We start from the raw sequence: 108,262 nt of genomic DNA on the forward strand, positions 1-108,262 counted from the left end.
CGAGGAGGCGCTGCTGGGTTTCAGCCAGGCCTTCGGCATCGGGGCCGCGCCATCCGCCGACATCCCCAACATCCCTCCGAAGGAGACACGCTCATGACCCACCGCCTCGTTCCGGCGATCGCCCTCGCCGCCTTCATCATCACCGCCGCCCTGGGACTGTCCTATGCGGAGGGGGCCGGATGGGTCGGCGAGGAGGGAGGCCGGCGCATCATGCAGGTGCTTATTGGCCTGATGCTCGCCGCCTACGCCAATATGATGCCCAAGCAGCTCGCGCGGCCCAACAGTTCGCCCCGCGCGGAGGTGGCGACACAGTCGGTGCTTCGCGTCGGTGGATGGTCGCTGGCGCTGGCCGGGCTGGTTTACGCCGGGCTCTGGACGCTGGCGCCGCTGGACATCGCGGACATCGGCTCGATGGTTGTGCTGGGCGGCGCGACGGCGTTCATGCTGGGATATGCCGTCTGGACCTTCGCCGCCTGCCGGCGGGCCGCGGGAGGCTCGACCAGCGCCTAGACGGTGGAGCGACGACGGGACGCGCTGGCGCAGCCGATCTTCTTTGGCTAGATCGGCTGTTCAGCGATAGACTGGTTCCGACCGGTCTGCCGCGGCGGACACAGGCGCGCGCATTTACGGGGAATCGCGCGATGCTCTCCACCATCCCGTGCCAGTGAGGACGACCCGATGAGCGCCAACACCCGTTTCGCCGCAATGAGCCGCCGCGCGGCCATCACCGCCGCCGCCCTGACCGCGGCCATGGGCCTGGCCGCTTGTGGAGGCGGCGGCACAGGTGCTGCCGCTGAAGGCGACATGGCGATCGGGGCTCCGGACGGAGCCAAGGTCACAGTGGTCGAATACGCCTCGGTCACCTGCCCGCACTGCGCCGCGTGGCAGGAGAATACCTGGGCCGCCTTCAAGGCCGCCTATGTCGACACCAACAAGGTCCGCTACGTCTTCCGTGAACTGCCGACCCCGCCGGCTCCGGTCGCGGTGGCCGGCTTTGCGGTGGCGCGTTGCGCCGGCGAGGACAAGTATTTCCAGGTCATCCACGAACTGATGGCCGACCAGCGCGCCTTCGTCGGCGATCCGCGCGGGACGCTGGTGCGGGTCGGCAACGGCGTCGGCCTGAGCGAGCAGCAGGTTCAGGCCTGCATCACCGACGAGGACGCGCTGAAGGCGGCCGATGACCGCGCCTCGGCCGCGACCAAGGCCGGCGTGACCACCACGCCCGCCTTCTTCGTCAATGGCACGCAGGTGATCACGCCGGGCGGCGAAGGCCCGAGCATGGAAGACCTGTCGAAGGCGATCGACGCCGAACTGGCCAAGTGATCCTGCGATGAAGCGGCTTTCCCGGTTCCTGCTGATCCTGCTCGCCGCGCTCGCCGCGCCGACCTTCGCGCTCGCCCAGAGCGTGGAGCCGGTGCGGGCGGGCGACCGGACACTCGGGTCGGCCAACGCTCCGGTCACCCTGACGGTCTATCTGTCGACGACGTGCAGCCACTGCGCGGCCTGGCACACCGAGGACTTCCCGGCCTTCAAGGAACGGTATGTCGACACGGGCAAGGTGCGGGTCGCGTTCCGGGACCTGCCCACCCCGCCGCAGCAGGTCGCCATCGCCGGGGCGGTGATGGCCCGGTGCGCGGCGGAGGACAAATACGACGTCGTGCTGGACACGCTCTTCCGGAGCCAGGGGCAGTTGCACGCCCAGCCCGGTCCGCCGTCGCAGGAGACGGTCGTCGGCTGGCTCGCCGCCGCCGGGCAGGCCGGCGGGCTGACGCGGGACCAGATGAACGCCTGCTTCTCCAGCGAAGCGACTTTCGCGGAACTGGAAGCCCGGGCGGCGCAGTCTTCCGCCGACGGGGTCAATTCGACGCCGAGCTTTTTCATCAACGGCCAGCCGGTGCCGGAGACGATGACGGCGCGCGACGTGGCGGCCTTCGAACCCCTTATCCAGCCGCTGCTCGACGGCCGGTGATCCGCTAGCGGGATGCAGTTCCAGCGCCTCCGGCTCGTCGGCTTCAAGTCCTTCGTCGATCCCGCCGAGGTGCATATCGAGCCGGGCCTGACCGGCGTCGTCGGGCCGAACGGCTGCGGCAAGTCCAATGTGCTGGAAAGCCTGCGCTGGGTGATGGGCGCGAACTCGGCCAAGGCCATGCGTGGCCAGGGCATGGACGACGTCATCTTCGCAGGCGCCGCCAACCGCCCGCCGCGCAGCCACGCCGAAGTCCAGCTGACGATCGACAACACCCAGCGCAAGGCGCCCCAACCCTTCACCGACAGCGCGGTGATCGAGGTTTCGCGCCGGATCGACCGGGGACAGGGCTCGACCTACCGGATCAACGGCAAGGAGGTCCGGGCCCGCGACGTGCAACTGCTGTTCGCCGACGCCTCGACCGGCGCGAACAGTCCGGCGCTGGTGCGTCAGGGCCAGATCAGCGAACTCATCGCCGCCAAGCCTCAGAACCGCCGCCGCATCCTCGAGGAAGCCGGCGGGGTGGCGGGCCTGCACACGCGCCGGCACGAGGCGGAGCTTAGGCTCAAAGCGGCCGAGGCCAATCTGGAGCGGCTGGACGACATCGGCCGCGAGCTGGAAACGACGCTGACGCGGCTGAAGCGCGAGGCGCGGCAGGCGGAGAAGTACAAGAAGATCTCCGCGGAGATCAGGGCGCTGCAGGCGGCGCTGGTCTATGTGCGTTGGAACGACGCCCGCGTGGCTGCGGAGACGGCGGCGAAGGAGCTGGGCGAGGCGGACCGCGCGGTGCTGGAGGCCACGACCGCCTCGGGCCGGGCGCAGACGGCCTCGCTGAATGCGCAGGAGGCGCTGAAGCCGGCGCGCGAGGAGGATGCGGTCGCCGGGGCCCTGCTGCACCGTGCGTCGCTGGAACGCGACCGGCTGGACATGGCCGAGCAGGCGGCGCGGGCCGAGGTCGAACGGCTGACCGCGGAGTCCGCGCGCATCGCCGCCGACATCGAGCGCGAAACCGCCATGACGGGCGACGCCGAGGCCGAACTGACGCGGCTGACGGCGGCGCTGGAAACCCTGAAGGGCGAGATCGCCGCGGCGCCGGGGCGTGGACCCGAGCTGGAGGCCGCCCTGGCTTCGGCGGAAGAGGCCCGGAAGGCCGCGGACACCGAGGTCGAGCGGGTTGCGGGAGCCGTGGCCGCCGTCGAGGCGCGGGTCTCAGCGGAGAACGCCCGCAAGCGCGACGCCGAGGCGCGGGTGGCGCGGGCGGAGGCGCAGCTGGCGTCCGCCAAGGCCGAGCGTGAGGCGCTGGGCGCTCTGGAAACGCCCGAGATCGAGGCCGCTCGAGGCACGCTGGAAGCGGCGCAGGCTGCGCTGGCTGCGGCGCGAGCGGCGGTCGAGGCGGCGGAGGCTGATCGCGGCGACCGGGCGCGGGCCGAGCAGGAGGCCCGTCAGACGGCGCGTGCGGCGGAGGACCGTCTGGGGCGGCTGCAGACCGAGGCGCGGGGTCTGGCGCAGCTGCTGGTGCAGGGCAAGCGGGAGCATGCCCCGGCCCTGGACCGGGTGCAGGCCGACAAGGGCTATGAGGCGGCTCTCGCGGCCGCGCTGGGCGACGATCTGGACGCGGCGCTGGATGCACGGGCGGCGACTTATTGGGCTGGAGCGGAGGTTCCGTCGCCTGCATGGCCGGCGGGTGTCGAACCGCTGGCGGAGCATGTCTCGGCGCCGGATCAGCTCAAAGCGCGGCTGGCCCTATGCGGCGTGGCGGAGCGGGGGTCGATCGGGGCCTTGGCCGCGGGCCTGCCGGTGGGCGCGCGGCTGGTGACCCGCGAGGGCGACCTGTGGCGCTGGGACGGTTTCGTGCAGCGCGCCGAGGCGCCGCGTCCGGCGGCGGTGCGGCTGGCGCAGCGCACCCGGCTGACAGAGCTGGAAGCCGAGATCGACGACGGCAAGCCGGCGCTGGATGCGGCCCAGGCCGCCATGAAGGCTGCAACCGAGGCATTCCGCGCGGCGGAAGAGGCGGTGAAGACCGCCCGCGCCGCCCCCTTCCCGCTCGACAAGGGGGTGACGGCGGCGCGCGACCGGGTCGAAGCTCTGGGTCGCGAGCAGGCCCGCAAGGAGGCGCGGGCGCAGGCGCTGGACGAGACGCTGGCGCGACTGGCGGCTGAGGTCGAGGCGGCGCAGGCGGCCTTGGCGGAGGCGCAGGGCGTCGAGGCTCCTTCGGAGACGCTGAATGGCCTGCGCGCCGAACTGACAGCGGCGCGAACCGCGGCGGACGCGGCGCGAGGCGCGGCGGCCAACGCCCGGGTCGAACGCGACGCGGAGGCGCGCGAGGTCGCCGGAAGGCAGGCGCGGCTGGACGGCCTGACCCGCGAACGCGACAGCTGGGCGGCGCGAGCGAAGGACTCCAAGGCGCGGATCACGGTGCTGGAGAAGGACGCGGAGAAGACGGCTGCCAGGTTGAAGGCGGCGGCCGATGCGCCGGAGCAGTTGGCGGCGCAGCGGTCATCCCTGCTGGACGCCCTGACCACGGCCGAGACGCGGCGCAGGGCGGCTGCGGATGCGCTGGCGCTGGCGGAGGGTCAGGCCGCTGAGGCAGACCGCGCGGCGCGGGCGGCTGAGAGCGCGGCGTCCTCGGCGCGCGAAGCCCGGGCGGGGTTGGCGGCGCGGTCCGAAGCTGCGGCCGAGAAGCTGGCCGAGATGGACGCCAACCTTCGCGAGACGGCGCAGATGTCTCCCGAGGAACTAGGCCAGAAACTGACCGACGACGCCATCGCGCGGCCGCCCGACGCCGCCGGCGCGGAGAGCCTGCTCTACGGTCTGGAACGCGAGCGCGAGGCGCTAGGACCCGTCAATCTGCGCGCCGAGGACGAAGCCGGCGAATACGGCGACCGGCTGCAGACGATGAAGGTCGAGCGGTCGGACCTGACCAGCGCCATCGCCAAGCTGCGCGACGGTATCGACGAGCTGAACGCCGAGGGCCGGGAACGGCTGGTGGCGGCGTTCGACATCATCAATGACAATTTCCGCACCCTGTTCGAGGCGCTGTTCGGCGGCGGCCAGGCCGAGCTGAAACTGGTCGAGAGCGACGATCCGCTGGAGGCGGGGCTGGAAATCTACGCCTGCCCGCCGGGCAAGCGGCTGTCGGTGATGAGCCTGATGTCGGGCGGAGAACAGGCCCTGACGGCGACCGCGCTGATCTTCGCCGTCTTCCTGGCCAACCCAGCCCCGGTCTGCGTGCTGGACGAGGTCGACGCGCCGCTGGATGACGCCAACGTCGATCGCTACTGCCGGATGCTGGACGAGATGCGCAAGCGGACGGATACGCGCTTCATCGTCATCACCCACAATCCGGTGACGATGAGCCGGATGGACCGGCTATACGGCGTCACCATGCCTGAACGCGGCGTGAGCCAGCTGGTCAGCGTGGACCTGACGCAGGCGGAGACGCTGGTGGCCTGAGCCGCCTACCAGCCGCTGTCGTTGATTTCCGCGATCCGCGCGATCTCGGTCACCGCACGCACCCTGAACAGCATCAGGTTCGAGAGCACGTGGCCGCGCGTCGTCCCGAAGGCGTGATGCTCCATGCGGTAGAGCGCCGGGCCGTTGTCGACGCGCCCAAGCGATACCCAGCCTTCGCTGTTAAGCCACCATGTCTCGACGTCGTCGGGCTGCTCGACGGCGATCGAGAGCAGGAGGGTGCCGCAGTTCCGTTCTTCCATCGGACGTTCGGGCGTCGGGCAGTCGATCTCACGGACGAGGACACCCGCAAGGTCGGGCCAGTCTATGCGTCCGATGCGGACATTCTCCTCGTCGGGCAGATCCGTCCAGACGCCGCCGGCCTCAACGGCGAGTTCGCGGATTTCCGCGCCCGTTACGCCATTCCACCAGGTACGATTGCTCTCGCTGTTCCAGTCTACCGTCTGTGCGGCGGCTGGAGCGGCCAATGCGATGACGCATGCCGTCAGCAGAGCGTGCAGCTTGAATCCCATGACAAACCTCCCCCGAGTTCGCCGAACATAGGGAGGTAAAACCTCGGCTGTCCAGCCGGACGGTTCAGGGGACTGTGGTGGGACGCACGAAATGGAAGGCGGTGATGGCGTAGCCCTCGCGGAAATAGAAGCGGTGGGCGCGGGTGCGGTGCGTGCCGGAGATCAGGGTCGTGGTCGGGCAGCCGACGGCGGCGGCCTGGCTGTCGAGCCAGCGGAGCATGGCCGCGCCGTAGCCCTTCGACCGGTGGGCCTCGTCCGACACCAGATCCTCGATCTCAAGACGCCAGCCGCAATAGGTGGTTTCGAACACCCGCCAGAGGGCGATGGCGCGGACCTCGCCCTCGTCCACCACCTGCGCCAGACGAGCGCCGTCGGGGAACAGCCGCTCGATATGCGCCGGATAGTCGGCTTCGAGCGCGGGTCGCAGCTGGCGGTGCAGGGCCTCGCCTTCCAACAGCAGCGGACGGCGTGCCGCGGGATCGTTGAGGGTCAGGGCCTCGGCGGTGCGAAAATCGATGCGGGCGAAGGCGGACATGCGGTGAAGCTTGCGGCGCTCCGGGGCCGGGTTCAACCCTGCCCAAGCACCTCGTGCCGGATGAACAGGCCGAAGATGGCCGGCCCCTCGATCACATAGCGGCGGAACATGCGGCGCGGCTGGGTCATCAGGCGGTGCAGCCACTCGAGCGACAGGGCCTGATACAGGCGAGGCGCGCGCTGCTGGCGGCCGGTCAGGAAATCGACCGAGGCGCCGACGCAGAGGGTGACGCCGTGATCACGACCGGCGGCGCGCAGGGCGTGGGCGAACCGCTCCTGCTTGGGGAAGGAGACGCAGGCCAGCAGCACATCCCAGTCGGCGCGGGCGGCCTCGTCGATGGCGGAGACCCAGACGCCGGTTCCGGGCGTCAGGCCCATCGGGGCGTCGATGAAGGTGAAGGGGCGCGCCGGATAGCGGGCGGCGAGGTCGTCGAAGGCGGCGCGGTCCGGGCCGAAGACGCCAATGGTCAGGTCGTGGTCCGAAGCCAGCAGATCGGCGGTCATGTCGGAGCCGGGATAAACCGCCAGGGACTTGCCCCTGAGCCGCGCCAGATGGGCGAGGATGCGGCTGTCGCAGATCATCAGGTCGGCGTCGCCATAGACATCGGCCTCGACCCGGCCGTCCATCAGCTTGATGACGTGATCGACGTTGGGCGTGACGACCCAGGCGTAGGGACCCCGCGCCATGGCGGCGACGCGGCCCAGCAGGCTCGCGCGGTCGCCGTCTGCGAAGTCCAGCGTCATGAAGCGCGTCATGCGGCGAGCCTACTCGCCAGCGGGTCAACGGGCGGTTACGACTGGGGGATGAAAACGGCGGCGCGCGCGGTCCTGCTTGGTTTGATGCTCGGTGCCCCGGCCTGCGCCGAGCCCGTCGCACCCACCCAGGGACCGCAACTGGTGCTGACCGGGGTTGGGCGGTTCGCTGTCTTCGCCGATGTGTCGACCATCCAGCGCGACGGCGACCGGGTCAGGATGCGCTCGCTGCAGGTGACAGAAGAGGATTTCACCGCGGGCGGACAGACCTACTGGGGCGGCTGGTCGTGGTGGAGTTTCGACTGCCGCGCCCGGACGGCTGACCGTCTGGACTTCGCCTCGGTGCGCGAGGGCGGCGCGGAGGGCCCGGCGACGGCGGATACGGAGGCGGCCTATCCGGCCGCCGCCGGCGGGGACGCGGCCGAACTGCTGGCGGTCGCGTGCGACCCGGCCTCGGCCGGCGAGGCGGACGCGGACAGTCTGGCGGACGCGGTCAGGGTTGGACGCGGGGCGCTGCGTCTGGCGGGCTGACGCGGTCGAGGTCGACGCGATCCCGCGGCAGCGCCTCGGGGCACCGGTCGCGCATGAAGGCCAGCATCTTCTCGCGGATTTCACAGCGCAGGTCGAAGGCCGCCGCTCCGTTGCGGGCGCTGGCGAGGCAGCGGACCTGGGCCACCCGGTCGGTGATGTCGGTGACCTGAAGGCTGATCACATCGCCGTCCCAGAGCGGGCTCTCGCGGCAGATGCGGTCCAGTTCGGTCCGCAGCCGGTCCATAGGCGCCTCATAGTCGACATAGAGGAAGGCCGTGCCGATCAGGCGCGAGGTCTCGCGGGTCCAGTTCTGGAACGGCTTCTGGATGAAGTAGGTCAGCGGCAGGATCATCCGCCGCCAGTCCCACAGCTTGACCACGACATAGGTCGAGGTGATTTCCTCGACCGTGCCCCACTCCCCTTCGACGATGACGGCGTCGTCGAGGCGGATGGGCTGGCCGGTCGCGATCTGCACGCCGGCGATCATGTTGGTCAGCAGAGGCTGGAGGGCGAAGCCGGCGATGATGCCGACGACGCCGGCGGAGGCCAGCAGGCTCATGCCCCACTGCCGGACCTCGGCGATGGTGAGAAGCGCCAGGCCCAGCGTCACTATGGCGATAAGCAGGGCGGCGATCCGCTGCAGGATGCGGGCCTGGGTGATGTGCTTGCGGGCGACCAGATTGTCTTCCGTCGCCATGTTGAAGCGGCGCAGATAGACCACGGCCCACATGTCGGACGCGCCGATCAGCATCCAGCCGATGTCGAGGATGAACAGGAAGAGCAGGGTCTGGCGGATCGCGTGTGACGCCGCCGGATCGAGCGGCGACACGGTGACAGCGAGGCTCATGGCCGCGATCATCACGGCGATCCGCACCTTCAGCCGGGCCCGGCCGACGACGCCGCGCCAGAAGACGTCGCGGTTCCTGACGGCCAGCTTCAGCAGCGCGAAGACGATCTGGTTGGCGGCCCAGCCAACGAAGACGAAAACGACGACAATGCCCGCGACCACCGCCCACTCCGGCAGCCACGACAGGCGTCGCCAGAGACGAAAGACCTCGTGGGTCAGGTCGGTGATGAAAGGCGGCATGGTTTCCTGCGAAGACGCCGTGGCGGCGACTTCATAACGTCCGGAACACCGGAGGTTTGCATAACCGCAAATCGCGGGAATAGTGCGGGCGGGGAATTGAAGGGGTTTGTTCCATGAATGCAATACTCAAGATTGCTTTGACGTGCGCGCTCGCCTTTAGCGGGACGCCGGCGGTGGCGCAGGACATGACGACGGCGCCGGACGGGCCGATGCGGCAGGTGTTCGCTGCGCCCGTGGTCGCGGGCTATATGACGCCGCCGACGGACGACGGGACGCTCCGGCACGCCTGGACCTGGCTGTTCCTGAAGGACGCGATCCCGAGCGGCGCCGACACCCTGGCGCTGGAGTGGGAGATTGACTGCACCGCCCGTACGTCCCGGACGGTGCGAACCGTGCTCTACACCGGGGCCACGCACCTGAAGACGGATGCAGGGCCGGCGGAGCGTTCGGCGCCCGCGGCCGGGACGCCGGGCGCGATCACTCTTGAGGCGGCATGCGGAGCGCCGGACCGGGCCCGGACCACGCCGGTGGCCAACGCCGCCGCCGCGCGCGCCGCCGCCAACCAGCTGTTCGCCGCGCCCGCGCCGTCAGGCCGGAGGTAGGTCAGGCGGGACGGGCCGCCGCCTCGACCATGTCAGCCAGGGACTTGGTGGCATCCGGCAAGGCCGTGGCGCGGGCGCCGCGGCTCATCGCCTCAAGGCGGACCGGGTCACCGAGGATGGCGGCCAGCGCGGCGGTCAGGCGGTCGACAGTGACCTCGTCCTCAAGCATCACCTCGGCCCCGCCGGCGTCGGCGAGGCTGGCGGCGTTGAAGCGCTGGTGGTCGTCCATGGCGATCTTCAGGGGGATCAGGATCGACGGCAGGCCGGCGACGGCGAGCTCCGAGCAGGTCGAAGCCCCGGCGCGGCCGATGACCAGATGCGCCGCCGAGAGCCGCTGGGCCATGTCGCGGAAGAAGGGGGCGACCTCGGCGTTGATGGCGGCGTCGAGATAGATCTGGCGCGCCCCCTCCAGGGTTTCGGGCCGGGACTGCTGCTGCACCTTGAGGCGGGAGCGGATCGCCTCGGGCAGGGCGGCCAGCGCCCGGGGCGCGGTCTCGGACAGGATGCGCGCGCCCTGACTGCCGCCGGTGACGAGAACATGGATGGGCTCAGCGGCCGTCGGCGCGGTGAACTGACGGTCGTAAAGGGCGCGGATGTCGGGACGCACAGGATTGCCGATCAGGGTGACGCGGGCGCCGACGGCCTGCGGCACCTTCTGCAGGTTGGGGAAGGAGGCGGCGACGGCGCCGACGTAGGGCGCCAACCAGCGATTGGTGCGGCCGAGCACCGCGTTCTGCTCGTGCAGCAGGGTGGGACGGCCCTGGCTAAGCGCCGCCAGCAGGGCGGGCGCGGAGGGGTAGCCGCCGAAGCCCACGACGACGGCCGCGTCGAGCCGCTTCAGCGCGGCGCGGGCCTGAAAGACGCCGCGCACGATGGTCAGGCCGGCCTTGGCCATCCCGACGGGGCCGCGCCCGGTGGCGGCGTCGAGGGCGATCCGCTCCTCGGCCGGAAAGGCGTGGGCGTACTGTTCGCCGCGGTGGTCGGTAGCCAGCACGATGCGCCAGCCCCGCGAGGCCAGTTCGCGCGACAGCGCCTCGGCGGGGAACATATGTCCGCCGGTGCCTCCGGCGGCGACGACGCAGACTCTGGACATGGCGCTCCCTAGGGCAGGATCCGCCGACGCTGCGGCAGGGACGCGCCCGGTTCGTAGGCGCCGGGGCGGCGGCGGGTCAGGGCCAGCGCCAGACCCATGGTCAGGCCCATGGCCAGCATGGACGAACCGCCATAGCTGACGAACGGCAGGGTCATGCCCTTGGTCGGAATGAGGTTCAGGTTCACGGCGATGTTGATGCAGGCCTGCAGGCCTATGAGCATGAACAGGCCGGCGGCGGCGATCTGCTCATAGGCATCATTCAGCTTCATCGCCTTCTTCATGCCGCGCACGACGATGAAGGCGTAGAGGCCGATCATGGCCAGCGACAGGACCAAGCCGAACTCCTCGGCGCCGACCGAATAGATGAAGTCAGTGTGCAGGTCGGGCACGTGGCGCTTCATCACTCCCTCGCCCACCCCGCGGCCGACGAGACCGCCGGCGCGAATGGCCTCGGACGCGCGGTCGATCTGGTGGGTGTCGGTGCTTTCGGGGGAGAGGAAGCGGCTCAGGCGGTCGCGCATGTGGCCGAAGGCGAAATACAGGGACACCAGCCCGGCCATGCCCGCGGCGGCGATCACCGCCACCCATTTCAACGGCACCCCGGCCATGAAGAAGACGGCCATGAAGGTGGTGGTGATCAGCAGGGTCTGGCCGATGTCCGGCTGGATCAGCAGCAGGCCGACGGTCAGGGCCCAGAAGCCGAAGGCGATGCTGACGCCGGGGACGCCCTGCCCTTTCTGCGCCTCGGCGAACATCCATGCGGCGAAGACGATCAGGGCCGGCTTGGCGAACTCGGATGGCTGCAGGCTGAAGGGGCCGAGGTTGATCCAGCGCGCCGCGCCCTTCACCTCATCCCCGATGAACGGCAGGGCCATCATGGTGACGATGGCGCCGAGTAGGGCCAGCACAGCGATGCGGCGCACGCCTCGCGGCGACAGCAGAGAGGTGGTCAGCATGATCGCCAGACCCATGGAGGCCCAGACCATCATCCGCCACGAATAGTGGAAGGGGTCGCTGATCGACTGGTCGGCGAGGATGGCGGCGGGCGACGAGGCGAAACTGAGGGCCACGCCCAAGGCCATCAGCGCCAGCGCCGCCGCCAGCAGGCCGCGGTCGACGGTCCAGAACCATTTGGCGATGGGGCTCTGGTCGTTGCGGGAAAATGCGGGGCTGTAGGCTTCGGTCATGACCCACCTGCCGGGGTTGCGCCGAGGGCGAGGACGGCGGCCCGGAAGGCCTCTCCGCGCGCCTCGAAATCGGGATACTGGTCGAAGGAGGCGGCGGCGGGGGACAGAAGCACCACCTCGTCCCGCCCGCTGGCGGCGGCGGCTTCAGCCGCCTGTGTGACCGCGGTGGCCATGTCGCCGCTGATCCGGTGCGGCGTCTCGCCCAGCCGCGCGGCGAAGGGGCCGGCCGCCTCGCCGATCAGGAAGGCCTCGGCCACGCGCGGAAAGAGGTCCTCAAGATCGTCGATGCCCCCCGCCTTGGCGCGGCCGCCGGCGATCCAGAAGCTGCGGCCGTAGGAGGACAGCGCCTGCCGCGCCGCATCGGCGTTGGTGGCCTTGGAGTCGTTGATGAAGCGAACACGGTCGAGGGTGCCGACGTGCTCCATTCGGTGGGCGAGGCCGGGGAAGGACAGGAGGCCTTTGACAGTGGTTTCGTGGGGCACGTCGAGCGCCCGCGCGGCGGCGTAGGCGAAGGCGGCATTCTGGGCGTTATGGCGGCCCGGGAGCGAGCGGGCGGCAGACAAGTCGGTGTCGACGTCATGGATGCGCAACAGCCCTTCCGACGCCACGAGCGTTGCCCGCGGCGCCTCGGTTTCCGCACCGCCGGTCAGAACGGTGGCCGGATGCCGCGCGTTCGCCTCAAGCGCCGCCACGACGCCGCGCCCCCATTCCTCGTTGACGCCGATCAGCGCCACGGCTCCGGATTCCTGCGCCTGAAATAGCCGCGCCTTGGCGGCGACATAGCCTTCCATTCCGCCATGCCGGTCGAGATGGTCGGGAGTGACGTTGGTGAGGATGGCGACATCCGGAGCGAAGCTCGTGGTCAGATCGAGCTGGTAACTCGACACCTCGATTACATAGACCGCGCTTGGCGTCGGGGCTGGCAGGGCCAGCACGCCGATGCCGATGTTGCCGCCGACGTGGACGGTCAACCCAGCCTCTTTCAGCACCCAGCCGATCAGGGCGGTGGTCGTGGACTTGCCATTGGTGCCGGTGATGGCGACGACCCTCGGACGTTGATCCGCCGGCAGGGTCGCGATGGCGCGGGCGAAGAGTTCGATGTCGCCGACGACCTCGATGCCGGCCGCCTTGGCCTTGTCGACGGTCCAGTGCGGTTTCGGGTGGGTCAGGGGCGCGCCCGGCGACAAGACCAGCGCCGCGAAGCCGGACCAGTCAGCGGAGGTCAGGTCCTCGACGGCGAAACCCTCGGCCTCCGCCTGCATCCGGCTGGAGACGCTGTCGTCCCAGAGCACCGGCAGGGCCCCGCCGGCCTTGAGGGCGCGCGCGGCCGTCAGTCCCGACCTGCCGAGGCCGAAGACCGCGATCCTCCGCCCTTCGAAGCCGGGAACCGGGATCATGGCTCTATCGCAACTTCAGGGTGGCGAGGCCGGCGAGGGCCAGCATGGCGGAAACGATCCAGAACCGGATGACCACGGTCGATTCCGGCCAGCCCATCTTCTCGAAATGATGGTGGATCGGGGCCATCAGGAAGATGCGCTTCTTCGTGGCCTTGAAGTAGGCGACCTGGATCATGACGGATGCGGCTTCGATGACGAACAGGCCGCCGACGATGCCAAGCACCAGCTCGTGCTTGGTGGCCACGGCGATGGCGCCCAGAGCGCCGCCGAGGGCCAACGAACCCGTGTCGCCCATGAAGATCTTGGCCGGCGGGGCGTTGTACCAGAGGAAGCCGACTCCCCCGCCGATGATGGCGGCGCAGAAGATCGCCAGTTCGCCCGAGCCCGGCACGTGGTGGACGCCAAGATAGTCGGAGAAGATGAAGTTGCCGACGAGGTAGCTGATGATGCCGAAGGCCGCCGCCGCCATCATCACCGGCACGATGGCGAGGCCGTCCAGCCCGTCCGTCAGGTTCACGGCGTTGGAGAAGCCGACGAGGGTGAAGGCGGCGAACAGGACGTAGAACCAGCCGACGTTCAGCAGCACGGCCTTGAAGAAGGGGAAGGCGATCGAGGTCTCGAGGTTCGGCGTGGTGGGCGAGGCCGTCATCCACAGCACGGTCAGGACGCCGGCGATCAGTGACACGCCGATCTGGGCCACCAGCTTCTGCTTGGAGGTCAGGCCCGCCGAAGTCTGTTTCGACACCTTGGCGTAGTCATCGATGAAGCCGAGCACGCCGAAGGCGGCGGTCACGAAGCTGACGATCCAGATGTAGGGGTTGGTCAGGTCGCCCCAGAGCAGAACGGCCACGGCGATGCCGGCCAAGATCATCAGCCCGCCCATGGTGGGGGTGCCGACCTTAGACAGGTGCGAGACCGGGCCGTCCGAGCGGATCGGCTGGCCCTTGCCCTGTTTGACCCGCATCCAGGCGATGAAACGGCTGCCCATGGCCACCGCCACGATCATGGCCGTAGCCATGGCGAGGGCGACGCGGACCGTCTGGTACTGGACCAGATTGAGCAGCGGATAGTCCTGCGCGATATCGGCGTAGTGGAGATAGAGCAGGTAGAACATCTTGCGTTTCCCTATCGCTCCGCGCGCGGCGCGTCGCTGCCTGAGGAGGCTCCGAGCGCGGCAAGGGCCCTGGCGACCAGCGACGCCTTCGAGCCGTTCGATCCCTTGACCATGACGATGTCGCCCGGCGCAACCAGTTCGGCGGTCTCGGCGGCGAGTTCGGCGGCGGTTTCGCGCCAGAGGCCTCGGCGCTCAGGTGGCAGGATGTCGTGGAGGCGCTTCATCTCGGGTCCGGCGGTGTGGACCAGATCGAGGCCGGCGGCAGCGATGGGCGCGGCCAGTCCCTCGTGCAGGTCGCGGGACCGTCCGCCGAGCTCGAGCATGTCGGTGAGGACGACGACGCGGCGCGCGCCCGCGCCGACCGGCTTGGCGCCGAGGCTGCGGAAGCCGGCGGCCATCGACAGCGGATTGGCGTTGTAGCTCTCGTCGATCAGGGTGAAGGCGCCGCCTGGGGCCGCGATCACCGCCGTTTGGCCCCGGCCGGCCAGAGGCTCGAAGTCCGCGAGCGCGGCCATACTGGTTTCGAGTGGCACGTCGAGCGCCTCGAGCATCAACAGCACGCACAAACTGTTCAGGCCCCAGTGGAAGCCGGATTGGCGGAGCGGAAAATCGACCGCCCGACCATCGATCTCGGCCCTTACCCGCGCCCCGCCCTCGAACGGCGCGAAATCCAGCAATCGCCCATAATGTTGGGGATCGGTGCCGAACAGGAACACAGGCCCCTTTTCGCAGGCGATCTCGGCCATGAGATCTGACCACGGGCTGTCCCCGTTGATGACTGACGTCCCACCATCGACGAGTCCTTCAAAGATAGACGTCTTTTCCCGCGCGATGCCCGCCTCGCCATCGGCGAAGGCTTCGATGTGCACAGGTCCGACGGTGGTGACGCAAGCGGCGTGCGGGCGGACCATCTTCGACAGGGGCGCGATCTCGCCCGGAGCGTTCATGCCGATCTCGAACACCGCGCGGGCCGCCGAGCGCGGCATGCGCGCGAGGGTGAGCGGCACGCCTATGTGGTTGTTGTAGCTCTTGATCGAAGCGTGGGCGGGCCCCGCGAGGTCGAGCCCGGCCTTGATGGCCTGGGTGACGCTGGTCTTGCCGACCGAACCGGTGACGGCGCCGCGGCGGACGTGCGGGCTGCGGTCGCGCGAAGCGACGCCGAGGCCTTCCAGCGCGCGGAGGGTGTCGGCGACGATGACCGACGGCCCGCCCTCGACGGCGTGTTCAGTGATCGCGCCCGCCGCACCCGCGGCGAAGGCCGAGGCCGCGAAGTCGTGACCGTCGCGCGCGCCCTTCAGCGCCAGGAACAGGTCGCCCGGCACGATCTCGCGGCTGTTGTAGGTGATGCCCGCGGCTTCGAACGGTTCGCCGGACAGCCGTCCGCCAGTGGCGGCCTCGATCTCGGCGGAGGTCCAGAGGGGGGCGGTATCAGGCATGGATGCGCAGGGCTTCGGCGGCTTCAGTGGCGTCGTCGAAGGGGTGAGTCACACCGCCGACGATCTGCCCCTGCTCATGCCCTTTTCCGGCGATGACCACCACATCTCCGTCGCGCATCTGTTCGATGGCGTGGCGGATGGCGGCGCGCCGGTCGCCGATTTCCTGCGCCCCGGGGCAGCCCTCGCGCACCGCCTTGCGGATGGCGGCGGGGTCTTCCGAGCGCGGGTTGTCGTCGGTGACGATGGCGACGTCCGCCAGCCGGCCCGCGATCTCGCCCATCAGCGGGCGCTTGGCCCGGTCCCGGTCCCCACCGGCGCCGAAGACAACGATCAGCCGGCCTGTCGCATGAGGCCGCAGGGCCTTGAGCACCGTCTCCAGGCCATCCGGCGTATGTGCGTAGTCGACATAGACCTCGCCCCGTCCGGCGCCGGAGATGCGCTGCAGCCGGCCCTGGGCGCCGGTGAGCTTCTCCAGACCGGACAGGACGCGTTCGGGGGTCTCGCCGGCGGCGATGCAGAGGCCGGCGGCGACGAGCGCGTTCGAGGCCTGGAAGGCGCCGGCGAGCGGCAGCAGCACCTCGTGCAGGGTCCCGCGCACGTCGATCGTCAACCGCTGGCCCTCCGGCACGGCCTGCCGCGCGACGAGGGTCAGGTCCCTGCCCCGCTCGCCCACGGCCATGACGCCGAGGCCCGACATGATCGAGGCGGCGGCGAAGCTGGAATAGGCGTCGGAGTCGGCGTTCAGCACCGCCGTCCGGCCGCGGGGCAGCAGGGTCTCGAACAGGCGCAGCTTGGCCGCGCGGTAGGCCTCCATGTCGCCGTGGTAGTCGAGGTGGTCCTGCGTCAGATTGGTGAAGGCGGCGGCCTTCAGGGTAACGCCGTCCAGCCGGCGCTGGTCGATGCCGTGCGACGAGGCCTCGAGCGCCAGATGGGTCACACCCCCGACCGCCAGTTCGGCCAGCATGCGCGCGGCGTCGGCGGCGTCGGGGCTGGTCAGGCCGGGGCCGGTCAACGCCTGATTAACGTTACCCGTCTGTTTCAAAACCCCAAGCGTGCCCATGCTCGCGGCGGACAGTCCGAGCGAGGCCCAGATCTGGCGGCAGAAGGCGGCGACGGACGTCTTGCCGTTGGTGCCGGTGATGGCGACGCAGGTGGCGGGCTGGCGGCCGTAGAAGCTGCGGGCGGCGATGGCGTAGGCGCGGCGGACATCGCCCGAGGTGACCAGCACGGGAGCCAGCGCCGCCTCGGTGTCGACGGGGGCCAGTACGGCGGCGGCGCCCTGCGAAAGGGCCTGCGGGATGAAGGCGCGGCCGTCGGCGGCGGCGCCGGGCAGGGCCACGAACAGGCTGCCGGGCGCGACCTTGCGGCTGTCTGCGGTGACGCCGGTGATGACCGGATCGGCCGGCACGTCGCGGCGCAGCAGGTCCGACAGCTTCATGGCGGCGGGCTGGACGGCGCTCATCGCCCATCCCCCTCGACATCCTCGAAGGCAGGGATCTTTTCGCCCAGCGCGGTGCGGTAGGGGTCGGCGCGGCGCTGGACGCCGAGGAAGGGCGCGATGCGGTCGGCGATGCGGCCCACCGCCGGGGCGGCCACGAACCCGCCGGTGCGCGGGAAGGTCCCCGGCTCGTCGATGAGGACGAGGATTGAATAACGGCGGGCGTTGACCGGGCCATCCGCGGGGAAGACGGCGGCGAAGGTGCCGACGGCGTGGGTCGCATCATAGCGGCCGTTGACCAGCTTGTTGGCCGAGCCGGTCTTGCCTCCGACGCGGAGGCCGGCAGCCTCGGCCCGTCCGCCCGAGCCGCGCACGACGTTGCGGCGCAGCAGGTCCAGCAGGGTCAGCGAGGTCTGGGGGCTGACAACCTGCCGGAAGGCGGCGCCGGGGCGCCCGCCCTTGCGCAGGGTCAGGGGGATGAAGCGCCCGCCGTTGGTCAGGGCGCCCATGGCCGCCGACATCTGCAGCGGGGTGATCATGATGCCGTAGCCGAACGACAACGAGGCGAGGGTTGAGTCATCCCATTTGTTGGGGCGGCGCGGCCGGGCCGACTCGTGCAGCTCGATCGGGGCGGCGTCCAGCAGGCCGAAGCGGGTGAAATAGTCCCGCATGGTCGTGGGGCCCATCTCGACCGCGAGGCGCGAGGTGCCGATGTTGGACGAGTGGAGGAAGACCTCCTCCAGCGTCAGGACCTGGTTGGTGGCGTGGAAGTCGGTGATCCGGCGGTTGCCGATCATGAAGGCCTGCGACGCGTCGAACAGGGTGTTCATGTCCGCCCGTCCGGTGTCGAGACCGGCGGCGACGGTGAAGGTCTTGAACACCGAGCCCATCTCGTAGTGGGCCGAGGTGGCGCGGTTCAGTCGGTCGGTGGTGGGCCAACTGGCCATGCCGAGCACTTCGCCCGTCTGAACATCGGTGATGATGCCGACGGCGCCCTTGGCCTGGGTCTCGGCGGCGGCGAGGGCGAGTTCGTTCTCCAGCACGCCCTGCACGCGGAGATCGATCGACAGGGGGAAGTTCTCGCCCCGCAGCCCGGCCTCTCGGATTTCGCGGTCGAAGGCCAGTTCAGCGCCCGCGATGCCCTGGCCGCCGGTGTCGGCGGCGCCGACCACGTGGGTGGCTGATGCGCCGAGCGGATAGACCCGGCGATCTTCGGGTTCGAAGGTGACGCCGCCGATGGCGAGGGCGTGCACCGCGGCGCGCTCTCCCGGGGTCAGGCCGGGCAGAACGATCAGCCGCCGGTCGCCGGACAGCACCCGGTTCAGCTTGGTCATCGAGGCGCGCGGCAGCACCCGCTTGATCTGGGCGGCGGCGGCGCGGCGATCCCAGACCTCGGCGGGATCGATGTAGAGGCCGTAGTGGACGATGTTCGTGGCCAGCAGAGCGCCGTTCCGGTCGACCACGTCGGCCCGGGCCACGGCGTTGGGGTGGGCTGTCGAGCCGACGCCGCCGCGCGGCGCCAGCAGGGCGGCGTTGGCGGCGCCGAGCGCAAGGCAGACGAAGACGACCGAGAACAGGGACAGGATGACGAAGATGCGGACGCGCGTGTCCTCTTCCGGCCGCGCATCGGCACGGGCACGGCCGAACGAATGTTCGATCCGCCACATGGCCTCGGACAGCCAGCGCCACGACGGCAGCGACATGCGGCCGGAGCGGCCGGGAGCCGGGCGCCGCCACGCGTGCGGATCGTCGTGCACGCTCATTGCGCGACCTCCGGAGCGGCGGGGGGCGGAGCCGAGGGCACGGTCGGCGCGACGATGACGGCGGGGGCGGGCTCGGGGACCGGAGCCAGCTCAGGCAGGCTGGATTCGGTCGCCTGCCGATGCACGTCGACGGGTCCGAGCCCCGCCATGCGCGACAGCGCCTCCAGCCGGCCCGGCTGCTCCAGACGGGCGACCTCGGCGCGCAGCAGTCGCACTCGCTGGCCGTTCTCGGTGATCTGCCGTTCGAGACTGGTGATGCGGGCGCTCTCGCTCGCGGCGGCTGCCTTGGCCAGATAGACCGAGAAGATCATGGCGGCGACCAGCATCAGACCGATGATCTCGACCCAGCGGACACCGCGGACCTTCCAGTCGAAGATGCGCTTCAGGGTCATGACCGCGCTCATGCCGCGATCCTCCCCCAAGCGGGCGCGTCGGTGCGGACGGCGGCGCGGAGCTTGGCCGAGCGGGCGCGGGGATTGGCGGCGCGCTCTTCTTCGCCGGCCTCGCGCGCGCCCTTGAAGGACAGGGTGAAGCTGGGTTTGCGGGTATCGACGGCGACGGGCGCATGACGTGAACCGCCGGGAGCGTTGCCGGTGCGCTCGGTCAGGAAGGCCTTCACGATGCGGTCTTCCAGCGAATGGAAGGTGACCACGGCCAGACGGCCGCCGGGCGCCAGCGTCGCCTCGGCCGCCTCCAGCCCCGCGCGAAGCTCGCCCAGCTCGTCGTTCACGGCGATGCGCAGGGCCTGGAACACGCGCGTGGCGGGATGGATCGGCGCGCCGCGGCGTCCGCCCAGCGCCTTCTCCACCACCTCGGCGAGGTCGAGGGTGCGGGTGAACGGCGTCTCGACGCGGCGGCGCAGGATGGCGGTGGCGACGCGGCCGGACTGACGCTCGTCTCCGTATAGCTTGAAGATGTGGGCCAGCGGCCCGTGATCCCAACTGTTGACAATGTCCGCGGCCGTTTCACCCTCGTCCGACATCCGCATGTCCAGCGGTCCGTCGCGCATGAAGGAGAAGCCGCGCTCGGCCTGATCCAGCTGCATGGAGGAAACGCCGATGTCGAACACGACGCCATCGAGCCGGGCCGCGCCGGTGTCGGAGAAGGCGTCCGCGAGACCCGAGAAGGGCGTGCGGATCAGCTGGAACTTGCCGGGGAAGTCATTGGCCACAGCGTCGGCGTGAGGCTGAACCGTCGGGTCACGGTCCAGGGCGATCACCGTCGCGCCGGTCGCGAGGATGGCGCGGGTGTAGCCGCCGGCCCCGAAGGTGGCGTCGATGATCACGTCGCCGGCCGCGGGCGCGAGCGCTTGGAGAACCTCGGTCAACAGGACGGGCGCGTGCGGACTCATGCGCCCTCCCCGCCCGGACGCCGGCCGGCCAGCAGCGCCTTCCGTCCGGCCTCGCCGCGATCACGCACGGCCTGACGCGCCAGCGCACGGCGCTCGTCGCGGCGCGCGTTCCAGCGAGCGCGGTCCCAGATCTGGAAGCGCGACCCGAGACCGACGATGACCACGTCCTCGCCCAGACCGGCGTCCTGGCACAGGTGCTCTGGCAGGGTGATGCGACCGCCGCCGTCGTAGGCCAGCGGGCGCTGACCGGCGTAGAAGGTCTCTTCCAGCGCGGTGCGGACGTCGTCGCCGAAGGGCAGCTCCTCGATCATCGAGACGTATTCGGCCATCAGCTTGTCGCCGCCGGCCTCAAGGCAGTCGGACTCGATCGAGAAGAAGCAGAAGACGCCGTGCTCCGCGCCGTTGTCGGCCGTGCGGAACTCCTGAGGGATCAGCAGACGGCGCTTGCCGTCCAGTTGTTTCTCGTAAGTCGAGAGAAACACGCCCTGCCCCAACTCGGACCCTTCGATCCGCCCCTCTGCGCCTTGGGCGCATCCCCGCGCCCGCCGAACCCCAACTCAAGCGTCTGGGATAGCATGGGATGAAATGCGCCTCAATGGGATTAGTTGACGAGAGTTAACCTCGACAGCAGCCGCGAAGGCTGTAGAAACAGGAACATACACAGAACATCAGAAGTATAGACAGGCTGTGGATGAATGATGCCGAGCAAAGGTTAACGGTGCAGGGCGAATGACCGAAGGCGGACGTCAAGGCGCGCTCAGGCAGCGAGCGACCTCTTCGCGAGCGGTAGTGCGCAAAAAGAAGCGTCAGACGGCCTGTAAGCCGGGTTCTGTTCCGCCCGAAGGCGGCGACGATCATTCCTCTGGACCGGCCATTGCTGACCGGTTCTCGCGACCTACCCGGACGCCTCGGGCGGTGACCCCTGCGAGCGAACCCGCGCGACATCCCTATTCGGTCTTGCTCCAGGCGGGGCTTGCCATGCCGTCCCTGTTGCCAGGCACGCGGTGGGCTCTTACCCCACCCTTTCACCCTTCCCTGCCCCGAGGGGCAGGCGGTTTGCTTTCTGTGGCGCTATCCCTCGGGTCACCCCGGGCGGGAGTTACCCGCCGCCTCTTCACCGTGGAGCCCGGACTTTCCTCGACAGGGCAAGCCCTGCCGCGACCGCCCGGCCGTCTGACGGGCGGACAGATGGGCCGGACACGCGCCGCGGTCAAATTCTAGTTCAGCACGCCCGTCGTGCTTTCGGTGGTCGCCAGCTGCAGCACGCCCATCAGGGTAGCCCGCGTCTCGCCGTCGGCGACGCCGTCGACCTGGGCCGGTCGCCAATGGCGCTGGAAGGCTTCGACGGTAAGTTTCGTCGCCTCATCGTAGTCGCCGCCGGGCTGGAGACCGTAGCCGAGCCGGTGCAGGCCGGCGCGCAGAACGATGACGCCGAGGCCCTCATCGCCGACCGCAAAGGGCGCTCCGAGGGCCGAAATCCGCTCCGGCGCGGGTTCGAACCACAGGCCATGGCCGACCGAGGCCAGTCGCTTCCAGGGGAAACGCTCGCCCGGATCCTGCTTGCGGTCGGGCGCGAGATCGGAGTGGCCGATGATGCGCGCATCGGGGATGGTCCAGCGGGTGCGGATATCGCTGACAAGGCTGATCACCGCATCGATCTGCACCTCGGGGAAGTCGAGATAGCCGAACTCGTGCCCCGGATTGACGATCTCGATGCCGATCGAGGCGGCGTTGCAGTCGGTCTCGCCCTGCCAGACCCCCCGGCCGGCGTGCCACGCCCGGTGCTCCTCGGCCACGAGGCGGAGGATCGACCCGTCCTCCTCGACGACATAGTGGGCCGAGACCTTGGCGTCGGCGTCCTGCAAACGGGTGACCGCTTCGTCGGCCGTTCGCATGCCGGTGTAGTGCAGCACCAGCATGTCGGGCGGGGCCCGGCGATGATCGAAATTGGGCGACGGCGCGTCCCGGACGACCAGCATCCTAGCGGCCCGGACGCTCCCAGCCGTAGGCGACCCAGGTGCCGTCCACCTTGCGGGCTTCGATGACATCGTCCGAACGGCGCGTACGGGCGGTCATGGTGCGGCGAGCGCGCATGGCCAGACCGGCGAGGAAGACCAGAGCGCCTGCGAAGACGGCGATAACGGCCACCGCGGCGGCGGTGAAGACGGCCAGCACGGCGCCCACGGCCATGGCGGCGAGCGTGGCGACCAGACCGCCAAGCCACATGATCGAGGCGACCAGCCCGTTGGCGGGACGGCGGCCGGCGGGACCGGGGCCGAAGATCAGGCGGTCGGACTGGGTCATCTTCATACCTCTATGGCGCTGTGAACAACGCCGAACCCTGAATGTCGGTCCATCGGGGTGAACGGTCAATGACCGGCCCCTTCACAGGCGAGTGTCCGATTGTCGCTGTTCAGTAGGGCTGGTCCGCCAGAACGGTCGCTCCGGTGGTCCGCGCGCGCTCCGTCTGGATCTGGCGGACGGCGGCCTCGGCCTGCGGATCGTTCATGATCCCGCCGATGCCGATCAGCACCCGCGCCGCCTCGCCCGAGACGCCGAACATCTCCGACAGGGCCGCGAACGGCGACTGGGATTCCGGATAGCGTTTGAAGCGGACAGACTCTTCAGCCGGGATACGGGCCAGCTGACGGGCCTTGGCGATGGCCTCCTCCAGCCCGCCGAGCTGGTCCACGAGACCAAGCGACTTGCCCTGTGCGCCCGTCCAGACGCGGCCTCGGGCGATTTCGCGGACACGGGCCGCGGGCAGGTTCCGGCCGCGGGCGACGCGGGCGATGAACTCCTCGTAGGTGCGGTCGATGGAGGCGGCGAAGGCCGCGCGATCGGTCGCGCTGAAGGGCTGGGACGGAGAGAAGGCGTCGGCGTAGTCGCCGCCGACCGTCAGATTGCGCATATCGACGCCGAAACGGCCGAGCCCGTCGGCCAGCACCATCTTGCCGCCGAACACGCCGATGGAGCCGGTCAGGGTCGAAGGCTGGGCCACGATCCAGCTCGCTTCGGAACTGATCCAGTAGCCGCCCGAGGCCGCGTAATCGCCCATCGACACGACGACCGGCTTGCCCGCCGCCTTGGCCGCGCGCACGGCCGCGAGAATCTGTTCGGACGCGTCGGGCGAACCGCCCGGCGACGAGACGCGGAAGACGATCGCCTTGACCGAGTCGTCCTCGATGGCGTCGTAGATGGCCTCGGCGAGGTCGTCCGACATGATGGAGGAGCCGCCGCCGAACGGGTCGGCGCCGCCGCCCGTGCCGGTCATGATGGCGCCCTCGCCACCGACGATTGCGATGGCGTTGCGGCCCGAGCCGGCGCGTTCGCCCTTCGAGGCCGCGTAGTCGCCGAACTCCATGATGTCGGAACCGCGGCCCGCGCGGCGCTTCGCTTCGGCCTCGGCCTCCTCGACCTGGCCGATCTTGTCGATCAGGCGGCGCTGCAGCGCCTGCGCCGACGAATACGGGCCAGCCTCGATCGTGGTCCGGAGCGCCTGGGGCGTCTGGCGACGATCCTGTGCCGCATTGGCGAGGGCCGAGGTGTAGATGGAGTTCATCCAGGCCGTCATCGCCTCGCGATGGGCCGGGGTGTAATCGCTCTCGGTGTATTCGTTGACGGCGTTCTTGTACTCGTAGCGCTGCTCGAACTGGGCGTTGACGCCGTATTTCTCGAAGGCGCGGCCGAGGAAGATCGACTCCGCCGAGAAGCCCGCCAGCTGGAAGCTGGAGGTGTTCTGCATCCACAGCTCGGATGCCGAGGCGCCGACCATATAGCTGGAGACGGCGGTTCCGACGGGCTGGAAGCCCTGCGCATGGGCGATGACCGGCTTGCCCGAGCGGCGGAAGCGGCGGACGGCCTGACGGATCTCGTCGGCCGCGGCCGGGGTGATGCCGGCTTCCGGAAGGCGGATCAGCAGCGCCTTGACCCGGGTGTCGTCTTCGGCCTGGGCCAGCGTATCCACGATCTGCGTCGTCGAGAGGCCGCCGCCGCCGAACAATGCGAACGGATTGGTCGCCGCCTGGTCGGTGACGCCTTCGCGCAGATCGAGTTCGAGCACCGTATTCGACGGCGTCGGCTCTTTCGAACTCGCCGAACTGATCGCCACCGAGATCAGGATGAAGGGCACCACCACGAGAAACAGGAACAGACCGGCGAAGACGCCGAGCATCGTCAGGAAGAACTGCTTCATGGAGTGGGTCAGGGTCCGGAGCGCGGGCCGGGCGCGGCCATCCTCGACCATAAGGCGGGACGGTTTGCCGTCAAATGAACGTCACGTAACAGGCGAATGCGCCGCAATTGGATGGTGCGGCGCAACAGAGATGATTGATGGCGGGGGCGCTTGCCCCTATATCAGCAGCCTGCGAGCGGGGGCCGATCGCCCCGCGTCACATCCGGACCGCACTCCCCATGCTGGTCACCCTGATGAAGGCCAAGCTGCACCGCGCGACGGTGACCCAGGCCGATCTCGACTATGAGGGCTCGATCGCGATCGACGCCGACCTGCTGGACGCCGCGGGTATCTTTCCGCACGAGCAGGTCGATGTGCTGAACATCACCAACGGCGCGCGCTTCACCACCTACGCCATCGAGGCGCCGCGCGGCTCGCGGGTGATTGGCGTCAACGGCGCCGCAGCCCGGCTGGTGCAGAAGAACGACAAGGTCATCGTCGTGACCTACGGCCAGCTGCCGCAGGAAGAGGCCCGCCAGTGGTCCCCGACCGTGGTGCTTCTCGATGATGGCAACGAGATCAAGCGCGCCGCCTAGGTGCGGGGGCGTCGGCGTGCTGACTGCCCGCTAGATCGTCAGCCCGTCATCGTCTCGCGTCTTCGCGGCGCGGAACAGCACATAGGCCAGGATGAAGATGCACCCGATGCCGGCGTAGTTGACGGTCTTCAGGTAGCTCAGCCTGTCAGCGAAAATGTAGAACCGGGCCAGCGAGCCGACGATTTCCATCGACAGCAGGGCGATCGCGGTTGCCGCTATCCTGCGGGCGTTTTCGACCGATATCAGTCTGCGCGGCCGGGAGATGACCACCGCCCGCCGCAGCATCATGACGATGAAGAGTCCGAGGCAGCAGATGATGATGTTGCTGACCTGCAGCAGCGGATGAGCGCTCGCCCTGCCCGCAAACGCCCTGAACTCGTTCCCGAACATCGCCCCCGCGACCGAAATGACGTCCGGGATCGCCAGCAGCAGGAGCGCCGAGTTGGCAAGGATGCCGGCGACGATGACCGCGAACAGGATGCCCAGCACCCAGGTCAGGAGCCTCGAACCGGTGGACGATCTGTAGAGGCTCATGAAGGGCGACCGGAGGGGTGTCGAGGCGAGACGGATATAACCCCATCAAGGGACCGTGGCCAGCAACCCTGCCTTGGCGGGTTGCTGGCCATCCGTGTCAGGTCACCGGTTCAGATCGTAGACGCCGGTGATGTCGATGCGCACCGTCAGCTGGCCCGCGGCGACAGGCGTATTGCCGGCGTCCATGGCCATTTCGGCGCGGGCGTACATCATCGGCATCGGCGGCTGGGGCGAATAGCCGCCGCCTTCGGTCAGCGAACGGATGCCGCCCAGTTGCACGCCGAGGGCCTGCGAATACAGAGCCGCCTTGGCCTGCAGGTTGCGCACCGCGATCTGCCGCGCCTGGTTCTCGGCGGCGGTCGGATCCTTGAGTCCGAAGCCGATGCCGTCGATCTGGTTGACGCCCGCGGCCACAACGGCGTCGGCAGTCGAGCCGACCTTCGTCAGGTCATTGATGATCACCGTCACCCGATTGTTGGCCTGATAGCCGCGCAGCCGGGGCGGCTCGTTCTGGACGTAGTCGTACTGGGCCGAGAGGTTCAGGCCCGAGGTCTGGACGTCCCGCTCCTCGATGCCGGCGCGGCGCAGGGCGGCCATAACCTGATTCATCCGCGTGGCGTTCTGGGCCATGGCCTCGGCCGCGGTCGAGGCCTCGGTGACGACGCCGAAGCTGATCGTCGCCATGTCCGGCGCGGCCTTGACCTCGCCATAGGCCGACAGGTTCAGCGCGGGGCGCTCGGTGACGGCCTGGATGGTCAGCGGCGCACCGCCGCCGGGCTGCGACTGGGCGAAGGCGGCAGGCGCGGCCGCCACGAGGGCGATGGCGGCCATGACGGCGCCGCCCATCAGCAGGATGCGGTTCGAGACGGCCGGCAGGGCGGTGGCGCGGGCGACGGCGGGGCGGTTCATGTGCGTAGTCTCCGTAAGCGAGGGACGATCCATCCGGCGCCGATCGTGTCGGGCGTCCGTGGCTGAACCTTGGCCTTTAATGCCTGAACGGCCGGACAGGCTCCACTGGCAGAAACCGTTCATCGGGGTGAAATCGGCGACAGGTCGGCGTCGGAACCATGGTGCTTGGCAAGCCGCCGCGCCGCCTGCTAGGCCACCACTGCCGCCACGGAGGGCGCGTAGCTCAATGGTTAGAGCCGACCGCTCATAACGGTCTGGTTGGGGGTTCGAGTCCCTCCGCGCCTACCGAGGCCTGACTGCCCCTCACCTTGGGCGCGGTCGCCGCGCATACCGCGAGCGGAACCCCGAGGATCAGGATCAACAGTGCGGCATTGATCGCCGCTTTGGACGGCGACAGGTGCCCGATTACCGCCATGCCGCAGAGGAAGGCGACGGTGGTGACGGAGAAACACGACAGCCACAGCGCCAGTTCGCCCCACCGGGTCCGTGGCCGTCCGCGCCAGACAGCATATCGACCGACCAACACATGGGCCGCAAGCAGCAGAGCCGCCGCCGCGATGGAGTTGATCAAGGCGTAACGAGCCACCCATTTGATCTCTTGTCCGTCCATCGGCCAGCGCCAGAGGACGTCCGGAATCAGCCTCGCTCCCAAGGCAGCCAGCCACCATCCGATCACGGCCGGTATCAGTTTCCGGAGCCCGGCTCGCTCGTGGAACCTTCCCCGGAAGCAGGCCACGCTCAGGGCGGCGAGGAACGCGCCAGCCAGGGCAAACGGCACAGTCCCCAGGAGTTGGGGCCAGAACGGCTTCAAAACATCCATCGGGTAGTAGTCGAGCTGAGGCGAGCCGACGTAGGGGATGAGGTCGATCGCACCGCTGACGCACAGAATGCCCAAGAGCGCCAAGAGTGCGTATGCGCCCTTCCCGATCAGTCTTAGAGCCCGTGGGGGACCAATATCTGTAGCTGAAGCGTCCACGTTCGTTTCGCCGTAACGGTCCCAGCCTACCGCCGGCCGCCGCGGCTCCAGCGGTCCTCGCCCTGATAGCGCTCGTCCTGGATGTAGCGGCCGTCGCGGTCGTACCAGCCATCGCCGTTGCGGTAGCGGTCGTAGCCCTCGAGCGAATAGCCGTCGTCCTGGTATTCGAGGCCGAGCAGGCCGTCTTCGTCCTGCCACCAGTCGCGCGGGTAGGAGCCGAAGGCGCATTCCCAGCCATTTCCCGGACGCCAGACGGGCTCATAGCGGCCCCGATAACGGTCGCGGAACTGGGGCCGGCAGACGGACTGCGAATAGACCCGGTTGCCGCGCGCCTGAACATTGGCGCGGTCCTCGGCGTAGATAACCTCGCGGACGCCGGAGAAGACGCTGTTGACCACCACGGCGCTGCCGGAGGCGGCGGCGACGCCGACCGTCGCGGCGCGGACGCGGCTGTCAGCGAGGCGCAGTTCGCCGTTGTAGAGCACCACGCCCTTGTCGGAGCGGCCGATCCGGCTGTTGCTGATGTCGACCGATGCGCCTTCGATGGCCACGCCCTCGACGTAGCCGACGATGGCCGTGTTCTCGATCTCGACACGGCCGTAGTCGCGACCGGAGCGGACGACGATGCCGATGGACCGGGGGCCGAAGGCGTTCGGCGCGCCGGTGCCCTTCAGCGTGGTTGAGGCGATGCGCGAGGTCTGGCCCGCGCCGGGCGTCAGTTCCAGCCCGGACTGAGCCCCGGTGACAACCACCTCCCAAGCGTCCAGCACGGCGCCGTCGGCGACGATAGCGGGGGCGATGGTCTGGGCGTCGATGACGGTGTCACGAAGGTGCAGGAGACCGCCGTCGGCGTAGATCGCCGCCTCGTCGCCGGCGTGGCGGAAGCCGACCCGGTTCATGACGATTTCGGCTCCGTATCCGACCACGCAGGCGGCGTCACCGGCGCGGGGCGAGGCGAAGACCATGTCGCGGATCTCGACGCGGACGCCCTGGGCCACGGTGATGCAGGGGAGACCGTCGGGGGCCTGCAGCGTCGGATTGCCGGTGCGGGCCCAGTCGCGCGGGTCGAAGCCGCTTTCCCCGATGATCGTCAGGGGCTTGTCGATGTTCAGCCAGCCGACACAGGCGCCGGCGCGGGCCCGGATGACGAGGGTACCGCCAGGACGCACACGGCGCACGGCGTCCTCGACAGCGCCCGTGCCCGGATTGCCGCCGCAGTCGACCAGAACAATTTCCTCGCCGCCGGGGCGGTAGGGGCCCGGCCGCCAGTCAGGGCGGTGGCGACCGTAATCGTAGCGCCGGTAGTGCGAGCCGCGGTTGCGGGAGCTGCGCGTGGGGGGATCGAGCAGCAGGCCGAAATTCGGCCGCGTCTGGCTCTCGACCTTGGCGGCGACCTGGGCGTGGGCGGTCGGCCCCTGAAACAGGGCGGCGCCGGCCACCGTGGCGGCGATCATCGCGACACCGGCCATGGTGGTGCGGAGGCGGCCGAAGGGGAAACGGATCGTCATTGCTCCACGCCCTCCTTAACGGCGCTGCTGAGAACGGGAGACCTGGGCCAGCACGGCCTGCAGGCGGGCGGCGGACGGGCCGAAGCCGGACAGGGCCGAGTCGATGCGCAGGGCCACGGCCTGGGCCTTGTCCTGGTCGGCCACGCCCGAGACGCCGAGCGCGAAATAGCTCGACATGGCGAACTTGGCCTCGGGGCTTCCCTGACGGGCGGCCTCGTCGAACCATTTGAAGGCGCGGGCGTAATCCGGGGGAAGGCCGATGCCCTCGGCGTACATCACAGCCAGCACCAGCTGGGCTTCGGACGAGCCGTTGACGGCGGCCAGCTGGATGGCGCGGACCCGCTCCAGATAGGAGAGCCGGCTCTCCATCGGATGGCCCAGCATGGCTTCAAGCGTCTCGATCTGACGCTTGGACAGATCTTCGGGCCGTGTCGGCGCCGTATCGGTGATGCCGAGGTAGCGGAGAGCCCGTCCCACATGGATGAAGGGCAATTCCGTTCCCATCCGGGTCAGGGCGTATTCATAGGCGTCGCCGCGCGGACGGCTCTCGTCCGAGAAGGGCACGCCCGAGGCCGGAGCCTCATTGGGATAGAATTCGAACGGAGGGGTCCACTGCCGCGCCTTGGCCTCGACGAACCGGCTGTACTGGTCGCGGCTGGGCGCGGACCGCTCAAAGTCCTTCATCAGGACATAGGCGCCGACATCGCCGGTCTGCACCGCCAGGTAGTTGTAGAGGTAGGCGTCGACGTCATTCCGCGGGAACAGGCTGGTCGCGGCCAGATAGCCCCGGCGCCGACGGTCACGGTTCTCGGCTCCGCCACCGCTGTTGCGGCCCCAGGCCTCGCGGGCTTCCCGGTTGTCCTCGGGCTCGCCGAACGGGCCATAGAGGCCGTCGTGCAGCCGGGCCAGGGTGCGGAAGCCCTCGGCGTCCTGCGTCGACAGGACATAGACCACCCGGTCGCGGACGGCCTCCTGCTCCTCACGAGTCATCTGGCCGAGCTGGCGGTCCAGCCGCTGATAGGCCGTGTGCCGTTCGAAGGCGCGGCAGTCGTCATATTTGGACAGCGGGCGCCAGCCGCCGAAACCGCCTCGGTCGACGCGGTTGATCGGAGCGTAACCCTCGTCATTGGCCAGCGCCATAGCGTACCAGGTGGCGCTCTCGATCGGGTCCTCGATATTCTTGTCGGTCGCGCGAACGGCGGCGTAGCGCGAGCCAAGCTCCAGCTGGGCGAAGAAATCGCCACGGAAGGCGGCGCGTCGCAGGGCGCGGAGACCCGTCTCCTGCGCGTTGAATTCGGAGCCGGTCAGGGAGGCCGGACGCGGGCAGGCGTTGGAACTGGCGTCGGCGCGCTGCCAGAAGCGCATGCCGCTGCCGCGGTCGCCGCAGGACACCATCCCGAAGGCGGTGAGCGCCAGAATACCCGCCAGCGCCGCGATAGCGACAGGGCCGCGCGACCGGTTGAACCGGCCACGATCGGTCTTGTTCGCCTCGCCCTCGACCATGAATTCCTCGCACGACTGGAGCGGGCGACCCCCGGCTCGCCCGTTAAGCTTTGCGTGACCGCGACAGTCCGGTCCAGTTAACTGTCTGTCAAGGTTAACGCTGGTTTGCGACAAAGCGTTGCCGCACCGCGGCCATTTTGTGACGCTTGTAAAGTTGTCCACCGGAATCAGCGGCTTGGGATTCCCCTGAGAGGCGAAGAATCGGCCCTCGCCTCTCCGGGGCGGCGCCCCTATATGCCCTCCACAGCCCGGAGCTCCGCCTTATGTCCTACGTCGCTCGTGACGACCGCCCCGCCGACAAGGCCGCCCGCTATGCCGAGGTCGAGGAGGAAATTCTCGCGGTGCTGGACGGCGAGCCGAACATGACCGCGCGCATGGCCACCGTCGCCTCGATGCTGGCCGACGCCTTCCCCGTCTTCTTCTGGACCGGTTTCTATGTGGTCGACCCGGACAAGGCCGAAGAGCTTGTGGTGGGACCCTATCAGGGCACGCTCGGCTGCCTGCGGATCGCCTTCGGCCGCGGCGTCTGCGGCGCCGCCGCGCGGGACCGGAAGACCCAGATCGTTGAAGACGTTCACGCCTTCCCGGGCCACATCGCCTGCGACAGCCGCTCGGCCAGCGAGATCGTGGTCCCGGTGCTCAACCGTGCCGGTGAACTGATGGCCGTGTTCGACGTCGACGCGACCGAGACGGCAGCGTTCGACAGCGTGGACGCTGAGGCGCTGGAGCGGTTGCTGCGCCGGGTGTTCGCGGCCTGATCCGCTGCCAGACCTCCCACATCGAGGGCGGCAAAGATCGGCGCGGCGCGGACGTATGACGCACCTAGGGTAGCGACCGGCTGTGCGGACCATTACCATGGTCGTCAACCTGATCGATCACGGCGGGGACCGCGACTGCGGCCCTCTCCCAGAAAGCTTCCAGAGACATTCGCATGACCCGCACCATCGCCGTCACCGGCGGCCACGGAATCCTTGGGCGCGCCGTTGTCGAGGCCGCTCTGGCGGACGGCCTGAACGTCGCGGTGATCGATCACGCATCAGGGCTTCATGTGCCTGAGGGCGTTCAGGAGATCGGCGGGGTCGATCTGACCGATCCGGCGGCGGCGGAAGGGGCCATCGGCAAGGTGGTCGAACGCTTCGGCGGCCTCGACGCCCTGCTCAACGTCGCGGGCGGCTTTGTCTGGCAGACCACGGACGACGCCGAGCCGGCGTGGGCGAGGATGTTCGCCCTGAACCTGACGACCGCCCTGAACGCCACGCGCGCCGCCCTGCCCCACCTGAAGCAGTCAACCGAGGGCCGGATCGTCAACGTCGGCGCCAACGCCGCCCTGAAGAGCGCCGCCGGCATGGGCGCCTACGCCGCCTCCAAGTCCGGGGTGCACCGCCTGACGGAAAGTTTGGCCGAGGAGCTGAAGTCGACCTCCGTCACGGTCAACGCGGTGCTGCCGTCGATCCTCGACACCGAACAGAACCGCAAGGACATGCCGGACGCCGACCCGGCGACTTGGGTTCAGCCGTCAGACCTGGCCCGAGTGATGCTGTTCCTCGCCTCGCCGGAAAGCCGGGCCATCACCGGGGCCCTGATCCCGGTCACGGGACGGGTCTGATGCAGCTGGTCCGCTCGGTCCTCTACCTGCCCGCCAGCAATCCGAGGGCGATCGAGAAGGCGCGCGGACTGAACGCCGACGCGGTGATCCTCGATCTTGAGGACGCCGTCGCGCCCGACATGAAGGCCGAAGCGCGGGCGGCGGCGGTCGCGGCGCTGACCGAGGGCGGGTTCCGGTCGCGGCTTGGCGTACGGGTCAACGGGCTGGACACGGCCTGGGGCGCGGAGGATCTGGCGGCCCTGTCCGACCTGCAGCCGGATTTCGTCGTGGCGCCGAAGATCGAAAGTCCCGAGGCGGTCCGGGAGGTAGCCGGGCGGCTGCCTGCCGGGGTCGCCGTCTGGATCATGGTGGAGACTCCGCTGTCGGTTCTCCGCCTCGACCAGATCGCGGGAGCCGGCGCGCCGCTGGAGGCCCTGATGCTGGGCATCAACGACTTCGGCGAACGAATGAACCTGATACTCGGGCAGGACCGCGAGCCTCTGAAGCCGTGGCTGGCCACCGTGGTCGCCGCCGCGCGGGGGCATGGATTGCTGGCTATCGATGGCGTGGTCAACGCCACCGGGGACATGGACCGGCTGGAAGCCGAGTGCCGGCAGGGCCGGGCGTTTGGCTTCGACGGCAAGAGCCTGATCCATCCGGACCAGATCGCCGCCGCCAACGCCGCCTTCTCGCCCTCGGCGGAGGAGGTCGCAAAGGCGCGCGAAGTGGTGGCGGCCTTCGCCACGGCCGACGCCGAAGGCAAGGGCGCGATCCGGGTCGGATATCGAATGGTCGAGCGCCTGCATCTCGACGCGGCGCACCGCCTGCTGGCGCGCCACGCCGCCGCCTCGACGCCGCCGCCTGACGCGCCTATCTAGTCCGTCCAGAAACAGAACCCAGCCGGCGCTCGAGACGCGAGCGGTGGCGCCGGGAGCGACAGGGCCGTCCTGAATGTCCAAAGCCGTCATCGCCGCCACCGGCCTGTTCACGCCGGAGCAGTCCATCTCCAACGAGGAGCTGGTCGCCGCCTACAACGCCTATGCAGAGCGGTTCAACGCCGAGCATGCGGCGGAGATCGCCGAGGGCGATGTCGCCGAACTGACGCCGTCGTCGGTCGAGTTCATCGAGAAGGCCTCGGGCATCAAGAGCCGGTTCGTGCTCGACAAGGCGGGGGTGCTGGACCCGGCGAGGATGGCGCCGAACATCCCGGAGCGTACCAACGACGAACTGTCGATTCTCGCCGAGATGGCGGTGAAGGCGGCGCAGCAGGCCATCGCGGCCTGGGGCAAGCCGGTCAGCGAGATCGGGGCGGTGCTGTGCGCCGCCTCCAACATGCAGCGGCCCTATCCCGCCATGGCGATCGAGGTGCAGCAGGCGCTCGGCATCGACGGCTTCGCCTTCGACATGAACGTGGCCTGCTCGTCCGCCACCTTCGGCATCAAGACGGCGGCGGATTTCATCGCCTCGGACTCGGTCAAGGCCGTGCTGATGGTCAATCCGGAGATCTGCTCGGCCCATCTGAACTTCAAGGATCGGGACAGCCATTTCATCTTCGGCGACGTCGCGACCGCGGTGATCATCGAGTCGGAGGATCAGGCCGGACCGGGCGGTTGGGACATCCTCGGCACGCGGCTGAAGACGACCTTCTCGAACAACATCCGCAACAATTTCGGCTTCCTCAACAACGCCGCCCCCGAGGGGATCGGCCAGCCGGACAAGATGTTCGTCCAGCAGGGCCGCAAGGTCTTCAAGGACGTGGTGCCGATGGTCTCGGAGATGATCGTCGATCATGCCGGCGAGCTGGGCCTCGATCCGACGGCGCTGAAGCGGCTCTGGCTGCACCAGGCCAACATCAACATGAACCAGTTCATCGGCCGAAAGGTGCTGGGCCGCGAGCCGACGCTGGACGAGAACGTCATCATTCTGGACGACTACGCCAACACCTCCTCCGCCGGATCGATAATCGCCTTCCACCTGCACCACGACGGGTTCGGGCCCGGCGACGTGGGCCTGATCTGCAGCTTCGGCGCGGGCTATTCAGCAGGCACGGTGTTCGTCCGCAAGCGGGGCTGATCCACCCGCACCAGCGAGCCGCGGTAGTGGACCAGCCGGCCGATCAGCGGCGCTGAAATCTCGACGTCGAAGACGAAGCGGCCCAGCTCGTCGACCGTCTCGTGGGCGCGGGTCGATGGCGCCAGCGCACGGGGCAACGGGACAGGGCCCAGCCGCCAGCCCTCGACGCGATAGACGAGCCGCCCGTCTTCCGGCGTCAGCCGCAGGTCCATGGTCAGGAGCCCGAACCGTTCGGACACACGCCCGCCCCGACGCGGCCTCGACAGCACGCTGGAGAAGGCGTGGCCGCCTATGCGGCGACGCCAGACGGATCGGTCGCCGTTCGCGTCTATCTCGACCTCGGCGGGACAGCCGGTCTGCGCTTTCGGGAAGCCGATGAGCCGGGCGACAGCCGCCGCCAGCGGACCCGCCGCGCCTTCGGTGGTCGCGTCCCCGCGCCAGACGGAGCGGCCCGGCGTCTCGTGCAGGGTCCGGATGGCCTCAGGCAGGTCGTCGAAGGCCGGGCCGATGGCGCGGGCGTAGGTCGCGCCCCCCTCGACGATGATTTCGGTGGCAAGACCGTACGGCGCCATCTCGGCGACGACCGCCTCCAGCGACAGGACGCCCACGCAGGGCCGGGCGCCCGGCGCAACCTGTCCGGCGGCAATGGCCTTGATCGCGGCCAGCGCCGGCAGGCTGGGCGTCACCGGTCCCTCGCCCGGCTCAGCTGCCAGCCGCCAGACGGCGCGGACGGCGCGACCGTCTCCGTCCACGCCATAGGCCTCGACCCTCATGGCGCCGCGGTCGGACCCGAAGGGAGCCGCCCATCCCGACAGGCGGATCAGCAGGCCGGCCAGAGGTGTGGGGTCGAACCGGAACAGCCGGACCATCCGGCCGAGCAGCCAAGCCCCGAGATGCGCCGGCCACGGCTCGAGCCCTGCCAGGAACAGCGCACGGTCGCTCGGCTCGAACCGGGCCGAGAAGAGGTCGAGGTCAGGCGTCTCGCACAGCGACACCCGCCGCCGCCCGGCCGCTCCGAAGTCGCGCCGGTAGAGGCCGCTCCAGCCGGGACGCGTCGTCCATCCACCGTCGTCGAAAACCCGCACAGGCCGTCCAAGCCAGGACAGGATCGCCTGCATCACCGACAGGCCGCGCGGCGCCCTCGCTCCCGGAGAAATCGCAGCCTCGACCGAGACGATCTCGCGCCAGCGGTCGGTGAGATGGTCGAGCACCGCGTTCGACAGGGCCGGCGTCGAACTGCAGCCGGTCAGGGCGACGACGCCCGCCGCCTTCGCCGCGCTGTCGAGAGCTGGGAAGGCCGGGACGAAGTCTCGCCCGTCGGCCAGATCGACATAGTGCAACCCGGCGGCGATGGCGGCGCGGGCAGTTGTCGGCTCTGCGGCCTGAAACGGTCCAGCCATGTCCGCGACGATGGCCGCGCCCGTGGCTCGCAGGGACTCCACAGTCAGACGGCCGGTATCGAGCGCAGCCGCCTCGACCCCACCTCCGGGAAAGGCCCTCCTGAGGTCGGCGGCCACGGCCTCGGCCCGTGCGAGGTTCCGGCCCGCGGCGACAACTTCGAACCCGTTGCGCAACAGGCCCTCGCAGAGGCGCGAGCCGAACACGCCGCCCGCGCCGATCACCAGCACCCGGGTCATGGCCGGAAGCGCTCGCGATCCGCAGGCGACGGAACCATGCAGGTGTCGGTCCGCCCGAAGATGCGATACCGGTTCCGGGCGATGAGGTCGTAGAACGGGTCGCGAAGCGGTCGGGGGATGCGCTTCAGGATCGCCATCAGCCGCGTCCCGGGCAGAGCGCCCAGCACGGTCAGCGCTGCGTCGGACTTGAGCCACGCCTTGCCGTTCCAGATCACGGCATTGGTCTCCGGCGCATCCGGGTTGATCCCGAATCTCTCCGCCAGCCGCCGCCCGCGCTCCGACTGAATCGGCGTGAAGGTGAAGCGGCGCTCAGGATCGTGGTCGATCACGAACCGGACCCAACGCGAGCAGAAGACGCAGACGCCGTCGAACAGGATCAGGCCGTCAGGCTCCCCCTGCGCGTCGCGGGGCGACCAGCGGCTCATGCGGGCGTCGCTTTCATCATGGGGACACTGCGGCGGCCGGTACGCATCGGCAAGGCGACCTTACGCCGCCGCCACGGCCTCGATCTCGACCAGCCAGGCTTCGTCGAAGATGCCGGTGACGATCACCGTCAGAGCCGGTTGGCGACCAGCGAGACGCCGTACACGCACCTCCCGGTTCTCAAGCGCGTACTGGCGGTCGGACAGGAAGGTCGTGACCTTGACGAGGTTGTCCAGCGTCATGCCGACGGCGGTCAGCTGGGTCTCGATATTGTCCCACACCTGTTCGCACTGGCCGATGAAGTCGGTCGCGAGCGAGCCGTCCGGCGCGACCGGGATCTGGCCGGACAGATAGAGCCAGCGGGTCGGGCCGGTCACTTCGACCGCCTGCGGATACGCACCCTCGACCGGCGGCGAGCCGTCGCCGGTCAAGGGCCGTATCGTCATTGTCACTGGCGGGCGGCGTCCGAACGGGCGCGGACGGAGGCGAACTCCGAGGTCGGCTTCCAGCCCGGCCAGTCCTCGCTGTTCGCGAGGTCCAGACCCAGATGATACAGCAGGGTCAGGTTCTCGACCGCCGAGGTCAGGTTCCAGTCGGCCGACCATTCGTCCGACGGCTTGTGGTAGTCGGCGCCGAACTTAGCGCGCCACGCGGCTTCGCCCGCCTCACGCCCGCCTTCGACCCAGTCCCAGCCATGCCACGGCATGATCGCCGGGACGCCCATGCGGGCGAAGGGGAAGTGGTCGGAGCGGTAGTAGAACCCCTGCTCCGGCATGTGGTCGTCAGAGACGTAGCGGCCGAGAGGCTCGGCCAGCGCCTGCAGCCGGTCCTCGAGATCGTTCTGCCCCTTGCCGAAGATCGGCACATCCTTCGTCGGTCCGGACAGCGGCAGCATGTCGATGTTGATGTCGGCGACAGTGGTTTCCAGCGGATAGACCGGATCGGCGGCATAGCCGTACGAACCCATCAGGCCCATTTCCTCGGCCGCCATATGGGCGAAGACGATGGAGCGTTTAGGCCGCGGCGCGGCGCTGATCTGGCGAGCCATCTCCAGCACACCGATGGTGCCCGAGGCGTTGTCCCAGGCGCCGTTGTAGATGTTGTCCTCGGTGGTCGAGACCGGGCTCACGTGATCGCCGCCGACGCCGACGTGGTCCCAGTGGGCCGAATAGATGATGGTCTCGTCGGGGTGCTCGGTGCCGGGGATGCGGGCCAGCAGATTATGGGTGACGAGGGTGTCGATCGTCTCCTGCGTCGCCGCGGTGAGGGTGACGCCGTTCAGCGGCACGGCCCTGAAGGCGCCCGAGCCGATGGCGCCCAGCTGGCTCATGTCGAGGCCCGCCGCGGTCGCCCACTGCAGCGCCACGTCGTGGTTGATCGCCATGGAGAATTCGAGATCGGCCGAGCCCGGCGTCATGGTGCGGGTGCGGCCGGAGAACTGCGCCGTCCGCTGCCAGGTCGTGGACGACGCAGGCTCGGTCACGAGGGTGACGATGCCCACCGCGCCGCGGCGGAAAGCTTCATCGGCCTTGTAGGCGCCGGACTCGTAGTTGGTGCTGTATTCGCCGTTGAAGCGCTCGCCTTCCGGCTCGCCACTGACGACCACCACGACCTTGCCGCGCACGTCCATGCCGCCGTAGTCGTCCCAGTTCCGCTCGGGGGCGCTGATGCCGTAACCGACAAACACAACCGGCGCGTTGCTGATCGAGGCGCGACCATCATTGGAGACCGCCCGCAGGGTGGCGTCGGTCCCGATCGTCAGCGGATGGCTGACGCCGTCCGGTCCGGTCCAGCTGGCGCTGGCCGCGCCCGCGACCGGGGTGAAGCGCTTCAGCCGCACCTCTTGCAGCCACTGGCCATTCGGCCCGCCGGGCTGGAGGCCCATGGCCTCGTACTGCGACTGGAGGAAGGCCAGCGTCATCCGCTCGCCCTCGCTGCCCGGGTAGCGGCCGTGGAACTCGTCCGCGCTGATCGTGCGGATGTCGTTGCTGATCCGCTCGGCGGAGAAGTTCTGGGCTGACGCCGCACCGGCGGCCAGCAGCACGGCGGCGACGGCGACGCCGCCCATCATCTTGCGAAACATATGGGAGACTCCATCCCCGGATTGATGGCGCGCACTCTAGGGCGGCCCCGAGGGGGACCGCCCATTACATTTTCGTCATGCAGTCAGCGGCGGGCGGCGGCGCTCGCGGCCCGCGCGGGACCGAACTCGGAGCCCGGCTTCCATTCCGGCCAGTCCCGGCTGTTGGCCAGGTCGCGACCGATCCACAGCGCGACTTCCAGATCCTCGATCTGGCCCCGCAGATCCCAGTCGGCCGACCACTCGTCGTCGGCCTGGTGATAGCGGCGCGAGCCGTATTCGTCGCGGGCGGCGTTGCGGGCGGCCATCGGCTCGTCGCGGAACTCGCCGCCGCCTTCGGCATAGGCCATGGGCACGCCGCGCTTGGCGAGCGGGAAGTGGTCGCTGCGGAAATAGCTGCCGGCGGCGGGGTTCTCGTCCGGCGTCACGGTCCGGCCCTGACGCTGGGCCGCCGCGGTCAGGCGCTCGTCCAGCTCCGACTGGCCGTAGCCGATCACGCCGAGATGGGCGACGCGGCCATAGACGTTCATGGCGTCCATGTTGAAGCCGGCGACGGTGGTCGCCAGCGGATAGACCGGATTGGCGGCGTAGTACTCGGAGCCCAGAAGACCGCTCTCCTCGGCCGTGAAGCTGATCATGACGATCGAGCGTTCCGGCCGCGGCCCGGCGCCCCAGACACGGGCCAGCTCAAGCAGGCCGGCGGTGCCGGTGGCGTTGTCGACGGCCCCATTGAAGATGGCGTCGCCGCTGGCGTCAGGCTCGCCCACGCCGATGTGATCCCAGTGGGCGGTGAACAGGATCGTCTCGTCAGGATGCGTCGTTCCCGGCAGGCGGGCGACGACGTTCCGGGTGGTGATCTGGCTGGTCGCCACGTCAAACGCTGCGCTGACCGTCGCCCCCGGAAGCTCGACGGGACGGAAGTCGCGACTACGCGCCTGAGTCTTCAGAGCGTCGAAGTCCAGCCCGGCGCGGCGGAACAGGTCGACGGCGACGTCGCGCTGGATCCAGCTCTCCATCTTGACCCGTTCGGCCGCCGCGTTCTGGCGGACGATGTCGAACTGCGGACCGGACCAGCTGTTGGTCACCGTGGCCCAGCCGTAGGAGGCCGGAGCCGTTTCGTGGACGATGATGACGCCCGCTGCGCCCTGCCGGGCCGCCTCTTCGTATTTGTAGGTCCAGCGGCCGTAGTAGGTCATCGCTCGGCCGTTGAAGGTGTTCAGCTCCGGCTGTTCGAAGTCGGCGTCGTTGACCAGCACGACGATCACCTTGCCGCGCACGTCCACGTCCTTGAAGTCGTTCCAGTTCCGCTCAGGCGCCTTGATGCCGTAGCCGACGAAGACCAGCGGGGCATCGGTCAGCGAGACGCTGCGTCCGGGCAGGCGGGTGGAGACGACGATCTGCTGACCCTGCGCCAAGGGAATGCTGTCGCCGCGGACCTTGAAGCCGGCGTGGATGTTCGATGCGGTGAAGCGGTTCAGCGTCACGTCCTGCGTCCAGCCGCCGTTCTCACCGCCTGGCTGGAAGCCGGCGGCGGCGTACTGTTCGCTCAGATAGCGGACCACCATGTCCTCAGCCGGGGTGCCGATGCCGCGACCCTGGAAGCTGTCGTCCGACAGAACCCGCACGTGTTCGGACAGGCGGGCGGCGTCGATCGCGGTTGTGGCGGCCGTGTCGGCCGGCCCACCGCCGGTCATGGCGCAGGCGGAAAGGAGAGCGCCGGCGGCAAGCGCGGCGGCGGTGGATAGGAAGCGCATGAACAGGATAACCCTCAACCGGAACTGACCCGGGCGAACCCTAGGACGGCCGGTGGAGCCTGTCGATGCGCTGTGGCGTCAGGGCTGAACGGCGCCGGACGCGGGCCAGTCGGTGTCGCCGCGGCGGGTCAGGGTCATCTCGAACATCGGGCGGCCGGGCTGCCCCGGAACCACGAATTCGCCGACCTCATGGTAGGTCGTCGTCGTGACATCGGCCGTGTAGCGCATGACCCCCGGTCCCGCCGGGATCTCCCAGACATATCCGTTTTCGGTGAGGGTGAATGGGAAGGTTCCCGACTGGCCCTGCGCCCAAGAACGGAACTCGTAGCGGCCTTCCTGCTCGTTCCATGACACCACGCCCATCGCGTTGAAGCCTGTCGAGCCGTCGGCGTTGTAGCCCCGCCCTTCGATGACCAGAACCTCGCCGCCAAGAAGCGGCCCGATCCGCTCCGTCTGGGTCACGGCGTAGCGCGAACCGTCACGATTGACGCCGCTGGCCGGACCGACCCAGACTCCATGCATGAAGGCCAGCTTGTCCATAGCCGCCGCGGAGCCGGCCGGCGTCTGCGCCATGCCCGGCGTGGATGTGAGCAGCAGCGCCGCGACGGTCGCCAGAACCTTGAGCTTCATGTCGTCCTCCAGTGTTACTTTACGTTATAAAGTCCTCTGCCATGTTGTCAACAACCACGAAAAACCCGCCGGCGCTGAGGCCCCGGCGGGTTTGATCGATCGGTTAGTGAGGTCGGCCGCTAGTGGGCGACGCCCTTCCAGATGCGGCGGTAGCTGACGTAGGTCAGGCCGGCGAACAGGAAGAGGAAGATCAGCACGCCCATGCCCGACTGCTTGCGCTGGACCTGCTTCGGATCCGACGCCCAGGCGATAAAGGCGGCGACGTCCTTGGCGTATTGGTCAACCGTCTGGGCGGAGCCGTCGTCGTAGGTCACCTGACCGTTGCGAAGCGGCGGCGGCATGGCGATGAAGCCGCCTTCCGGCACGTGGCCCTGACCCTTCCAGAACGGCGTCAGGTCGCCCGCCATGTAGGGGTTGTAGTGCTGGCCCGGACGGATCTCGAGACCGGCGGGCGCGGCGCGGTAGCCCGACAGCAGCGAGTAGATGTAGTCGGCGCCGTCGTGGCGCGCCTTGGCCATGACCGAGAGATCGGGCGGCGCGGCCCCGCCGTTGCCGGCCGCCGCGGCGGTGGCGTTCGGATAGGGGCTGGGGAACTTATCGGCGGCGACGGCGTCGCGCATGATCGGCTCGCCGGTCTCGCTGTCGATGTCCGGCACCTGCAGCTCGGCCGCCAGCGCCTTGACGAAGCGGTTCTCGGCCGGATTGACCTGACCTTCCTCATAGAAGGGACCGCCCGGCTCGGCCAGGGTCCGGAAATGCATGAGGTTCATGCTGTGGCAGGAGGAGCAGACCTCGCGATAGACCTTGTAACCGCGCTGCAGCTGGCCCTGGTCGAAAGTCCCGAAGGGGCCCTCGAAAGAGAAGCCGCCGCTGTGCGGATGCTTGGCGCCGCCCGAGGCGAGCGCGGGCTGGGCCGCCAGCGACAGGCCGGCCGCGAGGGCGATCAGAACCAGGGTCTTTTTCATCGACTGGATGTTTGTCTTGAGGATCATGGTCCGGCTCAGCCCTTCTTCTCGGGCGAGGCCGGCGCGGCGCTGGTCATGGCGTCACCGCCGCCCGGCAGGACCGGCTCGGAGATGGTCGCCGGGATCGGCCGCGGGGTCTCGCGCAGGCCGACCAGCGGCATCAGCACGATGAAGAACAGGAAGTAGTAGAAGGTCAGCAGGCGGTTCAGCCACAGGTAGCTGTTCAGCATGCCGTCGGCGAGCTGGAAGCTGGGCATGCCCGGAACCACCGGCGAATCCGGCAGCTGGGCGCCGCACCAGCCGAGGCCGATGCCGACCAGAACGAAGATGACGAAGAACGTGCGCATGGCCGGGCGGTAGCGCATCGAGCGCACCTTGGACGTATCCAGCCAAGGCAGGATGAACAGCACGCCGATCGCCGAGAACATCGCCACGACGCCGAGGAACTTGTCCGGAATGGCGCGCAGGATGGCGTAGAACGGCAGCATGTACCACTCGGGCACGATGTGCGCCGGCGTCTGCAGCGGGTTGGCCGGGATGTAGTTGTCGGCGTGGCCCAGGGCGTTCGGCATGAAGAAGACGAAGATCGCGAAGAGGATCAGGAAGAGCACGATCGCGAAGCCGTCCTTGACCGTGAAATACGGGTGGAACGGAACGGTGTCCTTGGCGGTGCGGTCCTTCGGGATCAGGATGCCGACCGGGTTGTTCTGGCCGGCATGGTGCAGGGCCCACAGGTGCAGGACCACGCAACCGGCGATGACGAACGGCAGCAGGTAGTGCAGCGAGAAGAAGCGGTTCAGCGTGGCGTTGTCGATGGCCGGGCCGCCGCGAAGCCAGATCAGGATCGGCTCGCCGACGAGCGGGATGGCCCCGATCAGATTGGTGATCACCTCGGCGCCCCAGAAGGACATCTGGCCCCACGGCAGGACGTAGCCGAGGAAGGCGGTGGCGATCATGAGGAAGAAGATCACGCAGCCGACGATCCAGATCATCTCGCGCGGCGCCTTGTAGGAGCCGTAGTAGAGACCACGCAGCATGTGCAGGTAGACCGCGATGAAGAACATCGAGGCCCCGTTGGCGTGGGTGTAGCGGATGATGTCGCCGCCATTCACGTCACGCATGATGCGCTCGACCGAGGCGAAGGCCAGCTCGGTGTTGGGCACATAGTGCATTGCCAGGATGATGCCCGTGGCGATCTGCACGACGAGGCAGAGGGCCAGGATGCCGCCGAAGGTCCACCAGTAGTTGAGGTTCTTCGGGGTGGGCAGCGACATGTAGTCGGCGCCGAAGCGGACGATCGGCAGGCGGCTGTCCAGCCACTTCTCGATGCCGGTCTTGGGGACGTAGGTGGATTCGTGATCGCTCATCGTTCTCTTGCCCGTCCTCAGCCGATTTTCACGCGGGTGTCGGACACATAGTCATAGGTCGGCACGACCAGATTCTTGGGCGCCGGTCCTTTGCGGATGCGGCCCGAGGTGTCGTAGTGCGAGCCGTGGCAGGGGCAGAACCAGCCGCCGAAATCGCCGGCGCCGAACGTCGGGACGCAGCCCAGGTGGGTGCAGGAGCCGAGGACGACGAGATACTGCTGGTGGCCGGGCTTGACGCGGTCGGCGTCGGTCGCGGGATCCTTGAGGCCGGCGTGATCGTCGGCGCGGGCGCGCTCGATCTCGGCCGGGGTGCGGTAGCGCACGAACACCGGCTTGCCCTGCCATTTGATGACGACCTGCTGGCCCTGCTGAACCTTGGTCAGGTCGAACTCGATGGTCGACAGCGCCAGGGTGTCGGCGGCCGGGTTCATCGAGTTCACGAGCGGCCACGCGGCCATGGCTCCGGCTCCCACCGCAGCCGCACCGGCCGCGATGTGGATGAAGTCTCTACGATTGGGATCCTTGTTGTTCGGATCGCCCTGGTCTGCAGCCACCGATTCGTCTCCTGAGCGGTTGGCGGCGTCGCCCTGCGGCGCGCCGTTCAACGCTGTCGTTCCTTAGCCGAGTCCCGGATGGCTGGCCCGGCCCGGCTTTGCGGCGCATCGCCGCAAGTTGCTGGCGCTTCGTGAGAAACGCTCGCAAATCGAGCCGCGACAAGCCCCCGGGCCGCGCGTATGAGGGCTCTAGAATGCGTCTCGCCCTTTTTCAACCGGCCATTCCGCAGAACGTCGGCGCCTGCATCCGTCTGGGCGCCTGTTTCGGGGTGGAACTGCACGTGATCGAGCCGACAGGCTTCCGCTTCGACGACCGGGCGATGAAGCGGGCGGCGCTCGACTACGGGCCGCTGGGGCATCTGGTCAGGCACGCGGGCTGGGAGGAATTCCAGCGCGACCGCGGGCCCGGGCGGCTGGTGCTGTTCACGACAAAGGGCGCCACGCCGCTGGACGATTTCATCTTCCGGCCCGACGACACCCTGCTGTTCGGCAGCGAGCCGACGGGAGCGCCGGATCATGTGCACGAGGCGGCCGAGGCGCGGGTGGTGATCCCGATCCGGCCGGAGGCCCGGTCGCTGAACCTGTCGGTCAGCGCGGGCATCGCGCTTTGGGCCGGGCTGCGCGGCGCGGCCCTCCTGCCCTGACGGCTATTCCGGGGCGGGGGCCTCCGGCAGCCTGGCGAGGCTGGGCCGTTGGTCTCGCTTGCCCGCGGCCACAGCTTCGACGGCCCGCATGACCCGCAGCGTGTTCTCGCCGGCGAGCTTGCGGATGTCGGCCTCGGACCAGCCGTTGGCCATCAGGGCGGCGAGGATGCGGGGGTAGGCGTCGACGCCCTCGACGCCATCCGGCAGGGCGCTGACGCCGTCGAAGTCGCCGCCCAGGCCGACGTGATCGATACCGGCGACATCGCGGACATGCTGGATGTGGGCGACGACGTCGACGATGCTGGCCCGGGGCACCGGGTGGGCCGCAACCCAGGCCTCGAGACCGCCGGCCACGGCCGCCGGATCGCCCGGGTTCAGGGACTTGAGCCGGGCTTCCTCGGCGGCGCGGGCGGCGCTCCAGGCGCGCACCGTTTCGTTGATGAAGCCGGGCACGAAGGTGACCATGACGACGCCGCCGTCTTCCGGCAGCAGGCGCAGGACGCTGTCGGGCACATTGCGCGGGTGGGCGGTGACCGCGCGGGCCGATGAATGGGAGAAGATCACCGGCGCCTCTGAGACGCGCATGGCGTCCATCATCGTCTCCTCGGAGACGTGGCTGAGATCGACCATCATGCCGAGACGGTTCATCTCGCGGACCACTTCCTCGCCGAACGGGCTGAGCCCGCCCCATTTCGGCGCGTCGGTGGCGCTGTCAGCCCAGGTCGTGGTCGTGGAGTGGGTCAGCGTCATATAGCGGGCGCCGGCGTCGTGAAACTCGCGCAGCAGGGCGAGGGAATCGTCGATCGAATAGCCGCCTTCCATGCCGATCAGGGAGGCGATGCGGCCGCGGCGGTGGATGCGCTGGATGTCGTCGGCCGTGGTCGCCAGCTCGAACACATCGGGATGGGCGGCGACGATGCGCTTGACGGTGTCGATCTGCTCGAAGGTGGCCTTGGCCGCCTCGACCGGGGTCAGACTGGCAGGGACGTAGACCGACCAGAACTGGCCGCCGACGCCGCCGGCGCGGAGGCGTGGAATGTCGGTGTGCAGGGCGGTCGAGGCGTCCAGGTTGGTCGTCAGGTCGACGGCGTAGGGATCATTGCCCTGCTGTTCGCGCAGGGCCCAGGGCAGGTCGTTGTGCCCGTCGATCAGGGGCGTCCGTTCAAGGATCCGCCGGGCCGCGGCCTCGTCCTGTGCGGTGGCGGGCGCGGCGACGGCGAGAAGGGCGGCGGTGGACAGAAGGACGGCGCGGATCATGACGGGCTCCCCGGGAATGCGTGGCGGGACAGTGGCAGACGGAGGCCGTGCGTCAACGGCCTCGGGCCGGTCGCATCGGACGGAAAAATAGGGTCCGAAGCGTGCGAAGAGTGCGAAGAGTGCGATGAGTCCACAGAGTCCGTAGAGTGCGGTTCGACCCGATTATCCGAACGGGTTCAGCCGGATGCCCGGATTGCCGCTCCTCAGACGGCGCGGGCGGGGATGGATTGTCAAAGACCGGCGGCAAAACGAACGAGGCATTATACGGCCGCAGGATAGCGTGCGCAGAAGATCGGTTTGAGAAAAGGCGATGCCGTTGAATTCGCGGGACTTTGCCGGCGCTATCCGACTATAGAAACGCGGATTGTAAGCACAGCGTCACAGGATTCCTTCTCCCCCTGAGGGAGAAGGTGGGCCGGAGGCCCGGATGAGGGGGCTGTGTCCACGTCTCCGGTGCGGGACGGTTGGCGGCTTGCCGGATGCATGGGTGTCTCACCCCTCATCCGCCCCTCCGGGGCGCCTTCTCCCGCAAGGGGAGAAGGGATAGGAACCGGCGCATGAACGACGCCGCCGATCCGCTTGCGCAGCAGAAGACCGAGGCCCGGGCCTGGTTCGAGGACCTGAGGGACCGTATCCATGCGGCGCTTGAAGGGCTGGAAGACGCGGCGCCGGCCGATCTGTTTCCGGGCGAGCCTGGGCGGTTCGTGAGAACGCCGTGGGAGCGCAAGGAAGGCGGCGGCGGGGTCATGGGGATGATGCACGGCCGGCTGTTCGAGAAGGTCGGGGTGCATGTCTCGACGGTGCACGGGACCTTCCCCGCCGACTATGCGAAGTCGGTCCCTGGGGCCTCGGAGGACCCGAGGTTCTTCGCCACCGGCATCAGCCTGATCGCCCACCCCGTCAGTCCGCGCATCCCGGCGGTGCATATGAACACCCGCTTCATCGCCACGACCAAGGGCTGGTTCGGCGGCGGGGCGGACCTGACGCCGGTGCTGGATGTCGACCGGCGTGAGGACGCGGCGGATACGGTGGCGTTCCACGCGGCGCTGAAAGGCGCCTGCGACGCCCACGATCCCGAATGGCACGCGCGGTTCAAGGCGTGGTGCGACGAGTATTTCTGGCTGCCGCACCGCAACGAGCCGCGCGGCACCGGCGGCATCTTCTATGACCACCTGGACAGCGGCGACCGGGCCCGCGACTTCGCCTTCACCCGCGATGTCGGCGAGGCGTTCCTGACGGTCTATCCGGAGATCGTCGCCCGCCGCATGACCGAGCCATGGACGGCGGAGGAGCGCGAGGAGCAGCTCGTCCGGCGCGGGCGGTACGTGGAGTTCAACCTGCTGTACGACCGGGGGACGACGTTCGGCCTGAAGACGGGCGGGAACGTGGAGTCGATCCTCAGTTCGATGCCGCCCCTGGTGAGGTGGCCGTGACTATTTGTTCCCGCTCATCCCCGCGAAGGCGGGGGGGAAGGGTAGCCTAGGCCGGCTCCGGTTCCCTCACCGGCTCGAGCGCGGCGCCGATGGCGTCGAAGAGGCTGGTCATGGTGACGGGCTTGGTCAGGTGGGCGTCGGCGCCGGCGGCGCGGCCGGCCTCCACGTGTTCGGCCATGGCGTTGGCGGTCAGCATCACCACCGGGGTGCGCGAGAGGCCGTGAGCCGCCTCGTGGCTGCGGATGGCGGCGGTGGCGCTGAGGCCGTCCATGACCGGCATCTGCATGTCCATCAGCACAAGGTCGAAGCCGCCGCCCTTGAAGGCGTCGACGGCCTTCTGACCGTCCTCGACGGAGACCAGCTCCATGTCGGTGGCGCCCAGCATGATCTCGACCACCTTGCGGTTCGCCGGATGATCGTCGGCGAGCAGGATGCGCAGCGCGGCGGCGGTGACATCGCGCGGCTCAGCCTCGGGCGCGGCGGCCTCCTCGCGGGCACGCACCACGCGCGGCAGCGGGATGTCGAACCAGAAGCTGGAGCCCTCGCCCGGCGTGCTGTCGCAGTCGAGCGTCCCGCCCATCAGCTCGACCAGTTCGGTGGAGATGGCCAGGCCCAGGCCGGTGCCGCCGTAGCGGCGGGTGATCGAGCCGTCGGCCTGCTGGAAGCGGCGGAAGATGCGGCTGCGCTGCTCGGTGTCGAAGCCGACGCCGGTGTCGCTGACGCGGAAGGCCACGCGGTCACCGGCCGCCTCGACGGCCACGCGAACCGCGCCCCTGCCGGTGAATTTCAGGGCGTTGCTGACGAGATTGGTGAGCACCTGCCGGAGGCGGACGGCGTCGCCTTCCAGCAGGCCCGAGAGGGCGGGATCGAAGGCGACTTCCAGAGCGACGCCCTTGTCCTCGGCCTTGACGCGCCAGAGGGCGGCGATGTCGCCGATCAGCTGTTCGAGATCGAAGGGGGCGGGTTCGATGGCCACCTGACCGGACTCGATCTTGGCCGTGTCGAGGATGTCGGAGAGGAGGCGTTCGAGGGTCACACCGGACGAACGGATCAGTTCGACCATCTCGCGTTCCTGAACGCCGAGCGGGCGGCGTGTCAGGGAGTCGGCCATGGAGACGACGCCATTCAGGGGCGTGCGGATCTCGTGGCTCATATTGGCGAGGAATTCGGACTTGGCGCGATTGGCGTCCTCGGCCCGGCGCTGGGCGAGGCGGAGGCGGTCGGCCTGGCGGGACAACCAGGCGACGGTCCCGATGGCGAAGAGGAGGAAGAAGACGCCGATGCCGATGACCGCGCGCTGCAGGTTGGTGTTGGAGCGCGCCGTCTCCAGCTGCCGCCGGCGCTGGGCCAGCTGGTGCTGCATGTCGCCGGTCACCTGGTGGATGCCGGCGCTGAAGCTGCGGGCGGAGTCGGTCTCGCTTTCAAGCATATGGGCGCGCAGGAGGTTGAAGGCCTCGGCGGTGCGGCCCTCGGCGAACAGCACCTCGGCCTCGACGTGATGGACTTCGATTCCGACGCCCTCGGCCCCAAGTCGGCGCAGGGTTTCGAGATCGCGGCGGGCGGCGACGGTCTGGCCGGTCTGGGCGCGAGCTATGGCGCGAAGGGGCAGGACGTCCTTGGCGAGGAAGGCGGCCGAGCCAAGGCTTTCGCCATAGGGTTCAAGGCAGGCGAGGACCTCCCGCGGCGAGCGGCGCGCGTTCGCCACGGTGGCGCACAGGCTGGCGTCGTAGATGGCCAGGGTCGGCAGGTCGGAGCGCGAGGCGAGCCGGTGGTGGGCGGCGTAATACTCCGTCGCCCGGGCCTGATCGCCGATCTTCACCGCCATGACGGCCAGATTGTAGAGGCTGTCGAAGTCGGGGCGCGGATAGGCGGGGTTGGAGTAGTCGACTTCAAATTTGCGGAAGGCGTCGGCGGCGCCGGCGACGTCGTTGAGGTCCTTCAGCCCCATGCCGGCGACTTCCCAGATGCCGGCCTGGGCCGTGGCGGCGAAGGGGTCGTCGACGGGGATGTCGGCCTGGGCGCGGGCCAGCAGTTCCAAACCCGCGCCGATGCGGCCTTCGTCCACGAGGGCGAGGGCCACGAGACGGGCCGCATGGGCGCGGACGAACCAGTCGCGGTCGTCACGCAGGAAGCGGCGCATGTCGGCGACGACGGCGACCTCACCCTGATCGTAGCGAGCGGTCAGATCGTTGAGGCGGGCGATGTCGGTATAGCGGGCATCCTTCTGCAGCCGGGCCTGTTCGGCCAGACGGCGGTTCCACACGGCGGCGCGCTCGAACTCGCCCTGGTTCAGGATGGTCCAGGTCACGTGATAGAGCCGGTTCAGGCCCTCGCGATCATGCCGCTGGAGAGCCTCCGAGCCAAAGGCCTCGAGGGCCGCGAAGTCGGTCGAGCCCGCGCGTCGTTCGACCACCCGGGCGAGGCTGAGCGCATCCGCCGCAGCGCCCGCGAGGGGTGGCTGCGCCAGACCGCTGGAGGCGCCGGCGAGGGCGGCGAGCAGTACGAAACTCGCCGCGAGTAGACGAAAAAGCGACATGAGGAGTCCGGCGTGAAGCACCGGTCGTCGCATACATAGGTTGCACAAGGTTTAGCGGCGGCGGCTATCGCGCGGGGCGGGAGGCGATGAAGCGGCGCAGCCATTCGCCGACCTGCCGGCGGTCGTCGGGGCCGGCGAGGCTGTCCAGCGCCTCGTCGACGAGGGCCGGGCCGATCCGCTCGCGGCGGCCGCCGGTCAGAGCGGCGGCATAGGCGGGGGTGAATTCCGGATGGGCCTGAAGGCTGATCGCGTCGTCGTCCCAGGCGAGCCCGGCGTAGGGGGTGAAGGCGCTGGCGAGGATCACGCGGGCGCCGGCCGGCGGCTCGACCACCTGATCCTGATGCGAGGCCGGGATGGCGACGGCGTCGGCGGGCGGCGTCATCCATCGCTCGACCGAACGGACGTCGTAGCGGTGCAGGCCGACGCCCCAGCCGCGGTCCGATTTCTCGACCCGGCCGCCCAGCGCCTGGGCCATGGCCTGATGGCCGAAACAGACGCCGATCAGGCCGGTGCGGCCTTTCGCCTGCCGAATCCAGTCGAGGAGGTCGGCGATCCACGGGTCCGGCTCGTAAACGCCGGCCGAGGAGCCGGTGACGATGGCGGCGTCGAAGGCGGCGGGGTCGGGCCATTCGCCGGCCTGGACGTCGAACACCTCGACCGCATGGCCGTCGCCGAGCAGGGTGCGGAACATGGCGGGGTAGTCGCCGTGGGTTTCGGCGAGCGCCGGCGGCGGGGCGCCGGTCTTGAGGATTGCGACGCGGGACATCAGCCGCCCTCCCCCGTCATCCAGACCTCGGCCCGGGCGCCGGCGTCGCCGAGCCGTCCGGCGACCCAGCCGCAGATTTCCGAGGCGGCGGCCTCGGCGCCGGTGGGCGGGTTCAGGACCACCACCGCGCAGCCGTTCATCTTCATCGGATTGGTCAGGGGCCGCATCCGGGCCTCGGCGACGAGCGCGCGCTTGATCCCCGCCTGATCGAGGCGGCGGAGGAAGCCGTCGAAGGTTTCGAGATCCTTGAGCGGGGTCCAGACGGCGACGGTGGCGCGAGGGTCGGCGCGGACGATGGCGGCGGCGGTGTCGGCGGCGCGGAGGTAGTCGTCGGGACGCTCGAACGGGGGATCGATCAGGACGAAGGCGCCAAGCGCGCGGTCGGCCCAGCTGCGGGCCTGATCGTAGCCGTCTCCGCCCATGCCGACGGCCTGGTCGAAGGGCTCGAGCGCCTCTTCCAGCATGGCAAGGACGGGCGGGTTGAGCTCGAAACCGACATAGCGGTCGTCGGGGCGGAGGCGGCCGGCGATCAGCAGGGGCGAGCCGGGGTAGAGGTTGGCGCCGCCGTTCGGGTTGAGCCGCTCGACCTCGCGGGCCAAGGCTTCGATCAGCGGCGGGCGGTCGGCGGCGGCCATCAGGCGGGCGACGCCGGCCTCGGCCTCCTTCGAGCGCGTGGCGTCGCCGGTCAGGTCATAGACGCCGGCGCCGGCGTGGGTGTCGATCACCGCGACCGGGCCTCCGGCCTGCCGCCGCTCGAGCAGCCACAGCACGAGGGCGTGTTTGACGAGGTCGGCGAAATTCCCGGCGTGGAAGCTGTGACGATAGTTCATGATCGCTGTTCCCCCGTGGCGCCGGCGCGGTCAAGGCCGCAGGAACCGGCGGCCTCGCCCGCCGTTTGCGCAGTCCGCCAGAGAGCCGCCGATGCTGATCGACCACCCCGCCCTTTCCGACAAGGACCGCACTCCGCCCGCGGCGGTGGCGAAGGCCGCCCTGAAGGGTCTGGAGCTGCGCGAGGAACACGGGCGCGGCGGGACCGAAGTCGGGGTGCGGCGCGCGGAGCAGCTGGGGGCGCGGGAGACCGTCAGCGATCGCGACATCAAGTCGATGTACAGCTACTTCGCCCGGCACGCGGTCGATAAATACGGGCGCGACTGGGACAACCGGGCCAGGCCGTCGGCCGGCTATATCGCCTGGCAGCTGTGGGGCGGGGACGCGGGACGGGAGTGGATCGACGGCCTGAGGGCTCGGCTTCGCGAGGCGCAGGGGTGACGCTCGCCGATCCCGCCGCGATCCCGGAAGGCCTGAGCTGGTGCAGCGACGAGCACCCGGGCATCCACCGCACTGCGGCCGGGGACGGCTTCCACTATCATGACGCCAGGGGGCGCGAGATCACCGACGAGAAGGTGCTGGCTCGGATCCGGGCGCTGGCCATTCCGCCGGCTTGGACGGACGTGTGGATCTGCCCGCGCGCCTCGGGACATATCCAGGCGACCGGGCGGGACGTGAAGGGGCGCAAACAGTACCGCTATCACGCCGACTGGAGCGCCCATGCGTCGGAGACCAAGTTCGAAAAACTGCCTGACTTCGCCAAGGCGCTGCCGAAGCTGCGCAAGCGGGTCGAGGCGGATTTGAACCGGCGGGGGCCGTGCCGGGAGAAGGTGCTGGCGACGGCGGTGCGGCTGCTGGAACTGACCCTGATCCGGGTCGGCAACGCACAATATGCGAAGCAGAACCGGTCGTACGGGCTGACGACGCTGAACAAGCGGCATCTGGCGGTGGACGGGACGTCGCTGAAGTTCGCCTTCAAGGGCAAGAGCGGGGTGGAGCACGAGGTCAAGGTGCGCGACCGGCGGCTGGCGACGGTGGTGCGCGGCCTGCGGGAACTGCCGGGACAGCAGGTGTTCAAATACCGGGACGAGAGCGGCGCGCTGTGCGCGGTCACCTCGGACGATGTGAACGCCTATATCCGCGAGGCCATGGGCGAGCAGTTCTCGGCCAAGGATTTCCGCACCTGGGCAGGGACGGTGTCGGCGGCGCGGGCGCTGCGGGACGCGGAGCCGCCCTCGTCCGCGACCGAGGCGAAGCGGCGGATCAACGTCTGCGTCAAGGCCGTGGCGGGCCTGCTGGGCAATACGCCGACGGTCTGCCGGGCCTCCTATGTGCACCCCAAGGTGTTCGAACTGTATCAGGAGGGGCGGCTGCACGGCGCGCTGCCGGGGCCCGAGGCGGCGACGTTCGAGCGGGCGCTGGCCCGGGTGCTGCGGGGCTGAACGGCGCCGGTTTGCGCCGCAAGGCTGAATCGGATGTAACTTGATCCCTTGGGAGAACGACGCTCTACGGACGCCGTTTGTCGGAGGGACCACACCATGTCGGTATCGAATAACTTTCTGCGCCTCGGCGCGCTCTCGGCTCTGGTCGGGATGACGCTGGGTGTCTGGATGGGGGCGAACCAGGACTTCGTCCTGCGTCCGGTGCACGCGCACATCAATCTGCTGGGCTTCGCGTCGATGATGCTGTTCGGCCTGTTTTACCGGTCGTTCCCGGCGGCGGCGCGCGGCTGGCTGCCGATGGCGCATTTCGCCCTGTCGGTTCTGGGCTTCCTGATCCTGATGCCGTCGCTGGCGCTGATGCTGATGCAGAAGCCGGTCTTCATGCCGGCCATGATCGCTTCGGAGATCGGGCTGGTCAGCTCCATGCTGCTGTTCGTCATCATCGTCTTCATGGCGACGATGAAGAAGGACGAGCCGGCCGCCGCCTGACCTCAGGCGGTCATCCAGTAGCCGCGGCTGCGGGCGCTGACCGGCGCCCGCGCCGCCTCGACCATCGACAGGATGGCGGCGCGGAAGGCGTCAGCCTCGTCGTCTCCGCGCAGCAGCCGGAGCGAGCGGATGATCCGCGTGATGCGCAGATGGTTGTGGTCGTGCGGCGCCCACCACTGATGCGTGGCGCCATAGAAGGCGATCATGCGATCGGTCGCCGCCGCCAGGGCGCAATGGGCCAGGGTGGACTCGCGAAGCGCCTCGACGTCCGCTTCCGTGAGAACCGGAGCGTCGGGCACGGCGGCGGACGGCTCCGGCAGCGGGAAGAGCCACTGGATGAAGTCGTGGTTCCGCTCCAGCGCCGCGTTGTCGAAGGCGAGGACCTCGAACAGGGTGCGGCCGCGGCCGTCCGGCCCCTCGCCTTGCAGAAAGGCCACGACGGGGCCGTGCGTCATCGACGGTTCCGTCTTCAGGCGGCCTTGTCCCAGTCGAGCACGACCTTGCCCGACTGGCCCGACTTCATCGCCTCGAAGCCCTCGCGATAGTTGGCGTAGGACATCTGGTGGGTGATCAGCGGGGTCAGGTCGAGACCGGCCTTGAGCAGGCCCAGCATCTTGCGCCAGGTGGTGAACATCTCGCGGCCGTAGACGCCCTTGATGGTAAGCGCCTTGAGGATGATCGCGCCCCAGTCGGTCTCCATCGGTTTCGACGGAATGCCCAGCAGGGCCATACCGCCGCCCATGATCAGGGTGTCGACGCATTGTTTGAAGGCGATCGGCGAACCCGACATTTCCAGCGCCACGTCGAAGCCGACCTTGAGGCCGAGCTCGTGCATGACGTCCTTGAGGTCTTCCTTCGTGGTGTTCACGGTGCGCACGCCGGGCGCGACCTTCTGGGCCAGCTCGAGGCGGAAGTCGTTGATGTCGGTCAGGACGACGGTGCGGGCGCCGGCGTGACGCGCGACGGCGGCGGCCATCATGCCGATGGGCCCGGCGCCAGTGACGAGCACGTCCTCGCCGAGCAGGTCGAACTGCTGGGCCGTGTGCACGGCGTTGCCGAACGGATCGAGGATCGAGCCGATCTCGTAGGGCACGTCGTCCGGCAGTTCGATGACGTTGAAGGCGGGGGCCACGACGTATTCGGCGAAGGCGCCCTGACGGTTGACGCCGATGCCCTTGGTGGCCGGGTCGAGGTGGAAATGACCGGCGCGGGCCGCTTCGGAGTTCAGGTCGATGACGTGGCCCTCGGCCGAGACGCGCTGGCCGACCTTGAGCCGGCGGTCGACGTCGCTGCCGATGGCGACGATCTCGCCGGCGAACTCGTGGCCGGTGATCATCGGCACGGGGACGTTCTTCTGGGACCACTCGTCCCAGTTCCAGATGTGGATGTCGGTGCCGCAGACAGCGGTGCGGTGCACCCGAATCAGCACGTCCTCGGGTCCGGCGACGGGGATCGGAGCGTCGATCAGTTCCAGACCGACTTCGGGCCGGGTCTTGGCCAGTGCCTTCATGGTGTCAGCCATCAGATAACTCCCAGTTCCTTGCCGGCCGTCGTGAACGCCGCGACCGCTTGATCGATCTGTTCGAAGGTGTGGGCCGCAGACATCTGGGTGCGGATGCGGGCTTGGCCGCGCGGGACCACGGGGAAACTGAAGCCGATGACATACACGTCCAGCTCCAGCGCCCGGGCAGCGAAGTCCTGGGCCAGTTTCGCGTCGCCCAGCATCACCGGGATGATCGGGTGCTCGCCCTGCAGCAGGTTGAAGCCGGCCTGCGTCATCGCGGCGCGGTAACGGGCGGCGTTGGCGAACAACTGTTTGCGCAGGGCGTCGCCCTCCTCGCCCCCGGCGATGCGGATGGCCTCCAGCGACGAGCCGCAGACGGCGGGGCTCAGGGCGTTGGAGAAGAGGTAGGGCCGGGCCCGCTGTTTCAGCAGGGCGACCACTTCCGACGTGGCGCAGATGAAGCCGCCCATGGCCCCGCCCAGCGCTTTGCCGAAGGTGCCGGTGACGAAATCGACCTGCACGCCGTGGTGGGCATAGGAGCCCCGGCCCTGCGGACCGAGGAAGCCCGTGGCGTGGCAGTCGTCGACCATGATCAGGGCCGAGTATTTGTCGGCGAGGGCGCGGATGTCCTTCAGCCGGGCGATGTAGCCGTCCATCGAGAAGGCGCCGTCGGTAGCGATGACGATCTCGCGCGCGCCGTCGGCCCGGGCCTGTTTCAGCTGGGCCTCGAGGTCATCCATGTCGGAGGTGGCGAAGCGGTAGCGCTTGGCCTTGCACAGCCGGACGCCGTCGATGATCGAGGCGTGGTTCAGGCTGTCGGAGACGATGGCGTCCTCGGCCCCGAACAGGGGTTCGAAGATGCCGCCGTTGGCGTCGAAGGCAGCGGCGAACAGGATGGTGTCCTCAAAGCCGAGGTAGTCGGCGATGGCGCGTTCGAGTTCCTTGTGAATCTCCAGCGTGCCGCAGATGAAGCGGACGGAGGCGGTGCCGGCGCCCCATTGCTCCTGCGCCCTGATCCCGGCCTGCGTCACCCGCTCGTCGCCGGCGAGACCGAGATAGTTGTTGGCGCAGAAGTTGAGCACATCGCGTCCGCCGACCCGGATCACGGGCCCCTGACGGGAGGCGATGACCCGTTCGGGCTTGGTCAGCCCCTGGGCGGCGATGTCGGCGAGTTCCGCGGAGACGCGGGCATGGAAGGTCGCTGTCATGCGCGCTCCGCTACGCCGTTTTCGCGGCGGTTTGAAGCCCTAGACGGTCGGCGCCGGGGCCGGCTGTGTCGCAGGGGCCAGCGAGCGGATCGGGCTGACCCGGACACGGCCGCCGCAGGGGGTGAAGGCCATGGCGAGCGTGGCCGGAGAGGTGTCGCCCGGAGCGGTGACCCGCAGGCGGGCCGCTGAGGGGCAGGTCTTTTCGCCGATGGCTTCATTGGGCACGACAGTCCACGCCAGTTCGAAGCCGGCCTTGGCCTGGGGCATCAGGGTGACCGGCGCGGGCGCCTGCCCCTGGGTGAAATAGCTGCCGGGGCTCTGCTCGCTGCGGATGGTGGTCAGGGTACGGCCCTGCCGGTCCTGCAGGACCACGCCCGGATAGCCCGTCATGCTGCAGGCGGTCGCGCCGATGTTCTGCACGCCGATGTTGGCGACCCGGTTGCCCATGCCCGCGTCCCCGCCGTCGTTCGACAGCTTGAGCTGGGGGCCCTTGCAGGGCGCCGCCGTGGGCAGGACGCCGCCCGGGGCTGGCTGTGGCGCCGGAGCAGGACCGGTGGGAACAGCGCTGACGCTGGGACGGCTGCAGCGTTCCAGCACGGCGATGCCGACATCGTCGTTGGGACCGAGGCGGCTGAGGGTGGCGCTTTCCTGCCCGTCGCGGTTGACCGTGGCCCACTCCAGACCCGTGCCCGTGTAGCGGGCGCCGCTGGCCGCCTGCGCGGTGCGCAGGGTGTAGCTCTGGCCGTTGTAGGTCAGCTGGGCGGTGGCGGTGTCGGGGTAGGCGACGGTGACGGACTGGCCGCTTTCGCAGGCGTAGCTGATCGGCGGAGCGGTCGGGGTCGCCGGCGCGGGGGACGGTTCGACAGGCTGGGGCGGGGCCTCCGCCTCCTGCGTGCAGGCGGCCGTGAGGGCGGCGATCGACAGGGCGGCAATCGGGGCGGCGAAGGCGGTGCGTAAGCGCATGTTCATCCTCGGACGGCTCGCTACGGTAACGCCAGCCAACGGCAAAGGCTCCGCTTGCGCAAGCGGCGTTCGATCAGGCGGTCAGGACGCGCGGGAGCTTGAAGGTGACAGTCTCGCGTTCCCCGGCGTCCTCGGTGACCTCGGCGTCGAAGCGGGCGCGGACGGCGTCGACGAGGGCCTCGATCAAGGGCTCGGGAGCTGAGGCGCCCGCGGTGATGCCAAGGGTGGTCACACCGTCGAGCCACGCCCAGTCGACCTGGGAGGCGTCGTCGACAAGCCGGGCGTCGCGGGCCCCGGCGCGCAGGGCGACCTCGACCAGCCGGACGGAGTTGGACGAGTTCTTGGACCCGACCACCAGCACCAGATCGCAGCCGGCGCCGAGCCGTTTGACGGCCTCCTGCCGGTTGGTGGTGGCGTAGCAGATGTCTTCCTTGTGCGGGTCCGGAAGCTCAGGGAAGCGACGCTTCAGGGCGGCGAGGATCTCGCTGGTGTCGTCGACCGACAGGGTGGTCTGGGTGGCGTAGGCCAGCGGCGCGTCGCCGGGGCGCTGGAAGGCCTCGGCGTCCTCGACGGTCTCGATCAGGCTGATGGCGCCGGGCGGGAGCTGGCCCATGGTGCCGACGACCTCGGGGTGGCCGGCATGGCCGATCAGGATGATGTGGCGGCCGGCGGCGTGGTGGCGCTCGGCCTCGACATGGACCTTGGAAACCAGCGGGCAGGTGGCGTCGAGATAGAGCATCTCACGGGCGCGGGCGCCGGCGGGCACGGACTTGGGCACGCCGTGGGCCGAGAAGACCACAGGTCGATCGTCGGGGCATTCGTCCAACTCGCGGACGAAGACGGCGCCCATGGCCTTGAGGCGGTCGACGACGTGACGGTTGTGCACGATCTCGTGGCGGACATAGACGGGGGCGCCGTATTTCTCGATGGCCCGCTCGACGATCTGGATGGCCCGGTCCACGCCGGCGCAGAAGCCGCGCGGGGTCGCCAGGCGGACGGTCAGCGGACGCTTTTCGGGAGCCGGGATCGGCGCGTGCAGGGTCATGCGTGGAACCTAATGGTTCAGCCCCCGCGCCGCCACCACGCATTGGCTTGCACAGGGCTCCAGCGCGGGTTTGCCGCGCCTCGCTTTAGCCGCTATCAGCAACGAGCGTGCCCCCGGCGTCGGGATGTCGCGCGCCTCCTCGTTCCTGGAAGAGCCTTCGATGCGTCGCGTCTTCAAGATTTCCCTGACTTCCGCCCTCGCCGCCGCGGCGCTGGTATCGGTTCCGCTGGCGGCGGACGCCCAGTCCCGCCCGGGCCAGCAGAACCGTCCGGGGTCCGAGAACGGCGAAAACGCCGACGGCTCGCAGCAGAACCAGCGCCAGCGCGCGCCGCGCATCGCGCCGCTGCGCCGCAACGCCGCCGCCGGCCCCTGCCCCTATGTGAAAATCCTCTACGACGCCGCCCGCTATGTGGAGCTGACCGGCGACCGGGTGTCCTCGGCCAACGTCGGCTTCACCGGCGAGATCGAGGGGCTGACGTCGGAATGCGCCTATCAGGCCGACCAGCCGATCACGGTGCAGACCCGCGTGCTGTTCAACCTGGGCCGCGGTCCGCAGGCGCAGGGCGACGGCCGCACCTATCGCTACTGGATCGCCGTGACCGAGCGGAACAAGGCGGTGCTGGCCAAGGAGTATTTCGACCTGCCGGTGAATTTCGCCGGCCAGCCGATGGCCACCGTCACGCAGGACCAGACCATCTTCATCCCGCGCGCGGACGCCACCACCAGCGGTGACAATTTCGAAATCCTGGTCGGCTTCGACGTCACGCCGCAGATGGCCGAGTTCAACCGCACCGGCAGCCGGTTCCGCGTCAACGCGGGCACGACCACGCCGCCCGCCGCCCAGTAATGACCGACCTCAGGACTGTTCTGGGCGAGGCGGTCGGGGCCGCATTCGCCGCCGAAGGCGTGGACGCCGCCCTCGCCCGCGTGACGCCGTCGGACCGGCCGGATCTGGCCGACTTCCAGTCGAACGGAGCGCTTGCCGCGGCCAAGGCGCTGAAGGCCAATCCGCGCGAGCTGGCGACGCGCGTGGCCGAGCGGCTGAAGGGCGACGACCGGCTGGCGTCGGTCGAGGTCGCCGGGCCGGGGTTCATCAACCTGAAGCTCGCCGATGGCGCGCTGGCGCAGCGGGCGGCCGAGGTGGCGGCGGACCACGAGCACGCCGGGGCCTCGCTGGTCGCCGAGCCGCGCAAGGTGGTGATCGACTACGCCGGGCCGAACGTGGCCAAGCCGATGCACGTGGGGCATCTGCGCAGCTCGATCATCGGCGAGAGCCTGAAGCGGCTGTTCCGTTTCCGCGGCGACACCGTGTGGGGCGACGCGCATTTCGGCGACTGGGGCTTCCAGATGGGCCTGCTGATCGTCGCCGTGGGCGACGAGGGCAAGGGCGACGGGTTCATGGCGGAGGGCGACGGCCCCTTCCCGGCCGAAAGCCCGGTGACGCTGGAAGACCTGGAGCGGCTGTATCCGGCGGCCGCGGCGCGGGCCAAGGAAGACACCGATTTCCGCGATCGTGCGCGCAAGGCGACGGCGGAACTGCAAGCCGGACGGCCCGGCTACCGGGCCCTGTGGCGGCATATGCACGACGTGTCGATGAGCGGGCTGCAGCGCGAGTTCGGGGCGCTGGGCGTGACCTTCGACCTGTGGAACGGCGAGAGCGACGCCGATCCGCTGATGCCCGAGATGATCGCGCACCTGGAGACGACCGGCCTGCTGGTCGAGGACGCCGGGGCGCGGGTGGTGCATGTCGCGAGGCCGGGCGAGACGCGGAAGCGCAAGCTGGCCGACGGCAGCGTCGTCGAGGCGGCGAGCCCGCCGCCCCTGCTGGTCATCTCGTCCGAGGGATCGGCCATGTACGGCACGACCGATCTGGCGACGATCCTCGACCGCAGGAAGGCCATCGGGCCGGACCTGATCCTCTATGTCGTTGACGAGCGGCAGGCGGAGCATTTCGAGCAGGTGTTCCGGGCGGCGTATCTGGCCGGCTATGCATCCGAGGGGGCGCTGGAGCATCTCGGCTTCGGCACGATGAACGGGCCGGACGGCAAGCCGTTCAAGACCCGCGCGGGGGGCGTGCTGAAGCTGCACGACCTGATCACCATGGCCACGGACAATGCGCGGGAGCGGCTGCGCGAGGCGAAGCTGGGGGCCGACCTGCCCGAGGCCGAGTTCGACGACATCGCCCGCAAGGTGGCGGTGGCGGCGCTGAAATTCGCTGACCTGTCGAACAGCCGGACGACCAGCTACGTCTTCGACCTCGACCGGTTCATGAGCTTCGAGGGCAAGACGGGGCCGTATCTGCTGTACCAGGCGGTGCGGATCAAATCCCTGCTGCGGCGGGCGGCGGAACAGGGTGCGACGGCCGGGGCGGTGGCGGTCGGCGAACCGGCCGAGCGCGATCTGGCGCTGACGCTGGACGCCTTCTCGCAGGCGACGGCCGATGCCTACGACAAGCGGATGCCGCACCTGATCTCGGAGCACGCCTACCGACTGGCCCAGTCGTTCTCGAAATTCTACGCCGCCTGTCCGGTGCTCGGCGCGCCGGACGAGGCGACGAAGGGTTCGCGGCTGACGCTGTCGAAGGCGGTGCTGGACCAGTTGGAGCGGGCGCTGGACCTGCTGGGCATCGACACGCCGGAACGGATGTAAGTCAGGCGTCAGCCGGGTCTTCGCGGCGCATGGCGAAGGCCGCCGAAATCGACCAGCCGCCGAGGGCGAGCACCACGAACAGCGCCCCATGCACGTCCGGCCGCCATGTTCCGCTGGCCAGCCAGAGCAGGAAGGCTCCGGCGATCAGCAAGCCTGACACGCCGAGCGGGCGACCGCCGGGACGGCTGAGCCAGGCCAGACCGAAGACGCCCGTGGCTATGGCCGCCAGCGTGTAGTGGATCGCGGAGAAGCCCTGATTGGTCCACCAGACCAGCCGGCGCAAGGCGTCGACGCCGTCGGGTCCGATCTCTCCCGGCAAGTCGGGCTGCAGCACCTGTGGCATTACCAGCCCGTTCAGCGTGCCGGCGACCATGCCGGCGAACAGGCTGAAGCTGATGAAGCTGAGGCCGAGCAGCGGCAGGGCGCGGGACAGGCCGAGCCAGCGCGCCAGCTCCAGATATCCGTAGGCCAGCACCGGCACGACCAGCAGGGCGGTCCAGTGGACGGCGTCATTGAGATCGACGTGGCCCAGCGAGGGTCCGCCGAGGTGGGTCGGATGCACCGCCATCAGGGCGATATAGGCGACCCAGCCGAAGATCAGGGCCCCGGCTCCGGCCTTTGGATTGGCGTGCATGCGATGTCCTCCCGACGCTGTGCGCCTTGTGGTTGGCATGGATCAGGGCGAAAACCAGCGGGCGTCCGGCGCCTCCGCGAGGATGCGGGACAACGGGGCGGAGAATGTCCGGAAACGGCAGCGGCATGGATGAGCGCATCGCCCGCACGCGGCTGCGGCTGGCCCATGCCCTGATCGCCCTGGGCCGGACCCGCGACCTCGAGGACATTCGCGTCGGTGATCTGGTGAAGGCGGCGGGGGTGGGCCGCTCTACCTTCTATGCGCACTTCAGGAACCGCGACGACTTCCTCGGCCAGTCGTTCGCCGGGATGATCGCGGCCTGCGACAGCGCGGCCCGGCGCGAAGGCCTGTCGTCCGACATCCTGCCGGTCGCCCATGTGGTGATGCATATCGCGGGCAATGACGCCTTCTCCCGGCGGGTCGCGCCGTCACGGTCGATGGAGGTGATGCTGGCCGCCGGAGAGCGGAAGCTGCGCCTGATCGCGGAGGCCAATCTGGAGAAGCTGGCCGCCGGTCTGCATCCCGAAGAGCGGCGTCAGACGGCCGCCTTCCTCGCCGGGGCTTTCATCGGGCAGCTGAGGCTTTGGCTGCAGAACGACTTCCGCACGGCGCCGGAGACCCTTATCGTTTCGCACCGCCGACTGGCGGCCGGCGTGCTGGGGTCGATCACCGCCGCGCCGCCCTCGCCCGTCCCGTTCGACCGGAAGCCCGCCCATGTCCCTTGACGCCTATATCGCCGGCCTGCCCAAGGCGGAGCTCCACCTGCATATCGAGGGGTCGCTGGAGCCCGAACTGATGTTCGAGCTGGCCCAGCGCAACGGCGTGGCCATTCCGTTCGACAGCGTCGAGGCGGTGCGGGCGGCGTACGACTTTTCGAACCTGCAGGACTTCCTCGACATCTATTACGCCGGGGCGAACGTGCTGCTGACGCGGCGGGATTTCGAGGACCTGGCCTTCGCCTATTTTCGGCGCGCGGCCGCCGACAACGTGCGCCACGCCGAGATCTTCTTCGACCCCCAGACCCACACCGACCGGGGCGTGCCGTTCGGGGTCGTGGCCGAGGGGCTGATCGCCGGGATGGACCGGGCGAAGGCGGAGCTGGGCGTCACCAGCGGCCTAATCCTCAGCTTCTTGCGCCACCTGAGCGAGGCGGAAGCGTTCGCCACGCTGGAGATGGCCAGGCCGTATCTGCACCACTTCGTCGGCGTGGGGCTGGATTCGTCCGAGGTCGGGCATCCGCCGTCGAAGTTCCAGCGCGTATTCGCCGCGGCCCGCGAGCTGGGTCTGAAACTGTGCGCCCACGCCGGCGAGGAGGGGCCGCCGGCCTATGTGCACGAGGCGCTGGACCTGCTGCACATCGACCGGATGGATCACGGCAACCGCTCGATGGAGGACGAGGCGCTGGTCGAGCGGCTGGTCGCGGAGCAGATGACGCTGACCGTGTGCCCGCTGTCGAACCTCAAGCTCTGCGTGGTGAAGGACCTGAAGGATCACCCCGTCCCGGAGATGCTGCGCCGCGGACTGCACGTGACGCTGAACTCGGACGACCCGGCCTATTTCGGCGGCTATGTGAACGAGAACTACCGGCAGCTGGCCGCGGCCGTGGGCCTGACGCGGGAGCAGGTGACGCAGATGGCGCGCAACAGCTTCGAGGGATCGTTCATGAGCGAGGCCGAGAAGGCGGCGCGGGTAGCGGAGGTGGAAGCTTACGCAGCGAGCTGATCCACCCCCCGCCCTCAGGGCGGTCCCACCGTCATCACCATCCGCACGAGTTCGGACAGGCTGCCGGCCTGCATCTTGGTCATCGCGTTGGCGCGGTAGACCTCAACGGTGCGCGGGCTGATGCCGAGGTCGAAGGCGATCACCTTGTTGGCGTGCCCCTTGACCAGACCGTCGACGACGTCTCGCTCGCGGGGTGACAGGGCCTCCAGTCGGGCGGCGAACTCCCGCCGTTCAGTCTCCGCAGACGTCGCCTTGGCCGCCTGATCCAGAACCCGGTGGATCGAGGCGAGGAGAACCTCGTCGTCAAAGGGCTTTTCGATGAAGTCCACGACGCCCGCGCGCATGGCCTCGATGGCGAGCGGCACGTCGGCGTGGCCGGTGATCACGATGACGGGCTCGACCGACCCGCTGTCACGCAACCGGCGGGCGAGCTCGAGGCCGGTCATGTCGGGCATACGGACGTCGGTGACGATGCAGCCCGCTGGACGATCCTGCTCAGCGAGAAAGGCGACCGCGGATTCATAGGTCCGCGCGGTCAAGATCGGCGGTCTCCAGAAGGAAGGCGATGGAGTCGCGCACCGCCGCATCGTCATCGATGACATGGATGATGGTGTCAGTCGCCATCGGCAGCCTCCTCTTCGATACGAGCGCGCTGTAGCGTGAAATGGAAGACGGTCCCGCCGCCGGGGTTGGGCTCAAACCAGATACGGCCGCCGTGCGTCTCGATGATGGTGCGGGAGATGGAAAGCCCCACGCCCATGCCGGACCGCTTGCTGGTCACGAACGGCTGGAACAGTTGGTCCGCGAAGTCTTCGCCGACGCCCGCTCCGGTGTCCGAGACCGACACCCGCAGCAGTTCGGCGTCGACCGGGGCCGCGGCGATGAGCAGCTCGCGCTTCGGTGACTCCTCCATGGCGTCCATTCCGTTGCGGATCAGATTGAGCAGCACCTGCTGCACCTGCACCTTGTCGGCGAGCACGCGATCGGCCGCGGGATCGATCTCGAACCGCACGCGCACACCGTGCTCGCGTGCCCCGACGAGGGCCAGGGCGCTGGCCTCCTCGACGAGTTTCGGCAGATCCTCGATGCGCCGCTCCGTCTCGCCGCGGGACACGAACTCGCGCAGCCGCCGGATGATGACACCCGCGCGCAGGGCCTGATCCGCAGCCTGATCGAGCGCGGTCGCGATCCGATCGTCACCGAGCCCCTTCGAGTCCAGGAGCCTCTTCGAGCCCTTCAGATAGTTGGAGATGGCAGTGAGCGGCTGGTTCAGTTCGTGCGCCAGGGCCGACGCCATCTCGCCCAGCGCCGTCAGCCGGGAGACCCGCACGAGGTCGCTCTGCAGCTCCTGCATCCGCGCCTCGGCCTGCTGGCGTTCGGTCAGGTCGCGGACGAACCCTGTGAAGAAGCGGCCCTCGCCGGTGCGCATCTCGCCGACGGCGAGTTCCATGGGGAAGGTCGAGCCATCCTTGCGCTGACCGACGACGATCCGCCCGAGACCAATGATGCGGCGCTCGCCCGTCCGGTAGTAGCGCTGCAGATAGCCGTCGTGCGCCTCACGGTGGGGTGGCGGCATCAGAACACTGACATTCTGGCCAATCGCCTCGTCGACGGACCAGCCGAACAGGCGCTCGGCCGTGGGGCTGAAGGCGCGGATCAGACCGGTGTCGTCGATCAGGATCATGGCGTCAGGGATGGTGTTCAGGATCAGCCGCAGGTGGGTCTCGCGCGCCGAGAGCTCGCGGTGGGCGCGCTGGAACCACTCGCCGCCCACCGTCACGGCCGCCGCCACACCGACGAACAGGGCGGCCTCGATCCATAAGGCGGGGCTGAGGGGCGAAAGCAGCAATCCCGCGCAGAGCCCGATCAGCGCCGCGGCCGCTCCCGAAATCCAGCCGCCCATGGCGGCGCCGACCACCACCGCCGGGACAAAGACCAGAAACGCGCCGTGGTCACCGATGCGCTCGCCGAGGGCGGCGCGCAGCCCCGCGCCGGCAAGGGCGACGACCACCGCCGCCGCGACCGCCAGCCATGGCGAGGCCGGGCGGATGAGGGCCGAGGGCGCTGTCTCCGGGGACTGAAAGGCTCGCATCGATGCTCCTTGCCCCGTCCGGCCGACGTCCGCGCCTCCGGGATTCCCCTTAGGGCGAAGACCCGAATACCGCCGTCGGGCGGTCGCTTCTACACCGGTTGCATCTTCAAGACGCCGCCGCAGCGGCCCGGAGCGCTCTCCGGATCAGCAGGAGCCAAGGCCATGACCGCCCCTCTCGTCGACCTTTCGATCCACCATCAGCCCAAGGGACTGTCGGACCGGGTCGCCTTTGGCTTCACCAAGCTGCTGCGCTTCTGCGCCGACACCTTCTTCGCCAAGCGCTACGGCCACCGGGCTGTCGTGCTGGAGACCGTTGCGGCCGTTCCCGGGATGGTCGGAGCCACCATCAACCATCTGAGCTGCCTGCGCCGGATGTGCGACGACAAGGGGTGGATCAAGACCCTGATGGACGAGGCCGAAAACGAGCGTATGCACCTGATGACCTTCATCGAGATCTCGAAGCCGACGCTGTTCGAGCGCTTCGTCATCGTGTCGGTGCAGTGGGTCTTCTACCTGTTCTTCTTCGCCCTCTATCTCGTGTCCTCGAAGACGGCCCACCGCGTGGTCGGCTATTTCGAAGAGGAGGCGGTGATCAGCTACACCCACTATCTCGCCGAGATCGATGAGGGCCGCAGCCCGAACGTCGCGGCCCCCGAGATCGCCAAGCGCTACTGGGGGCTGCCCGATGAAGCGACGCTGCGCGACGTAGTGCTGGTGGTCCGCGCCGATGAAGCCCACCACCGCGACGTCAACCACGGCTACGCCAATGAACTGGGCGGACTGCCCATCCAGGCCGTGGCCCCCTGCCCGCCGCATGCGGCGCTGGAGCCGACCTGGAAGGCCGCGGCCTGACCTACTGACGCAGCCCGATGGAAGCCTCCCCGACCTTGCGTCGCGGGAGGCTTCCTGCCGTTCCAACCGGCTCATCCGCCTCGCCCCCGCTTGACTTCATCCCGGAGTCGGGGCCTAGGTCGCGGCGCTCTCGCGGGAGAGATCGGGGCCGTTTCGGCGGGCCCGGAGCCGAAGGCGCAACCGCCCCGGAAACGCTCAGGCAAACGGACCGCGAGGACATACGGACGCTGGAAAGTCGCTCTTCAGAGCGCGCCGACGGAGCAAGGCGGCCTCATTCAGGGCGCCGGAATCTCTCAGGCTTCAGGACAGCGGGGGCGCGAGGACGGCGGAGCCATCCGCTTCAATACGCGACCGTGAAAGTCTGATCATGACCGACGAGACCCTGAAGACCACGCCCCTCAACGCCGCCCACCGCGCGCTGGGCGCGCGCATGGTCGGCTTCAGCGGCTACGACATGCCGGTGCAGTACGAAGGCGTGCTGGCCGAGCACCGCTGGACGCGCGAACACGCCGGCCTGTTCGACGTGTCGCACATGGGCCAGTGCAAGATCACCGGCGCCGACGCCATCGCCCAGTTCGAGCGGTTCGTGCCCGGCGACTATTCGATCCTGAAGGCCGGCAAGCAGAAATACAGCCTGCTGCTGAACGCCGAGGGCGGGATCATGGACGACCTGATGGCGGGCAAGCCCGACCACGACGGCCTCTATGTGGTGGTCAATGCGGGCAACAAGGACGCGGACTTCGCCTTCCTGGAAGCCAATCTGAGGGGCGACGCGAAACTGACCGTTCTCGCCGACCGCGCGCTGATCGCCATTCAGGGGCCCGAGGCGGCCGAGGTGATGGCGCAGCACGAGCCGGTGCTGGGCGAGTTCGGCTTCATGGACTGCGCCCGCCTGGTGCTGTTCGGGGTCGATTGCTACGTCTCGCGCTCGGGCTACACCGGCGAGGACGGTTACGAGATTTCCGTGCCGGCCGATCAGGCCGAGCGCATCTGGAACACGCTGCTGGAGGACGCGCGGGTCAAGCCGATCGGCCTCGGCGCCCGCGACAGCCTGCGGCTGGAAGCCGGCCTGCCGCTGCACGGCCACGACATCGATGCGACGACGTCGCCGGTCGAGGGCGCGCTGACCTTCGCCCTGTCGAAGTCGCGCAAGGAGCGCGCGGACTTCAACGGGGCCGACCGCATCCTGAAGGAGCTGGCCGACGGTCCGTCGCGGGTCCGCGTCGGTCTCAGCGTCAAGGAAGGCGCTCCGGCCCGGGAAGGCGCCGAGATCGCCGACATGGACGGCAACGTCATCGGCGCGGTGACCTCGGGCGGCCCCTCCCCGACGCTGGGCCGCAACATCGCCATGGGCTATGTGCCGCCGAAATTCGCCGAGCTGGGCGCCGAGCTGAAGGTCATCGTTCGCGGCAAGCCCGCCGCCGCCGAGGTCGTCGCCACGCCGTTCGTCGCCCAACGCTACTACCGCAAACCCAAGGCCGTCTGAGCCTTTCGGAGACAGACCGATGCATTTCACCAAGGATCACGAGTGGGTTCGCCTCGAGGGCGACGTGGCCACCGTCGGCATCAGCAAGCATGCCGCCGACGCGCTGGGCGACGTGGTGTTCGTCGAGACGCCGGACGCCGGCAAGACCGTCTCCAAGGGCGACAGCTTCGCCGTGGTCGAGAGCGTCAAGGCGGCTTCGGACGTCTATGCGCCGGTCGCCGGTGAAGTGGTCGAGGGCAACGCCGCCCTGGCCTCGGCCCCCGAGACCGTCAACGCCGATCCGGAAGGCGAAGGCTGGTTCGCCAAGATCCGCGTGTCGGACGCCTCGCAGGTCGAAGCCCTGATGGATCGCGCCGCCTACGACCAGTATCTGACGACCCTTTGATCATCGCGGCCCGGTCGGGAGACCTGTCATGAGCAAGGCCTTGCTGACCGGCAGCGCCGCATTCCTGGTCGCGCTCGGCCTCGCGCTGAATTTCGCGCCGGTCGAGGCCGCCGCGGCGTTGGGGATCGAGGGCGCCAGCGCCCTGCCCGTGCAACTTCTGGCGGGGGCCCTGGTCGGCGTGGGACTGCTGAACTGGTATTCGCGCGAAGCCGTGTTCGGGGGCATCTACGGACGCCCGGTGGGCCTGGCCAACATCGTGCTTTTCGTGGTCGGGAGCTTCGCTCTCGGACGCGCCGCCCTCGCCGGTTCCTCGCCGGCGCTCTGGGTGGTCTTCGCCTGCTACGCCGCCTTCGCGATCGGCTTCGCCTGGATCGTCTTCGTCGGCCCCCGTACTTCCCAGACCCGTCCTCCCCAGACCGGAAACTGACATGCGTTACCTCCCCCTGACGCCCGACGACCGATCCGCCATGCTGGCGGCGATCGGGGCCAAGTCGATCGACGATCTGTTCGTGGACGTGCCGCAGGCGGCGCGGCGCGAGGGCTTCGTGGACCTGCCCCGCGTGGCCGGCGAGCTGCAGGTCGAGCGGGCGCTCGGCGCGCTGGCGGGGCGGAACACGGCGGCCGGGTCCGTGCCGTTCTTCTGCGGCGCGGGGGCCTATCGCCACCATGTGCCGGCGACGGTGGACCATGTGATCCAGCGGTCGGAGTTCCTGACCAGCTACACGCCCTATCAGCCGGAAATCGCGCAGGGCACGCTGCAGTATCTGTACGAGTTCCAGACGCAGGTGGCGAACCTGACCGGCATGCCGGTGGCGAACGCCAGCCTCTATGACGGCTCGACAGCGATGGCCGAGGGCGTGCTGATGGCCACCCGCGTGACCCGCCGCAACAAGGCGGTGATCTCGGGCGGGGTGCATCCGCACTATGTCGCCTCGACCGAGACGGTGGTGCACGCCGTGGGCGTCGAGACCCAGGTGCTGCCGGCGGCGGTGGACGCCGAGGCGGCGGTGATCGAGCAGATCGGACCTGACACCGCCTGCGTGGTCGTTCAGACGCCTAACGTGTTCGGCACGGCGACCGACGTGACGAAGATCGCGGAAGCCGCCCATGCTGCCGGGGCCCTGCTTATCGTCGTGGTGACCGAGGCGGTGTCGATGGGCCTGCTCAAGTCGCCGGGCGAGATGGGGGCCGACATCGTCGCCGCCGAGGGCCAGTCGATCGGCAATGCGCTGAACTTCGGCGGACCGTACGTCGGCCTGTTCGCCTGCCGCGAGAAGCTGATCCGCCAGATGCCGGGCCGGCTGACGGGCGAGACGGTGGACGCGGACGGGACGCGCGGCTTCGTCCTGACCCTGTCGACGCGCGAGCAGCACATCCGCCGGGACAAGGCGACGTCGAACATCTGCACCAACTCGGGCCTGTGCACCCTGGCCTTCACCATCCACATGAGCCTGCTGGGCGAGACGGGGCTGCGGCGGATGGCGCTGCTGAACCATGAGACGGCGCTGACGACGCGCGATGCGGTGGCGTCGATCCCGGGGGTCGAGGTGCTGACGCCGCGCTTCTTCAACGAGTTCGCGGTGCGGCTGCCGAAGAACGCCACCGAGGTGGTGGATGCGCTGGCCGCCAAGGGCGTGCTGGCCGGCGTGCCCTACGGCCGCCTCGCCCCCGGAGCCGGCATGGACGATGTCCTGCTGGTCGCCGCGACCGAAACCACGACCGCGGCACACATCGCCGCCCTGAAGACCGCCCTGGCGGAGGTTCTGTAATGAGCACGATGAACACGGTCGGCCGTCCGACCACGCCGAACCAGGTCGAGACCAAACCCGCCACCCTGACCGGCGGCCGCGGCCTGCTGCAGGACGAGCACCTGATCTTCGAGAGCGACGGTTGGGGCAAGACCGGAGTCGACCTGCCGGAGCCGAAGACGGACGGGAGCGATCTGGGCGATCTGGTGCGGCGCGATCCGATCGGCCTGCCGGGGCTGAGCGAGCCCGAGACGATGCGCCACTATGTGCGGCTGAGCCAAAAGAACCACGCCATCGACCTGGCCATCTATCCGCTGGGCTCGTGCACGATGAAGCACAACCCGCGCCTGAACGAGAAAATGGCGCGCCTGCCCGGGTTCTCGGACATCCACCCGCTGCAGCCGCAGTCGACGGTGCAGGGCGCGCTGGAGCTGATGGACCAGCTGGCCCACTGGCTGAAGACGCTGACCGGTATGCCGGCGGTCGCCCTGTCGCCCAAGGCGGGCGCGCATGGCGAGTTGTGCGGCCTGATGGCCATCCGCGCGGCGCATGAGGCCAAGGGCGAGCACGAGCAGCGCCGCAAGGTGCTGGTGCCTACTTCGGCCCACGGGACCAACCCGGCGACGGCCGCCTTTGTCGGCTACACCGTGGTCGAGGTGGCGCAGACGGACGACGGGCGTGTCGACGTGGCCGATCTGGCGTCGAAGCTGGGGCCGGACGTGGCCGCCATCATGGTGACCAATCCGAACACCTGCGGCCTGTTCGAGCGGGACATCCTCGAGATCAGCCGGCTGACGCACGAGGCCGGGGCGTATTTCTACTGCGACGGGGCCAACTTCAACGCCATCGTGGGGCGGGTGCGGCCGGGCGATCTGGGCGTCGACGCCATGCACATCAATCTGCACAAGACCTTCTCGACACCGCACGGCGGCGGCGGGCCGGGCGCGGGTCCGGTGGTGCTGTCGGAGGCGCTGGCCGCCTTCGCCCCGGCGCCGTGGGTGGTTTCGGACGGCGACGGTTTCAAGCTGGTCGAGCGCGAGGAAGCCGAGGCGGAGCAGGCGTTCGGCCGGCTGTGCGCCTTCCAGGGCCAGATGGGCATGTACGTCCGGGCGCTGAGCTACATGATGAGCCACGGCTCGGACGGGCTGCGTCAGGTCGCCGAGGACGCGGTGCTGAACGCCAACTACATCAAGGCCCGGCTGTCGGACCTGATGAGCCCGGCCTTCCCCGACGGCCCCTGCATGCACGAGGCCCTGTTCGATGACGAGTGGCTGAAGGGCACCGACGTGACCACGCTCGACTTCGCCAAGGCGATGATCGACGAGGGCTTCCACCCGATGACCATGTATTTCCCGCTGGTCGTCCATGGCGCCATGCTGATCGAGCCGACCGAGACGGAGTCGAAGCAGGAGCTGGACCGCTTCATCGAGGCGATGCGGGCGCTGGCCGGCGCGGCGAAGGCGGGCGACGTCGACCGGTTCAAGGGCGCGCCTTTCCACGCGCCGATGAAGCGGCTGGACGAAACGCGGGCGGCGCGGCAGCCTGTGCTGCGCTGGACCGCGCCTGAGGGGTCCAATATAGCGGCGGAGTAGGCGGATGCGGGCCATCGTCCCGGCGGTTCTGGCGATCGTTCTGGCGGCGGCCCATCCGGCAGCCGCGCAGACGGCTCCGGCGGCGGCGTGGGGCGAGCCCGCGGCGGATCTCCCGGCCTTTATGGAAGCCTATGCGGAAAGCATTCGCGCCGGCGACCGCGAGGCCATGATCGCCCGCTACGACCCGGCCGGGGCCTGGATGGTCAGCGCCGGGCGGGGCGAACACCTCGACCCCGGCGAAATCGCCGACATCTATCGCTCGGACGCGTGGCAGGCCCCGCAGGCGTTCGAGTGGCAGGGCCTCGCCTACATTCCGACTGGCCCTGACGCGGTCACCGTGACCGGCCGCTTCGTCTGGACTCCGTCGGACGGCGTCGGCCGCACCATCGCCTATCATGGCCAATTTGTCCGGGTGGACGGGGCCTGGCGGATACGGGTCGAGGACGAGACCCCGGTCGCCGCCTCCCGCTAGGCCAGTCGCGGCAATGTGAACGCCGCTCTCTGGAAAAGGCGTATCCTTCTCCACGCGTTATCAGAACCAGAACAGGCGTTGGGAGGCGCTGAGGTCATGATGTCACGCGTACAAAAGGGTCTGGTCGCCGGTCTCGCGGCCACGGCCGTCGTCTCGGTCATTGAGGCGATCAATATGACGGTGGGCCACTGGGCCGTCGCTTTCCCCCAGCTTCTCGCCATCATTCTGAAAAGTCCGGATACGCCCGCCGTCGGCTGGGCCGCACACGTCGTGGCCGGCATTGGGCTCGGCGCGCTGTTCGGCGTCCTGTGCCCACGGCTGCCGACGGATACGCCCGAGTCGAAGGGCATTCTGTTCGCCGTCGGGGCCTTCATCCTGATGGGACTGGTGATCGCGCCAATCGGCGGCGCTGGCATGTTCTTCATGCGGGCGGGCTTCGGTTCGCTGGCGTGGATGATCGCCAGCCACGCCATCTTCGGGATCGTGCTCGGCAACGTCTACGGACGGCTCGTGGCCCGCGACAAGCGGCTCCGCGTGCCTCTGGGCAGCGCCACGGCGCACTAGAACGAAAAACCCCCGCCGGTCGCCCGACGGGGGTTTGTTCTGTCAGGCCTGACGTTCCGGCTAGTTCAGCCGCGTGCCGATCTGGGCGATGGCGGCGTCGAGTAGCGGGTCAGAGGTCTGGCCGGCCACGCGGGCGGTCAGGATCTGTTCGGCGGCGCGGGCGGCAAGATCGGCAGCGGCCGCCTTTACCTCGGCGGAGGCCTGGGCCTCGGCCTGGGCGATGCGGCGCTCGGCCAGTTCCTGGCGACGCTTGAGCGTCTCTTCCAGCTTGGCCTTGGCCTCGGCTTCCATGACGCGCGCGTCGGCCTCGGCGGACTTCAGCATCTCGGCGGCCTGGGCCTCGGCCTCGGCCTTCTCGGCGCGGATCTGGGCCAGCAGGGCCTCGGCCTCGGCGCGCAGACGGGCGGCCTCGTCGAGCTCGGACTGGATCTTGGCGGCCTTCGCGTCCAGCGCGCCGCCGACCATCTTGAAGGCGCCGGTGAACAGGCAGATGGCGAGGAAGAGGACCAGGCCGACCAGCACCCACAGCTCGGCGCTGTCGAGGCGGAAGAAGCCTTCTTCGAAGAACATGTTCATGTCAGGCAGCTCCCTTGACGGCGGCGGCGGCCTCGGCGGCGGTCGGCGCCTTGCCGGTCAGGCGCTCGACGATGGCCGAGGCGGTGTCGGCGGCGATGGCCGAGACATTGGTCATGGCGGCGTCGCGGGTCTTGCCGATGGCGGCTTCGGCCTCGGCGATGCGGGCGGCGACGACGGCTTCCTCGGCGGCGGCGCGGGCATTGGCCTCGTCCGTGACGCGAGCCTTGGCCGCGGCGGCCGTGGCGCGCGAGGAGGCGCGGGCGGCCTCGACCTCGGCCTTGGCGGCTTCAGCCTGGCCGGCGGCCTCGGCCTGGACCTGACGGGCGGTGGCGATGGCGCCGGAGATGGTCTGCTCGCGCTCGTCGAAGACCCGGCGCAGGCGCGGGGCGAAGACCTTGGCGATCAGGAAATAGAGGATGGCGAACAGGAAGATCAGATAGACGATCTGACCGAACCAGTGCTGGAACTCGAACTGCGGCAGGCCGCCGGATTCGTGCTCGCCGCCATGGGCGGCCGCAGTCGTGGCGTGCGTGTCCTCGATCGCCACCGGGTGCGGGGCGTCGGGCGTCTGAACGGTCGGGTGGGCAGTGGTCATCTGTCGCCTGGTCGTTGAGCTACGGTCGATCCGTCAGCCGACGAAGGCGCGGTCCCGCCGGAAGGCAGGCCGCGCCGCGTCGAAGGACGAAATCAGGCCGAGTACAGCAGGATGCCGAGCACGAACGACAGGATGCCCAGGGCTTCGGCCAGAGCCGCGCCCACGAACAGGTTGCCGATTTGCGAGCCGGCGGCCGACGGGTTGCGCAGGGCGCCCGTCAGGAACGAGCCGAAGATGTTGCCGACGCCGATACCGGCGCCGATCATGCCGGTCATCGCGAGGCCGGCGCCGATGAGCTTGGCGGCTTCTGCTTCCATGGTTCTCTAGTCCTAGTCTGGGGTTGGTTGGTTGTAGACGAAACTGGTCCGGGCCTTAGTGGCCGTGGCCCAGGTTGACCACGTCGTTCAGATAGATCGTGGTCAGAACAGCGAAGACGAAGGCCTGCAGGAAGGCCACGAGGAACTCCAGCGCGGTCAGACCGACCGTCATCCCGAGCGACAGGATGAAGACCGGGACGCCGAGCCAGCCGATGGCGCCGCCGACGGCGATGACGGCGAAGCCGGCGAACACCTTCAGGGCGACGTGGCCGCCCATCATGTTGCCGAACAGACGAAGGGTGAGGGTGACCGGCCGCAGCAGGAAGGAGACGAACTCGATGATCACCACGAACGGCAGCACCGGCCACGGCACGCCCGACGGCACGAACAGGGTGAAGAACTTCACCCCGTGCTTGATGAAGCCGATGGCCAGCACCATCAGGATGGTGATGACGCCGAAGGTGGCGGTGACGGCGATCTGCGACGTGGCCGTGAAGCTCAGGAACAGGCCGAGGAAATTCATCGCCAGGATGAACAGGAAGATCGTGAACACGAACGGGAACAGCTTGCGGCCGTCGTGACCTATGATCGAGTCGACAAGCCCGTCGATCATGCCGAACAGGGTCTCGCCCGCCGCCTGCATGCGGCCCGGGACGACCTTGGCGCCCGCGGTGACCAGCGTCAGGAACAGCACGACCATGCCGAAGGCGACGGTCATCGCCAGATGCGAATTGGTGAAGGCGATCGTCTGCTGCCCGATGAGCGGCACGTCGACCACGACCTCGGGGGTCAGCGGCTGGATCTGGAACTGGTGTAGCGGATCGGCCATCGAGCCCTTGGTCCCTAGTCTTCTTCGTCGTCGTCGAAGGGAACCGACGTCGGCTCCACCCCGCTTGCCTTCGCCTGGGCCATCAGGCGTTGCGCCGTCCGCCAGGCCATGAATACCGAGACGGCGAAGCCCAGAAGGACGCCGCCGATCAGACCCCAGGGTCCCGTCCCGGCGAACCGGTCCACGATGAACCCGAGCGCCAGTCCGACGAACACGCCGCCGAACAGGTCGGCGATGATCCGCCACGCCTGCCCCGCCGCCGCCTGCCCCGCCGCCTCGTGAGAGATCTGGCGGGCGTTGCGCGCCTCCATCGCGGATGCGCTTTCGGTGAGGCGTTTGATCGCCTCTTCGCGCGATTCCGGATCGGTTGACATGGGCGGCCTCAGCACTCCGACGCGGACGTCGGAGGGGGTCTGAATTCGGCGCGGAACCTATAGGCGGGACCCCCGCAGGTCAAGGCGGTGCAGAACGGCTTTAGATCGTTGATTTCCAGCACGTTTCTTTCCCGCTTTCGCGGGCGTGGCGAACGGTCGCTGGCGACGACGCGGATTCGGGGCATGAGTCTGCGCGTTGGCGGCGTCCGAGGTCCGCGTTGGGAGCACAGTGGCGTCAGCATCCTTCTCCCCTCCGAGGGAGAAGGAAGGCGCTGGTGGCTACTGACCGCCCTGCAGGCACCGGCGCGCGGTGTAGATGCCGTTGAGGTAGTGCCAGCGGTTTTCGTCAGCCTCGCGCTGGGCGCGTTCGGGCGCCTTCAGGGCGTCGACGCCGGCCATGACCAGTCCAGCGCCGGGGATCAGGGCCGAGGCTCCGGCGCGGGCCACGCCGCCGAGGGCGCCGCCGGTCGGGGTGCCCCCCATGCGCTCGCTCAGCGTGGCCGCCTCGTCGGCGATCTGGCGGCAGGTCAGGGACGCGTCGCCATCCCGAGCCACCATCGTAGCGGAAGGCGCGGGACGCGTGGCGCAGCCACTGCAGACAAGGGCCGCCGCAGCCGCGGCGACCAAGAATTGAAATCTCACAGTCGGTACTCCCACCTTTGCCTGTCGGGGACAGAACGGGGCGGGAGGAGTCCGGTTGCCGACAGAGGCGTCGGCCGGCGTCAGGCGCGGACCGCGCGAGCGCCTTCGACCCCCAGCGCCTGCAGGGCGGCGGCGGCGATGTGGGAGGCGTTAAGGCCGGCCTGATCGTACATGGCGACGGGATCGGCCTGGTCCTGGAAGATGTCCGGCAGGTGCAGGGTGCGGATCTTCAGGCGGGCATCGAGCGCGCCCTTTTCCGCCAGCAGCTGCAGCACGAAGGCGCCGAAACCGCCCATGGCCCCCTCCTCCACCGTGATCAGGCATTCGTGCTCGCGGGCGAGGCGGAGGATCATCGCCTCGTCCAGCGGCTTGGCGAAGCGGGCGTCGGCCACGGTGGCGGAGACGCCGCGGGCGGCCAGGGCGTCGGCGGCCTTGAGCGATTCCTGCAGGCGGGTGCCCAGCGAAAGGATGGCGACGGTCGTGCCCTCGCGGACGATGCGGCCCTTGCCGATCTCCAGCGGAGCCGCAAGCTCGGGAATTTCGACGCCGACGCCGTCGCCGCGCGGATAGCGGAACGCCGAGGGGCGGTCGTCGATCTCGAGGCTGGTGGCGATCATGGCGGCGAGGTCGGCCTCGTCCGCCGCGGCCATCAGCACCATGCCCGGCAGGGCGCCCATGTAGCCGATGTCGAAGGAGCCGGCGTGGGTGGCGCCGTCGGCTCCGACCAGACCGGCGCGGTCCATGGCGAAACGGACCGGCAGCTTCTGGATGGCGACGTCGTGCACCACCTGATCGTAGCCGCGCTGGAGGAAGGTCGAATAGATGGCGCAGACCGGCTTCATGCCGTCGGCGGCCAGACCGGCGGCGAAGGTGACGGCGTGCTGTTCGGCGATGCCGACGTCGTACATCCGCTCGGGGAAGGCCTGTCCGAACAGGTCCAGGCCGGTGCCCGACGGCATGGCGGCGGTGATGGCCACGATGGAGGGGTCGCGCTCGGCCCGCTTGATCAGCTCGGTGCCGAACACCTTGGTGTAGCTGGGGGCGTTGGAAACGGACTTGTTCTGCTTGCCCGAGACGACGTCGAACTTGGCCACGGCGTGCAGCTTGTCGGCGCTGGATTCGGCCGGGGCGTAGCCCTTGCCCTTCTGGGTCACGACATGGACGACCACCGGGCGATCGGTGATGGCGGCGGCGTTCTTCAGGATGGGGACGAGGTTGTCCATGTCGTGCCCGTCGACCGGACCGACGTAGTAGAAGCCCAGCTCCTCGAAGAAGGTGCCGCCGACGATCATGCCGCGGGCGTATTCCTCGGCCTTGCGCGCGGCGTTGCGGAACGGACGCGGCAGGTGTTCGGCGACCGACTTCCCGAAGCGGCGGAAATTCCGGTAGGCGCCGCCCGAGACCTGTTTGGCCAGATAGGCGCTCATGCCGCCGACCGGCGGGGCGATCGACATATCGTTGTCGTTGAGGATGACCATCAGCTGGCCGTTGGTCGTCTCGGCCGCATTGTTCATGGCCTCATAGGCCATGCCCGCGGACATGGAGCCGTCGCCGATGACAGCCACGACGCGGTTGCTCTCGCCCTTCTGGTCGCGCGCGGCGGCGAAGCCCAGGGCGGCGCTGATCGAGGTCGAGGCGTGGGCGGCGCCGAACGGGTCGTATTCGCTCTCGCTGCGCTTGGTGAAGCCCGACAGGCCGCCTGGCTGGCGCAGCGTGCGGATGCGGTCGCGGCGGCCGGTCAGGATTTTGTGCGGATAGCACTGATGGCCGACGTCCCAGATCAGGATGTCCTTCGGCGTCTCGAACACATGGTGCAGGGCGACGGTCAGCTCGACCACGCCGAGGCCGGCGCCGAGGTGGCCGCCCGTAACGGAGACGGCGTCGATGGTCTCGGCCCGCACTTCATCGGCCAGCTGCTTCAACTGCGGAATGTCGAGGCCGCGCGTATCGGCGGGGACCTTGACCATGTCGAGCAACGGCGTGTCGGGCATTCGGCGACCTTGGATGACTGTCGTTCTAACCCGCTCTAGACCATTTCGCTGCCCGGCGGGTCGATCCGGCGTCGAAAAGCGGTTCAGAAGCGGTGCAGATGGGCGCTGCGATTCAGGATCGGCGTTTTAGCACGAAGTCCACGCTGGCCTTGAGGATTTCGGCGTCGGAACCGAACGGGTCGAGGTGGGCGCGGGCCTGATCGGCGAGGTGCGCGACCCTGTGCCGCGCCGCTTCGACGCCCAGCAGGGTGACGAAATTGGTCTTGCCCTGACCCGCGTCCTTGCCCGCCGCCTTGCCGAGGATGTCCTCGTCGCCCTCGACGTCGAGCAGGTCGTCGACGATCTGGTAGGCTAGGCCGATATCGTGGGCGAAGCTGATCAGGGCCTGGCGGTGCGCCTCGCGGGCGTCGGCGATGATCAGGGGAATCTCGAAGGCGTAGGTGAACAGAGCGCCGGTCTTGAGCCGCTGCATGCGGGCGACGCCGCCGAGGTCGTCGCGGACGCCGAGCAGGTCGATCATCTGGCCGCCGGCCATGCCGCGCGCGCCGGACGCCAGCGACAGCCGGGCGGCGAGCTCGCAGCGGACGGCCGGATTCTCGTGGGTGTCGGGGTGCAGCAGGATGTCGAAGGCGGCGGTCTGCAAGGCGTCGCCGGCGAGTACGGCGGTGGCCTCGTCATAGGCCCGGTGAACCGTCGGGCGGCCGCGGCGCATGTCGTCGTCGTCCATGCAGGGCAGGTCGTCGTGGACCAGACTGTAGGCGTGGACGCATTCGAGGGCGCAGGCGGCGCGAAGCACGGGCCGCTCCTCAATGTCGAACAGATTGGCGGCCTCGAGGGCGAAGAAGGGGCGCAGCCGCTTGCCGGGGCCCAACGCCGCATAGCGCATGGCCTCGGTCAGGCGGGACTCGGGGCCGTCGGCCCGCGGCAGAAGCTCGTCCAGCGCGACCGTGACGAGGTCGGCGGTCTCGGCCACGCGGTCGATGACGCCCTGCTCCGGCGAGTTGGCGGCCAGAAGGTTCAGAACAGCCTCCCGCCCACGGGAACCTCGCGGTCGACGCCCACGAGGACGACCTCGCCCGCGGCGTCGGGGAAGCCGAGGGTCAGGACCTCGGACATGAAGGGGCCGATCTGGCGCGGCGGGAAGTTGACCACGGCGGCGACCTTGCGGCCGACCAGCTGGTCCGGCGTGTAGTGGACGGTGATCTGGGCCGAGGACTTCTTGACGCCGATGTCGGGCCCGAAGTCGATGGCGAGCTTGAACGCGGGCTTGCGGGCCTGCGGGAAGGCCTCGGCAGAGACCACCTGACCGACGCGGATGTCGACCTTGAGGAAGTCGTCGAAGCTGATGGTCGGCGCAACGCCCTCAGGGGCGGGGCCGGACATCAGTCGAACCCGGCCGGTTCGACGCCCTTCGCCTGACCGTCGGCGCCGACGACGATCTTCTCGACGCGCAGCTGGGCGGCCTTGAGCCGGTCCTCGCAATGGGCCTTGAGGCGCGCGCCCTCCTCGTAGAGGGCGATCGATTCCTCGAGCGGGGCCTGGCCGGACTCGAGGCGGGAGACGATCTGCTCGAGGCGCTGAAGGGCCTCCTCGAAGCTGAGTTCAGGGGAAAGGGCGGTGCTGTCGGTCATCGGCGGCGACCCTAGAGGGGCGAACGCGAGGCTTCAACGACAAGGATCAAGCTGGGGGTCGGGGTGGGCCGTTTTCCGGCTTCAGCGGCGCTCGTAGCGGCGCTGGGACCAGTACTTGAAGCCTTGGTTGTGGACCAGCTTCCAGCCGTCGGCTTTCAGCCGCTTGCCGACCATGTGGTTGAAATAGCCGTGGGCGAGGACCAGCACGTCCTGACCGGCTTCGGCGCGGGCGATCAGGGCCTGGGCGGCTTTTTCGGAGCGGACCTCGGCCTCGCGGCGGGTCTCCTGCCCCTCGTGATGGTTGAAGGCGTGCCACCAGACCCGGGCCACGGCGCCCCAGTATTTGGGCGGCAGCTTGAACCACGAGGGGAAGCGCGGCGGCGGCAGGGGCGCCTCGATGAACAGGGCGTCCGACATGACCTCGCGCCCGGCGGCGATGGCGGCGGCGGTTTCCTGCGCCCGGGGACGGGTCGAGGCGTAGATCGCGCCGGCGCCCTCGGCGGTGGCCAGCAGCTCGGGCGGCGGGGTCTGGCCGGCGCGCAGGCCGCCGACCTCATACTTCGCCCACCAGTCGCGATACTGGTCTGAGGTCAGCAGGCATTTGCGCGACAAGGCGGGCTCGCCGTGACGGGCGAGGATGATGGCGCCGGGGCGGACGGAGACGAGGGCCGCCGCGCGCTGAACGGGCGCCGGGGCCGGCTGATCGGTGGTGGGTTCTCGGGCGGGAGCTGACATAAGCGGCGGGCGGGAAAGCATTTTGCGTTCCGGCCCCTAGTCCTCCCCCAAAGCCTGGACATGGGCGGCCGCCGAACGACCGAGCCCTTCAAGGTCGTAGCCGCCCTCGAGCGAGGAAACAACCTTGCCGGCGCAGCACGATCGCGCGACCTCGACCACGGCGCGGGTGGCCCAGGCGAAATCCGCGGCCTCGAGGCTCTGATGGGCCAGCGGATCGCGGCGGTGGGCGTCGAAGCCAGCGGAGATCAGGATCAGGTCCGGACGGAACGCCTCGAGCGCCGGCATCAGGCCGCCAGAGAAGGTGGCGCGCCACGCCTCGCGGGCGGCATGCGGCGGCACCGGCACGTTGACGATATTGCCGACCCCGGTATCGGACGCCGCGCCCGTGCCCGGATAGAGCGGCATCTGGTGGATCGAGCCAAGGAACAGGCTGTCATGGGCCTCGAACGCTGCCTGGGTGCCGTTGCCGTGGTGGACGTCGAAGTCGATGACGGCCACGCGGGCCATGCCCCCGGACTGGGCGACGCGGGCGGCGACAGCGACGTTGGAGAACAGACAGAAGCCCATGGCCCGGTCCGGCTCGGCGTGGTGGCCGGGCGGGCGGACGGCGGCGAAGGCGCGGGCGGTCTCGCCCCGGGCCACGGCGCGCACCGCGTCGACCACCGCTCCGGCCGAGAGTCGGGCTGCGCGGATGCTGCCGGGCGACAGGACGGTGTCGGCGTCCAGCGCGTTGAGGCCCTCAGGCGGGGAGGCGTTCAGAAGGCGGGCGACGTAGTCGACGGGATGCAGCCGCTCGAGGTCAGCGATGGCGGCTTCGGTCGCGGCCCGGCGATCACGGGAGAGGCCGGCGTCGTCGAGGGCGTCGAGCACGGCCTGCAGCCGCTCGGGCCGCTCCGGATGCCCGGCGCCGGGCCGGTGCTCGATCATGTCGGGATGGGTGAAGAGGGTGACGCTCACGGTGCGAGATTATGCGCCTCCGCCGCACTTGTCGCGCCCGGATCGAGGTTGTAGGCGCCGGTCATGACCGAGCCCCTGATCCGCCCCGCCACCGACGCCGACGCCGCGGCCCTCGCCGACCTCGGACGGCAGACCTTCATCGACACCTTCGTGGCGGCGGAGGGCTTCGCCATCCCCTATCCGGCGGAGGATCTGAGCGTCTTCCTCGATGCCAGCTTCAATCCGGAGACGATACGCACCAAGCTGAAGGAGCCCGGCGCGGCCTGGTGGGTGGCCGACCGGGGCGGCGAGCTTCTGGCCTTCGCCAACACCGGGCCGAACACCCTGCCCCACCCCGAGGCGCGGGCCAGCCATGCCGAACTGCGGCGGCTCTACGTGTCGAAGTCGGCGCAGGGGCTCGGCCTCGGGACCAAGCTGCTGGCCGTGTCGCTGGAGTGGATGGCGGCGAACTCGGACGGCCCGCTGTGGATCGGCGTGTGGAGCGGCAACCTGAAGGCGCAGAAGCTGTATGCGGCCTACGGGTTCGAAAAGGCCGGCGAGTATCAGTATCCGGTCGGCCGCTGGCTGGACGACGAGTTCATCCTGCGACGGGGATAGACGACGGCCAGTTTTATGGGGCTTGCGACCGCATATGATCCTGAATCAGGACGTGCCGGATCTGAGCCATGGTCATCTGCCAGCTACGCATGTCCGCCGTCTGAGCTGGGCCCGAAACCACGGTGATGTAGGCCCAGCCGTCCCGTTGCGACGCCATGACGATGGACGAAACGTCACGACCGTCTTTGGTCGCATTGAAGCGCGCTCCCTCCGCGGGTTCGAGACCTTCCAATCCAGTCCTCGCAAAATAGGTCTCTCGCGTCGCCCCCGGATAGCCCCTGACCACGGTCTGGCTGAAGCCATCAAGAATTTCGCGGATCGTAGCCGGCCGCGGCAGCCGATAGGCGAGAGAGAACATTTCCTGCTCGTCGATGCTCGTACCGCAGCCGACGACATCGTCGGCTTCGTCCATCAGCTCGATGAACGCCCGCGAGTCATCCGGGTCCAGTAGGCAAAGCAGGTTGCTGCGAATGTGGACAACACTCCCGCTCCGGCCGTCGGTGACGTTGGAGAAGGCGTTGGGCCGATCAGAGGCAGCGATCATTTGATCGGCGTGTATCCGAGCCCGTTCAATCTGTTCGGGCGTCGGAGAAGGCAGCCTCTCCTGCGCGGTGAATCCCTGCAGACCGAACGCGAGCAGCCCCGCAACTATGAACCTGGCGATCATTACCCCACCCCTTGCCACGCCAAGGGAGCATCGATGAGGCCGGTTCGTCCATCCTGATTTCGGCGTCGATACCGCATCATGGGCGGATTATTCGACAGGGAACGCTGCCCACCCGCCCCCGTTTGGGCCGTATGCGCGACGTTCGGATCGGCACCTCGGGCTGGGCCTACAAGGACTGGAACGGGCCGTTCTATCCGGAAGAGGTCAAGGCGGCGGGGCGGCTGGAGTATATTTCGCGCCGGTTCCGGACGCTGGAGATCAACGCCAGCTTCTACCGGATGCCGACCGAGCAAGCCGTCGCGGCGTGGCGGGACCAGACGCCGGACGACTTCCTGTTCGCCTGGAAGGCCTCGCGCTTCCTGACCCACAACAAGAAGCTGAAGGATCCGGTCGAGCCGCTGGCCCGAATGTTCGGGATGCTCGCCGGGTTGGGCGACAAGATCGGGCCGATCCTGTTCCAGCTGCCGCCGAACCTGCATCGCAACGACGAACGGCTGCAGACTTTCCTCGATGCGCTGCCTGAGGGCTACCGCTACAGCGTCGAGTTCCGGCACCCCGGCTGGTACGCAGACGGGGTGCTGGAGAGGCTGCGCAGGCGGAACGTCGCGCTGTGCATCTCGGATCATCACGATGCGCCGGCTCCGTGGGAGACGACGGCGGACTTCATCTATCTGCGCGGTCATGGTCCGGGCGGGCACTACCACGGCCGCTACGGCGAGGCGGCTCTGAGGGAATGGGCGGAAGCGATCCGGGGGTGGCGCAGGGACCGGGAGGTCTTCGTCTATTTCGACAACGACATCAAAAGCGCCGCGCCGGCGGATGCGGAACAGCTGATTGGGCTGCTGGAAAAGGCCTGATAGGGTCGCCCCATGCTCCTCCCCTTCTTCACCGCCCTGCGCGACGCGAAAGTGCCCGTGTCGATGAAGGAATGGCTCCATCTGATGGAGGCCATGGACAAGGATGTCGCCGGAGGAAAGGTTGAGGACTTCTACCACCTGTCGCGGGCGGTGCTGGTCAAGGACGAGAAGCATTACGACCGCTTCGACCAGGTGTTCGGCAAGGTGTTCGCCGGCGTGGAGACGGTCGGCGCGGGCGAGGATCTGACCGCCGACATCCCCGAGGACTGGCTGAAGCTGCTGACAGAGAAATACCTGACCGACGAGGAGAAGGCGCAGATCGAGGCGCTCGGCGGGTTCGACAAGCTTATGGAGACGCTGAAGCAGCGGCTCGAGGAGCAGCAGGGGCGGCATCAGGGCGGGAACAAGTGGATCGGCACCGGAGGGACGAGCCCGTTCGGGCACGGCGGCTACAATCCCGAAGGCGTCCGCATCGGCGGGCCGGGGCGGCAGGGCCGCGCGGTCAAGGTCTGGGAGAAGCGCGAATACCGGAACCTCGACGATCAGGTCGAGCTGGGCACGCGCAACATCAAGGTGGCGCTGCGCCGGCTCCGCCGGTTCGCGCGGCAGGGCATGCCCGACGAGCTGGACATGGACGCGACCATCGACGGGACCGCGCGTCAGGGCTGGCTCGACATCCACATGCGGCCCGAGCGGCGCAACACCATCAAGGTGCTGCTGTTCCTCGACATCGGCGGCTCGATGGATGCCCATGTGAAGATGTGCGAGGAGCTGTTCTCGGCGGCCAAGACCGAGTTCAAACATCTGGAATTCTTCTACTTCCACAACTGCCTCTACGAGGGGGTGTGGAAGGACAACCGGCGTCGGCATTCGGAGAAGATCCCGACCTGGGAGCTGCTGCACAAATGCCCGGCGGACTGGCGCGCCATCTTCGTCGGCGACGCTACCATGAGCCCCTATGAGGTGACCATGCCCGGCGGCTCGGTCGAGCACTGGAACGAGGAGGCCGGCGCCGTCTGGCTGAAGCGGGCCACACAGCAATGGGACAAGGTCGCGTGGCTGAACCCGTCGCAGGAGCGGTACTGGAGCTATTCGGCCTCGGTCGGGATGATCCGCGAACTGGTCGACGAGCGGATGTATCCGCTGACGCTGGCCGGACTGGAGAAGGCGATGCGGGCGCTCGCCAAATAGGCTAGGTTCGGCTCATCCGTTCAGGAGGTTTGCCATGCTCGCCGCCGCCGTCGCCGCCCTTCTCCTTCAGCAGGCCGCCGCCGGGCAGGTGGTGTGGCAGGGTCCGCCGCCGACAGAGCCTGTTGCGGTCTCTGCGCCTGCCGATGCACCAGCCATTCCCGACTGGGCGCGGGCCGATCCCTATGGCTACGAGCGTTCCGAATGCAGTCCGCTGTTGCGGGCAGCGAATGAGAGCATGGAGGCCTGTCAGGCGCGGGTGCGGGCGGCGCTGGCCGCCAATCTCGGCGACGCCCTGCCCGCGGGTCTGGCGACGGCGAACGCGGCCGACCAGTGCCGGCAGGCGGCGGCGGGCGACCGCTATGCCCTGCAGTGTGGCGCGCCGAGCCGGTCGGGGCCCGCCGCTACCCAGCTTGTGGAGCGCGCCTGCGAAACCCGGCCCCGGGCGCAGCCGCAGGGCGGCGTGGCCTGGACGGAGGAATGCCGTCCCGCTGACGGCTCCAAGCCGGCCGAGGAAGGCCTGACCTTCCGACTAGGCGGGAACGACTAGACCGGACACGCGAACGCCGTCCGCGATGCGGACGGCGTCACGGTCGGTGAAGCGAACCTAGTTGCGGTTGTCGCGGATGGTGTCTTTCAAACCGCCGACGGCGTTCTGGATCTTGCCTTCCGCCTGGTCGGCGCGGCCTTCGGCTTTCAGCTTCTCGTCGCCGGTGACCTTGCCGGCCGCTTCCTTGATGTTTCCGCCGAGGTTCTTGGCGGCGCCTTCGACGCGATCATGATCGGGCATTGAAACTCTCCTGAACGACTTGGCCGCTATGACCAGATGTCGACATAGAGAGCGGATCGCGGGCCCCGGCGTTCCGTATGGTTCAGCTAGCCGTGACGCCTCAGCCAGACCGCGACGGCCCAGGCGTGGGCGTCGTGGCGGAGTTCGTTGAGGGCCGTGTGGGGGTGTAGCCAGACCAGTTCGTGGTCGGCTTCGACCTTGGCCTTTGGGTCCAGCGACAGCTGTTCCGCGATCCAGAAGCCCGCGATGTTGTTGACCGGCGCGCCGTCGGACTTGCGGAAATATTGAGCGGCCTCAGCGAGGCGGACGAAGGGGCGAACGGCCATGCCCGTCTCCTCGACGAACTCGCGGACCAGCGCCTGTTCCTCCGTCTCGTCGCCATCGATGGCGCCGCCCGGCAGGTCGTAATAGCTGGCGTCGCCGCGGTCGACGCGAACGCAGGCCAGCCGGCTGTCATGGAAGACGAGGCCGAACGCCGTCGGGCGCTGCAGATAATCGAGGGCCGGGTCACGGTCGCCGAACTGGAGCATGGGTGGAGGCGGACGCATCGCGATCACAGATCGAAGGCGAGACGGGCGCGGACGCCCTGGTGCGCCGGGTCGATGTCAACGACCGAGCGCAGGCCGGACGCCATGGCCGAGATGATCTTGCCGCCGAGGCCGGTGCCCTTGGGCTTGCCGTCGCCGATGCCGGGGCCGTCGTCCTCGACCGTCAGAAGGGCGCGACCGTTCTCCGGATCGCGCTGGAGGATGACGCGGATCTCGCCGGCCTGACCGGGGCCATAGGCGTATTTGACGGCGTTGGTGACCAGTTCGGTGACGATGACGCCCAGCGACACGGCCTGATCTGTTGAGACGGCCAGCGGTTCGGCCTGCAGGGTCAGGGTCGGAGAGCCTTCGCCGGGGGCCAGCGACTTGTTCAGTTCCGCGATCAGGCCGTCGAGGTATTCGTCCATGGCCACGACGCTCATGTCGTCAGAGGTGTAGAGGCGGCGGTGGACGTGGGCCACGGCCTCGATCCGGGCCTGGGCCTCCCTGAGCGCGGCCTTGGCGCCGTCGTCGGCGAGGTCGCGCAGCTGCAGCGACATGAAACTGGAGACCAGTTGCAGGGAGTTGCCGACGCGGTGATTGACCTCGCGCAGCATGGCCTCGGCGCGGTCGCGGGCGAGGCGAACCTGCTCCTGCGCCTCCTCGTTCTCGCGCTGCAGGCGGCGCCGGGTGACGGCGTCCTGCAGGGCGTTGCGCAGCAGGGCGGTGAAGTCCTCGGACACGTCCTTGATGACGTAGTCGGCGGCGCCGGCGCGGAGAGCGGCCACGGCGATGCGGCCTTCCTGCGCCCCGGTGACATAGACCACCGGCGGCGGGGTCTCGAGGGCGATGATGTCGGGCAGGACGTCCAGCCCTTCGCGGCCGGGCATGTAGTGGTCGAGGGCGACGACATCGAAGTCGCCGGCGCGCGCGCTCAGGATCTCGAGCCCCGCGTCGCCGTCGGGCGCGCAGGTGACGGCGTAGCCGTGGCGGCCCAGCTCCTTCTCGACGAGGCGCGACAGGCCGCGATCATCGTCGATGTAGAGCAGGCGTATGACCTGGCCGGTGTCGCTCAAAGCGGTCAATCGATATCCGGAGCCTGCATCACCGACAGGAACAGGCCCAGCTGGCGGATCGCGCCGGCGAAGCTTTCGTAGTCCACCGGCTTGGTGATGTAGACGTTGCAGCCGAGGTCGTAGCAGCGCTGGATCTCGACCTTGTCGTCGGTGGTGGTCAGCACCACGACCGGGGCGCGGCGCAGGCGTTCGTCGCCCTTGACCCGCGCCAGGATGTCGGTGCCCGACATGTCCGGCAGGTTGAGGTCGAGCAGGATCAGCATCGGCCCGTTCATGCGGACCTCCTCGCTGAACAGGTAGTCGAGCGCCGTGCCGCCGTCGTCGAAATGGACGATGTCGTTGGAGATGTTGGCGCGCCGGATGTTCTTCTCGATCAGCCGTGCGTGGCCGTGGTCGTCCTCGACCATGACGATCTTGACCGGGTTGCTCATGCGGCCTCTCCAGACTCTTCGAGGGTCAGGCGTGTGGGGAATTTCAGCACGAAAGTCGAGCCCTTGCCCAGTTCGGACTCGACGGTGATCTCGCCGCCGAGGCGGCGCACGCTGTTGCGGACGAAGGCGAGGCCGAGGCCTTCGCCGGGGCGGTCCTGTTTGCCCGAGCGGCGGAACAGTTCGAAGATGCGCTCGTGGTCGCGGGGCGAGACGCCGCGACCGTTGTCAGCGATGCGGTAGACGACCCAGCCGCCGGGCTCATCCTCGCCTGAGACGACGATGCGGCCGGGCCGCGCGAGGTCGAGGTATTTGACGGCGTTGTCGATCAGATTGCCGAACACCTGCTCCATCGACAGCCGGTCGCTCTCAAGTCGTGGCAGCGGCTCGACCACGATCTCGGCGCCCGCCTCGCCCGTCTGGTGACGCACGCTGTCGGCAATGCCCTGGGCCATGGCGGTCATGTCGAGCAGTTCCGGCAGGAGGGCGCGGCGGCCCTCGCGCGACAGCTTGAGGATGGCGTTGATCAGCCGGTCCATCTTGCCGGTCGAGGCGCGGATGAAGCCGATGGCCTCAGGCACGTCCTCGCGCACCGCGGTGGCGGCCTCGGCGTCGAGGGCCTTGGGCGCGTCTGTCTCGATCCGCGCCAGTTGCCGGTCCAGCACCTGACCGGCCTGCTCCAGTTCGGAGGTGTAGCCCATGATGTTGACCAGCGGGGCGCGCAGGTCGTGGCTGACGATATAGGCGAAGCGCTGGATCTCGTCGTTGGCGCGGGTCAGCTGGGCGGTGCGCTCGCGGACCTGGCTTTCCAGCCCGGCGTTGAGGCGGTCGAGGGTGTCGCGGGCGGTCTGGATTTCCTCGACGTAGCGCCGGACCAGCCAGATCATGATCCCGGCCAGCAGGACGATGAGCAATCCGGCGAAAGCGTTGGCCCAGAGGGTCAGGCGGGAGCCGCGCTCGGACTGCAGGGTGCGCGATTCGAGCCGGACGTTCTCTATCTCGTCGATCGCGGCCACGTCGGCGCGAATCCGGTCCATCAGAGCCTTGCCCTGCCCGGTCTGGACGAGCCGCAGCGCCTCGCCGTTGCGGCCGGTGCGGGCGAGGGCGGAGACGCGCTCCAGCTCGGCGAGCTTGTCCCGCCCCCGCTCGACCATGCTCTCCACATGCGGGCGTAGTTCGGGGTCGCCGGCGGCGAGTTCCTCCAGCGCCTCCATCTGCACGGGCGCGGCTGTTTCGGCGCGGGTGTAGGGCTCGAGGAAGTCCTGGCGGCCGGTCAGCAGATAGCCGCGCTGGCCTGTCTCGGCGTCGATCATCGAGATCAGCAGGGTGCGGGCGGCGCGCCGGACCTGCTGCGACCGCTCGACCTGATCGTTGAAGGCCGCCGTGCGCTGGATCATCACGAAGGTGGCGATGTTGACCGCCAGCAGCAGCAGGATCGCCCCGGCGAGCAGGCTGACGATCGACCGCCCGATGCTGGGCGTCCGCGCGAACCGGATCAGGGCGGGCAATGAGGGACGCAGGGCCGAAAACATCGGGCGCGAGCATTAGCGGCGCGTTTGGGCCTGTCCAGTCGCGTCCGGAGGGAAACCGCGCCGCTTCCGCGCATTTACGGTAAAGGTGTCCGGCAGGGGTTGGGAGCGACGACATGGTTTGGTGGTGGTGGATCGCGCCGGCGCTGGTCGGACTGATCGGGCTGGTGCTGCTGTTCAGGGGACTCGGCGCCCTGTTCCGGGGCCGGGTGTTCAGCGGACTGCTGGGCGGAGTGGGCGGGGCCGGCTTCCTCGCCGTGGCCATGATCGCCGCCCTGCTGGGGATGGATATCCAGACCTACGCCCGCCTGACCTATGAGCGACCGGTGGCGACGATCGAGACGCGTCAGCTGGGGCCGCAGTATTTCGAGGCCACGGTGATGCAGCCGGCGCGCGGCGAGAACGCACCCGCGCTCAGCAATCTCTATCCGTTGCACGGCGACGAATGGCGCATCGAGGCCCAGGTTCTGAAGTGGAAGCCGTGGGCCAATGTGCTGGGGCTGAACACGCAATACCGGCTTGACCGGCTGTCGGGCCGCTATCGCTCCATCGAGCAGGAAATCAACGGCGCCCGCAGCGTGCATCCGCTGAGCGGCGGCGACGAGGCCGGACCCGAGTGGATGCCGTGGCGGGTCAGCGCCTGGGACACCGCGCGGAAGTATCGCCAGTATGTCGACGCGGTCGACACCCTCTACGGCGGCGGCGCCTATATGCCGATGGCCGACGGGGCCCGCTACGAGGTCTGGATCACCCAGTCCGGACTGGTCGCCCGCCCGGCCAACGACGCGGCCCGCGCGGCGTCGGCGGGGGGATGGACGGAGCAGTAGCTCCGCCCCCGGCTCTTCCTCATACAGTCCCGATGGTGCGCAGGCGCGCCTTGGGGTGGACCTCGTTCTGGCTCATGACGACGGTCTGGCCGCGGAAGCGTTCGATGATCGAGCGAACGTAGGGCCGGACCTGCGGGCCAGTCAGCAGAACCGCCGTCTCGCCGGCCATGGCCGCGCGTTCGAAGACGTCGCGGACGGCGCGGATGAAGTCCTGCAGGCGTGAGGGGGCCATGGCCAGCTGCTTGTCCTCGCCCTGCCCCACCAGCGCCTCGGCGAAGGCCTGCTCCCAGTCCGGCGACAGGGTGACGATCGGCAGGGCCCCGTCGTCGCCCTTGTGCTGCCAGCACAGCTGACGGGCCAGACGGGCGCGGACGTGCTCGACCAGGATGGTGACCGACGAGGTGTGCGGCGCGGCCTCCGCGAGCCCCTCGAGAATGGCGCCCAGATCGCGGATCGACACCTTCTCGCGCAGCAGCGACTGCAGCACGCGCTGCAGGGTGGTGACGGTGACGACCGACGGGATCAGCTCGTCGACCAGCTTCTTCTCTTCCGGCCCCAGCTCCCGCAGCAGCTTCTGCACCTCGGCGTAGGAGAGCAGCTCGGCCATGTTCTCCTTGAGGATCTCGGTCAGATGGGTGGTCAGCACCGTCGACGGATCGACGATGGTGTAGCCGCGGAAGGTGGCCTCCTCGCGCAGGCTCTCGTCGATCCAGGTGGCGGGCAAGCCGAAGGCGGGCTCCTTGGTGTGCTCGCCGGGCAGTTCGACCTGACGCCCGGCGGGGTCCATGGCCATCAGCGAGCCAAGGCGCACCTCGCCCGAGCCGGCCTCCATCTCCTTGATCCGGATGGCGTAGCCCTGGGTGCCGAGGCGCATGTTGTCGAGGATGCGGACCGACGGCATGACGAAGCCGTACTCCTGCGCCAGCGAGCGACGCAGGGCCCGGACCTGATCGGTCAGGCGGCGACCCTCCAGATCGTTGATCAGCGACAGCAGCGAATAGCCCAGCTCGATCTTGACCTCGTCGATGGTCAGGGCGGTGCCGATGGGCTCCTCGACGTCTTCCTTGGGGCTGGAGGCGGTGGCGGCCAGTTCGGCCTCGGTGGGCTTGGGCTTGAGCCGCTGACGGCCCAGCCGCCAGGCCATGAAACCCGTGCCGATGGCGAGGGCCGCGAAGGGCAGGATCGGCATTCCGGGGATCAGGCCGATCAGGGCGGCGGCTCCCGACACGACGCCGAGGCTGACGGGATTGGTGGCCAGCTGGGCGACCAGCGCCTTGTCCGCCGAGCCCTCGACGCCCGCCTTGGACACCAGGAAACCGGCGGCGATGGAGATGATGATGGCCGGGACTTGGGTCACCAGACCGTCGCCGATGGTCAGGGCGACATAGGAATTGGCCGCCTCGCCGATGGGCAGCTGGTGCTGGATGACGCCGATCAGCATGCCGCCGATGGCGTTGATGAAGACGATGATCAGGCCGGCGACCGCGTCGCCGCGCACGAATTTCGAGGCGCCGTCCATGGCGCCGAAGAAGGTCGATTCCTGCTCAAGCTCCTTGCGGCGCAGCTTGGCCTGATCCTCGTTGATCAGGCCCGACGACAGGTCGGCGTCGATCGCCATCTGCTTGCCCGGCATGGAATCGAGCGTGAAGCGGGCCGAGACCTCGGCGATACGGGTCGAGCCCTTGGTGATGACGACGAAATTCACCACCAGGATGATGGCGAAGATGATGATGCCGATGATGAAGCTGCCGCCCATCATCAGGCTGCCGAAGGCCTGGATCACCTGACCGGCGCCGTCGGAGCCCTCGTGCCCGTGGCTCAGCACCAGCCGGGTCGAGGCCAGGTTGAGACCGAGCCGGAACAGGGTCGAGACCAGCAGGACGGTCGGGAAGATGGCGAAGTCCAGCGGCCGCTTCATCATCACCGCGGTCATCAGGATCAGCACGCTGGACACGAGCGACAGCGCCAGCAGCATGTCCATCAGGAAGGCCGGGATCGGCAGGATCAGCAGCAGGATGACGCCGATCACGCCGATGGCCATGGCCACCTCGCCGCGCGCCACCCAGCCCATGACGTCGCGCCCGGTGGGCCGCGCCATGCCGTCCTTCATCATGGTGGCGGAGGGGATGTCGGTCATGCGCGGCCGAGGGCGGCGAGGGCCTGACGGGTCGCCGCGGCGATGACCGCCTCATTGCGGGCGACGGGCTCAGCGGTCGAGGCATGATAATAGGCGGCGACGATCACCGGTGCGCCGGTCGGTGGATAGAGGACGCCGATGTCGTTGGTCGGACCGTAGCCGCCGGTGCCGGTCTTGTGCGCCACGGTCCAGCCAGTCGGGAGACCCGCCTTGATCCGGGCCTGACCGGTCGGCGTGTCCGTCATCCAGCGCAGCAGCATCGCCTTGTGACCGGCCGACAGCGGCGTATCGGCGTCGACCAGCAGCCGCTTCAGATTGGCCGCCGAGTGCAACGGGGTGATGGTGTCCTTGTCGCCGTCGAGCCGGTTCATCGTCGGTTCGAAGCGGTTCGCGGTCGTGCTGTCGTCGCCGAGCGAGCGGTAGAAGGCCTGCATGACGTCCAGTCCGCCGAGGGCCTTGAGCAGCAGGTTGGCCGCGGGGTTGTCGCTGACCTCGACCGTGCCCTTCATCAGGGCCTCGACGCTGAGCGTTCCGCCGATCGCGGGCTCCGTCACCGGCGCATTGTTGACCATGTCGGCCGCGGTGACCGGGATCATCCGGTCGAGCCGCTCCTCGCCCGCCTGCACCCTCAGGAAGGTGGCGGCGGCGAGGTACATCTTGAAGGTCGAGCAATAGACGAACCGCTCGTCGCCACGCCAGGCGAGGCGCCGGCCCGAGCCGATGTCGTGAGCGACAAAACCGAGGCGGCCGCCGTTCTCGCGTTCGAGCACCGACAGGTCGAAAGCTTCTGGGCCCGAGGCGGGCTGTTGCGCGGGGGCCTCGGGTTCAGCGCGCGAACAGCCGATCAGGCCCAGCGCGCCAAGGCCGGTCAGGACGCTTCTGCGGTCCGTGCGAAGGCTCATGGTCAGGCGGCCGCGTAGCCGCTGGCGGCGATGCCCGACTGGGGCGCGGGGATGGAGGTTCCCTCGTCGGCGTATTCATTCAGCTTGTTGCGCAGCGTGCGGATCGAGATGCCGAGGATATTGGCCGCGTGGGTGCGGTTGCCGAGGCAGTGCGACAGGGTGTCGAGGATCAGAGTCTTTTCCATCTGCGCCACGGTCTGGCCGACGTGGGCGCGGGTCACGGTGTCGGCGACGTGGGCGGCGCGGCCAGCGACGCCGGCGTCCGCGGCGGCGCCGTGGGTGCCCATCGCCAGCGGCTGGCCGTCCGGCAGGCGGATCGCCTCGACGTCGATCTCGGGACCGACCGCCAGCAGCACCGCCCGGTGCATGGCGTTCTCGAGCTCGCGGACGTTGCCGTTCCAGCGATGCGAGATCAGGGCGCGCTTGGCGTCGCCCGAGATTGGACGGACCGGCACGCCGTTGGCGGCGGCGTATTTCTTGACGAAGTGGTCGGCCAGCACGGCGATGTCGCCCGGCCGCTCGCGCAGCGCCGGCAGCCGCAGGTTCACCACGTTCAGACGGTACAGCAGGTCTTCGCGGAAGGTCCCCTCCGCCACCGACTTGGCGAGGTCCCGGTTCGAGGTGGCGATGATGCGGATGTTCACCGGCACCGGCTTGGTCCCGCCGACGCGGTCGATGACCCGCTCCTGGATGGCGCGCAGCAGCTTGGCCTGCAGGCGGACGTCCATCTCCGAGATTTCGTCGAGCAGCAGGGTGCCGCCGTCGGCTTCCTCGAACTTGCCGATGCGGCGGGCCATGGCCCCGGTGAAGGCGCCCTTCTCGTGCCCGAACAGCTCGGATTCCAGCAGGTTGTCGGGGATGGCGGCGCAGTTGACGCTGATGAAGGGCCGCTCGGCGCGCTTGGACCCGGCGTGCAGATACCGGGCCATCACCTCCTTGCCGACGCCGCTTTCGCCGGTGATCAGGATGGAGGCTTCCGAACGGGCGACCTGGTCGGCCAGCTGGATGACGGCCTTCATCGACGGATCGGCCGAGATCAGCGGGCGCTCGTCGTCGGCGACGGCCGACAGGACGGCGGCGATCAGATCGGCCTCGGGCGGCAGGGGGATGAACTCCTTGGCGCCGGCGCGGATGGCGTTGGCGGCGTCCGTGGCGTCGGCGTCGACCCCGCAGGCGACCACCGGCACATGGATCCGCTCGTTCTCGTTGGCCGCGATCAGGGCCGCGATGTCGACGCGGTAGTCGACCATCAGCAGGTCGGCCCCCTGCCCGCGCCGGAGCTGTTCCGTCGCCTGATCGCCACGCTCGACGTGCTGGACCTTGGCGCCGTGCGCCATGGCCATCTTCACCGCCGTCGCCAGCTGTCCGCTGAGCCTGCCAACCACCAGAAGCCGCATGGGTCTTCTCCTCTAATCTCTACAACCGGTCGCCGATCAGGCGCCCGAGTCCTCGGTCTTGATGATTTCCGTCATGGTCACGCCCAGCCGGTCCTCGACGACGACGACCTCGCCGCGGGCGACCAGCCGGTTGTTGACGAAGATGTCGATGGCCTCGCCGACCTTGCGATCCAGCTCGAGCACCGAGCCGCGGTTCAGCTTCAGCAGCTGGGCCACGGACATGTGGGCCTTGCCCAGCACCGCCGAGATATTGACCGGCACGTCGAAGACCGGGGCCAGGTCGCTGGCGGTCTTGTCGGTCGCCTCGTCGTTGACGGTGATCGCGGTGGAGTCGGCGAACTCCTCCAGAGCCATGGTGTCGGACGCCATTACGGCCTCCCTTCCAGTGAGGTGTCGGGGTTCAGGGTCTCGGCGTGGCCGGCCTCGGCGGCCAGGGCGGAGCGCAGGGCGTCGCCGATACGGACGAAGGCGGCCTCGGCGTCGAAAGCGGCGCGGCCGTCGGCCCATTCCAGCTGGAAGGAGGCGGGCGGCAGGGCCGGATCTTCGCGGAAGGCGACCACGCCCGAGAAGCCCGAGTCGTCGCACAGCCGGGTGATGCGGGCGCGGCCGGCCTCGTCGAGATCGCCCGTGCGGATGACCAGACGGGGCGAGGCGTCGATTTCCTGTCCGAGGGTTTCGAGCGCGGCCTGAAGCGGCCCGGCCGGGAAGCGGTCGAGAGCAGCGGAGGCGACCACGCGAGCGGCGGCGAGCGCCAGTTCGGCGGCCTGTTCGCGGTGGGCCTGGGCGACCCGGCTCAGTGACGGGACCGCCGCGGCGAGGCTCTGGGCGATGGACGAAAGCGCCATCGACTGAACGCTCTCCGCCTCGGCCAACGCCTCGTTGCGGGCTTCGAGCCGGGCTTGGGCGACGAGGGCGTCGACCTCCAGCGGCGCATAGGCGCGCTTGGCCGGACGGAAGGCGGACGGCTGCACGACGACGCCGGAAGCGTCGAACTCGGTGTCGAAGGCGAACGGGGTGCTGAGGGGTTGGGCGGTCATGTCAGTAGATCAGCTCATCGTCGGCGCCCTGACCGACCAGCATGATCTCGCCCTTGGCGGCGAGATCCTTGGCGACCTGGACCATGGCCATCTGGGCCTGGTCGACATCCTTGAGCCTGACGGGGCCCATCGACTCCATGTCCTCGCGCATGATCTTGGAGGCGCGCTCCGACATGTTGGAGAAGAACAGTTCGCGCAGGGATTCCGACGCCCCCTTGAGAGCCAGGCCGAGCGAGTCCTTCTCGACCGCGCGGAGCAGGGTCTGGATGCCGCCGGGGTCCAGCTTGGCCAGATCCTCGAACACGAACATCAGGGCGCGGATGCGCTCGGCCGCCTCGCGGTTACGCTCTTCCAGCGCGCCGATGAAGCGGGCCTCGGTCTGGCGGTCGAAGCTGTTGAAGATGTCGGCCATCAGCTCGTGGCTGTCGCGCTTCGACGTACGAGCCAGGTTCGACATGAATTCGGTACGCAGGGTCTGCTCGATCTTGTCGAGGATTTCGCGCTGCACCGGCTCCATGCGCAGCATCCGCTGCACGCATTCGAGGGCGAAGTCCTCGGGCAGGCTGGTCAGGACGCGGGCGGCGTGGTCCGGTTTGATCTTCGACAGGACCACCGCGACGGTCTGCGGGTATTCGTTCTTCAGATAGTTGGCGAGAACGGCCTCGTTCACATTGCCGAGCTTGTCCCACATCGTCCGACCGGCCGGACCGCGGATTTCCTCCATCAGGGCGTCGACGCGCTCGCCCGGCATGAAGGAGGCAAGCAGACGCTGGGTCTGTTCGTAGCTGCCCATCACCGCGCCCGAGCCGCTCATCCCCGAGACGAACTCGACCATCAGCTCCTCGACCACCGCCGCGGAGACGGTGCCGAGCGAGGCCATGGCCTGCGAGATTTCCTTGATCTCCTCCTCGTCGAGGCTCTGCCACAGCCGGGTGTGATCCTCGCCCAGCGACAGCAGGATGACGGCGGCCTTCTCCGGGCCCGTCAGCTTCCTGACATCCTCGACGGCTGGCTTCTTGCTGACCATCCGGGCCGCCATCAGCCTTCGTGCACCCAGCTGCGCAGGATCGACGTCGACTCGTCAGGATGTTTTTCGACGAAGTCGGCGACCTTCTTGACCGACGAGGCCTTCACCTGTCCCTCGATGCGGGCGATGTCGAGCCGCTGCTCCATCTCCGACGGACCGGCCGGACCCGAAATCTGGGCCATCTGGGCCCCGCCTGCGCCGTTCATGATCGTGGTCTGCAGCGAGGTCACCGGAAGGCCGCTCGCGCCGGCCAGCTGCGGCTGACCCATGCCGCCGCCGGTGGCGCTCTTCAGCAGCGGCCGCAGCACGAAGAAGATCAGCAGCACGCCGGTGATCAGCAGCACCAGCAGTTCGACGCCGCGCATCAGATCGTTCTTGGTGAAGTCGAACAGCGACGAGCCCGCCTCGACGCCGCCGGTCGCGGCCACATCCCGGGCGAAGCGGACGTTGAGAACCTCGATCTTGTCGCCGCGGGTCTCGTCGATGCCGACGGCGGCCGCGACCAGCGATTTGATCTGGGCGATCTCCTGCTCGCTGCGCGGGGCATAGGTCCCTTCGCCGCGGCCATTGGCGGGCGGGGTCCATTTGCCGTCAACCGCGACCGACACGGCCAGCTTCTTGACCTCGCCGGCCTCTTTCACCGTGGTCGTGGTGGTGTTGGAGATCTCGTAGTTGGTGGTCTCGGTGTTCTGGGTGTCGCGCGAGCCGATCGGGGTCGTGGCCGCGGCCTCGCCGCCGGGGATGTTGTTGGTGGCCGTCGCGCCGCCGTCGTTGACGCCGCTGGTGTCCTGGCTCTCCGAACCGTTGGTCGAGGTCGAGCGAACCACCTGACCGTCGGGATCGAACCGCTGTTCCTGGGTGGTCGAGCGGCTGTGGTCGATGTCGGCGGTGACCTGCACCCGCGCCGCGCCGACGCCGACGACGCCCTCGACGATGTCCTTGATCCGCGCCTGCAGCTGGGCCTCGGTCGAGGATTTGGCCTCTTCCGCCGAGGCGGCGCTGAAGCCGGCGTCGTCGGTGCCGGCGGCCAGGGTGCGGTTGGCCGTGTCGGTCAAGGTGACCCTCTCCGGCTTCAGATTGGGGACCGCCGAGGCCACCAGGTTGCGGATCCCCTGAACCTGGGCGCCCGTCAGCGCTCCGCCGGTGACCCCCACGACCACGGCGGCGGTGGGCTCGGCGGCGGTGCTCTGGAACAGCTGGCGATCCGGCATGGCGATCATCACCCGCGCCGAGGTGATGCCGCGCAGGCTCATGATGGTGCGGGCCAGTTCGCCCTCGGTCGCGCGCTTGGCGTTGAGGTTCTGCTGGAACTCGGTCTGTCCCAGCACCGACTGGTTGTCGAAGATTTCGTAGCCGACGCTGCCGGAGGTCACCAGGCCCTTGCCGGCGACCAGCATGCGGGCCTCCCCGACCTCGTCGCGGCTGACGAAGATCGTCGAGCCGTCGCCCTTGGACGAGTATTTGATCCCCGCGCCGTCCAGCGCCGTGGTGATCTCGGAGGCCTCGCGCAGGTCGAGGTTGGAATAGAGCAGGGCGTCCGGGGCCTGGCCGATGCGCAGCATGACCGCCACGAGCACCGCGGCGACGCCGGCGGCGACGCCCAGCACCACGGTCAGGCGACCGATCCCGAATCTCTGCACCGCCGCCGTGAAGCCGCCCACGCGTCCCGCCCCGAATACTTACGGGTGCTTACAGACGCCCGCTGGGCAGAAAATGCCGGGCACGTGGTAAACGCGGCGTTAAGAGCCTCCCCTGCTAGAGCGCCCCCATGGACATGAAGGCGCGGCCGGCGGCGAAATCGCCCGCCTCGAAGCGGGCCGTGGCCACGCTGCCGTCGCGGAAATGGAACTCCACCAGAAACGTCTCGCGCGGATCGAGCCGGGCCAGCCGGTCGGCGACCGAGGCCGGAAAGCGCCACGCCTCGCCCCCGCGCCGGCCCTCGGCCAGCAGGGCCGGATCGGCGGCCGACACCCCGGTGGCCCAGACGCTGGCGCGCGAGGCGGCCGGCGCCAGCCCTCCGCCCGACAGCCAGGCCCGCGGCGCCTTGGCCTCGTCCCGGAACACCAGCCGCGCCGCATTGGGCCGCGAACGCCCCACGAACGACACCACCGCCGTCAGGTCCCCCGCCAGCGCGTCGCCGCCGTAGCCGATCGCAACCGGAGACGCCCCCGTGGTCGAGGCCTGTTTCAACCGCCAGCCGGGCGCGGCCCATTTGGTGCGGTCGGCGATCCAGGGCTGGCGTCCCCCGGCGAAGGTCATGCGCGGCGTCCGCGTCCAGCCGGCGAAGGCCCCGGCCACCCGCGCCCGCACCGTCTCCAGCTCCGGGTCGCGGCAGGACACGGCTCCGGCCCGCGCCCGCGCCCGGGCGGCGGCGGCGTTCAGATCGGCCTCGGCCGAGCCGGACCGCAGCGCCGCGCCCCGCGCTTGCGCCGTCGCCGCGCCCAGGGCGGCGTCGACCTGGGGCGCGAACAGATTGCAGCGGGCGTCGGCGGCGACCACGAAGGCCCGCTCATAATAGGTCCCGGCCGCGCCCACTCCGGCCCACGCGGGCCCGGCCGCCCCCAGCAGGGCTGCGGCGAGGAGTGCGGCTTTGGCGGCGGCGGCGTTCTGCCCTATCGTCATGCGCCGCACCCTACGCGCCACGCGTTCCGGTATGGTTTCCGATCAGGGTTAGCGATTTGCTTCTTTCCACCGACCTGTGGGTGTCCGCCCTGATCCGCCGCGCCGAGCTGGGCGGCGCCTTCGCCACGGTCGCGCGCAAGGGCGACGCCCGCGCCGGCACGGTCATCGTCAAGGCCTTCGACACCTCCACCCGCCGCGCCCGCCTGTACAGCGAGGCCTTCGGTCCCGACGGCGAACGGCTGTGGATGCAGCCGGTCGAGAGCGACGCCGAATTCGAGCTCGACGCCTACATCCAGCGCCAGTCCGGCTACGACCCCGACCTCTGGGTGGTCGAGATCGAGGACCGCGAGGGCCGCCATTTCATCACCGAAAAGGTGGCGTGAGGGGCGGCGCCCCGACGGCGTCCCTCGCCTACGGCCAGTCCTCCGCCACCCCGTCCGGCAGTCCGGCGTCCGCCCGCCACTCGTCGCGGTTCGCCTGGATTGTGGCCCCGTCCAGCCACGCCTGATGATACAGCGACCCGTCCTCCTTCCACAGCGCCCCGGTCCAGCCGTAGCGCCGCGCCCAGTCCCGGTCCCGCGCCGCCGTCTCCGGCGTCAGCCGCCCGGCGCGCCACCGCAGCACAAAGCCGAGGTGCCACAGCGGAACCCGTTCCAGCGCCCCGCCCGCCATCGCCTCCGCGAGGGTGGCGGCCACCAGCCGCGTCTCTTCCAGCCTCAGCTCGAACGCGTCCCGCTTCTTCTCGGCATACCGCTCCCACCCCTCCAGCGGCTCCGGCACGGGATCCGGCTCAGGCTTCCGCTCCCAGCTCTCCTCCGCCCGCCGCCGCCACAGGTTCGCCAGCCCGACATCGTACCGCCGCGCCAGAGACGCCCCCGTCGCCCCCCGCTCCCACGCCCGCCGTATCTCGGCCCAGTGCTCCTCGGATCGATAACGGGGCGGCGACTTCTCGTGCATGCCGACACGCTACGGCGCCGCTGCGTCAGAATCGGACGTGGCGGCTAGCGGCGAGACCGCCTCCCTTTCGTCATCCTCCGGCGACCCTCGCGAAAGCGTGGGGAGACCGGGGGACCCAGCGGCGCCGAAGGCGATCCGTTCAGGCAGGCTGTCGCGATCAGCAGCGCTCCCGGCAGGGTCGCGCTCACGCGCGCCGCTGGGTCCCCCGGTCGCGGCGCTGAAGCGCCTTGCCGGAGGATGACGAAAGCAAGAACTCACCTCCGCTTGAACCACGCCGGCCAGTCCTTGCGGTCCCAGGGGTCCCAGCGCCAGTGGCGGCGCAGCCGCTCGGGCACCAGAGGGTCGCCCAGCCGCCAGACCTCGCGTTTCACGTTCAGGCTCAGCTCCCGCTCGATCACGTCCAGCTGCGTCGCCGGGCGGCGGCATCCGGCGCAGCGGAACCGCCCGGCCAGCCACAGCTCGCCCAGGCACACCGCCTTCGGGATGATCGGCAGGGTCGCGCCGTCGACATGCTGATGCCGGCCACACGGCTCGCAGTGCAGCGACAGGAGGAAATTGTGCCGCCGCGCGCTCTGGATGGTGATCAGCCGCGGCGGCTCGGGCGGTCCGGGGTGGCTGTGCAGCAGCATGGGTCAGAGCCAGCCGCACGGATTGTCGGGCCGCGGCCGCCGCGAGACATAGCGCAGATGCGCCGCCCGTCGCCCGCAGGCGCAGACGAACCGCCGCGACAGCCCTTCGGCCGGACGCGGCCCGTCGCCGAACACATGGTCATTCAGCAGCGCCTCCCGCCCGCAGCCGGGCCGCAGGCAGCGGACGTGCAGCAGCCGGGCGGGGGTCGTGGGGGCGGACGGGTGGGAGGCTGGGGGCTGGGCAGGAGGCTTGGCTGGGGGACGCAAACTGATGGGCTCCGGAGAACCACCGACGCCGCAGCCCTAGTTCTCAGGCTTGCGATCGCACAGCCCCTATGTTCTGCTTTTGTTCTTTAGTTGTGGAAATCCCGAGGCTTACGACCGGTTTTGACGTATCGCTGTTCCACTCTGCCCGCCGGTGGAGGGACGGGCTGATGATCACCCAGAGGATGCTGGCCGAGGCGCAGAACTGGCGCTGCGCCTATTGCGGCGGTGCGATGCGGACATGGCCGAAGGGGCCGGCGATGGCGACGCGCGAGCATCTGACGCCGCGCTCATTCGGGGGATCGGACAAGACCGACAACCTCGTCGCCGCCTGCGAGGCCTGCAACATGGCGCGCGGCCGGTTCATCAGCCCGGAGGCCTTCCACGCCTTCCGCCAGCACTGTCTCGCCGACGGCAGCTGGCCGCCCCTCACCGAGCCGCGCGGCGCCGCGCGCCTGCATCTCTGGGCCATGTCCCGCCGCGCCGACAAGCAGCGCCAGGCCGAGGCGCGCGAACGGCTGAAGGCCCGCTCGCGCAAGATCGGCAAGATCCGGGCGGCCCATGCGCGGGACGAGAGGGCCGAACCTCTGGAGTGGTGATCAGGTCCGCCGGTAGGTCCCGCGTTTGTCCCCGAACGCCAGCCAGCCCCGGTCCCTCAGCACCTGCAGCTGCTGCCTGATCTTGGGCCGGACGTTGTTGTTGCCGGGATAGAGGGCCGCCAGCCGGGCCTCGTGGGCGTAGACCTCGTCCAGCGTGAACGCCTCCCGCCCCACCGCCTCTACCGCACCCATGACGGCCAGCAGCCAGCCGCGCGCCTCGGGTCGGGTCTCACGCAGGAACAGGGTGGCGGTCCAAGCGGCGCGGACCTCGGCCTGCGGGCGCGGGGCGCCGTGCTGGATCAGGGGGATGCGGCCGGCGGCGGGGACGTCCTTCAGCCGGATCGTGCAGCCCTGCCAGCCGGCGCGGCGGGCGTCGGGGCCCAGCGGCGCGCGCGGCCGGATGATCGCCCCGGTGAAGAAATGGCGCGGCACAACGATCAGCTCGCTGACGCGATGCGCCACGCGGTCGTAGCCCATGACGAACAGGCTGGGATTGTTCGCCGCCGCCAGCCGCTGCTTCATCGCCCCCCACGCCCCGGCCGGCAGCACCCCCGCGACGGCGCCCTGCCCGGACTTGAGCTCATACTCCTCGCCGCAGGCGGCGCAGCGGAAGTCGCCGACGCGGGTGTTGTTGGGCAGGGGCGGCAGCCGGTCGGCCGGACAGGCGGGGCAGAAGCCGTGCTCCGCCATCCAGCCCTCGGTCAAATGCCGCGCCTGCTGGGTCGCGCTGGTGTAGGCGGCGCTCGGCTCGGCGAAGCCGAGTCTGCACCATGAGTTGGTATCGTCCCCCATCCTCCCACCGTAGCGGGTGGCGGGTCAGGGGGTTAGGGGCGGTGAAGGATAGTCATCGATTACGCGCCCGTCGGGTCGCCGTTGACCTCCTCCTCGTCTCGCGACGGTTGATCCTAGCCAAATCAACTACCCCCGCTTAGCTTGAGAGCGTTCATAGTCGAGTAGCGTCTGCCACCTCCCCGAAGGATGACCGCCGGATAATTATGACCGACGCGCAGAAGAACACACCAGAGCCCGAACGGATCACCAGCTTGGCGGAGTATGCCCAGCTAGTTTCGGACAAGGCATCAGCCGAAGATAGAGTTTGGTTTCGAGGGACATCGGCAGCAGACGCCTATCCGCTCACTCCGTCGCTCTACCGCCGCCCCTCAGACGGCACTCCGACCTTTTACGCGGACCTTGAGGGTTCGCTGGTAGATACCTTCCGCCATCGATCCCCTCCGTTCATGACCGGGCCGCTACCAGCCGCGACCCCAGAGGGAGACCTAGAGACGCTGTTCATAATGCAGCACTACGGCCTCCCCACGAGACTGTTAGATTGGACCGAAAACCCGTTTGTCGCGCTTTACTTCGCGCTGGTTAAGTGGCGTCGTTCGCTTCCGCTGTCGGACGCTGGCGTCTGGACCCTTAATCCAAAACGCCTCAACCAAGTTTCGCTAATGGGTATGTCCAAAGACAGCGATATCATCCTGTCTCCAAACCATTCGAACTTGCGAGCCTATCGCCCCGGCCACATTGAGCGTGAAAAGCCCGTCGCAATGTATGGCGTACACAACAGCAAGCGCATCGTCGCTCAGCGCGGCGTTTTTGTGCTTTTCGGCTCGGCGCCCGACCCGATGGACGCCCAAGAGGCAGTGGGTCCAGACGGCGTATTGGATAAGATAATCATCGACAAGGACAGTGCAGCCGCGATCTTTTCCGCTCTCTTTCGGATGGGGTTCACAGACTCAGTTGTCTTTCCGGACCTAGACGGATTGGCGAGAGAAGTGAGCTATCAGCATGGCTACTAACTTCCATCGCCTGAACATACAGATGCATGTCGAGAATGTCGCTTGGCTTTGGCGACAGCGATTTGATATCGACTTCGAGCCGATCTATCAGCGTAAGAGCAACATCTGGAGCGTTGCCAATCAACAATACCTGATCGACTCCATACTTAATGGCTTCGATATACCGAAAATCTACTTGGCCGACTTCTCGTACGGCGTCAACGAGCTGAATGATAAGGGACTGAAGTACGCCGTTATTGACGGAAAACAACGACTTAACGCTCTTTTCGATTTTATGGATGGAAAGTATCCGCTTTCCAAGGAGTTTGAATTCTATTCCGACCCATCTGTAGAGATCGCAGGAAAATACTGGAAAGATATATCTCTGAACTTTCCTGAGATTGCATACAAACTAGAGGACTTTAAGCTCGCAATAATGGCGGTTGTTACGGATGACGAGGCTAACATTAGCCAGCTGTTTGTCCGGCTTAACACAAGCAAGCCCCTGACGGGTGCTGAGCTGCGGAACGCCATGCCTGGACGCGTACCGGCTATCATCCGTGAACTCGTGAACCACCCGTTCCTCAGCGAGTACCTTCCTTTCTCGACCGTCCGCTCCGAAGATAAGAATCTTGCGGCTAAGCTCTTGCTGATCGAGCACCGAGGGGCGCCGGTTGATACGAAAAAGCGTCAGCTGGATGCTCTTGTTAGAGCCATTGCAAATGATGGGGATCCCCAACAAGCCGAACTAGGGCTCCTTGAACTGCTTGCCCCAACCGAGAGCATAGACTTTCAGGCTTCGGCAAACCGCGTGAGAGACAATCTGACTTACTTGACCGAGGTATTCGGCATGCGAGACCCGTTGCTTCGTCAACCCAGCCAAATCCCTGTGTTCTATTGGTTTATCCGTAATCTCGACCATCCCGACCCATCAAAGGTAAGAACCTTTTTGGAATTCTTCCAAGCGGCTCGGGAGGACAACAAGATTAAGGCGAAGGCAGGAGACACCACCACGCCCGACTTGGACCGCTATGAGCTACTTCTCAGGTCCAGCAACGACTCTGGGAGCATCAAGCAGCGACATGCAATCCTCGTTCGATGGTGGGCGATGGCTGTTCGAAACCTAGTTTGATCCGTCACAGTCGCGGCAAACCCCGATCCCCGGCTTCTCCCGCTTGATCTAGTTAGGCGGAGCGGCACCGACGCCTAGGGCCCCTACCTTCCCTTCCGGAACGCCTCCGCCTTCTCCGCCGCGGCATCCGCCCGCCACCGCTTCGGCGCGCTCTTGTCCACCTGCTCCCCCTCGGCGGTCAGCACCTCGTTGGCGAACTCCAGGTCCATCAGCTTCATCCGCTTGATCTCGTCGCGCAGGCGGGCGGCTTCCTCGAATTCGAGGTTGGCGGCGGCGTTGCGCATGCGGCCTTCGAGGTCCTTGAGGGCGGCCTGGAAGTTGGAGCCGGTGAAGGGGCGGGACTCCTCCTTCACGCCCGGGGCGGTCAGGGCGTCGAGGGCGCGGGACTCATAGGGGCTGGCCATGATCTCGCGGATGTCGCGCTTGACCGATTCCGGGGTGATGCCGTGCTCGGCGTTGTAGGCCTCCTGCTTCTCGCGGCGGCGGTTGGTCTCGGCGATGGCGCGCTCCATCGAGCCGGTCATCCGGTCGGCGTAGAGGATGACGCGGCCGTCGACGTTGCGCGCGGCGCGGCCGATGGTCTGGATCAGGGAGGTCTCGGAGCGCAGGAAGCCCTCCTTGTCGGCGTCGAGGATGGCGACCAGGCCGCACTCGGGGATGTCGAGGCCCTCGCGCAGCAGGTTGATGCCGATCAGGACGTCGAATGAGCCGAGGCGCAGGTCGCGCAGGATCTCGATCCGCTCAAGCGTGTCGACGTCGGAGTGCATGTAGCGGACGCGGACGCCCTGCTCGTGCATGTATTCCGTCAGGTCCTCGGCCATCTTCTTGGTCAGGACGGTGACGAGGGAGCGGTAGCCGTCGCGGGCGACCTGTTTCACCTCGTCGATGACGTCGTCGACCTGGTTGCGGGTGACGCCGCTGACCGGGCGGATCTCGACCGGGGGGTCGATCAGGCCGGTGGGGCGGATGACCTGTTCGGTGAAGACGCCGCCGGTGCGCTCCATCTCCCACGGGCCGGGGGTAGCGCTGACGAAGACCGTCTGGGGGCGCATGGCGTCCCACTCGTCGAATTTGAGCGGGCGGTTGTCGATGGCGCTGGGCAGGCGGAAGCCGTACTCGGCGAGGGTGGATTTGCGGCGATAGTCGCCGCGGTACATGGCGCTGATCTGGCCGACGGTGACGTGGCTCTCGTCGACGAACAGCAGGGCGTTGTCGGGGATGTATTCGAAGAAGGTAGGCGGCGGCTCGCCGGGGGCGCGGCCGGTCAGCCAGCGGGAGTAGTTCTCGATGCCGGCGCAGGAGCCGGTGGCCTCCATCATCTCCAGATCGAAGCGCACCCGCTGTTCTAGGCGCTGGGCTTCGAGGAGTTTGCCGTTCTCGACCATCCAGTCGAGCGTCTCCTTGAGCTCGTTCTTGATGCCGGTGATGGCCTGGTTGAGCGAGGGCCGGGGCGTGACGTAGTGGCTGGCGGCGTAGACGGTGATCTCCTCGAGGTCGGCGGTCTTCTTGCCGGTCAGGGGGTCGAACTCCTGGATGGACTCCAGCTCGTCGCCGAACAGCTGGATGCGCCAGGCGCGGTCTTCCATGTGGACGGGGAAGACCTCCAGCACGTCGCCGCGCTTGCGGAACATGCCGCGTTCGAAATGGACGTCGTTGCGCTTGTACTGCAGCGCGATCAGGTCGGCGCGGAGCTTGGACTCGTCGATCTGGTCCCCGACCTTCAGCGTGAACGTCATGGCGGTGTAGGTCTCGACCGAGCCGATGCCGTAGATGCAGCTAACGCTGGCCACCACGATCACATCGTCCCGCTCCAGAATCGCCCGCGTCGCCGAATGCCTCATCCGGTCGATCTGCTCGTTTATGGAGCTGTCCTTTTCGATGTAAGTGTCTGTTCTTGGGACATAAGCTTCGGGTTGGTAGTAGTCGTAGTACGATACGAAATACTCGACGGCATTATCCGGGAAGAAGCTTTTGAACTCGGAATAGAGCTGGGCGGCGAGGGTCTTGTTGTGGGCCAGGATAAGGGCGGGGCGCTGGGTCTGCTCGATGACCTTGGCCATGGTGAAGGTCTTGCCGGAGCCGGTGACGCCCAGCAGGACCTGCTCGCGCTCACCGGACTTCGCGGTTTCGACCAGTTCGGCGATGGCGGCGGGCTGGTCGCCGGCGGGGGAGTATTTCGTCTCCAGCCGGAAGGGGATGTGCTTGCGCCCGGCGGGACGGTCGGGGCGGTGCGGGGTCCAGTCGGACGGCTTGCCGGGCGCCTCCTCGGGCGTCAGGCGCGGGCCGGTGACCGGGGCGAACATCGGCATGTGCGGCGTCTTGACCGGCATGCGCGGGGCCTTGCCCTCTTCGTCGCGGAGAAAGGCGGCGGGGGCCTCGGCCATGGACTGGCCGGGCACGTGGACGGGTTTGGTCACGCGGGGCGCGGAGCCCTTGGGGGGCGAACTGGAACGGTTCATGAACGCAATCTAGGGCGAGGGGCGGCGGTTCGCCAGTGAACGCGCGGGCGCGCCGGTGGCTGCTGACAGCAGGGTGGCAGCAGAGGCGGTGAGGATGGCCGGAAACCGCGAGCGGAGCCGTGAGGCGCCGCCCATGTTAGCGTTCGAACCGACGGAGATTCCCATGACCGCCTTCCGCGACCTGCACCGATCCGGCCTGCTGATCCTGCCCAACGCCTGGGACGGGGGCTCGGCGGCCCTGATGCGCTCGCTGGGGGCGAAGGCGATCGCGACGACCAGCGCGGGCGTGGCCTGGGCGCTGGGCTGGCCGGACGGCGACGCCCTGCCCGTCGAGCGGGTGGTGCAGGCCACGCTCGACGTCGTGCGGGCGGCGCAGGGCCTGCCGGTCTCAGTCGATTTCGAGGGCGGCTATTCCGACGATCCCGCGGAAGTGGCGGCGGCGGCCCGGACGGTGGTCGAGGCCGGGGCGCAGGGGATCAACATCGAGGACGGCGGCGGCTCGCCGGATCTGCTGGCGGCGAAGATCGTGGCCATCCGGGCGGCGGTGGGGCCGGAGCTGTTCATCAACGCCCGATGCGACGTCTGGCTGAGAGGCGTGGGCGAGGCGGAGGGGCGGGTGGCCGAGGCGGCGCGGCGGGGCGCGATCTACCGGGAGGCCGGGGCGGACGGGCTGTTCACGCCGGGGCTGACGGACGAGGCGGGCATAGCGGAACTGGTCGCGGCGACGGAGATGCCGCTGAATCTGCTGGCCTTCCCCGGTCTGCCCGATGCGGCGACGCTGGAGCGGCTGGGCGTGCGGCGGCTGAGCGCGGGGTCGGGCATCGTCGGAGCAGCGCTGGGCCGGGCGGCGGCGCTGACACGCGGCTTCCTGGAGGACGGGCAGTCCGCGCCGCTGATGGAGGGGGCGCTCGGCTGGGGCGAACTGAACGCCCTGATGCCGGCGACCAACCGGACATGACGACGGCCGCACCCGAACGATTGACGCTGTCATGGCTGGAAAGCCCGATCGGGCCGCTCGCACTCGCTTGCGACGAGGGCGGCGTGCTGCGCGGGCTGTCGTTTGGGGACGGGCTGATCAAGGCGATGCGGCGGGAGTATCCGGACGCGGCACTGAACGACGGCGAGGCGCCGGCGCCGCTGGCGCGGACGCTGGCGGCTTATTTCGACGGCGACAGGGAAGCCCTGAAGCGCGCGACATGGTCGCTGGAGGGCGCGGCCGCGGGCGACGGGTTTCACGCCCGGGTCTGGCGGGCGCTGGCGGAGGTGCCGGCGGGGGTGACCATCAGCTATGGCGAGATGGCGAAGCGCGCGGGCGAGCCGGGCGCGGCGCAGGCCGCCGGGGTGGCGCTGAACCGCAATCCCATTCCGCTGGTGCTGGCCTGCCACCGGGTCGTCGGAGCCGACGGAGCGCTGGTCGGCTTCGGCGGCGGGCTGGAGCGGAAGAGCTGGCTGCTAAGGCACGAAGGGGCGCTGCTGATCTAGAACTGGTTGCTCAGCGTCGGGATAACCAGCGCTCGGGCGATGCGGTCGCGGGCGGCGACCACATCGGGCCGGGCGACGGCGACTGCCAGGGCGTCGGCGACCCGCCGGTCGAACTCGGTAGCGCGTTGGCTCACAAGATAGGTGTGCATCGCGCCGACGGCCCGGTCAGACAGGTCTTCGTCCCCGAGGATCCGCAGTAAGGTGTCGGCGGCTCCGTCGGATTCGCCGCGGCAGGCCTGCGCCTCGACCCAGGTCAGCGGGGCGTCTCGCCAATTCTGCTCCATGTGGGCGAAGGCCGGTCCGGCGATCCGCTCCTCTCCCAAGGCGACGCCGGCACAGCCCCGAACGTGCATGGCCTGCATGATTCCGAACGGCGATGCCGATCCCGCCTGAAGGGATTTCACCGCCTCGATAGCCTTCTGGTTTTCACCGGCCCGCAGGTAGAACCAGCCCAGATTGATCGTCTGGCTGACATTGGTCCCGCCACCCTCATCACGCTTTGCGGCAATCTCCATCTGGGCGATGGCTTCGTCGCGGCGGCCGAGCTCCATGAGTGCCCGGGCCCGGGCGTCCATCGTCCATGTCAGGGACCGGTCGTCTTCCGTAGCCGGTTCGGGCGCCGGCAGGGCGAGAGTGGCTTCGGTGAACGCCAGCGCCTCATCGAAACGGCCGCGGTTGAACAAGCCGGAGGCGTAAGCGTTGCGGGCTTCGAATTCCGCGCCGCTGGCCTCAGCTTCTGTGCGCCTGGTCTGCAGCTCGGCTTCCAGGATCGCAGCTATGTCCAGATCCGCGAGGGCGGCCGCCCCGCGGAGATCGTCGTAGCGACGCATCGCATGCAGGTGCATCAGCGCGCCGGACGCCGTAACGCGACCGACCAGTTCAACAGCCTC

The 108,262-nt window shown here is 68.8% G+C and carries 114 protein-coding genes, 1 tRNA gene, 1 other RNA gene and 2 riboswitches (2 of these 118 only partly in view); of the genes, 41 read left to right on the top strand and 75 right to left on the bottom strand.

Going from position 1 to position 108,262, the window contains the following annotated elements:
- The 5 genes from GGQ87_RS01430 to smc all read left to right on the top strand — a co-directional run.
- Positions 1-97, top strand: the 3' end of a protein-coding gene (locus GGQ87_RS01430; RefSeq protein ID WP_168044939.1) for an autorepressor SdpR family transcription factor. 215 nt of this gene lie to the left of the window's left edge; the window shows 97 of its 312 coding nt (coding positions 216-312); its start codon lies beyond the left edge, outside the window; it ends in the stop codon at positions 95-97.
- Positions 94-510, top strand: coding sequence for a hypothetical protein (locus GGQ87_RS01435; protein ID WP_168044940.1), 417 nt, complete (start codon positions 94-96; stop codon positions 508-510). The genes GGQ87_RS01430 and GGQ87_RS01435 overlap by 4 nt, the downstream gene beginning before the upstream one ends.
- A 168-nt stretch (positions 511-678) precedes the next feature.
- Positions 679-1,323 (top strand): thioredoxin domain-containing protein, encoded by a 645-nt coding sequence (locus GGQ87_RS01440; protein WP_168044941.1) that lies wholly within the window; start codon positions 679-681, stop codon positions 1,321-1,323.
- Between the two features lie 7 nt (positions 1,324-1,330).
- Positions 1,331-1,969 carry a thioredoxin domain-containing protein gene (locus tag GGQ87_RS01445; RefSeq protein ID WP_168044942.1) on the top strand — a complete coding sequence of 213 codons (639 nt, stop codon included), beginning with the start codon at positions 1,331-1,333 and terminating at the stop codon, positions 1,967-1,969.
- A gap of 12 nt (positions 1,970-1,981) precedes the next feature.
- Positions 1,982-5,419 (top strand): chromosome segregation protein SMC, encoded by a 3,438-nt coding sequence (gene smc, locus GGQ87_RS01450; protein ID WP_168044943.1) that lies wholly within the window; start codon positions 1,982-1,984, stop codon positions 5,417-5,419.
- A 5-nt stretch (positions 5,420-5,424) separates the two neighbouring features.
- Here smc and GGQ87_RS01455 read toward each other — a convergent pair whose 3' ends face one another.
- The 3 genes from GGQ87_RS01455 to GGQ87_RS01465 all read right to left on the bottom strand — a co-directional run bounded on the left by GGQ87_RS01455 (position 5,425) and on the right by GGQ87_RS01465 (position 7,239).
- Positions 5,425-5,949, bottom strand: a complete 525-nt coding sequence (locus GGQ87_RS01455; RefSeq protein ID WP_168044944.1) for a hypothetical protein — start codon at positions 5,947-5,949, stop codon at positions 5,425-5,427.
- Positions 5,950-6,013: 64 nt separating this feature from the next.
- Positions 6,014-6,484: a GNAT family N-acetyltransferase gene (locus tag GGQ87_RS01460; RefSeq protein ID WP_168044945.1), complete on the bottom strand. Its 471-nt coding sequence runs from the start codon at positions 6,482-6,484 to the stop codon at positions 6,014-6,016.
- A gap of 32 nt (positions 6,485-6,516) precedes the next feature.
- A complete protein-coding gene (locus GGQ87_RS01465) occupies positions 6,517-7,239 on the bottom strand; it encodes a WecB/TagA/CpsF family glycosyltransferase (RefSeq protein ID WP_168044946.1) in 723 nt (240 codons plus the stop codon).
- 84 nt (positions 7,240-7,323) lie between these two features.
- On the opposite strand from GGQ87_RS01465, the gene GGQ87_RS01470 reads away from it, so the two are divergent.
- Positions 7,324-7,767, top strand: a complete 444-nt coding sequence (locus tag GGQ87_RS01470) for a surface-adhesin E family protein (protein WP_168044947.1) — start codon at positions 7,324-7,326, stop codon at positions 7,765-7,767.
- Here GGQ87_RS01470 and GGQ87_RS01475 read toward each other — a convergent pair.
- Positions 7,730-8,854, bottom strand: coding sequence for a mechanosensitive ion channel family protein (locus GGQ87_RS01475; RefSeq protein WP_168044948.1), 1,125 nt, complete (start codon positions 8,852-8,854; stop codon positions 7,730-7,732). The two genes, GGQ87_RS01470 and GGQ87_RS01475, sit on opposite strands and share 38 nt — an antisense overlap.
- Positions 8,855-9,039: 185 nt before the next feature.
- Between GGQ87_RS01475 and GGQ87_RS01480 the strand changes: the two genes are divergently transcribed.
- Positions 9,040-9,456, top strand: a complete 417-nt coding sequence (locus GGQ87_RS01480; protein WP_168044949.1) for a hypothetical protein — start codon at positions 9,040-9,042, stop codon at positions 9,454-9,456.
- Between the two features lies 1 nt (position 9,457).
- On the opposite strand, the gene murG is transcribed toward GGQ87_RS01480, so the two are convergent.
- The 14 genes from murG to sppA all read right to left on the bottom strand — a co-directional run bounded on the left by murG (position 9,458) and on the right by sppA (position 24,430).
- Complete coding sequence (gene murG / locus GGQ87_RS01485) at positions 9,458-10,549, bottom strand: undecaprenyldiphospho-muramoylpentapeptide beta-N-acetylglucosaminyltransferase (protein ID WP_168044950.1); 1,092 nt, start codon at positions 10,547-10,549, stop codon at positions 9,458-9,460.
- A gap of 8 nt (positions 10,550-10,557) precedes the next feature.
- A complete protein-coding gene (gene ftsW / locus GGQ87_RS01490) occupies positions 10,558-11,736 on the bottom strand; it encodes a putative lipid II flippase FtsW (protein WP_168044951.1) in 1,179 nt (392 codons plus the stop codon).
- A complete protein-coding gene (gene murD / locus GGQ87_RS01495) occupies positions 11,733-13,133 on the bottom strand; it encodes a UDP-N-acetylmuramoyl-L-alanine--D-glutamate ligase (RefSeq protein ID WP_168044952.1) in 1,401 nt (466 codons plus the stop codon). Before murD ends, ftsW begins: the two co-directional genes overlap by 4 nt.
- Positions 13,134-13,137: 4 nt before the next feature.
- Positions 13,138-14,247: a phospho-N-acetylmuramoyl-pentapeptide-transferase gene (gene mraY / locus GGQ87_RS01500; RefSeq protein ID WP_168044953.1), complete on the bottom strand. Its 1,110-nt coding sequence runs from the start codon at positions 14,245-14,247 to the stop codon at positions 13,138-13,140.
- 11 nt (positions 14,248-14,258) lie between these two features.
- Positions 14,259-15,683 (bottom strand): UDP-N-acetylmuramoyl-tripeptide--D-alanyl-D-alanine ligase, encoded by a 1,425-nt coding sequence (locus GGQ87_RS01505; protein ID WP_168044954.1) that lies wholly within the window; start codon positions 15,681-15,683, stop codon positions 14,259-14,261.
- Positions 15,676-17,145, bottom strand: a complete 1,470-nt coding sequence (locus GGQ87_RS01510; protein ID WP_168044955.1) for a UDP-N-acetylmuramoyl-L-alanyl-D-glutamate--2,6-diaminopimelate ligase — start codon at positions 17,143-17,145, stop codon at positions 15,676-15,678. Before GGQ87_RS01510 ends, GGQ87_RS01505 begins: the two co-directional genes overlap by 8 nt.
- Positions 17,142-18,884: a peptidoglycan D,D-transpeptidase FtsI family protein gene (locus tag GGQ87_RS01515; protein ID WP_168044956.1), complete on the bottom strand. Its 1,743-nt coding sequence runs from the start codon at positions 18,882-18,884 to the stop codon at positions 17,142-17,144. The genes GGQ87_RS01510 and GGQ87_RS01515 overlap by 4 nt, the downstream gene beginning before the upstream one ends.
- A complete protein-coding gene (gene ftsL / locus GGQ87_RS01520; protein ID WP_245161392.1) occupies positions 18,881-19,288 on the bottom strand; it encodes a cell division protein FtsL in 408 nt (135 codons plus the stop codon). Before ftsL ends, GGQ87_RS01515 begins: the two co-directional genes overlap by 4 nt.
- A complete protein-coding gene (gene rsmH / locus GGQ87_RS01525) occupies positions 19,285-20,235 on the bottom strand; it encodes a 16S rRNA (cytosine(1402)-N(4))-methyltransferase RsmH (RefSeq protein ID WP_168044957.1) in 951 nt (316 codons plus the stop codon). Before rsmH ends, ftsL begins: the two co-directional genes overlap by 4 nt.
- Positions 20,232-20,717 (bottom strand): division/cell wall cluster transcriptional repressor MraZ, encoded by a 486-nt coding sequence (locus GGQ87_RS01530; protein WP_168044958.1) that lies wholly within the window; start codon positions 20,715-20,717, stop codon positions 20,232-20,234. Before GGQ87_RS01530 ends, rsmH begins: the two co-directional genes overlap by 4 nt.
- 320 nt (positions 20,718-21,037) lie before the next feature.
- Positions 21,038-21,412: RNase P RNA component class A (gene rnpB, locus GGQ87_RS01535), an RNA gene on the bottom strand.
- Positions 21,413-21,452: 40 nt separating this feature from the next.
- Entirely contained in the window at positions 21,453-22,214 is a 762-nt protein-coding gene (locus tag GGQ87_RS01540) for an N-acetylmuramoyl-L-alanine amidase (protein WP_168044959.1), read from the bottom strand.
- Between the two features lies 1 nt (position 22,215).
- Positions 22,216-22,539 (bottom strand): hypothetical protein, encoded by a 324-nt coding sequence (locus GGQ87_RS01545; RefSeq protein WP_168044960.1) that lies wholly within the window; start codon positions 22,537-22,539, stop codon positions 22,216-22,218.
- Positions 22,540-22,648: 109 nt separating this feature from the next.
- On the bottom strand, positions 22,649-24,430 hold the full coding sequence (gene sppA / locus GGQ87_RS01550; protein WP_168044961.1) for a signal peptide peptidase SppA: 1,782 nt from the start codon (positions 24,428-24,430) through the stop codon (positions 22,649-22,651).
- A gap of 218 nt (positions 24,431-24,648) precedes the next feature.
- Between sppA and panD the strand changes: the two genes are divergently transcribed.
- Positions 24,649-25,005, top strand: coding sequence for an aspartate 1-decarboxylase (gene panD / locus GGQ87_RS01555; protein ID WP_168044962.1), 357 nt, complete (start codon positions 24,649-24,651; stop codon positions 25,003-25,005).
- Positions 25,006-25,035: 30 nt separating this feature from the next.
- On the opposite strand, the gene GGQ87_RS01560 is transcribed toward panD, so the two are convergent.
- Together GGQ87_RS01560 and GGQ87_RS01565 are read right to left on the bottom strand one after the other, a co-directional pair.
- Complete coding sequence (locus GGQ87_RS01560; protein ID WP_168044963.1) at positions 25,036-25,494, bottom strand: hypothetical protein; 459 nt, start codon at positions 25,492-25,494, stop codon at positions 25,036-25,038.
- Between the two features lie 147 nt (positions 25,495-25,641).
- Positions 25,642-26,448: an SIMPL domain-containing protein gene (locus GGQ87_RS01565; protein WP_168044964.1), complete on the bottom strand. Its 807-nt coding sequence runs from the start codon at positions 26,446-26,448 to the stop codon at positions 25,642-25,644.
- Between the two features lie 212 nt (positions 26,449-26,660).
- Between GGQ87_RS01565 and GGQ87_RS01570 the strand changes: the two genes are divergently transcribed.
- Positions 26,661-26,733 (top strand) — tRNA-Ile (locus tag GGQ87_RS01570).
- Positions 26,734-27,450: 717 nt separating this feature from the next.
- Here GGQ87_RS01570 and GGQ87_RS01575 read toward each other — a convergent pair.
- Positions 27,451-28,932 (bottom strand): right-handed parallel beta-helix repeat-containing protein, encoded by a 1,482-nt coding sequence (locus tag GGQ87_RS01575; RefSeq protein WP_168044965.1) that lies wholly within the window; start codon positions 28,930-28,932, stop codon positions 27,451-27,453.
- A 15-nt stretch (positions 28,933-28,947) separates the two neighbouring features.
- On the bottom strand, positions 28,948-30,435 hold the full coding sequence (locus GGQ87_RS01580; RefSeq protein WP_168044966.1) for a tetratricopeptide repeat protein: 1,488 nt from the start codon (positions 30,433-30,435) through the stop codon (positions 28,948-28,950).
- A 263-nt stretch (positions 30,436-30,698) separates the two neighbouring features.
- Here GGQ87_RS01580 and GGQ87_RS01585 point away from each other — a divergent pair, with 263 nt between their 5' ends.
- From GGQ87_RS01585 to GGQ87_RS01600, 4 genes are all read left to right on the top strand, one after another.
- On the top strand, positions 30,699-31,193 hold the full coding sequence (locus tag GGQ87_RS01585) for a GAF domain-containing protein (protein ID WP_168044967.1): 495 nt from the start codon (positions 30,699-30,701) through the stop codon (positions 31,191-31,193).
- A gap of 173 nt (positions 31,194-31,366) precedes the next feature.
- Complete coding sequence (locus tag GGQ87_RS01590; RefSeq protein WP_168044968.1) at positions 31,367-32,041, top strand: SDR family NAD(P)-dependent oxidoreductase; 675 nt, start codon at positions 31,367-31,369, stop codon at positions 32,039-32,041.
- Positions 32,041-32,898, top strand: coding sequence for an HpcH/HpaI aldolase/citrate lyase family protein (locus GGQ87_RS01595; protein ID WP_168044969.1), 858 nt, complete (start codon positions 32,041-32,043; stop codon positions 32,896-32,898). The genes GGQ87_RS01590 and GGQ87_RS01595 overlap by 1 nt, the downstream gene beginning before the upstream one ends.
- Positions 32,899-32,971: 73 nt before the next feature.
- Complete coding sequence (locus GGQ87_RS01600) at positions 32,972-34,093, top strand: beta-ketoacyl-ACP synthase III (protein WP_168044970.1); 1,122 nt, start codon at positions 32,972-32,974, stop codon at positions 34,091-34,093.
- Here GGQ87_RS01600 and GGQ87_RS01605 read toward each other — a convergent pair.
- From GGQ87_RS01605 to petA, 9 genes are all read right to left on the bottom strand, one after another.
- Positions 34,054-35,730 (bottom strand): saccharopine dehydrogenase family protein, encoded by a 1,677-nt coding sequence (locus tag GGQ87_RS01605; protein ID WP_168044971.1) that lies wholly within the window; start codon positions 35,728-35,730, stop codon positions 34,054-34,056. The genes GGQ87_RS01600 and GGQ87_RS01605 overlap by 40 nt on opposite strands.
- Positions 35,727-36,155, bottom strand: coding sequence for a thiol-disulfide oxidoreductase DCC family protein (locus tag GGQ87_RS01610; RefSeq protein WP_168044972.1), 429 nt, complete (start codon positions 36,153-36,155; stop codon positions 35,727-35,729). Before GGQ87_RS01610 ends, GGQ87_RS01605 begins: the two co-directional genes overlap by 4 nt.
- Positions 36,156-36,215: 60 nt before the next feature.
- Positions 36,216-36,584: a RidA family protein gene (locus tag GGQ87_RS01615; protein ID WP_209282372.1), complete on the bottom strand. Its 369-nt coding sequence runs from the start codon at positions 36,582-36,584 to the stop codon at positions 36,216-36,218.
- A 17-nt stretch (positions 36,585-36,601) separates the two neighbouring features.
- The gene (locus tag GGQ87_RS01620) at positions 36,602-38,236 is read right to left on the bottom strand and encodes a M28 family peptidase (RefSeq protein WP_168044974.1); all 1,635 of its coding nucleotides are present in this window, start codon (positions 38,234-38,236) and stop codon (positions 36,602-36,604) included.
- Between the two features lie 83 nt (positions 38,237-38,319).
- Positions 38,320-39,987: a M28 family metallopeptidase gene (locus GGQ87_RS01625; RefSeq protein WP_168044975.1), complete on the bottom strand. Its 1,668-nt coding sequence runs from the start codon at positions 39,985-39,987 to the stop codon at positions 38,320-38,322.
- 78 nt (positions 39,988-40,065) lie between these two features.
- On the bottom strand, positions 40,066-40,617 hold the full coding sequence (locus GGQ87_RS01630; RefSeq protein WP_168044976.1) for a DUF1579 domain-containing protein: 552 nt from the start codon (positions 40,615-40,617) through the stop codon (positions 40,066-40,068).
- 119 nt (positions 40,618-40,736) lie between these two features.
- Positions 40,737-41,582 carry a cytochrome c1 gene (locus GGQ87_RS01635; RefSeq protein WP_168047220.1) on the bottom strand — a complete coding sequence of 282 codons (846 nt, stop codon included), beginning with the start codon at positions 41,580-41,582 and terminating at the stop codon, positions 40,737-40,739.
- A 35-nt stretch (positions 41,583-41,617) separates the two neighbouring features.
- On the bottom strand, positions 41,618-42,949 hold the full coding sequence (locus GGQ87_RS01640; RefSeq protein ID WP_168044977.1) for a cytochrome b: 1,332 nt from the start codon (positions 42,947-42,949) through the stop codon (positions 41,618-41,620).
- A 17-nt stretch (positions 42,950-42,966) separates the two neighbouring features.
- Complete coding sequence (petA, locus tag GGQ87_RS01645) at positions 42,967-43,503, bottom strand: ubiquinol-cytochrome c reductase iron-sulfur subunit (RefSeq protein WP_168044978.1); 537 nt, start codon at positions 43,501-43,503, stop codon at positions 42,967-42,969.
- A 194-nt stretch (positions 43,504-43,697) separates the two neighbouring features.
- Between petA and GGQ87_RS01650 the strand changes: the two genes are divergently transcribed.
- Positions 43,698-44,147, top strand: coding sequence for a tRNA (cytidine(34)-2'-O)-methyltransferase (locus GGQ87_RS01650; protein WP_168044979.1), 450 nt, complete (start codon positions 43,698-43,700; stop codon positions 44,145-44,147).
- Positions 44,148-44,150: 3 nt separating this feature from the next.
- Here the strand turns inward: GGQ87_RS01650 and GGQ87_RS01655 are convergent, their stop codons facing one another.
- Positions 44,151-45,404: a dipeptidase gene (locus GGQ87_RS01655; RefSeq protein ID WP_168044980.1), complete on the bottom strand. Its 1,254-nt coding sequence runs from the start codon at positions 45,402-45,404 to the stop codon at positions 44,151-44,153.
- A 557-nt stretch (positions 45,405-45,961) separates the two neighbouring features.
- Between GGQ87_RS01655 and hemF the strand changes: the two genes are divergently transcribed.
- The gene (gene hemF / locus GGQ87_RS01660) at positions 45,962-46,837 is read left to right on the top strand and encodes an oxygen-dependent coproporphyrinogen oxidase (RefSeq protein WP_168044981.1); all 876 of its coding nucleotides are present in this window, start codon (positions 45,962-45,964) and stop codon (positions 46,835-46,837) included.
- Positions 46,838-46,883: 46 nt separating this feature from the next.
- Here hemF and GGQ87_RS01665 read toward each other — a convergent pair whose 3' ends face one another.
- The 3 genes from GGQ87_RS01665 to rlmJ all read right to left on the bottom strand — a co-directional run bounded on the left by GGQ87_RS01665 (position 46,884) and on the right by rlmJ (position 50,969).
- Positions 46,884-49,373 (bottom strand): hybrid sensor histidine kinase/response regulator, encoded by a 2,490-nt coding sequence (locus tag GGQ87_RS01665; protein ID WP_168044982.1) that lies wholly within the window; start codon positions 49,371-49,373, stop codon positions 46,884-46,886.
- A 64-nt stretch (positions 49,374-49,437) separates the two neighbouring features.
- Complete coding sequence (locus GGQ87_RS01670) at positions 49,438-50,139, bottom strand: glutamine amidotransferase-related protein (RefSeq protein WP_168044983.1); 702 nt, start codon at positions 50,137-50,139, stop codon at positions 49,438-49,440.
- Positions 50,139-50,969: a 23S rRNA (adenine(2030)-N(6))-methyltransferase RlmJ gene (rlmJ, locus tag GGQ87_RS01675; protein WP_168044984.1), complete on the bottom strand. Its 831-nt coding sequence runs from the start codon at positions 50,967-50,969 to the stop codon at positions 50,139-50,141. The genes GGQ87_RS01670 and rlmJ overlap by 1 nt, the downstream gene beginning before the upstream one ends.
- A 91-nt stretch (positions 50,970-51,060) precedes the next feature.
- On the opposite strand from rlmJ, the gene GGQ87_RS01680 reads away from it, so the two are divergent.
- From GGQ87_RS01680 to GGQ87_RS01690, 3 genes are all read left to right on the top strand, one after another.
- Positions 51,061-51,408, top strand: a complete 348-nt coding sequence (locus GGQ87_RS01680; protein WP_168044985.1) for a hypothetical protein — start codon at positions 51,061-51,063, stop codon at positions 51,406-51,408.
- Positions 51,405-52,409 carry a DNA topoisomerase IB gene (locus GGQ87_RS01685; RefSeq protein ID WP_342448282.1) on the top strand — a complete coding sequence of 335 codons (1,005 nt, stop codon included), beginning with the start codon at positions 51,405-51,407 and terminating at the stop codon, positions 52,407-52,409. Before GGQ87_RS01680 ends, GGQ87_RS01685 begins: the two co-directional genes overlap by 4 nt.
- Positions 52,410-52,505: 96 nt before the next feature.
- Entirely contained in the window at positions 52,506-52,898 is a 393-nt protein-coding gene (locus tag GGQ87_RS01690) for a hypothetical protein (RefSeq protein ID WP_168044986.1), read from the top strand.
- 2 nt (positions 52,899-52,900) lie between these two features.
- Here the strand turns inward: GGQ87_RS01690 and GGQ87_RS01695 are convergent, their stop codons facing one another.
- The 5 genes from GGQ87_RS01695 to ispH form a co-directional block, all read right to left on the bottom strand.
- Entirely contained in the window at positions 52,901-53,353 is a 453-nt protein-coding gene (locus GGQ87_RS01695; RefSeq protein WP_168044987.1) for an opioid growth factor receptor-related protein, read from the bottom strand.
- Positions 53,354-53,367: 14 nt separating this feature from the next.
- Positions 53,368-54,420 (bottom strand): L-threonine 3-dehydrogenase, encoded by a 1,053-nt coding sequence (gene tdh, locus GGQ87_RS01700; protein ID WP_168044988.1) that lies wholly within the window; start codon positions 54,418-54,420, stop codon positions 53,368-53,370.
- Positions 54,420-55,610, bottom strand: a complete 1,191-nt coding sequence (locus tag GGQ87_RS01705) for a glycine C-acetyltransferase (RefSeq protein ID WP_168044989.1) — start codon at positions 55,608-55,610, stop codon at positions 54,420-54,422. The genes tdh and GGQ87_RS01705 overlap by 1 nt, the downstream gene beginning before the upstream one ends.
- Positions 55,611-55,649: 39 nt before the next feature.
- Positions 55,650-56,573 (bottom strand): DUF4232 domain-containing protein, encoded by a 924-nt coding sequence (locus GGQ87_RS01710; RefSeq protein ID WP_168044990.1) that lies wholly within the window; start codon positions 56,571-56,573, stop codon positions 55,650-55,652.
- 73 nt (positions 56,574-56,646) lie between these two features.
- Positions 56,647-57,618 carry a 4-hydroxy-3-methylbut-2-enyl diphosphate reductase gene (gene ispH, locus GGQ87_RS01715; RefSeq protein ID WP_168044991.1) on the bottom strand — a complete coding sequence of 324 codons (972 nt, stop codon included), beginning with the start codon at positions 57,616-57,618 and terminating at the stop codon, positions 56,647-56,649.
- Between the two features lie 160 nt (positions 57,619-57,778).
- On the opposite strand from ispH, the gene GGQ87_RS01720 reads away from it, so the two are divergent.
- Together GGQ87_RS01720 and argS are read left to right on the top strand one after the other, a co-directional pair.
- Positions 57,779-58,465 carry a Tat pathway signal sequence domain protein gene (locus tag GGQ87_RS01720; RefSeq protein ID WP_168044992.1) on the top strand — a complete coding sequence of 229 codons (687 nt, stop codon included), beginning with the start codon at positions 57,779-57,781 and terminating at the stop codon, positions 58,463-58,465.
- Positions 58,465-60,267, top strand: a complete 1,803-nt coding sequence (gene argS / locus GGQ87_RS01725) for an arginine--tRNA ligase (protein WP_168044993.1) — start codon at positions 58,465-58,467, stop codon at positions 60,265-60,267. Before GGQ87_RS01720 ends, argS begins: the two co-directional genes overlap by 1 nt.
- Position 60,268: 1 nt before the next feature.
- Here the strand turns inward: argS and GGQ87_RS01730 are convergent, their stop codons facing one another.
- Complete coding sequence (locus tag GGQ87_RS01730) at positions 60,269-60,901, bottom strand: hypothetical protein (RefSeq protein WP_168044994.1); 633 nt, start codon at positions 60,899-60,901, stop codon at positions 60,269-60,271.
- A gap of 125 nt (positions 60,902-61,026) precedes the next feature.
- Between GGQ87_RS01730 and GGQ87_RS01735 the strand changes: the two genes are divergently transcribed.
- The gene (locus GGQ87_RS01735) at positions 61,027-61,626 is read left to right on the top strand and encodes a TetR/AcrR family transcriptional regulator (protein ID WP_168044995.1); all 600 of its coding nucleotides are present in this window, start codon (positions 61,027-61,029) and stop codon (positions 61,624-61,626) included.
- Entirely contained in the window at positions 61,616-62,623 is a 1,008-nt protein-coding gene (locus tag GGQ87_RS01740; RefSeq protein WP_168044996.1) for an adenosine deaminase, read from the top strand. Before GGQ87_RS01735 ends, GGQ87_RS01740 begins: the two co-directional genes overlap by 11 nt.
- A 14-nt stretch (positions 62,624-62,637) precedes the next feature.
- Here the strand turns inward: GGQ87_RS01740 and GGQ87_RS01745 are convergent, their stop codons facing one another.
- Positions 62,638-63,162, bottom strand: a complete 525-nt coding sequence (locus GGQ87_RS01745; RefSeq protein WP_342448283.1) for a response regulator — start codon at positions 63,160-63,162, stop codon at positions 62,638-62,640.
- A 74-nt stretch (positions 63,163-63,236) separates the two neighbouring features.
- Positions 63,237-64,715: a sensor histidine kinase gene (locus tag GGQ87_RS01750; RefSeq protein WP_168044997.1), complete on the bottom strand. Its 1,479-nt coding sequence runs from the start codon at positions 64,713-64,715 to the stop codon at positions 63,237-63,239.
- Positions 64,716-64,877: 162 nt separating this feature from the next.
- Between GGQ87_RS01750 and GGQ87_RS01755 the strand changes: the two genes are divergently transcribed.
- The 8 genes from GGQ87_RS01755 (at position 64,878) to GGQ87_RS01790 (ending at position 71,814) form a co-directional block, all read left to right on the top strand.
- On the top strand, positions 64,878-65,567 hold the full coding sequence (locus tag GGQ87_RS01755; protein ID WP_168044998.1) for an alternative oxidase: 690 nt from the start codon (positions 64,878-64,880) through the stop codon (positions 65,565-65,567).
- Positions 65,568-65,690: 123 nt separating this feature from the next.
- A riboswitch (glycine riboswitch) is annotated at positions 65,691-65,788 on the top strand.
- A gap of 4 nt (positions 65,789-65,792) precedes the next feature.
- Positions 65,793-65,878: riboswitch (glycine riboswitch) on the top strand.
- Positions 65,879-65,934: 56 nt separating this feature from the next.
- Positions 65,935-67,053, top strand: coding sequence for a glycine cleavage system aminomethyltransferase GcvT (gcvT, locus tag GGQ87_RS01760; protein ID WP_168044999.1), 1,119 nt, complete (start codon positions 65,935-65,937; stop codon positions 67,051-67,053).
- A 19-nt stretch (positions 67,054-67,072) separates the two neighbouring features.
- A complete protein-coding gene (gcvH, locus tag GGQ87_RS01765) occupies positions 67,073-67,438 on the top strand; it encodes a glycine cleavage system protein GcvH (RefSeq protein ID WP_168045000.1) in 366 nt (121 codons plus the stop codon).
- Positions 67,439-67,466: 28 nt separating this feature from the next.
- Positions 67,467-67,865: a hypothetical protein gene (locus tag GGQ87_RS01770; RefSeq protein WP_168045001.1), complete on the top strand. Its 399-nt coding sequence runs from the start codon at positions 67,467-67,469 to the stop codon at positions 67,863-67,865.
- A gap of 1 nt (position 67,866) precedes the next feature.
- Positions 67,867-69,207: an aminomethyl-transferring glycine dehydrogenase subunit GcvPA gene (gene gcvPA, locus GGQ87_RS01775; RefSeq protein ID WP_168045002.1), complete on the top strand. Its 1,341-nt coding sequence runs from the start codon at positions 67,867-67,869 to the stop codon at positions 69,205-69,207.
- Entirely contained in the window at positions 69,207-70,778 is a 1,572-nt protein-coding gene (gene gcvPB / locus GGQ87_RS01780) for an aminomethyl-transferring glycine dehydrogenase subunit GcvPB (RefSeq protein ID WP_168045003.1), read from the top strand. The genes gcvPA and gcvPB overlap by 1 nt, the downstream gene beginning before the upstream one ends.
- 4 nt (positions 70,779-70,782) lie before the next feature.
- Entirely contained in the window at positions 70,783-71,250 is a 468-nt protein-coding gene (locus tag GGQ87_RS01785; RefSeq protein ID WP_168045004.1) for a DUF4440 domain-containing protein, read from the top strand.
- Positions 71,251-71,349: 99 nt separating this feature from the next.
- A complete protein-coding gene (locus GGQ87_RS01790; RefSeq protein ID WP_245161394.1) occupies positions 71,350-71,814 on the top strand; it encodes a DUF6789 family protein in 465 nt (154 codons plus the stop codon).
- 60 nt (positions 71,815-71,874) lie between these two features.
- Here GGQ87_RS01790 and GGQ87_RS01795 read toward each other — a convergent pair whose 3' ends face one another.
- The 12 genes from GGQ87_RS01795 to GGQ87_RS01850 all read right to left on the bottom strand — a co-directional run bounded on the left by GGQ87_RS01795 (position 71,875) and on the right by GGQ87_RS01850 (position 80,461).
- Entirely contained in the window at positions 71,875-72,390 is a 516-nt protein-coding gene (locus tag GGQ87_RS01795; protein WP_168045005.1) for a F0F1 ATP synthase subunit B, read from the bottom strand.
- A 1-nt stretch (position 72,391) separates the two neighbouring features.
- Positions 72,392-72,985 carry a F0F1 ATP synthase subunit B family protein gene (locus tag GGQ87_RS01800; protein ID WP_168045006.1) on the bottom strand — a complete coding sequence of 198 codons (594 nt, stop codon included), beginning with the start codon at positions 72,983-72,985 and terminating at the stop codon, positions 72,392-72,394.
- A 92-nt stretch (positions 72,986-73,077) separates the two neighbouring features.
- Positions 73,078-73,302: a F0F1 ATP synthase subunit C gene (locus GGQ87_RS01805; protein WP_168045007.1), complete on the bottom strand. Its 225-nt coding sequence runs from the start codon at positions 73,300-73,302 to the stop codon at positions 73,078-73,080.
- Between the two features lie 55 nt (positions 73,303-73,357).
- Positions 73,358-74,131 (bottom strand): F0F1 ATP synthase subunit A, encoded by a 774-nt coding sequence (locus GGQ87_RS01810; protein ID WP_168045008.1) that lies wholly within the window; start codon positions 74,129-74,131, stop codon positions 73,358-73,360.
- A gap of 14 nt (positions 74,132-74,145) precedes the next feature.
- Positions 74,146-74,505 carry an AtpZ/AtpI family protein gene (locus GGQ87_RS01815; RefSeq protein WP_168045009.1) on the bottom strand — a complete coding sequence of 120 codons (360 nt, stop codon included), beginning with the start codon at positions 74,503-74,505 and terminating at the stop codon, positions 74,146-74,148.
- 279 nt (positions 74,506-74,784) lie between these two features.
- Complete coding sequence (locus GGQ87_RS01820) at positions 74,785-75,147, bottom strand: hypothetical protein (protein ID WP_168045010.1); 363 nt, start codon at positions 75,145-75,147, stop codon at positions 74,785-74,787.
- A gap of 80 nt (positions 75,148-75,227) precedes the next feature.
- Entirely contained in the window at positions 75,228-77,138 is a 1,911-nt protein-coding gene (gene dxs / locus GGQ87_RS01825) for a 1-deoxy-D-xylulose-5-phosphate synthase (RefSeq protein WP_168045011.1), read from the bottom strand.
- Between the two features lie 112 nt (positions 77,139-77,250).
- Positions 77,251-78,120, bottom strand: coding sequence for a farnesyl diphosphate synthase (locus tag GGQ87_RS01830; RefSeq protein ID WP_168047226.1), 870 nt, complete (start codon positions 78,118-78,120; stop codon positions 77,251-77,253).
- Positions 78,121-78,155: 35 nt separating this feature from the next.
- Complete coding sequence (locus GGQ87_RS01835; protein WP_168045012.1) at positions 78,156-78,521, bottom strand: tRNA-binding protein; 366 nt, start codon at positions 78,519-78,521, stop codon at positions 78,156-78,158.
- Positions 78,521-78,769, bottom strand: a complete 249-nt coding sequence (locus tag GGQ87_RS01840) for an exodeoxyribonuclease VII small subunit (protein ID WP_168045013.1) — start codon at positions 78,767-78,769, stop codon at positions 78,521-78,523. Before GGQ87_RS01840 ends, GGQ87_RS01835 begins: the two co-directional genes overlap by 1 nt.
- Positions 78,770-78,850: 81 nt before the next feature.
- Positions 78,851-79,504 carry a histidine phosphatase family protein gene (locus GGQ87_RS01845; protein ID WP_168045014.1) on the bottom strand — a complete coding sequence of 218 codons (654 nt, stop codon included), beginning with the start codon at positions 79,502-79,504 and terminating at the stop codon, positions 78,851-78,853.
- Between the two features lie 36 nt (positions 79,505-79,540).
- Complete coding sequence (locus GGQ87_RS01850) at positions 79,541-80,461, bottom strand: arginase family protein (RefSeq protein WP_168045015.1); 921 nt, start codon at positions 80,459-80,461, stop codon at positions 79,541-79,543.
- Between the two features lie 63 nt (positions 80,462-80,524).
- Here GGQ87_RS01850 and GGQ87_RS01855 point away from each other — a divergent pair, with 63 nt between their 5' ends.
- Positions 80,525-81,058, top strand: coding sequence for a GNAT family N-acetyltransferase (locus tag GGQ87_RS01855; RefSeq protein ID WP_168045016.1), 534 nt, complete (start codon positions 80,525-80,527; stop codon positions 81,056-81,058).
- A 13-nt stretch (positions 81,059-81,071) separates the two neighbouring features.
- Here GGQ87_RS01855 and GGQ87_RS01860 read toward each other — a convergent pair whose 3' ends face one another.
- Positions 81,072-81,725 carry a hypothetical protein gene (locus GGQ87_RS01860; protein ID WP_168045017.1) on the bottom strand — a complete coding sequence of 218 codons (654 nt, stop codon included), beginning with the start codon at positions 81,723-81,725 and terminating at the stop codon, positions 81,072-81,074.
- A 131-nt stretch (positions 81,726-81,856) separates the two neighbouring features.
- Between GGQ87_RS01860 and GGQ87_RS01865 the strand changes: the two genes are divergently transcribed.
- The 3 genes from GGQ87_RS01865 to GGQ87_RS01875 are packed head-to-tail and all read left to right on the top strand — an operon-like array spanning position 81,857 to position 84,320.
- Positions 81,857-82,582 (top strand): DUF72 domain-containing protein, encoded by a 726-nt coding sequence (locus tag GGQ87_RS01865; protein WP_168045018.1) that lies wholly within the window; start codon positions 81,857-81,859, stop codon positions 82,580-82,582.
- A 12-nt stretch (positions 82,583-82,594) separates the two neighbouring features.
- Positions 82,595-83,773, top strand: a complete 1,179-nt coding sequence (locus GGQ87_RS01870; protein ID WP_168045019.1) for a vWA domain-containing protein — start codon at positions 82,595-82,597, stop codon at positions 83,771-83,773.
- A 34-nt stretch (positions 83,774-83,807) separates the two neighbouring features.
- Positions 83,808-84,320 (top strand): hypothetical protein, encoded by a 513-nt coding sequence (locus GGQ87_RS01875; protein ID WP_168045020.1) that lies wholly within the window; start codon positions 83,808-83,810, stop codon positions 84,318-84,320.
- Between the two features lie 57 nt (positions 84,321-84,377).
- Here GGQ87_RS01875 and GGQ87_RS01880 read toward each other — a convergent pair whose 3' ends face one another.
- The 5 genes from GGQ87_RS01880 to GGQ87_RS01900 all read right to left on the bottom strand — a co-directional run bounded on the left by GGQ87_RS01880 (position 84,378) and on the right by GGQ87_RS01900 (position 88,099).
- Entirely contained in the window at positions 84,378-84,560 is a 183-nt protein-coding gene (locus GGQ87_RS01880; RefSeq protein WP_168045021.1) for a CsbD family protein, read from the bottom strand.
- 86 nt (positions 84,561-84,646) lie between these two features.
- Complete coding sequence (locus GGQ87_RS01885; protein WP_245161395.1) at positions 84,647-85,108, bottom strand: NUDIX domain-containing protein; 462 nt, start codon at positions 85,106-85,108, stop codon at positions 84,647-84,649.
- 5 nt (positions 85,109-85,113) lie between these two features.
- Complete coding sequence (locus GGQ87_RS01890) at positions 85,114-86,172, bottom strand: sensor histidine kinase (RefSeq protein ID WP_168045022.1); 1,059 nt, start codon at positions 86,170-86,172, stop codon at positions 85,114-85,116.
- On the bottom strand, positions 86,169-86,594 hold the full coding sequence (locus GGQ87_RS01895; protein WP_168045023.1) for a response regulator: 426 nt from the start codon (positions 86,592-86,594) through the stop codon (positions 86,169-86,171). The genes GGQ87_RS01890 and GGQ87_RS01895 overlap by 4 nt, the downstream gene beginning before the upstream one ends.
- Entirely contained in the window at positions 86,591-88,099 is a 1,509-nt protein-coding gene (locus GGQ87_RS01900) for a sensor histidine kinase (protein ID WP_245161396.1), read from the bottom strand. Before GGQ87_RS01900 ends, GGQ87_RS01895 begins: the two co-directional genes overlap by 4 nt.
- Before the next feature lie 137 nt (positions 88,100-88,236).
- Here GGQ87_RS01900 and GGQ87_RS01905 point away from each other — a divergent pair, with 137 nt between their 5' ends.
- Positions 88,237-88,947, top strand: a complete 711-nt coding sequence (locus tag GGQ87_RS01905) for a hypothetical protein (RefSeq protein ID WP_168045025.1) — start codon at positions 88,237-88,239, stop codon at positions 88,945-88,947.
- Positions 88,948-88,966: 19 nt separating this feature from the next.
- On the opposite strand, the gene flhA is transcribed toward GGQ87_RS01905, so the two are convergent.
- From flhA to GGQ87_RS01945, 8 genes are all read right to left on the bottom strand, one after another.
- The gene (flhA, locus tag GGQ87_RS01910) at positions 88,967-91,060 is read right to left on the bottom strand and encodes a flagellar biosynthesis protein FlhA (protein ID WP_425339274.1); all 2,094 of its coding nucleotides are present in this window, start codon (positions 91,058-91,060) and stop codon (positions 88,967-88,969) included.
- Positions 91,061-91,080: 20 nt separating this feature from the next.
- Positions 91,081-91,986, bottom strand: a complete 906-nt coding sequence (bla, locus tag GGQ87_RS01915) for a class A beta-lactamase (protein WP_168045027.1) — start codon at positions 91,984-91,986, stop codon at positions 91,081-91,083.
- A 2-nt stretch (positions 91,987-91,988) separates the two neighbouring features.
- Positions 91,989-93,383, bottom strand: coding sequence for a sigma-54-dependent transcriptional regulator FlbD (flbD, locus tag GGQ87_RS01920; RefSeq protein WP_168045028.1), 1,395 nt, complete (start codon positions 93,381-93,383; stop codon positions 91,989-91,991).
- A 36-nt stretch (positions 93,384-93,419) separates the two neighbouring features.
- A complete protein-coding gene (fliN, locus tag GGQ87_RS01925) occupies positions 93,420-93,752 on the bottom strand; it encodes a flagellar motor switch protein FliN (protein ID WP_168045029.1) in 333 nt (110 codons plus the stop codon).
- A complete protein-coding gene (locus tag GGQ87_RS01930; RefSeq protein ID WP_168045030.1) occupies positions 93,752-94,420 on the bottom strand; it encodes a FliH/SctL family protein in 669 nt (222 codons plus the stop codon). The genes fliN and GGQ87_RS01930 overlap by 1 nt, the downstream gene beginning before the upstream one ends.
- Before the next feature lies 1 nt (position 94,421).
- Positions 94,422-95,447, bottom strand: coding sequence for a flagellar motor switch protein FliG (gene fliG, locus GGQ87_RS01935; protein WP_209282374.1), 1,026 nt, complete (start codon positions 95,445-95,447; stop codon positions 94,422-94,424).
- An 11-nt stretch (positions 95,448-95,458) separates the two neighbouring features.
- Positions 95,459-97,108 (bottom strand): flagellar basal-body MS-ring/collar protein FliF, encoded by a 1,650-nt coding sequence (fliF, locus tag GGQ87_RS01940; protein ID WP_168045032.1) that lies wholly within the window; start codon positions 97,106-97,108, stop codon positions 95,459-95,461.
- Positions 97,109-97,202: 94 nt separating this feature from the next.
- Positions 97,203-98,069: a hypothetical protein gene (locus GGQ87_RS01945; protein ID WP_209282375.1), complete on the bottom strand. Its 867-nt coding sequence runs from the start codon at positions 98,067-98,069 to the stop codon at positions 97,203-97,205.
- A 56-nt stretch (positions 98,070-98,125) separates the two neighbouring features.
- Here GGQ87_RS01945 and GGQ87_RS01950 point away from each other — a divergent pair, with 56 nt between their 5' ends.
- Positions 98,126-98,452 (top strand): DUF1491 family protein, encoded by a 327-nt coding sequence (locus tag GGQ87_RS01950; protein ID WP_168045033.1) that lies wholly within the window; start codon positions 98,126-98,128, stop codon positions 98,450-98,452.
- 28 nt (positions 98,453-98,480) lie between these two features.
- Here GGQ87_RS01950 and GGQ87_RS01955 read toward each other — a convergent pair whose 3' ends face one another.
- From GGQ87_RS01955 to GGQ87_RS01965, 3 genes are all read right to left on the bottom strand, one after another.
- The gene (locus tag GGQ87_RS01955) at positions 98,481-99,026 is read right to left on the bottom strand and encodes a hypothetical protein (RefSeq protein ID WP_168045034.1); all 546 of its coding nucleotides are present in this window, start codon (positions 99,024-99,026) and stop codon (positions 98,481-98,483) included.
- A gap of 254 nt (positions 99,027-99,280) precedes the next feature.
- Positions 99,281-99,655, bottom strand: a complete 375-nt coding sequence (locus tag GGQ87_RS01960) for a hypothetical protein (protein WP_168045035.1) — start codon at positions 99,653-99,655, stop codon at positions 99,281-99,283.
- Positions 99,656-99,658: 3 nt separating this feature from the next.
- Positions 99,659-99,922, bottom strand: coding sequence for a hypothetical protein (locus GGQ87_RS01965; protein ID WP_168045036.1), 264 nt, complete (start codon positions 99,920-99,922; stop codon positions 99,659-99,661).
- A 167-nt stretch (positions 99,923-100,089) separates the two neighbouring features.
- On the opposite strand from GGQ87_RS01965, the gene GGQ87_RS01970 reads away from it, so the two are divergent.
- Positions 100,090-100,518 carry an HNH endonuclease gene (locus GGQ87_RS01970; RefSeq protein ID WP_168045037.1) on the top strand — a complete coding sequence of 143 codons (429 nt, stop codon included), beginning with the start codon at positions 100,090-100,092 and terminating at the stop codon, positions 100,516-100,518.
- Here GGQ87_RS01970 and GGQ87_RS01975 read toward each other — a convergent pair whose 3' ends face one another.
- Positions 100,519-101,310, bottom strand: coding sequence for a DpnI domain-containing protein (locus GGQ87_RS01975; protein WP_168045038.1), 792 nt, complete (start codon positions 101,308-101,310; stop codon positions 100,519-100,521).
- A gap of 203 nt (positions 101,311-101,513) precedes the next feature.
- Here GGQ87_RS01975 and GGQ87_RS01980 point away from each other — a divergent pair, with 203 nt between their 5' ends.
- A complete protein-coding gene (locus GGQ87_RS01980; protein WP_168045039.1) occupies positions 101,514-102,320 on the top strand; it encodes an FRG domain-containing protein in 807 nt (268 codons plus the stop codon).
- Positions 102,310-103,431: a DUF262 domain-containing protein gene (locus GGQ87_RS01985; RefSeq protein WP_168045040.1), complete on the top strand. Its 1,122-nt coding sequence runs from the start codon at positions 102,310-102,312 to the stop codon at positions 103,429-103,431. Before GGQ87_RS01980 ends, GGQ87_RS01985 begins: the two co-directional genes overlap by 11 nt.
- 83 nt (positions 103,432-103,514) lie before the next feature.
- Here the strand turns inward: GGQ87_RS01985 and uvrB are convergent, their stop codons facing one another.
- A complete protein-coding gene (gene uvrB, locus GGQ87_RS01990) occupies positions 103,515-105,740 on the bottom strand; it encodes an excinuclease ABC subunit UvrB (protein WP_168047232.1) in 2,226 nt (741 codons plus the stop codon).
- A gap of 313 nt (positions 105,741-106,053) precedes the next feature.
- On the opposite strand from uvrB, the gene GGQ87_RS01995 reads away from it, so the two are divergent.
- Positions 106,054-106,848 (top strand): isocitrate lyase/PEP mutase family protein, encoded by a 795-nt coding sequence (locus tag GGQ87_RS01995; protein ID WP_209282376.1) that lies wholly within the window; start codon positions 106,054-106,056, stop codon positions 106,846-106,848.
- Complete coding sequence (locus GGQ87_RS02000; RefSeq protein WP_168045042.1) at positions 106,845-107,372, top strand: methylated-DNA--[protein]-cysteine S-methyltransferase; 528 nt, start codon at positions 106,845-106,847, stop codon at positions 107,370-107,372. The genes GGQ87_RS01995 and GGQ87_RS02000 overlap by 4 nt, the downstream gene beginning before the upstream one ends.
- Here GGQ87_RS02000 and GGQ87_RS02005 read toward each other — a convergent pair.
- A protein-coding gene (locus GGQ87_RS02005; RefSeq protein WP_168045043.1) for a hypothetical protein crosses the window boundary here: on the bottom strand, positions 107,369-108,262 show its 3' portion. Its footprint extends 726 nt past the window's final position; 894 of the gene's 1,620 nt are visible here — the last part of the coding sequence; its start codon lies off the right edge, out of view — the gene reads right to left on this strand; it ends in the stop codon at positions 107,369-107,371. The two genes, GGQ87_RS02000 and GGQ87_RS02005, sit on opposite strands and share 4 nt — an antisense overlap.

This window comes from Brevundimonas alba, from assembly GCF_011927945.1.
Classification (GTDB): Bacteria; Pseudomonadota; Alphaproteobacteria; order Caulobacterales; family Caulobacteraceae; genus Brevundimonas; species Brevundimonas alba.

Bases quoted from the DNA above. Each gene is read 5' to 3' on its own strand.
- GGQ87_RS01545 (WP_168044960.1), bottom strand. From the start codon at position 22,539: ATGACCCAGTCCGACCGCCTGATCTTCGGCCCCGGTCCCGCCGGCCGC.
- GGQ87_RS01880 (WP_168045021.1), bottom strand. From the start codon at position 84,560: ATGCCCGATCATGATCGCGTCGAAGGCGCCGCCAAGAACCTCGGCGGA.
- GGQ87_RS01805 (WP_168045007.1), bottom strand. From the start codon at position 73,302: ATGGAAGCAGAAGCCGCCAAGCTCATCGGCGCCGGCCTCGCGATGACC.
- GGQ87_RS01655 (WP_168044980.1), bottom strand. From the start codon at position 45,404: ATGATCCGCGCCGTCCTTCTGTCCACCGCCGCCCTTCTCGCCGTCGCC.
- GGQ87_RS01510 (WP_168044955.1), bottom strand. From the start codon at position 17,145: ATGAGCGCCGTCCAGCCCGCCGCCATGAAGCTGTCGGACCTGCTGCGC.
- GGQ87_RS01445 (WP_168044942.1), top strand. From the start codon at position 1,331: ATGAAGCGGCTTTCCCGGTTCCTGCTGATCCTGCTCGCCGCGCTCGCC.
- GGQ87_RS01960 (WP_168045035.1), bottom strand. From the start codon at position 99,655: ATGCTGCTGCACAGCCACCCCGGACCGCCCGAGCCGCCGCGGCTGATC.
- ftsL (WP_245161392.1), bottom strand. From the start codon at position 19,288: ATGAGCGCGGTCATGACCCTGAAGCGCATCTTCGACTGGAAGGTCCGC.
- panD (WP_168044962.1), top strand. From the start codon at position 24,649: ATGCTGGTCACCCTGATGAAGGCCAAGCTGCACCGCGCGACGGTGACC.
- GGQ87_RS01595 (WP_168044969.1), top strand. From the start codon at position 32,041: ATGCAGCTGGTCCGCTCGGTCCTCTACCTGCCCGCCAGCAATCCGAGG.
- GGQ87_RS01620 (WP_168044974.1), bottom strand. From the start codon at position 38,236: ATGTTTCGCAAGATGATGGGCGGCGTCGCCGTCGCCGCCGTGCTGCTG.
- GGQ87_RS01895 (WP_168045023.1), bottom strand. From the start codon at position 86,594: ATGAGCAACCCGGTCAAGATCGTCATGGTCGAGGACGACCACGGCCAC.
- GGQ87_RS01815 (WP_168045009.1), bottom strand. From the start codon at position 74,505: ATGTCAACCGATCCGGAATCGCGCGAAGAGGCGATCAAACGCCTCACC.
- GGQ87_RS01865 (WP_168045018.1), top strand. From the start codon at position 81,857: ATGCGCGACGTTCGGATCGGCACCTCGGGCTGGGCCTACAAGGACTGG.
- GGQ87_RS01585 (WP_168044967.1), top strand. From the start codon at position 30,699: ATGTCCTACGTCGCTCGTGACGACCGCCCCGCCGACAAGGCCGCCCGC.
- GGQ87_RS01870 (WP_168045019.1), top strand. From the start codon at position 82,595: ATGCTCCTCCCCTTCTTCACCGCCCTGCGCGACGCGAAAGTGCCCGTG.
- hemF (WP_168044981.1), top strand. From the start codon at position 45,962: ATGAACGACGCCGCCGATCCGCTTGCGCAGCAGAAGACCGAGGCCCGG.
- GGQ87_RS01845 (WP_168045014.1), bottom strand. From the start codon at position 79,504: ATGTCAGCTCCCGCCCGAGAACCCACCACCGATCAGCCGGCCCCGGCG.
- flhA (WP_425339274.1), bottom strand. From the start codon at position 91,060: ATGATGAAGGACGGCATGGCGCGGCCCACCGGGCGCGACGTCATGGGC.
- GGQ87_RS01995 (WP_209282376.1), top strand. From the start codon at position 106,054: ATGACCGCCTTCCGCGACCTGCACCGATCCGGCCTGCTGATCCTGCCC.
- GGQ87_RS01475 (WP_168044948.1), bottom strand. From the start codon at position 8,854: ATGCCGCCTTTCATCACCGACCTGACCCACGAGGTCTTTCGTCTCTGG.
- GGQ87_RS01470 (WP_168044947.1), top strand. From the start codon at position 7,324: ATGCTCGGTGCCCCGGCCTGCGCCGAGCCCGTCGCACCCACCCAGGGA.
- GGQ87_RS01460 (WP_168044945.1), bottom strand. From the start codon at position 6,484: ATGTCCGCCTTCGCCCGCATCGATTTTCGCACCGCCGAGGCCCTGACC.
- GGQ87_RS01855 (WP_168045016.1), top strand. From the start codon at position 80,525: ATGACCGAGCCCCTGATCCGCCCCGCCACCGACGCCGACGCCGCGGCC.
- GGQ87_RS01800 (WP_168045006.1), bottom strand. From the start codon at position 72,985: ATGACCACTGCCCACCCGACCGTTCAGACGCCCGACGCCCCGCACCCG.
- GGQ87_RS01650 (WP_168044979.1), top strand. From the start codon at position 43,698: ATGCGTCTCGCCCTTTTTCAACCGGCCATTCCGCAGAACGTCGGCGCC.
- GGQ87_RS01635 (WP_168047220.1), bottom strand. From the start codon at position 41,582: ATGAAAAAGACCCTGGTTCTGATCGCCCTCGCGGCCGGCCTGTCGCTG.
- GGQ87_RS01690 (WP_168044986.1), top strand. From the start codon at position 52,506: ATGTCGGTATCGAATAACTTTCTGCGCCTCGGCGCGCTCTCGGCTCTG.
- gcvPA (WP_168045002.1), top strand. From the start codon at position 67,867: ATGCGTTACCTCCCCCTGACGCCCGACGACCGATCCGCCATGCTGGCG.
- tdh (WP_168044988.1), bottom strand. From the start codon at position 54,420: ATGGCTGACACCATGAAGGCACTGGCCAAGACCCGGCCCGAAGTCGGT.
- GGQ87_RS01680 (WP_168044985.1), top strand. From the start codon at position 51,061: ATGCTGATCGACCACCCCGCCCTTTCCGACAAGGACCGCACTCCGCCC.
- GGQ87_RS01670 (WP_168044983.1), bottom strand. From the start codon at position 50,139: ATGTCCCGCGTCGCAATCCTCAAGACCGGCGCCCCGCCGCCGGCGCTC.
- GGQ87_RS01710 (WP_168044990.1), bottom strand. From the start codon at position 56,573: ATGCGCTTACGCACCGCCTTCGCCGCCCCGATTGCCGCCCTGTCGATC.
- GGQ87_RS01600 (WP_168044970.1), top strand. From the start codon at position 32,972: ATGTCCAAAGCCGTCATCGCCGCCACCGGCCTGTTCACGCCGGAGCAG.
- GGQ87_RS01905 (WP_168045025.1), top strand. From the start codon at position 88,237: ATGGTTTGGTGGTGGTGGATCGCGCCGGCGCTGGTCGGACTGATCGGG.
- GGQ87_RS01885 (WP_245161395.1), bottom strand. From the start codon at position 85,108: ATGCGTCCGCCTCCACCCATGCTCCAGTTCGGCGACCGTGACCCGGCC.
- GGQ87_RS01515 (WP_168044956.1), bottom strand. From the start codon at position 18,884: ATGAGCGTGCACGACGATCCGCACGCGTGGCGGCGCCCGGCTCCCGGC.
- GGQ87_RS01625 (WP_168044975.1), bottom strand. From the start codon at position 39,987: ATGCGCTTCCTATCCACCGCCGCCGCGCTTGCCGCCGGCGCTCTCCTT.
- GGQ87_RS01540 (WP_168044959.1), bottom strand. From the start codon at position 22,214: ATGCTGGTCGTCCGGGACGCGCCGTCGCCCAATTTCGATCATCGCCGG.
- GGQ87_RS01985 (WP_168045040.1), top strand. From the start codon at position 102,310: ATGGCTACTAACTTCCATCGCCTGAACATACAGATGCATGTCGAGAAT.
- bla (WP_168045027.1), bottom strand. From the start codon at position 91,986: ATGAGCCTTCGCACGGACCGCAGAAGCGTCCTGACCGGCCTTGGCGCG.
- GGQ87_RS01590 (WP_168044968.1), top strand. From the start codon at position 31,367: ATGACCCGCACCATCGCCGTCACCGGCGGCCACGGAATCCTTGGGCGC.
- gcvT (WP_168044999.1), top strand. From the start codon at position 65,935: ATGACCGACGAGACCCTGAAGACCACGCCCCTCAACGCCGCCCACCGC.
- rlmJ (WP_168044984.1), bottom strand. From the start codon at position 50,969: ATGAACTATCGTCACAGCTTCCACGCCGGGAATTTCGCCGACCTCGTC.
- GGQ87_RS01795 (WP_168045005.1), bottom strand. From the start codon at position 72,390: ATGAACATGTTCTTCGAAGAAGGCTTCTTCCGCCTCGACAGCGCCGAG.
- ftsW (WP_168044951.1), bottom strand. From the start codon at position 11,736: ATGACCGAAGCCTACAGCCCCGCATTTTCCCGCAACGACCAGAGCCCC.
- fliN (WP_168045029.1), bottom strand. From the start codon at position 93,752: ATGGCGTCCGACACCATGGCTCTGGAGGAGTTCGCCGACTCCACCGCG.
- GGQ87_RS01435 (WP_168044940.1), top strand. From the start codon at position 94: ATGACCCACCGCCTCGTTCCGGCGATCGCCCTCGCCGCCTTCATCATC.
- GGQ87_RS01860 (WP_168045017.1), bottom strand. From the start codon at position 81,725: ATGATCGCCAGGTTCATAGTTGCGGGGCTGCTCGCGTTCGGTCTGCAG.
- GGQ87_RS01875 (WP_168045020.1), top strand. From the start codon at position 83,808: ATGCTCGCCGCCGCCGTCGCCGCCCTTCTCCTTCAGCAGGCCGCCGCC.
- GGQ87_RS01810 (WP_168045008.1), bottom strand. From the start codon at position 74,131: ATGGCCGATCCGCTACACCAGTTCCAGATCCAGCCGCTGACCCCCGAG.
- GGQ87_RS01790 (WP_245161394.1), top strand. From the start codon at position 71,350: ATGTCACGCGTACAAAAGGGTCTGGTCGCCGGTCTCGCGGCCACGGCC.
- GGQ87_RS01750 (WP_168044997.1), bottom strand. From the start codon at position 64,715: ATGCGAGCCTTTCAGTCCCCGGAGACAGCGCCCTCGGCCCTCATCCGC.
- flbD (WP_168045028.1), bottom strand. From the start codon at position 93,383: ATGCGGCTTCTGGTGGTTGGCAGGCTCAGCGGACAGCTGGCGACGGCG.
- ispH (WP_168044991.1), bottom strand. From the start codon at position 57,618: ATGACCCTGCACGCGCCGATCCCGGCTCCCGAAAAGCGTCCGCTGACC.
- GGQ87_RS01840 (WP_168045013.1), bottom strand. From the start codon at position 78,769: ATGACCGACAGCACCGCCCTTTCCCCTGAACTCAGCTTCGAGGAGGCC.
- GGQ87_RS01980 (WP_168045039.1), top strand. From the start codon at position 101,514: ATGACCGACGCGCAGAAGAACACACCAGAGCCCGAACGGATCACCAGC.
- sppA (WP_168044961.1), bottom strand. From the start codon at position 24,430: ATGAAGCAGTTCTTCCTGACGATGCTCGGCGTCTTCGCCGGTCTGTTC.
- GGQ87_RS01705 (WP_168044989.1), bottom strand. From the start codon at position 55,610: ATGACAGCGACCTTCCATGCCCGCGTCTCCGCGGAACTCGCCGACATC.
- GGQ87_RS01565 (WP_168044964.1), bottom strand. From the start codon at position 26,448: ATGAACCGCCCCGCCGTCGCCCGCGCCACCGCCCTGCCGGCCGTCTCG.
- GGQ87_RS01455 (WP_168044944.1), bottom strand. From the start codon at position 5,949: ATGGGATTCAAGCTGCACGCTCTGCTGACGGCATGCGTCATCGCATTG.
- gcvPB (WP_168045003.1), top strand. From the start codon at position 69,207: ATGAGCACGATGAACACGGTCGGCCGTCCGACCACGCCGAACCAGGTC.
- GGQ87_RS01770 (WP_168045001.1), top strand. From the start codon at position 67,467: ATGAGCAAGGCCTTGCTGACCGGCAGCGCCGCATTCCTGGTCGCGCTC.
- GGQ87_RS01835 (WP_168045012.1), bottom strand. From the start codon at position 78,521: ATGTCCGGCCCCGCCCCTGAGGGCGTTGCGCCGACCATCAGCTTCGAC.
- rsmH (WP_168044957.1), bottom strand. From the start codon at position 20,235: ATGAGTCCGCACGCGCCCGTCCTGTTGACCGAGGTTCTCCAAGCGCTC.
- GGQ87_RS01575 (WP_168044965.1), bottom strand. From the start codon at position 28,932: ATGACGATCCGTTTCCCCTTCGGCCGCCTCCGCACCACCATGGCCGGT.
- GGQ87_RS01720 (WP_168044992.1), top strand. From the start codon at position 57,779: ATGCGTCGCGTCTTCAAGATTTCCCTGACTTCCGCCCTCGCCGCCGCG.
- GGQ87_RS01630 (WP_168044976.1), bottom strand. From the start codon at position 40,617: ATGAAGCTCAAGGTTCTGGCGACCGTCGCGGCGCTGCTGCTCACATCC.
- GGQ87_RS01730 (WP_168044994.1), bottom strand. From the start codon at position 60,901: ATGCACGCCAATCCAAAGGCCGGAGCCGGGGCCCTGATCTTCGGCTGG.
- mraY (WP_168044953.1), bottom strand. From the start codon at position 14,247: ATGTTCTACCTGCTCTATCTCCACTACGCCGATATCGCGCAGGACTAT.
- GGQ87_RS01640 (WP_168044977.1), bottom strand. From the start codon at position 42,949: ATGAGCGATCACGAATCCACCTACGTCCCCAAGACCGGCATCGAGAAG.
- gcvH (WP_168045000.1), top strand. From the start codon at position 67,073: ATGCATTTCACCAAGGATCACGAGTGGGTTCGCCTCGAGGGCGACGTG.
- GGQ87_RS01970 (WP_168045037.1), top strand. From the start codon at position 100,090: ATGATCACCCAGAGGATGCTGGCCGAGGCGCAGAACTGGCGCTGCGCC.
- GGQ87_RS01755 (WP_168044998.1), top strand. From the start codon at position 64,878: ATGACCGCCCCTCTCGTCGACCTTTCGATCCACCATCAGCCCAAGGGA.
- smc (WP_168044943.1), top strand. From the start codon at position 1,982: ATGCAGTTCCAGCGCCTCCGGCTCGTCGGCTTCAAGTCCTTCGTCGAT.
- GGQ87_RS01440 (WP_168044941.1), top strand. From the start codon at position 679: ATGAGCGCCAACACCCGTTTCGCCGCAATGAGCCGCCGCGCGGCCATC.
- GGQ87_RS01785 (WP_168045004.1), top strand. From the start codon at position 70,783: ATGCGGGCCATCGTCCCGGCGGTTCTGGCGATCGTTCTGGCGGCGGCC.
- GGQ87_RS01580 (WP_168044966.1), bottom strand. From the start codon at position 30,435: ATGGTCGAGGGCGAGGCGAACAAGACCGATCGTGGCCGGTTCAACCGG.
- GGQ87_RS01505 (WP_168044954.1), bottom strand. From the start codon at position 15,683: ATGCCTGATACCGCCCCCCTCTGGACCTCCGCCGAGATCGAGGCCGCC.
- GGQ87_RS01735 (WP_168044995.1), top strand. From the start codon at position 61,027: ATGGATGAGCGCATCGCCCGCACGCGGCTGCGGCTGGCCCATGCCCTG.
- murD (WP_168044952.1), bottom strand. From the start codon at position 13,133: ATGATCCCGGTTCCCGGCTTCGAAGGGCGGAGGATCGCGGTCTTCGGC.
- GGQ87_RS01465 (WP_168044946.1), bottom strand. From the start codon at position 7,239: ATGACGCGCTTCATGACGCTGGACTTCGCAGACGGCGACCGCGCGAGC.
- argS (WP_168044993.1), top strand. From the start codon at position 58,465: ATGACCGACCTCAGGACTGTTCTGGGCGAGGCGGTCGGGGCCGCATTC.
- GGQ87_RS01665 (WP_168044982.1), bottom strand. From the start codon at position 49,373: ATGTCGCTTTTTCGTCTACTCGCGGCGAGTTTCGTACTGCTCGCCGCC.
- dxs (WP_168045011.1), bottom strand. From the start codon at position 77,138: ATGCCCGACACGCCGTTGCTCGACATGGTCAAGGTCCCCGCCGATACG.
- GGQ87_RS02000 (WP_168045042.1), top strand. From the start codon at position 106,845: ATGACGACGGCCGCACCCGAACGATTGACGCTGTCATGGCTGGAAAGC.
- GGQ87_RS01930 (WP_168045030.1), bottom strand. From the start codon at position 94,420: ATGACCGCCCAACCCCTCAGCACCCCGTTCGCCTTCGACACCGAGTTC.
- uvrB (WP_168047232.1), bottom strand. From the start codon at position 105,740: ATGCCGATGTTCGCCCCGGTCACCGGCCCGCGCCTGACGCCCGAGGAG.
- GGQ87_RS01740 (WP_168044996.1), top strand. From the start codon at position 61,616: ATGTCCCTTGACGCCTATATCGCCGGCCTGCCCAAGGCGGAGCTCCAC.
- GGQ87_RS01480 (WP_168044949.1), top strand. From the start codon at position 9,040: ATGACGACGGCGCCGGACGGGCCGATGCGGCAGGTGTTCGCTGCGCCC.
- GGQ87_RS01695 (WP_168044987.1), bottom strand. From the start codon at position 53,353: ATGACGCACGGCCCCGTCGTGGCCTTTCTGCAAGGCGAGGGGCCGGAC.
- GGQ87_RS01945 (WP_209282375.1), bottom strand. From the start codon at position 98,069: ATGACGATAGGGCAGAACGCCGCCGCCGCCAAAGCCGCACTCCTCGCC.
- GGQ87_RS01610 (WP_168044972.1), bottom strand. From the start codon at position 36,155: ATGAGCCGCTGGTCGCCCCGCGACGCGCAGGGGGAGCCTGACGGCCTG.
- GGQ87_RS01955 (WP_168045034.1), bottom strand. From the start codon at position 99,026: ATGCACGAGAAGTCGCCGCCCCGTTATCGATCCGAGGAGCACTGGGCC.
- fliG (WP_209282374.1), bottom strand. From the start codon at position 95,447: ATGGTCAGCAAGAAGCCAGCCGTCGAGGATGTCAGGAAGCTGACGGGC.
- GGQ87_RS01605 (WP_168044971.1), bottom strand. From the start codon at position 35,730: ATGACCCGGGTGCTGGTGATCGGCGCGGGCGGCGTGTTCGGCTCGCGC.
- GGQ87_RS01975 (WP_168045038.1), bottom strand. From the start codon at position 101,310: ATGGGGGACGATACCAACTCATGGTGCAGACTCGGCTTCGCCGAGCCG.
- murG (WP_168044950.1), bottom strand. From the start codon at position 10,549: ATGTCCAGAGTCTGCGTCGTCGCCGCCGGAGGCACCGGCGGACATATG.